The 115343-nt window shown below is 66.4% G+C and carries 99 protein-coding genes and 2 tRNA genes (2 of these 101 only partly in view); 40 read left to right on the top strand and 61 right to left on the bottom strand.

Translation table 11 applies throughout. The features are described 5' to 3' along the window. The 3 genes from ACQKIE_RS11970 to ACQKIE_RS11960 all read right to left on the bottom strand — a co-directional run. Window positions 1–181 carry the 5' end (the start) of a 5'-nucleotidase gene (locus ACQKIE_RS11970; RefSeq protein ID WP_427459364.1) on the bottom strand. Its footprint begins 749 nt before the window's first position, so 181 of the gene's 930 nt are visible here — the first part of the coding sequence; its start codon is at window positions 179–181; the stop codon falls past the left edge of the window. A gap of 83 nt (window positions 182–264) precedes the next feature. Continuing rightward, window positions 265–1023: an NAD kinase gene (locus tag ACQKIE_RS11965; protein ID WP_427459298.1), complete on the bottom strand. Its 759-nt coding sequence runs from the start codon at window positions 1021–1023 to the stop codon at window positions 265–267. A gap of 160 nt (window positions 1024–1183) precedes the next feature. Next, window positions 1184–6103 carry an NAD-glutamate dehydrogenase gene (locus ACQKIE_RS11960; protein ID WP_427459296.1) on the bottom strand — a complete coding sequence of 1640 codons (4920 nt, stop codon included), beginning with the start codon at window positions 6101–6103 and terminating at the stop codon, window positions 1184–1186. Between the two features lie 446 nt (window positions 6104–6549). Between ACQKIE_RS11960 and ACQKIE_RS11955 the strand changes: the two genes are divergently transcribed. Next, a complete protein-coding gene (locus ACQKIE_RS11955; protein ID WP_427459294.1) occupies window positions 6550–7770 on the top strand; it encodes an efflux RND transporter periplasmic adaptor subunit in 1221 nt (406 codons plus the stop codon). 10 nt (window positions 7771–7780) lie between these two features. Further along, entirely contained in the window at window positions 7781–11110 is a 3330-nt protein-coding gene (locus tag ACQKIE_RS11950) for a multidrug efflux RND transporter permease subunit (protein WP_427459292.1), read from the top strand. Window positions 11111–11200: 90 nt separating this feature from the next. On the opposite strand, the gene ACQKIE_RS11945 is transcribed toward ACQKIE_RS11950, so the two are convergent. Together ACQKIE_RS11945 and ACQKIE_RS11940 are read right to left on the bottom strand one after the other, a co-directional pair. Then, window positions 11201–11584 (bottom strand): VOC family protein, encoded by a 384-nt coding sequence (locus ACQKIE_RS11945; protein ID WP_427459290.1) that lies wholly within the window; start codon window positions 11582–11584, stop codon window positions 11201–11203. Between the two features lie 55 nt (window positions 11585–11639). After that, window positions 11640–12800 (bottom strand): acyl-CoA dehydrogenase family protein, encoded by a 1161-nt coding sequence (locus tag ACQKIE_RS11940; protein ID WP_427459288.1) that lies wholly within the window; start codon window positions 12798–12800, stop codon window positions 11640–11642. A 170-nt stretch (window positions 12801–12970) separates the two neighbouring features. On the opposite strand from ACQKIE_RS11940, the gene ACQKIE_RS11935 reads away from it, so the two are divergent. From ACQKIE_RS11935 to metH, 3 genes are read left to right on the top strand one after another with little or no spacing between them, the layout of a single operon-like run. After that, window positions 12971–13915 (top strand): ArsR/SmtB family transcription factor, encoded by a 945-nt coding sequence (locus ACQKIE_RS11935; protein ID WP_427459286.1) that lies wholly within the window; start codon window positions 12971–12973, stop codon window positions 13913–13915. After that, window positions 13912–14994, top strand: coding sequence for a homocysteine S-methyltransferase family protein (locus ACQKIE_RS11930; RefSeq protein ID WP_427459283.1), 1083 nt, complete (start codon window positions 13912–13914; stop codon window positions 14992–14994). The genes ACQKIE_RS11935 and ACQKIE_RS11930 overlap by 4 nt, the downstream gene beginning before the upstream one ends. Beyond that, on the top strand, window positions 14991–17690 hold the full coding sequence (gene metH / locus ACQKIE_RS11925) for a methionine synthase (protein ID WP_427459281.1): 2700 nt from the start codon (window positions 14991–14993) through the stop codon (window positions 17688–17690). Before ACQKIE_RS11930 ends, metH begins: the two co-directional genes overlap by 4 nt. Window positions 17691–17728: 38 nt before the next feature. Here the strand turns inward: metH and ACQKIE_RS11920 are convergent, their stop codons facing one another. From ACQKIE_RS11920 to pilV, 9 genes are all read right to left on the bottom strand, one after another. Then, the gene (locus ACQKIE_RS11920) at window positions 17729–18058 is read right to left on the bottom strand and encodes a lipid-A-disaccharide synthase N-terminal domain-containing protein (protein WP_427459279.1); all 330 of its coding nucleotides are present in this window, start codon (window positions 18056–18058) and stop codon (window positions 17729–17731) included. Window positions 18059–18170: 112 nt separating this feature from the next. Then, window positions 18171–18245, bottom strand: a tRNA-Val gene (locus ACQKIE_RS11915). Between the two features lie 47 nt (window positions 18246–18292). Next, complete coding sequence (locus ACQKIE_RS11910; protein ID WP_427459277.1) at window positions 18293–18886, bottom strand: GspH/FimT family pseudopilin; 594 nt, start codon at window positions 18884–18886, stop codon at window positions 18293–18295. An 8-nt stretch (window positions 18887–18894) separates the two neighbouring features. Beyond that, window positions 18895–19320 (bottom strand): DUF4124 domain-containing protein, encoded by a 426-nt coding sequence (locus ACQKIE_RS11905; RefSeq protein WP_427459275.1) that lies wholly within the window; start codon window positions 19318–19320, stop codon window positions 18895–18897. Further along, entirely contained in the window at window positions 19320–19748 is a 429-nt protein-coding gene (locus tag ACQKIE_RS11900) for a type IV pilin protein (protein ID WP_427459273.1), read from the bottom strand. The genes ACQKIE_RS11905 and ACQKIE_RS11900 overlap by 1 nt, the downstream gene beginning before the upstream one ends. Continuing rightward, window positions 19748–25312 (bottom strand): pilus assembly protein, encoded by a 5565-nt coding sequence (locus tag ACQKIE_RS11895; protein WP_427459271.1) that lies wholly within the window; start codon window positions 25310–25312, stop codon window positions 19748–19750. Before ACQKIE_RS11895 ends, ACQKIE_RS11900 begins: the two co-directional genes overlap by 1 nt. A gap of 19 nt (window positions 25313–25331) precedes the next feature. Then, entirely contained in the window at window positions 25332–26015 is a 684-nt protein-coding gene (locus ACQKIE_RS11890) for a pilus assembly PilX family protein (protein ID WP_427459269.1), read from the bottom strand. Between the two features lie 2 nt (window positions 26016–26017). After that, entirely contained in the window at window positions 26018–27145 is a 1128-nt protein-coding gene (locus ACQKIE_RS11885) for a PilW family protein (RefSeq protein WP_427459267.1), read from the bottom strand. A gap of 11 nt (window positions 27146–27156) precedes the next feature. Beyond that, window positions 27157–27660 (bottom strand): type IV pilus modification protein PilV, encoded by a 504-nt coding sequence (pilV, locus tag ACQKIE_RS11880; RefSeq protein ID WP_427459265.1) that lies wholly within the window; start codon window positions 27658–27660, stop codon window positions 27157–27159. Window positions 27661–27841: 181 nt separating this feature from the next. On the opposite strand from pilV, the gene ACQKIE_RS11875 reads away from it, so the two are divergent. Together ACQKIE_RS11875 and ACQKIE_RS11870 are read left to right on the top strand one after the other, a co-directional pair. Beyond that, complete coding sequence (locus ACQKIE_RS11875) at window positions 27842–28024, top strand: hypothetical protein (RefSeq protein WP_427459263.1); 183 nt, start codon at window positions 27842–27844, stop codon at window positions 28022–28024. Between the two features lie 116 nt (window positions 28025–28140). Then, complete coding sequence (locus ACQKIE_RS11870) at window positions 28141–28401, top strand: hypothetical protein (RefSeq protein WP_427459261.1); 261 nt, start codon at window positions 28141–28143, stop codon at window positions 28399–28401. On the opposite strand, the gene ACQKIE_RS11865 is transcribed toward ACQKIE_RS11870, so the two are convergent. Next, complete coding sequence (locus ACQKIE_RS11865; RefSeq protein WP_427459259.1) at window positions 28402–28962, bottom strand: GNAT family N-acetyltransferase; 561 nt, start codon at window positions 28960–28962, stop codon at window positions 28402–28404. Window positions 28963–29010: 48 nt separating this feature from the next. Here ACQKIE_RS11865 and ACQKIE_RS11860 point away from each other — a divergent pair, with 48 nt between their 5' ends. Then, on the top strand, window positions 29011–29457 hold the full coding sequence (locus ACQKIE_RS11860; RefSeq protein ID WP_427459257.1) for a GFA family protein: 447 nt from the start codon (window positions 29011–29013) through the stop codon (window positions 29455–29457). Between the two features lie 74 nt (window positions 29458–29531). Here the strand turns inward: ACQKIE_RS11860 and ACQKIE_RS11855 are convergent. The 6 genes from ACQKIE_RS11855 to murJ form a co-directional block, all read right to left on the bottom strand. Further along, a tRNA-Thr gene (locus ACQKIE_RS11855) sits at window positions 29532–29607 on the bottom strand. Window positions 29608–29650: 43 nt separating this feature from the next. Beyond that, the gene (gene ispH, locus ACQKIE_RS11850; RefSeq protein WP_427459255.1) at window positions 29651–30592 is read right to left on the bottom strand and encodes a 4-hydroxy-3-methylbut-2-enyl diphosphate reductase; all 942 of its coding nucleotides are present in this window, start codon (window positions 30590–30592) and stop codon (window positions 29651–29653) included. Window positions 30593–30713: 121 nt separating this feature from the next. Continuing rightward, window positions 30714–31220 (bottom strand): signal peptidase II, encoded by a 507-nt coding sequence (gene lspA / locus ACQKIE_RS11845; RefSeq protein WP_427459253.1) that lies wholly within the window; start codon window positions 31218–31220, stop codon window positions 30714–30716. A 70-nt stretch (window positions 31221–31290) separates the two neighbouring features. Then, a complete protein-coding gene (ileS, locus tag ACQKIE_RS11840) occupies window positions 31291–34149 on the bottom strand; it encodes an isoleucine--tRNA ligase (protein ID WP_427459251.1) in 2859 nt (952 codons plus the stop codon). After that, entirely contained in the window at window positions 34146–35126 is a 981-nt protein-coding gene (locus tag ACQKIE_RS11835) for a bifunctional riboflavin kinase/FAD synthetase (RefSeq protein ID WP_427459249.1), read from the bottom strand. The genes ileS and ACQKIE_RS11835 overlap by 4 nt, the downstream gene beginning before the upstream one ends. A 98-nt stretch (window positions 35127–35224) precedes the next feature. Then, the gene (gene murJ / locus ACQKIE_RS11830; protein WP_427459247.1) at window positions 35225–36832 is read right to left on the bottom strand and encodes a murein biosynthesis integral membrane protein MurJ; all 1608 of its coding nucleotides are present in this window, start codon (window positions 36830–36832) and stop codon (window positions 35225–35227) included. A 232-nt stretch (window positions 36833–37064) separates the two neighbouring features. On the opposite strand from murJ, the gene rpsT reads away from it, so the two are divergent. After that, window positions 37065–37328, top strand: a complete 264-nt coding sequence (rpsT, locus tag ACQKIE_RS11825; protein ID WP_045831394.1) for a 30S ribosomal protein S20 — start codon at window positions 37065–37067, stop codon at window positions 37326–37328. Between the two features lie 80 nt (window positions 37329–37408). On the opposite strand, the gene cgtA is transcribed toward rpsT, so the two are convergent. From cgtA to ACQKIE_RS11805, 4 genes are all read right to left on the bottom strand, one after another. Next, window positions 37409–38476, bottom strand: coding sequence for an Obg family GTPase CgtA (cgtA, locus tag ACQKIE_RS11820; protein WP_427459245.1), 1068 nt, complete (start codon window positions 38474–38476; stop codon window positions 37409–37411). Window positions 38477–38562: 86 nt separating this feature from the next. Beyond that, on the bottom strand, window positions 38563–38820 hold the full coding sequence (gene rpmA / locus ACQKIE_RS11815) for a 50S ribosomal protein L27 (RefSeq protein WP_072321611.1): 258 nt from the start codon (window positions 38818–38820) through the stop codon (window positions 38563–38565). Between the two features lie 20 nt (window positions 38821–38840). Further along, window positions 38841–39155 carry a 50S ribosomal protein L21 gene (gene rplU / locus ACQKIE_RS11810; protein WP_331546347.1) on the bottom strand — a complete coding sequence of 105 codons (315 nt, stop codon included), beginning with the start codon at window positions 39153–39155 and terminating at the stop codon, window positions 38841–38843. Between the two features lie 175 nt (window positions 39156–39330). Beyond that, complete coding sequence (locus tag ACQKIE_RS11805) at window positions 39331–39855, bottom strand: DUF2059 domain-containing protein (RefSeq protein ID WP_427459241.1); 525 nt, start codon at window positions 39853–39855, stop codon at window positions 39331–39333. A 202-nt stretch (window positions 39856–40057) separates the two neighbouring features. Between ACQKIE_RS11805 and uvrA the strand changes: the two genes are divergently transcribed. The 4 genes from uvrA (at window position 40058) to ACQKIE_RS11785 (ending at window position 45802) form a co-directional block, all read left to right on the top strand. Further along, window positions 40058–43000: an excinuclease ABC subunit UvrA gene (uvrA, locus tag ACQKIE_RS11800; RefSeq protein WP_427459239.1), complete on the top strand. Its 2943-nt coding sequence runs from the start codon at window positions 40058–40060 to the stop codon at window positions 42998–43000. Next, complete coding sequence (locus ACQKIE_RS11795; protein ID WP_427459237.1) at window positions 42997–43437, top strand: acyl-CoA thioesterase; 441 nt, start codon at window positions 42997–42999, stop codon at window positions 43435–43437. Before uvrA ends, ACQKIE_RS11795 begins: the two co-directional genes overlap by 4 nt. Before the next feature lie 69 nt (window positions 43438–43506). Beyond that, the gene (locus ACQKIE_RS11790) at window positions 43507–44964 is read left to right on the top strand and encodes a DUF4139 domain-containing protein (RefSeq protein ID WP_427459235.1); all 1458 of its coding nucleotides are present in this window, start codon (window positions 43507–43509) and stop codon (window positions 44962–44964) included. Window positions 44965–45046: 82 nt separating this feature from the next. Beyond that, complete coding sequence (locus ACQKIE_RS11785; protein ID WP_427459233.1) at window positions 45047–45802, top strand: enoyl-CoA hydratase/isomerase family protein; 756 nt, start codon at window positions 45047–45049, stop codon at window positions 45800–45802. 2 nt (window positions 45803–45804) lie between these two features. Here the strand turns inward: ACQKIE_RS11785 and ACQKIE_RS11780 are convergent, their stop codons facing one another. From ACQKIE_RS11780 to ACQKIE_RS11770, 3 genes are all read right to left on the bottom strand, one after another. After that, window positions 45805–46203, bottom strand: coding sequence for a (deoxy)nucleoside triphosphate pyrophosphohydrolase (locus ACQKIE_RS11780; protein WP_427459231.1), 399 nt, complete (start codon window positions 46201–46203; stop codon window positions 45805–45807). Further along, a complete protein-coding gene (locus ACQKIE_RS11775) occupies window positions 46203–46715 on the bottom strand; it encodes a dihydrofolate reductase (RefSeq protein ID WP_427459229.1) in 513 nt (170 codons plus the stop codon). The genes ACQKIE_RS11780 and ACQKIE_RS11775 overlap by 1 nt, the downstream gene beginning before the upstream one ends. A gap of 106 nt (window positions 46716–46821) precedes the next feature. After that, entirely contained in the window at window positions 46822–47319 is a 498-nt protein-coding gene (locus tag ACQKIE_RS11770) for a cupin domain-containing protein (protein WP_427459227.1), read from the bottom strand. A gap of 176 nt (window positions 47320–47495) precedes the next feature. Between ACQKIE_RS11770 and ACQKIE_RS11765 the strand changes: the two genes are divergently transcribed. Continuing rightward, window positions 47496–48884, top strand: a complete 1389-nt coding sequence (locus ACQKIE_RS11765) for an epoxide hydrolase family protein (RefSeq protein ID WP_427459225.1) — start codon at window positions 47496–47498, stop codon at window positions 48882–48884. A gap of 7 nt (window positions 48885–48891) precedes the next feature. Here ACQKIE_RS11765 and ACQKIE_RS11760 read toward each other — a convergent pair whose 3' ends face one another. Both ACQKIE_RS11760 and fdhF read right to left on the bottom strand, forming a co-directional pair. Further along, complete coding sequence (locus tag ACQKIE_RS11760; RefSeq protein ID WP_427459223.1) at window positions 48892–49374, bottom strand: DUF1641 domain-containing protein; 483 nt, start codon at window positions 49372–49374, stop codon at window positions 48892–48894. Beyond that, window positions 49374–52346, bottom strand: coding sequence for a formate dehydrogenase subunit alpha (fdhF, locus tag ACQKIE_RS11755; protein ID WP_427459221.1), 2973 nt, complete (start codon window positions 52344–52346; stop codon window positions 49374–49376). Before fdhF ends, ACQKIE_RS11760 begins: the two co-directional genes overlap by 1 nt. 150 nt (window positions 52347–52496) lie before the next feature. Here fdhF and ACQKIE_RS11750 point away from each other — a divergent pair, with 150 nt between their 5' ends. The 13 genes from ACQKIE_RS11750 (at window position 52497) to ACQKIE_RS11690 (ending at window position 64460) form a co-directional block, all read left to right on the top strand. Next, entirely contained in the window at window positions 52497–53147 is a 651-nt protein-coding gene (locus tag ACQKIE_RS11750) for a cytochrome c3 family protein (RefSeq protein WP_427459219.1), read from the top strand. Further along, window positions 53135–56047, top strand: coding sequence for a TAT-variant-translocated molybdopterin oxidoreductase (locus tag ACQKIE_RS11745; RefSeq protein WP_427459217.1), 2913 nt, complete (start codon window positions 53135–53137; stop codon window positions 56045–56047). Before ACQKIE_RS11750 ends, ACQKIE_RS11745 begins: the two co-directional genes overlap by 13 nt. Further along, window positions 56044–57387, top strand: a complete 1344-nt coding sequence (gene nrfD, locus ACQKIE_RS11740; protein ID WP_427459215.1) for an NrfD/PsrC family molybdoenzyme membrane anchor subunit — start codon at window positions 56044–56046, stop codon at window positions 57385–57387. Before ACQKIE_RS11745 ends, nrfD begins: the two co-directional genes overlap by 4 nt. Beyond that, window positions 57384–57911 (top strand): DUF3341 domain-containing protein, encoded by a 528-nt coding sequence (locus tag ACQKIE_RS11735; protein WP_427459213.1) that lies wholly within the window; start codon window positions 57384–57386, stop codon window positions 57909–57911. Before nrfD ends, ACQKIE_RS11735 begins: the two co-directional genes overlap by 4 nt. After that, a complete protein-coding gene (locus ACQKIE_RS11730) occupies window positions 57908–58465 on the top strand; it encodes a c-type cytochrome (RefSeq protein WP_427459211.1) in 558 nt (185 codons plus the stop codon). Before ACQKIE_RS11735 ends, ACQKIE_RS11730 begins: the two co-directional genes overlap by 4 nt. Then, window positions 58462–59274, top strand: coding sequence for a hypothetical protein (locus ACQKIE_RS11725; RefSeq protein ID WP_427459209.1), 813 nt, complete (start codon window positions 58462–58464; stop codon window positions 59272–59274). Before ACQKIE_RS11730 ends, ACQKIE_RS11725 begins: the two co-directional genes overlap by 4 nt. Continuing rightward, entirely contained in the window at window positions 59271–59576 is a 306-nt protein-coding gene (locus tag ACQKIE_RS11720) for a hypothetical protein (RefSeq protein WP_427459207.1), read from the top strand. Before ACQKIE_RS11725 ends, ACQKIE_RS11720 begins: the two co-directional genes overlap by 4 nt. After that, window positions 59573–60352, top strand: a complete 780-nt coding sequence (locus tag ACQKIE_RS11715) for an SCO family protein (protein ID WP_427459205.1) — start codon at window positions 59573–59575, stop codon at window positions 60350–60352. The genes ACQKIE_RS11720 and ACQKIE_RS11715 overlap by 4 nt, the downstream gene beginning before the upstream one ends. Continuing rightward, on the top strand, window positions 60349–61287 hold the full coding sequence (coxB, locus tag ACQKIE_RS11710; protein ID WP_427459203.1) for a cytochrome c oxidase subunit II: 939 nt from the start codon (window positions 60349–60351) through the stop codon (window positions 61285–61287). The genes ACQKIE_RS11715 and coxB overlap by 4 nt, the downstream gene beginning before the upstream one ends. Further along, window positions 61274–62872, top strand: a complete 1599-nt coding sequence (ctaD, locus tag ACQKIE_RS11705; RefSeq protein ID WP_427459201.1) for a cytochrome c oxidase subunit I — start codon at window positions 61274–61276, stop codon at window positions 62870–62872. The genes coxB and ctaD overlap by 14 nt, the downstream gene beginning before the upstream one ends. After that, on the top strand, window positions 62869–63513 hold the full coding sequence (locus tag ACQKIE_RS11700; RefSeq protein ID WP_427459199.1) for a cytochrome c oxidase subunit 3 family protein: 645 nt from the start codon (window positions 62869–62871) through the stop codon (window positions 63511–63513). Before ctaD ends, ACQKIE_RS11700 begins: the two co-directional genes overlap by 4 nt. Then, window positions 63510–63803, top strand: coding sequence for a cytochrome C oxidase subunit IV family protein (locus tag ACQKIE_RS11695; protein WP_427459197.1), 294 nt, complete (start codon window positions 63510–63512; stop codon window positions 63801–63803). Before ACQKIE_RS11700 ends, ACQKIE_RS11695 begins: the two co-directional genes overlap by 4 nt. Window positions 63804–63902: 99 nt before the next feature. Continuing rightward, window positions 63903–64460 (top strand): DUF4142 domain-containing protein, encoded by a 558-nt coding sequence (locus ACQKIE_RS11690; protein WP_427459195.1) that lies wholly within the window; start codon window positions 63903–63905, stop codon window positions 64458–64460. A 78-nt stretch (window positions 64461–64538) separates the two neighbouring features. Here ACQKIE_RS11690 and ACQKIE_RS11685 read toward each other — a convergent pair whose 3' ends face one another. Beyond that, entirely contained in the window at window positions 64539–65333 is a 795-nt protein-coding gene (locus ACQKIE_RS11685) for a thymidylate synthase (protein WP_427459193.1), read from the bottom strand. Window positions 65334–65347: 14 nt separating this feature from the next. After that, window positions 65348–66175 (bottom strand): prolipoprotein diacylglyceryl transferase, encoded by an 828-nt coding sequence (gene lgt, locus ACQKIE_RS11680; protein WP_427459191.1) that lies wholly within the window; start codon window positions 66173–66175, stop codon window positions 65348–65350. 151 nt (window positions 66176–66326) lie between these two features. Between lgt and ACQKIE_RS11675 the strand changes: the two genes are divergently transcribed. Next, window positions 66327–68300 (top strand): alpha/beta hydrolase family protein, encoded by a 1974-nt coding sequence (locus ACQKIE_RS11675; RefSeq protein WP_427459189.1) that lies wholly within the window; start codon window positions 66327–66329, stop codon window positions 68298–68300. Between the two features lie 148 nt (window positions 68301–68448). Then, on the top strand, window positions 68449–71370 hold the full coding sequence (locus ACQKIE_RS11670) for a TonB-dependent receptor plug domain-containing protein (RefSeq protein ID WP_427459187.1): 2922 nt from the start codon (window positions 68449–68451) through the stop codon (window positions 71368–71370). A 4-nt stretch (window positions 71371–71374) separates the two neighbouring features. On the opposite strand, the gene ACQKIE_RS11665 is transcribed toward ACQKIE_RS11670, so the two are convergent. From ACQKIE_RS11665 to ACQKIE_RS11650, 4 genes are all read right to left on the bottom strand, one after another. Then, entirely contained in the window at window positions 71375–71875 is a 501-nt protein-coding gene (locus tag ACQKIE_RS11665; RefSeq protein WP_427459185.1) for a TPM domain-containing protein, read from the bottom strand. Beyond that, window positions 71875–72768 (bottom strand): TPM domain-containing protein, encoded by an 894-nt coding sequence (locus tag ACQKIE_RS11660; protein ID WP_427459183.1) that lies wholly within the window; start codon window positions 72766–72768, stop codon window positions 71875–71877. The genes ACQKIE_RS11665 and ACQKIE_RS11660 overlap by 1 nt, the downstream gene beginning before the upstream one ends. Next, entirely contained in the window at window positions 72768–73391 is a 624-nt protein-coding gene (locus ACQKIE_RS11655) for a LemA family protein (protein ID WP_427459181.1), read from the bottom strand. The genes ACQKIE_RS11660 and ACQKIE_RS11655 overlap by 1 nt, the downstream gene beginning before the upstream one ends. 68 nt (window positions 73392–73459) lie before the next feature. Next, window positions 73460–73831 carry a diacylglycerol kinase gene (locus ACQKIE_RS11650; protein ID WP_427459362.1) on the bottom strand — a complete coding sequence of 124 codons (372 nt, stop codon included), beginning with the start codon at window positions 73829–73831 and terminating at the stop codon, window positions 73460–73462. Window positions 73832–74130: 299 nt separating this feature from the next. On the opposite strand from ACQKIE_RS11650, the gene ACQKIE_RS11645 reads away from it, so the two are divergent. From ACQKIE_RS11645 to ACQKIE_RS11625, 5 genes are read left to right on the top strand one after another with little or no spacing between them, the layout of a single operon-like run. Further along, window positions 74131–75666 (top strand): peptide MFS transporter, encoded by a 1536-nt coding sequence (locus ACQKIE_RS11645; RefSeq protein WP_427459179.1) that lies wholly within the window; start codon window positions 74131–74133, stop codon window positions 75664–75666. A gap of 41 nt (window positions 75667–75707) precedes the next feature. Further along, window positions 75708–77003 (top strand): ATP-binding protein, encoded by a 1296-nt coding sequence (locus ACQKIE_RS11640; RefSeq protein WP_427459177.1) that lies wholly within the window; start codon window positions 75708–75710, stop codon window positions 77001–77003. Further along, window positions 77000–77581: a response regulator transcription factor gene (locus ACQKIE_RS11635; protein WP_427459175.1), complete on the top strand. Its 582-nt coding sequence runs from the start codon at window positions 77000–77002 to the stop codon at window positions 77579–77581. Before ACQKIE_RS11640 ends, ACQKIE_RS11635 begins: the two co-directional genes overlap by 4 nt. Window positions 77582–77583: 2 nt before the next feature. Continuing rightward, window positions 77584–78762: a sialidase family protein gene (locus ACQKIE_RS11630; protein WP_427459173.1), complete on the top strand. Its 1179-nt coding sequence runs from the start codon at window positions 77584–77586 to the stop codon at window positions 78760–78762. Further along, window positions 78762–79229 carry a TlpA family protein disulfide reductase gene (locus ACQKIE_RS11625; RefSeq protein WP_427459171.1) on the top strand — a complete coding sequence of 156 codons (468 nt, stop codon included), beginning with the start codon at window positions 78762–78764 and terminating at the stop codon, window positions 79227–79229. The genes ACQKIE_RS11630 and ACQKIE_RS11625 overlap by 1 nt, the downstream gene beginning before the upstream one ends. 8 nt (window positions 79230–79237) lie before the next feature. Here the strand turns inward: ACQKIE_RS11625 and ACQKIE_RS11620 are convergent, their stop codons facing one another. The 3 genes from ACQKIE_RS11620 to ACQKIE_RS11610 all read right to left on the bottom strand — a co-directional run bounded on the left by ACQKIE_RS11620 (window position 79238) and on the right by ACQKIE_RS11610 (window position 81714). Then, window positions 79238–80230, bottom strand: a complete 993-nt coding sequence (locus ACQKIE_RS11620) for a sensor histidine kinase (RefSeq protein ID WP_427459169.1) — start codon at window positions 80228–80230, stop codon at window positions 79238–79240. Between the two features lie 26 nt (window positions 80231–80256). Next, window positions 80257–80985: a response regulator transcription factor gene (locus ACQKIE_RS11615; RefSeq protein WP_029213612.1), complete on the bottom strand. Its 729-nt coding sequence runs from the start codon at window positions 80983–80985 to the stop codon at window positions 80257–80259. 117 nt (window positions 80986–81102) lie between these two features. Next, the gene (locus ACQKIE_RS11610) at window positions 81103–81714 is read right to left on the bottom strand and encodes an arylesterase (protein ID WP_427459166.1); all 612 of its coding nucleotides are present in this window, start codon (window positions 81712–81714) and stop codon (window positions 81103–81105) included. Here ACQKIE_RS11610 and ACQKIE_RS11605 point away from each other — a divergent pair. Both ACQKIE_RS11605 and ACQKIE_RS11600 read left to right on the top strand, forming a co-directional pair. After that, window positions 81713–82399: an ABC transporter ATP-binding protein gene (locus tag ACQKIE_RS11605; RefSeq protein ID WP_427459164.1), complete on the top strand. Its 687-nt coding sequence runs from the start codon at window positions 81713–81715 to the stop codon at window positions 82397–82399. The genes ACQKIE_RS11610 and ACQKIE_RS11605 overlap by 2 nt on opposite strands. After that, a complete protein-coding gene (locus tag ACQKIE_RS11600) occupies window positions 82396–84879 on the top strand; it encodes an ABC transporter permease (RefSeq protein ID WP_427459162.1) in 2484 nt (827 codons plus the stop codon). Before ACQKIE_RS11605 ends, ACQKIE_RS11600 begins: the two co-directional genes overlap by 4 nt. A gap of 23 nt (window positions 84880–84902) precedes the next feature. On the opposite strand, the gene ACQKIE_RS11595 is transcribed toward ACQKIE_RS11600, so the two are convergent. Then, on the bottom strand, window positions 84903–86078 hold the full coding sequence (locus ACQKIE_RS11595) for an alkene reductase (RefSeq protein ID WP_427459160.1): 1176 nt from the start codon (window positions 86076–86078) through the stop codon (window positions 84903–84905). A 111-nt stretch (window positions 86079–86189) separates the two neighbouring features. Here ACQKIE_RS11595 and ACQKIE_RS11590 point away from each other — a divergent pair, with 111 nt between their 5' ends. Continuing rightward, entirely contained in the window at window positions 86190–87086 is an 897-nt protein-coding gene (locus ACQKIE_RS11590; RefSeq protein WP_427459158.1) for a LysR family transcriptional regulator, read from the top strand. A 37-nt stretch (window positions 87087–87123) separates the two neighbouring features. On the opposite strand, the gene rimI is transcribed toward ACQKIE_RS11590, so the two are convergent. The 3 genes from rimI to pssA are packed head-to-tail and all read right to left on the bottom strand — an operon-like array spanning window position 87124 to window position 88854. Continuing rightward, window positions 87124–87597 (bottom strand): ribosomal protein S18-alanine N-acetyltransferase, encoded by a 474-nt coding sequence (rimI, locus tag ACQKIE_RS11585; RefSeq protein ID WP_427459156.1) that lies wholly within the window; start codon window positions 87595–87597, stop codon window positions 87124–87126. Between the two features lie 4 nt (window positions 87598–87601). After that, window positions 87602–88066: a hypothetical protein gene (locus ACQKIE_RS11580; protein WP_427459154.1), complete on the bottom strand. Its 465-nt coding sequence runs from the start codon at window positions 88064–88066 to the stop codon at window positions 87602–87604. A 5-nt stretch (window positions 88067–88071) separates the two neighbouring features. After that, the gene (gene pssA / locus ACQKIE_RS11575) at window positions 88072–88854 is read right to left on the bottom strand and encodes a CDP-diacylglycerol--serine O-phosphatidyltransferase (protein ID WP_427459152.1); all 783 of its coding nucleotides are present in this window, start codon (window positions 88852–88854) and stop codon (window positions 88072–88074) included. A gap of 151 nt (window positions 88855–89005) precedes the next feature. Here pssA and ACQKIE_RS11570 point away from each other — a divergent pair, with 151 nt between their 5' ends. The 3 genes from ACQKIE_RS11570 to ACQKIE_RS11560 all read left to right on the top strand — a co-directional run bounded on the left by ACQKIE_RS11570 (window position 89006) and on the right by ACQKIE_RS11560 (window position 91719). Further along, complete coding sequence (locus ACQKIE_RS11570; RefSeq protein WP_427459150.1) at window positions 89006–89422, top strand: DUF4124 domain-containing protein; 417 nt, start codon at window positions 89006–89008, stop codon at window positions 89420–89422. A 69-nt stretch (window positions 89423–89491) separates the two neighbouring features. Continuing rightward, window positions 89492–91189, top strand: a complete 1698-nt coding sequence (locus ACQKIE_RS11565; protein WP_427459148.1) for a proline--tRNA ligase — start codon at window positions 89492–89494, stop codon at window positions 91187–91189. A gap of 206 nt (window positions 91190–91395) precedes the next feature. Next, window positions 91396–91719: an H-NS family nucleoid-associated regulatory protein gene (locus ACQKIE_RS11560; RefSeq protein ID WP_427459146.1), complete on the top strand. Its 324-nt coding sequence runs from the start codon at window positions 91396–91398 to the stop codon at window positions 91717–91719. A gap of 282 nt (window positions 91720–92001) precedes the next feature. On the opposite strand, the gene ACQKIE_RS11555 is transcribed toward ACQKIE_RS11560, so the two are convergent. From ACQKIE_RS11555 to ACQKIE_RS11470, 18 genes are all read right to left on the bottom strand, one after another. Beyond that, window positions 92002–93138: a DUF6624 domain-containing protein gene (locus tag ACQKIE_RS11555; protein WP_427459144.1), complete on the bottom strand. Its 1137-nt coding sequence runs from the start codon at window positions 93136–93138 to the stop codon at window positions 92002–92004. A 64-nt stretch (window positions 93139–93202) separates the two neighbouring features. Continuing rightward, window positions 93203–94486 (bottom strand): threonine/serine ThrE exporter family protein, encoded by a 1284-nt coding sequence (locus ACQKIE_RS11550; RefSeq protein ID WP_427459142.1) that lies wholly within the window; start codon window positions 94484–94486, stop codon window positions 93203–93205. Further along, window positions 94479–94931, bottom strand: coding sequence for an NfeD family protein (locus ACQKIE_RS11545; RefSeq protein ID WP_427459140.1), 453 nt, complete (start codon window positions 94929–94931; stop codon window positions 94479–94481). The genes ACQKIE_RS11550 and ACQKIE_RS11545 overlap by 8 nt, the downstream gene beginning before the upstream one ends. Before the next feature lie 4 nt (window positions 94932–94935). Next, window positions 94936–95898, bottom strand: a complete 963-nt coding sequence (locus ACQKIE_RS11540) for an SPFH domain-containing protein (RefSeq protein ID WP_427459138.1) — start codon at window positions 95896–95898, stop codon at window positions 94936–94938. A gap of 50 nt (window positions 95899–95948) precedes the next feature. Next, window positions 95949–97340 carry a sensor histidine kinase gene (locus ACQKIE_RS11535; RefSeq protein WP_427459136.1) on the bottom strand — a complete coding sequence of 464 codons (1392 nt, stop codon included), beginning with the start codon at window positions 97338–97340 and terminating at the stop codon, window positions 95949–95951. A gap of 13 nt (window positions 97341–97353) precedes the next feature. Then, window positions 97354–98688 carry a sigma-54-dependent transcriptional regulator gene (locus tag ACQKIE_RS11530; RefSeq protein WP_427459134.1) on the bottom strand — a complete coding sequence of 445 codons (1335 nt, stop codon included), beginning with the start codon at window positions 98686–98688 and terminating at the stop codon, window positions 97354–97356. Window positions 98689–98763: 75 nt separating this feature from the next. Then, window positions 98764–99975, bottom strand: a complete 1212-nt coding sequence (locus ACQKIE_RS11525; protein ID WP_427459360.1) for an ABC transporter permease — start codon at window positions 99973–99975, stop codon at window positions 98764–98766. A 7-nt stretch (window positions 99976–99982) separates the two neighbouring features. Beyond that, window positions 99983–101287 (bottom strand): ABC transporter permease, encoded by a 1305-nt coding sequence (locus tag ACQKIE_RS11520; protein WP_427459132.1) that lies wholly within the window; start codon window positions 101285–101287, stop codon window positions 99983–99985. Window positions 101288–101321: 34 nt separating this feature from the next. Continuing rightward, window positions 101322–102542 (bottom strand): ABC transporter permease, encoded by a 1221-nt coding sequence (locus ACQKIE_RS11515; RefSeq protein WP_427459130.1) that lies wholly within the window; start codon window positions 102540–102542, stop codon window positions 101322–101324. Between the two features lie 10 nt (window positions 102543–102552). Continuing rightward, window positions 102553–103860, bottom strand: a complete 1308-nt coding sequence (locus tag ACQKIE_RS11510) for an ABC transporter permease (protein ID WP_427459128.1) — start codon at window positions 103858–103860, stop codon at window positions 102553–102555. Between the two features lie 28 nt (window positions 103861–103888). Beyond that, entirely contained in the window at window positions 103889–104599 is a 711-nt protein-coding gene (locus ACQKIE_RS11505; RefSeq protein ID WP_427459126.1) for an ABC transporter ATP-binding protein, read from the bottom strand. Window positions 104600–104613: 14 nt separating this feature from the next. Then, window positions 104614–105891, bottom strand: coding sequence for an efflux RND transporter periplasmic adaptor subunit (locus ACQKIE_RS11500; RefSeq protein WP_427459124.1), 1278 nt, complete (start codon window positions 105889–105891; stop codon window positions 104614–104616). Between the two features lie 69 nt (window positions 105892–105960). Further along, window positions 105961–106590 (bottom strand): hypothetical protein, encoded by a 630-nt coding sequence (locus ACQKIE_RS11495; RefSeq protein ID WP_427459122.1) that lies wholly within the window; start codon window positions 106588–106590, stop codon window positions 105961–105963. 91 nt (window positions 106591–106681) lie between these two features. Further along, window positions 106682–106879, bottom strand: coding sequence for a hemin uptake protein HemP (hemP, locus tag ACQKIE_RS11490; RefSeq protein WP_427459120.1), 198 nt, complete (start codon window positions 106877–106879; stop codon window positions 106682–106684). A gap of 79 nt (window positions 106880–106958) precedes the next feature. After that, complete coding sequence (locus ACQKIE_RS11485; RefSeq protein WP_427459118.1) at window positions 106959–107429, bottom strand: chemotaxis protein CheW; 471 nt, start codon at window positions 107427–107429, stop codon at window positions 106959–106961. Then, entirely contained in the window at window positions 107426–109120 is a 1695-nt protein-coding gene (locus tag ACQKIE_RS11480; RefSeq protein WP_427459116.1) for a chemotaxis protein CheB, read from the bottom strand. The genes ACQKIE_RS11485 and ACQKIE_RS11480 overlap by 4 nt, the downstream gene beginning before the upstream one ends. Further along, window positions 109113–115289: an Hpt domain-containing protein gene (locus ACQKIE_RS11475; RefSeq protein WP_427459114.1), complete on the bottom strand. Its 6177-nt coding sequence runs from the start codon at window positions 115287–115289 to the stop codon at window positions 109113–109115. Before ACQKIE_RS11475 ends, ACQKIE_RS11480 begins: the two co-directional genes overlap by 8 nt. Before the next feature lie 4 nt (window positions 115290–115293). Next, on the bottom strand, window positions 115294–115343 hold the 3' end of the coding sequence (locus tag ACQKIE_RS11470; protein ID WP_427459112.1) for a methyl-accepting chemotaxis protein. Its footprint extends 1984 nt past the window's final position; only the last 50 of its 2034 coding nucleotides appear in the window; its start codon lies beyond the right edge, outside the window; it ends in the stop codon at window positions 115294–115296.

Genomic DNA, 115343 nt, shown 5'->3' with positions numbered 1-115343 from the left:
CGGGCTTCAGCAGTTCGTCTTCGTGTTCGATCTGGTAGGCGCGGTAGGCGTCCAGGCCTTCGCGCTCGAACAGGTCGTGGCTGTCGCCCATGTCGAAGAGGGCGCGAGAGGAGATGGCGACGACGAGCCGGTTGTCGCCGACCGAGGATTCGGCATGGGCGGTTGGTTGGGCATGGGGCATGGTGGGAATGTCCCGCTCTGCCCGTTCGTGCGCGAACGCGCTTCCCACGTCATGTTGTGTGCCGTGGATGTCGTCGGGACCGCTCATGGCGCGAACTGCTCGTCGAGGATGCGTTGCTGCAGGTTGTGCTCGGGATCGAACAGCAGGCGCACGGCGTTACGCCGCGACTGCTTGATCTCGACCGAGCGCACGTCTCGCACTTCATGGAAGTCCGCCGTAGCGCTGATCGGCCGCTTGTTCGGATCCTTCGTGTCGAAACCGACGCGGGTGGCGTGCGGAAGGATGGCGCCGCGCCAGCGACGCGGGCGGAACGGGCTGATCGGCGTGAGGGCCAGCACGTTGGCGTCCAGCGGGAGGATGGGACCATGCGCGGACAGGTTGTATGCGGTGGAACCGGCAGGCGTGCAGACGAGGATGCCGTCGCAGACCAGCTCGTCGAGCTTCACCTCGCCGTTCAGGCTCACCCGCAGGTGCGCCGCCTGGTTGGTCTGCCGCAGCAGCGCCACTTCGTTGAAGGCGAGCGCACGATGCTCCACGCCGTCGCAGCATGTGCTGTGCATCTCCAGCGGGTGCAGCACCGCGGGGTGCGCCTTCTCGATGCGCTCGGGAAGCTGGTCGATGTCGTGCTGGTTCATCAGGAAGCCCAGGCGTCCAAGCTTCATGCCGTAGAAGGGGATACCGAGGGTGCGATGGGCGTGCAGTGTGCGGAGCATGAAGCCGTCGCCGCCGAGGGAGACGACGATGTCCGCGTCGCCCGGTTCCACGCCGCCGTAGCGCTTGACCAGCGCGTTGCGGGCGCGTTGGGCGACTTCGGTTTCACTGGCGACGAAGGCTAGGCGCATGGGGAATGGGCATCCGGGTCCAGCGGGGAGCTTAGTCCTTAATGCGGTGTGTCGGGTAGGTCATCGCGAGCACCCATCGCCGACAGGGTCGGCTCCCACCCAGCTCCGCACGAGGCGTGGCTTTGGTGGGAGCCGACCCTGTCGGCGATCCCAGGTTGCCTCAGACCGGGATCTGGGCGAGCTGGGCCAGGCGGCGGACGGCGACCGAGGCGATCGGGTAGTCCGCGTTCTGCGTGAGGATCTCCGCAAGCATCGCGCGGGTGTACTTCAGCGTGGCGTCGTCGCGGTCCAGCCAGGCCTTGACCGGGCTGACGTCCGTACGATCGCCGGCGATGCCGAGCACCTGCAAGGCCAGGGCGCGATGCTGGGCGTTGAGCTCGTCCAGCAGCGAACCGCGTGCCTGCGCGTGCCACGCGCCTTCCACCGGCAGGGCCTCGATCTGCCCACGCAGCCAATCGAGGTCGAGCGCCTCGGCCAGCTCGTAGAAGACCGTGGCCACGGTGGCGATGCCCTTGCCGCTCTGCTTCGACACTTCGACCATGTCGAGCGCCGCGCGCAGCACGGGGATCCGCGCCAGGCGCACCGCGAGCGCGTTCGGGACGCCGAGTCCCTCCCACTTCTCCTGGCTGGCGGCGAAGTCGCCGCGACCGGTGTTGGTGAGCGCATCGGGCAGCGTCGCCCGGAGGGCGGTGACCTCGCTGGCGTAACGGTCCACGTTGGCCGCGATGTCCAGCGACCCGCCCGGACGATTGAGCAGCCAACGCGTGAGGTGGCGCAGCAGGGACCATATCTGCAGGATCGCGTCGATCTGCGTGTCCTCGGCCACCTTGCCGTCCAGCGCCTCGATCTCGGCCCAGAGGTCGCGGGCATCCAGGATTTCGCGTGCCGCCGTGTACGCCTTGGCGATCGAGGCCGGACCGTGGCCGGTGTCCTCCTGCATGCGCATCATGAAGGTGGCGCCCATGCGGTTGATCGTCGAGTTGGTCACCGCGGTGGCGATGATCTCGCGCTTCAGGCGATGGCGCTGCATGTGCTCGGCGTACTTCTCGTGCAGCGGCACCGGGAAGTAGCGGACCAGTTCGCGCGACAGGTACGGATCTTCCGGCACGTCCGATTCCAGCAGCTGCTGGAACAGGCGGATCTTGTCGTACGACAACAGCACCGACAGCTCCGGACGCGTCATGCCCTGGCCGCGCTGCTTGCGCTCGGACAGTTCGGCGGCGGTCGGCAGCGACTCCACCTGGCGGTCGAGCAGGCCTTCGGCCTCGAGCGTGCCGATGAAGTGCGCCATCGAACCCAGGCGGCGCACCGACTGGTGCTCCATCATCGTGATGGCCTGGTTCTGCCGGTAGTTGTCCCACAACACGAGGCGCGCGACTTCGTCGGTCATTTCCGCCAGCTGGCGGTTGCGGCCTTCGAAGCTCAGCTCGCCGCGCTGCACGGCGTCGTTGAGCAGAATCTTGATGTTCACCTCGTGGTCGGAGGTGTCGACGCCCGCGGAGTTGTCGATGAAGTCCGTGTTCAGCAGCACGCCGGCCTGTGCGGCCTCGATGCGGCCCTTCTGGGTCATGCCCAGGTTGCCGCCCTCGCCCACCACCTTGCAGCGAAGCTCGTTACCGTTCACCCGCAGCGCATTGTTGGCGCGGTCGCCGACGTCCGCATGCGTCTCGCTGGTGGCCTTGACGTAGGTACCGATGCCACCGTTCCACAGCAGGTCCACCGGGGCCTTCAGGATCGCGGCCAGGAGGTCGCTCGGCGCCATGTGGCTGACGTCCGCGCGGATACCCAGCGCCGCACGCACTTCCGGCGATACCGGGATGGACTTGGCGCTACGGGGATACACGCCGCCGCCGGCCGAGATGAGCGACTTGTCGTAGTCGTCCCACGACGAGCGCGGCAGCGCGAACATGCGCTGGCGCTCCGCGAAGGACTTCGCCGCGTCCGGGTTCGGATCGAGGAAGACGTGGCGATGGTCGAACGCGGCCAGCAGACGGATGTGCTCGGACAGCAGCATGCCGTTGCCGAACACATCGCCGGACATGTCGCCGACGCCCACGACGGTGAAGTCCTGGGTCTGGCAATCGCGGCCGAGGGCGCGGAAATGCCGCTTCACCGACTCCCACGCGCCCTTCGCGGTAATGCCCATGCCCTTGTGGTCGTAACCGTAGGAGCCGCCGGAGGCGAAGGCGTCGTCGAGCCAGAAGCCGTGCTCGGTCGAGATGGCATTGGCGATGTCGGAGAACGTGGCCGTGCCCTTGTCCGCCGCGACGACCAGGTACGGATCGTCCTCGTCATGGCGCACCACGTCGTGCGGCGGCACGACCTTGCCCTCGACGAGGTTGTCGGTGATGTCGAGCAAGCCATTGATGAACATGCGGTAGCAGGCGATGCCCTCGGCCAGTTGCGCGTCGCGGTCGCCGCCCGCGGGCGGACGCTTCACGAAGAAGCCGCCCTTCGAGCCGACCGGGACGATGACCGTGTTCTTCACCATCTGTGCCTTCACGAGGCCCAGCACTTCGGTGCGGAAATCCTCGCGGCGGTCGGACCAGCGCAGGCCGCCGCGTGCCACGGAACCGAAGCGCAGGTGGATGCCTTCCACGCGCGGTGCGTAGACGAAGATCTCGCGGAACGGCACCGGCTTGGCCAGGTCGGGCACGCGGTGCGAATCGAACTTGAAGCTGAGGTATGGACGGAACGTGCCGTCCCACGCCTGGAAGAAGTTCGTCCGGAGCGTGGCGTGCACCAGCGCGATGAAGCTGCGCAGGATGCGGTCCTCGTCGAGGCTGGCCACATTGTCCAGCAGCGCGTTGATCGCCTCTTCGACCGCGACGACCTGTTCGGTACGCGGATGGCCGAGCGACGCGACGAGGTTGCCGATGAGGCCCGGCTGCGCGGCGAGCATCTCCGGGTCCATCAGCGCGTGCATCTCGTGCGAGAGCAGGCTCTCGGCACGCTCGCGCTCGGCACCGTCGAGGCTCTCGCGACGCGGGTCGAAGCGCGCGTTGAACAACTCGATGATGAGGCCGGCGATGGCCGGGTAACGGTTGAGCGCGTCCTCCATGTACGCCTGGGAGAACGCCACGCCGGTCTGCAGCAGGTACTTGCAATAGCTGCGCAAGACGGCGACCTGGCGCCAGCCCAGCTTGGCGCCCAGGACGAGGCGGTTGAAGCCGTCGTTCTCGGCGTTGCCGCGCCAGATCTGCTCGAACGCGTCCTCGAAGAGCGTGCCGACCTGCTCCACGTCGAACGCGAGGCGACCGACCGGCTGTACCTCGAAGTCCTGCACGAACAGGTGGCCCTCGCCGAGCTTCACCTCGTACATGTGCTCGGTGAGCACGCGCAGGCCGAGGTTCTCGAGCTGCGGCATGACCTCGGAGAGCGCTATGTCCGAACCGGACCGGTAGACCTTGAAGCGCAGTTCCTCGGGACGATGCGGCGGATGGTAGAACGACATGCTGACCGCATCGGGGCCGTCCAGGCCGGCCAGCGCGTAGACGTCGGCGGCGGCGACCACGGGCGAGACCTCATCCACGTAGCCGGCCGGAAGGGCCTTGCCGTAGCGGTTGGCGAGGATGATGCCCTGCTGCTCGCCGGCACGTTCGATGAGCCGGTCGCGCAGCTCGTCGTGCCAGTTGCGCGAGATCGAGACGATCTGCGCTTCGATCGCCGCGGCGTCGTACACCGGATGGTCGCCGATGCGCGGGCGGACCACCACGTGCAGGCGGACGAGGGCGGCTTCGCCCATGAGCACGGCGGAATCGAGGTGCTCGCCATGGAACGCCTCGCGCAGCACGTTCTCCACGCGCTCACGGACACTGGTGTTGAAGCGATCGCGCGGGATGTAGACCAGGCACGAGAAGAACCGGCCGTAGCTGTCGCGGCGAATGAACAAACGCGTGCGCGTGCGCTGGGCCAGTTCGAGCAGGCCCATGGACAGCGCGTAAAGCTCGTCGGTGCTGCACTGGAACAGTTCGTCGCGGGGCAGCGTGTCGAGGATGTGGCGCAACGCCTTGCCCGAGTGCGAATCGCGCTTCAGACCCGAGCGCTTCATCACGGCTTCGCATTTGTCGCGCACGAGCGGCACGTGCTGCGGATGGGCCATGTACGCATTCGACGAGAACAGGCCGAGGAAGCGCTGCTCGGCAACGGGGCGGCCGGTGTCGTCGAACTTCAGCACGCCGACGTAATCCATGTAGCCCGCGCGATGGATCGGCGAGCGGGCGTTGGTCTTGGTCAGGATGATGGCGTCGGTCGCACCCGAGCGCGGCAGCTCGCTCGCCGCCAGCGTGCGCAGCGAACGCGGCGCCAGCGAGCGCTCGGCGCCACGCAGGATGCCCAGGCCGGAGCCTTCCACGGCCTTGAGCACCTCGTCGCCCGCGTCGGCGGCGACTTCATACTCGCGGTAGCCCATGAAGGTGAAGTGGTCGTCCGCCACCCAGCGCAGGAATTCCGAGCCTTCCTGCACTTCCTCGCCCGTATAGGGCAGCGCGCGCTTGCCCAGTTCGTCGGCCACCTCGACCATCCTGGCGCGCATCGCGCGCCAGTCGTCCACCGCCTCGCGCACGTCGACGAGCGCGGCTTCGACGTTGGCCTTCAGCGTGTCGAGTTCGGTGTCGTCGATCCGGTCGATCTCGAAGCGCATGAACGACTCGGTCTTTTCGCCGGCCCCCATCGATTCGAGGACGCCCGCCGCAGAACGGACCACGGGCACCACCGGATGGATGGTGGCGTGGATGTCGGCGTGTGCGGCGGCCACCATCGACACCGTGTCGACGAGGAACGGCATGTCGTCCGTGACCACCTCGACCACGGCGCGGGTGCCCGACTGGCCGGGGTTGTAGACCCGGACCTTGGCCTTGCCCGGCGTACGCTCACGGGCGAAGGCGAGCAGGTCGGCGATCAGCGACGCCCAGCGCTCCGGCGCGTGCAGCGCGTGGTCGGAGGGGGCGACGCGTTCGAAGAAGGCCTCGATAAAAAAGCGCGCCTCGTTGAGGCGCTCCGCGGGGTAGTCGAGCTTTTTCAGTGCATCGAAGACAACGGCATGGAACGGGCCGTTTTCGGCAGCGCGAATCGCATTCATGGGCGGATTATCGATGTGGGGAGACGGAAATCCGTGAAAGCATAGCTCCCACTGCCGTCATGTAGCCACACCGGCACGCAACGCTCGTTGGCGTTTTTTCACTGCGTTGCCGCATGTCTTTCAAACCATCGGCCGATTAGGTCGGCACTAACGGACAGGGACATCGTGTGCGATGCAACAATTCGCGCGCGAATGTGTAAAAGCCCCGTTGACGCTGGTGCATAAGAGATTCTAAACTGGACGGTATACTTACGTGTTGAATCATGCACGCGTCGGCGCTGGGGTTTCGACAGCGCCGCGGGCGTTCTATAAGCGCACGCAACAGGCCGGACGGCACAAGACGGGCGGACTAGGCACGCGGTAACTGTATCCACGCATGCGAGCGGCATCTACCCCGATGCGGCAGCGCGAACGAACAAGAAACCTGGAAAAGGAACGAAGTTCTCATGAAGCCCCTGCCCCTGCGCTCGTCCCTGCTGGCCTTCGGCCTCGCCGCGGCGCTCGCCGCCTGCCACAAGCAGGAAGCTCCCCAGCAGCCGCCTCCCCCGGAAGTCGGCGTCATCACCGCCCAGCCCCAGGACGCCCCGCTGGTCCAGGACCAGGTCGGCCGGCTCTCCGCCTTCCGCACGGCCGACGTGCGCGCCCGCGTGCCCGGCATCCTCCTGCACCGCCTCTATGAGGAGGGGACGGACGTCAAGGCAGGCCAGAAGCTGTTCCAGATCGATCCGCAGCCGCTCAAGGCCGAACTCGACGCGCAGCTCGCCAACCTCGCGTCCACCCGCGCCTCGGCGGTCAACGCCAAGGCCCAGGCCGACCGCGCACGCGGCCTCATCGGGAAGAATTATGTCTCCCGCCAGGACCTCGACACGGCCGAAGCCAACGAACGCACCGCCAGCGCGGCCGTCAAGCAGGCCCAGGCCAATGCCGAATCGGCCCGGATCAACCTCGGGTTCACCGACGTGGTCTCGCCGATCGATGGCCGCGCCGGCCAGCAGCAGGTGACCGAGGGTGCCCTCGTGGGCCAGGGCGATACCACCCTGCTCACCCGCGTCGACCAGATCGACAAGCTCTACGTGAACTTCAGCGTCTCGGTGTCGGACCTCGACGCGATGCGTCGCGCCGCCGCCGAAGGCGCCGCCACGCTGTCGCCGACGGACAAGGCCACCGTGCGTATCCAGCTGCCCGACGGCACGGCATACGACAAGGAAGGCGTGCTCGACTTCTCGTCGGCCACGGTGAACCCGCAGACGGGTACCGTGAACCTGCGCGCGATGCTCGACAACCCGGACCAGCGCCTGCTGCCGGGCCAGTTCGTGACGGTGAAGGCCACGCTGGGCGACCTGCACAACGTGTACCTGATCCCCCAGGCCGCGGTGCTGCGCGATGCCAACGACGCCTATGTGATGGTCGTCGGCGAAGGTCACGCCAAGGACCCGCAGACCGGCGCCGAGACCAAGGTCCCGTCCGCCGCCGTGCGCCGGCCGATCAAGGCCGACCGCCTGAGTGGCTCCAACTGGGTGGTTACCGGCGGCCTCAAGCCGGGTGACCAGATCATCGTCCAGGGCCTGCCCAAGGCGCGGGAGAACGCGCCCGTGAAGGCGTCGCCCGCCCAGGCCGCCCCCGCTGTAGCGGCCGCCCCCGGCGCCGCTCCGGCCGGCAAGCAGTAAAGGAACCGACATGCCGAGTTTCTTCATCGACCGCCCCATCTTCGCGTGGGTGGTGGCGATCCTGATCAGCCTGTGCGGCACGATCGCCCTGCTCAACATGGGTATCGAGTCGTATCCGAACATCGCCCCGCCGCAGGTCGTCGTCTCGGCGACCTATCCGGGCGCGAGCGCGGATACGACCGAAAAGACCGTGACGCAGGTCATCGAGCAGCAGCTGACCGGTATCGACCACCTGCTCTACTTCTCGTCCTCGTCCAGCTCCAGCGGCAATGCCCAGGTGACGCTGACCTTCGAGTCCGGCACCGATCCCGACATCGCCCAGGTCCAGGTGCAGAACAAGGTCGCCCTGGCGACGCCGCGCCTGCCGTCGGAGGTGACCCAGCAGGGTGTCGTGGTGGCGAAGTCCAACCCCGACTTCCTGATGTTCATCGCGTTGACCTCGTCGAACCCGGCGATCGACGGCGACCGCCTGACCGACATCGTGTCGTCGCAGGTGCTCGACCAGATCGCCCGTATCCCCGGCGTCGGCAACACGCGCCAGCTGGGCGCCGAGTACGCCATGCGCGTCTGGCTCAACCCGGACAAGCTGCGCGGCTACGGCCTCTCGGCCACCGACCTGCGCAACGCACTCAGCACGCAGAACGTGCAGTTCGCCGCGGGTTCGATCGGTACCGATCCGGCCGTCAACGGCCAGGGCTTCAGTGCCACGGTGTCCGCGGAAGGCCGCTTCACCACGCCCGAGCAGTTCTCCGACATCATCCTCCGCGCCAATAACGACGGCACCGTCGTCCGCCTGAAGGACGTGGCGCGCGTCGAACTCGGTCCGCAAAGCTACGGCTTCAACGCCCAGTGGAACGGCACGTCCACCGGTTCGTTCGGCGTGCAGCTGCTGCCCGGCGCTAACGCGCTGGACGTGGCGAACGCCGTGCGCGCGAAGATGGACGAGCTGGCCAGGAGTTTCCCGGACGGCGTGACCTGGTTCGCGCCCTACGACACCACGAAGTTCGTGACCATCTCCATTGAGGAAGTGGTCCACACGCTGGTGGAGGCGGTCATCCTCGTCTTCCTCGTGATGCTGCTGTTCCTGCAGAACTTCCGCGCCACGATCATCCCGACCCTCGTCATCCCGGTGGCCCTGCTCGGCACCTTCCTGGGCCTCTCGCCCCTCGGCTTCACGATCAACCAGCTGACCTTGTTCGGCATGGTGCTCGCGATCGGTATCGTCGTGGACGACGCCATCGTGGTGATCGAGAACGTCGAGCGCATCATGACCGAGGAAGGACTGTCGCCGAAGGAAGCGACGCGGAAGGCGATGGGCCAGATCACCGGCGCGGTGATCGCGATCACCGTGGTGCTCACGGCCGTGTTCGTGCCCTCGGCGCTGCAGCCGGGTGCCTCGGGCATCATCTACAAACAGTTCGCGCTGACGATCGCGGTGTCGATGGGCTTCTCGGCCTTCCTCGCGCTGACCTTCACGCCCGCGCTTTGCGCCACGATCCTGCGCCACGAGCACGGCCACAAGAAGAACGTGGTCTACCGTAAGTTCAACCAGCTGTTCGACTGGGTCACGCACACCTATTCCGGCCACGTCGGCGGCGCGGTGCGACATGCCCCGCGCTGGATGGTGGCCTTCGTGCTGATCGCCGTCCTCTGCGGGTTCCTGTTCGTCCGCCTGCCGACCAGCTTCGTGCCTGACGAGGACCAGGGCTACGCACTGGCGATCGTCCAGTTGCCGCCGGGTTCCAGCCTCGCCCGCACCGAGAAGGTGATGGCCGAGCAGCGTGCGATCCTGCTGAAGGACCCGTCGGTCGACGGCATCTTCCAGATCTCCGGCTTCAGCTTCGTGGGCCAGGGCGAGAACGTGGGCATGACGTTCATCCGCCTGAAGGACTGGGGCGACCGCGACCTCGACGCCACGCAGTTCATCCAGCAAGCCAACGGCAAGATGCAAGCCGTGCGCGACGCCACGATCTTCGTGGTGAACCTGCCGACGATCCGCGGCCTCTCGCAGTTCGGCGGCATCGACATGTACCTGCAGGCGCGTGCCGGCCAGAGTCGCGACCAGCTGACCCAGGCTCGCAACATGCTGCTGGGTGCCGCGGCGCAGAACAAAGCCCTGGTGGGCGTGCGTCCGAATACCCTGGAAGACGCCCCGCTGCTGCAGCTGCACGTGGACCGTACCCAGGCGCAGACGATGGGCCTCTCGGTCAGCGACATCTACACGGCAATCCAGCTCACGCTGGCACCGGTCTATGTCAACGACTTCTCCTACGAGGGCCGCGTGAAGCGCGTGATGCTGCAGGCGGATGCGCCCTACCGCATGGGCACGGATGCGTTCTCGCACATCTTCACGCCGAGCACGCTCGCCACGACTTCGTCGGCCGGTTCCACCGATGGCACGAGCGTCGCCAGCACGACCTCGTCGGTCGACAACTCGATGATCCCGCTGTCCACCGTGGTCGATTCGAAGTGGACGATGGCGGCGCCCACGCTCAACCGCTACAACGGTTACTCGGCGGTGGAAATCGTGGGTAACCAAGCGCCGGGGTACTCGACCGGCCAGGCGATGGGCATCGTGGAAGGCATCGTCAACGACAAGCTGCCCAAGGGCTTCGGCTACGACTGGACCGGCCAGTCGTACCAGGAAATCCTCTCGGGCAACTCGTCGACGATGCTGCTGGCACTGTCCGTCGTGATCGTGTTCCTCTGCCTCTCCGCCTTGTACGAGAGCTGGTCGATCCCGGTGTCCGTGCTGCTCGTGGTGCCGCTGGGCATCCTGGGCACGGTGGTGTTCTCGATGCTGCGTGGCCTGCCGAACGATATCTACTTCAAGATCGGCATGATCACGGTCATCGGTCTCGCGGCGAAGAACGCGATCCTGATCGTCGAATTCGCGGTGGAACAGCAGGAAGCCGGCAAGACGCTGCGCGAGGGCGTGGTCGAAGCGGCCCGCCTGCGACTCCGTCCCATCCTGATGACGTCGCTGGCCTTCATCCTCGGCGTGTTCCCGCTCGCGATCTCCACCGGCGCGGGCGCGAACTCCCGCCACGCGATCGGCACGGGCGTCATCGGCGGCATGTTGTTCGCCACGTTCCTGGGCCTGCTCCTGATCCCGGTGTTCTACGTGTCGGTCCGCCGCATGCTGGGCGACAAGCTGGACGAGGTCTCGCACAGCATCCGCCACACCCACGGCGACGACCCGGACGGCCACGGCCCGAACGACGATGGCAACGGCCCGCACGGCGGCAACCCGTCGACCAACGTCGGCCCCCACGCCCCGAACATCGGTGACGTGCGAGCGTTCGATTCAGATCCGCGGCGAGGCACGGACCGCCCGTAAACGACGAAGCCCGGCGAAAGCCGGGCTTCTTCTTTCAGGCTGCTGATCCACCCTGTAGGAGTCGCCATGGCGGCTCCTACATGCGGATGCCTACGTCGCGTGGTGGACCGCTTCGATGTTGTGCCCGTCGGGGTCGAGCACGAAGGCGGCATAGTAGCCCGCCCCATAATGGGTCCGCGGGCCGGGCGGGCCATTGTCGCGACCGCCGGCGGACAGCGCCGCCTCGTGGAAAGCACGCACCATTTCACGGGTAGCGACGCGGAAGGCGACGTGCACGGGTGGCTGATTGGGCTCGCCCCGGGATATCCAGAAATCCGGCTTGCCGTCTTCGCCAAAGCCGGCGACATCGGTTCGGCCGGTGACGCTCGCGGGGAAGATGGCGAGAAGCTCGTAGCCGATGGCGGCCAGCGTGGCTTGATAAAACTGTTTGCTACGCTCGAAGTCGCTGACGGTGACGCCAGTGTGGTCGATCATGTGGAGCTCCCCAGGCAAGGTCGCTGGGGAGCTTAGCGCATTCGACCTGGGGAACTCAGCGCAGGCCGGTTTCCGCGCGGGCGATGACCAGGCGCTGGATCTCGCTGGTGCCCTCGTAGATTTCCGTGATCTTCGCATCGCGGAAGTAGCGCTCGAGCGGCATTTCCTTCGAGTAACCCATCCCGCCGTGGATCTGCACGGCCTGGTGGGTGATCCACATCGCGGCTTCCGAGGCCACCAGCTTGGCCATCGAGGCCTCGGTACCGAAACGGCCGCCGGTCTTCTCGACCTGCCCCTTCGTCCAGGCGGCGCGCAAAGTCAGCAGCAAGGCCGAATCCAGCTTGCACTTCATGTCGGCGATCTTCGCCTGGGTCATCTGGAACGTGCCGATCGGCTGGCCGAAAGCCTTGCGGTCGCGCGACCACTGCAGCGTGGCTTCGTAGGCGGCGCGAGCGATGCCCACGGCCTGCGACGCGATGCCGATGCGACCGGCGTCGAGCACGCCCATGGCGATGGCGAAGCCCTTGCCTTCCGCGCCCAACATGTCTTCCTTCGGGCACACGTAGTCGTGGAACTCGATCTCGCACGTGGCCGAGGCGCGGATGCCGAGTTTCGGCTCCGTCTTGCCGGCGAGGAAGCCATCACGCTTGGTGTCGATGATGAAAGCCGACACCCCACGCGCACCGATGCCCGGCGTCGTCACAGCGAACAGGACGATGTAACGCGCGACCGGACCGGAGGTGATCCAGCTCTTCTTGCCGTTGATGACCCAGTCGCCGTCGGCGTTCTTCACGGCGCGCGTGTGCATGTTCGACGCATCGGAGCCGGACTGCGGCTCGGTGAGCGCGTAAGCGCCGATGGCCTCGCCCGACGCGATGGCGCGCACGTACTTCTGCTTCTGCTCCTCGGTACCGTTCTTCAGGATGCCGTTGCAGAACAGCGAATTGTTCACCGACATGATCGTGGACGTGGCCGCATCGGCCGCCGCGATCTCGACCATCGCCAGCACGTAGGCCACCGGGTCCATCCCCGCGCCGCCGTATTCCTCCGGCACCTCGATGCCCATCAGGCCGAGCTGGCCCATTTCCTGAATGTTCTCCAGCGGAAACTCGCCCTTGGCATCGAACTCGGCAGCCACCGGCGCAATGCGCTTCTGCGCGAAATCGCGCGCGATGGACTGGATCGACAGCTGGTCGTCGGTAAAGCGGAAATCCATGGGTGTTCCTCACGCCGGCCCGGCGGGCGGCAGTCTTGGGGTGGGGACAAGCCCTCCATTCTAACGGCCGCCGACGACCTTGCCGCCGTGCACTGCAACATGATGGTCTTGACGATCGGCCATGACGGCCGCATCCTACGTATCTCTGTATCGCGATATAAGGATGTTGGATGGACCTGTCGACGGCGTCCACGGCGCTCCGGCTCCTGGCCGATCCCACCCGCGTCCGCCTCCTCGCCTTGCTGGATCGCGAGGAACTGACCGTGGCGGAACTGGCGGCGGTGCTGCACCTGGCCCAGCCGCGCGTGTCCACGCACCTCGCCAAGCTCAAGGAAGCGGAACTGGTGCGCGACCGGCGGGCGGGCGTATCGGCCTATTATCGCGCGAACGCCGAGGCCGATCCCACGCTCGCCGCCCTGGTGGCCTCCCTGCGCGACACGCTCAGCGACGCGCTCCTGCGCGAGGACGCCGAACGCTTGCCCGCCGTGCTGGCCCAGCGCGCACGCGCCGAAGGCTGGGCCGACACCGTCGCCGGCGACATGGAACGTCATTATTCGCCTGGGCGCACCTGGGAGACGCTGGCGCGTTCCCTGCTCCAGTTGCTCGCTACGGGCGACGTGCTGGACATCGCATCCGGCGACGGCGTCACGGCGGAACTGCTGGCCCCGCACGCGCACTCCATCGTCTGCATCGACAGCTCGGAACGCGTCGTGGAAGCGGCGCGCCAGCGCCTCGCCGGCTTTCCCAACGTGGACGTCCGCACCGGCGACATGCATGCCCTCGACCTCCGCGACCGGCAGTTCGACCTCGTGCTCCTCCTGCACGCCCTCACCTATTCGAGCGAGCCGCAGAAAGTGTTCGACGAGGTCGCGCGTGTCCTCAAGCCCGGCGGACGCGTGCTCGCCTCGACCCTCGGCGAACACGACCATCGCGCCGTCGTCGAACCCTTCGACCATCGCAACCTCGGCTTCACCTGCGACGGTCTCACGGCCATGGCGGCGAAGGCCGGCCTGGCGGTCGTCAGTTGCGAGCGCCTTAGCCGCGAGCGCCGCGCCCCGCATTTCGAAGTCATCAGCCTGCTTGCCCGCAAACCTGCCGCGAAGGACGCCCCATGAGCCAACTGCCCTGGCTTCACCCCGATCGCGTCGCCCTCATCCAGAAGGGTCTCGCCGAACGCATCATGATCCTCGACGGCGGCATGGGCACCATGCTGCAGGGACACAAGCTGGACGAGTCCGGATACCGCGGCGAGCGCTTCGCGGCCGGTAACGACAGCACGCACGACCATGGTCACGACCATCCCGGCGAGTGCGACCTCAAGGGGAATAACGACCTGCTCCTGCTCACCCAGCCCGAGATCATCCGCGGCGTGCACATGGCCTACCTCGAGGCCGGTGCCGACTTCGTCGAGACGAACACCTTCAACGCAACGCGTGTGAGCCAAGCCGACTACCACCTGGAACACCTCGTGCCCGAGCTCAATCGCGAAGGCGCGCGAATCGCCCGCGAGGCCTGCGACGCGATGACCGCGCGCACGCCCGACAAGCCGCGGTTCGTAATCGGCGTACTGGGGCCCACCAGCCGCACCGCGTCGATTTCTCCCGACGTGAACGATCCCGGCTTCCGGAACGTTTCCTTCGAGGAGCTGAAGGCGAACTACATCGAATCCGCCCGCGCCCTCATCGAAGGCGGCGCGGACACGATCATGGTCGAAACCATCTTCGACACGCTCAATGCGAAGGCCGCCCTGTTCGCCCTGAGCGAGCTGTTCCGCGAGCTCGGCGCGCGCGTACCGGTCATGATCTCCGGCACCATCACCGACCGCTCCGGCCGGACGCTCTCGGGCCAGACCGCCGAGGCGTTCTTCTACTCGGTGGAGCACATCCAGCCGCTTTCCGTGGGGCTCAACTGTGCGCTCGGCGCCGAGGACCTGCGACCGCACGTGCAGATGCTAGCCCGCATCGCCGGCAGCGCCGTGAGCACGCATCCGAACGCGGGCCTGCCCAACGCCTTCGGCGAGTACGACGAGACACCGGAGAGCATGGCTAACACCATCCGCGGCTTCGCCGCCGACGGCCTCATCAACATCGTGGGCGGGTGTTGTGGCACCACGCCCGCGCATATCGCGGCGATCGCCGCCGCCGTGGCGCCGTACCCGCCGCGTGTACTCAAGGACATCGCGCAAGCCGCATGAGCATTCGATACACGCGCCTCTCGGGCCTCGAGCCGCTGGTCCTCACGCCGGACCTCAACTTCATCAACGTCGGCGAGCGCACCAACGTCACCGGCTCGGCCCAGTTCCGCAAACTGATCAAGGAAGGCCGCTACGAGGAAGCGGTGGAAGTCGCGCGCCAGCAGGTGGAGAACGGTGCGCAGATCATCGACATCAACATGGACGAGGGGCTCATCGATTCCGAAGCGGCGATGACCCGCTTCATCAACCTGATCTCGTCGGAACCCGATATCGCCCGGGTACCGATCATGGTCGACTCCTCGAAGTGGAGCGTGATCGAGGCAGGCCTGCGCTGCATGCAGGGCAAGGGCATCGTCAATTCCATCTCGATGAAGGAAGGTGAGGAGGCCTTTCTCGAGCACGCGCGCCGCGTGCGCCAGTACGGCGCCGCCGTCGTGGTCATGGCCTTCGACGAGGCCGGCCAGGCGGATACGAAAGAGCGCAAGGTCGCCATCTGCTCGCGCGCCCATGAACTGCTGGTGGAGGAACTGGGCTTCCCGCCCGAGGACATCATCTTCGATCCCAACATCTTCGCCATCGCGACGGGCATCGAGGAACACAACAACTACGCGGTCGACTTCATCGAGGCCACCCGCGAGCTGAAGAAGCGCTTCCCCGCCTCGCACGTCTCCGGCGGCGTATCGAACGTGTCGTTCTCCTTCCGCGGCAACAACCCGGTGCGCGAGGCGATCCATTCCGTTTTCCTGTACCACGCGATCGCCGCGGGCATGGACATGGGCATCGTCAACGCTGGCGCGCTCGCGATCTACGACGACCTGCCGGAAGAATTGCGGGAGCGCGTCGAGGACGTGGTGCTGAACCGCCGCTCCGACGCGACCGAACGCCTCCTGGAGATCGCCGACCGTTACAAGGGCGGCAAGGGCGAGGTGGCGGTGGAAACGGCCGCATGGCGCGAGAAGCCGGTCGTCGACCGCCTCAGCCACGCCCTCGTCCACGGTATCGACCAGTTCGTGGTGGAAGACACCGAGGAAGCTCGCCTGGCGTCGCGCCGCCCCCTGGACGTCATCGAGGGTCCGCTCATGGCGGGCATGAACGTGGTCGGCGACCTGTTCGGCGCGGGCAAGATGTTCCTGCCCCAGGTGGTGAAGTCCGCGCGCGTCATGAAGAAGGCCGTGGCCCACCTCATTCCTTATATCGAGGAAGAGAAGCGCAACTCCGGGGACGCCGGGAAGAACAACGGCAAGATCGTCCTCGCCACGGTAAAGGGCGACGTGCACGACATCGGCAAGAACATCGTCGGCGTGGTGCTCCAGTGCAACAACTTCGAGGTGATCGACCTCGGCGTGATGGTGCCCACGCAGAAGATCCTCGACACCGCGCGTGCGGAGAATGCCGACATCATCGGTCTGTCTGGCCTCATAACACCCTCACTCGAAGAGATGAGCCAGGTCGCGCGCGAGATGCAGCGCCAGGACTTCCACGTGCCGCTGATGATCGGTGGCGCGACGACATCGCGAGCGCACACCGCGCTGCGCATCGAACCGCATTACAAGTCACCAACCGTGTGGGTGAAGGACGCCTCGCGCGCGGTCGGCGTGGCGCAGTCGCTCGTGAGCAAGGATCTGGTGGACGGGTTCATGGCGAAGGTTCGCGCCGAGTACGCGGAAGTGCGCGAACGGCACCGCAACCGTGGTGCGGGCAAGCAACTGGTCCCGCTGGCCAAGGCACGCGAGCAGCGCTACCAGGGCGACTGGCTGACCTACCGGCCGCCCGCGCCGCGCACGCCCGGGATCACCGTCTTCGACGGCTACGACCTTGCGGAACTGCGCAACTACATCGACTGGTCGCCCTTCTTCAACGCCTGGGAGTTGGCGGGCAAGTTTCCCGCGATCCTCACCGACGACGTCGTCGGTGCACAGGCCAGCGAGCTGTATGCCGACGCACAGGCGATGCTGGACAAGCTCATCGCCGAGAAGTGGCTCACTGCTCGCGGCGTGATCGGCTTCTGGCCGGCGGCCGGGCATGGCGACGATATCGAGGTGTACGCGACGACGGGTACAGGCAAGCGCAAGCCTGTCGCGATCCTGCACCACCTGCGCCAGCAGGTGGACAAGCCGGTGGAGCGTCCGGATTTCTGCCTGGCCGACTTCGTCGCGCCACGCGAGAGCGGCGTGGAAGACTGGATCGGCGGCTTCGCCGTCACCGCCGGCCTCGGCATCGACGCGCACGTGGCACGCTTCGAGGCCGTGCACGACGACTATTCGGCGATCCTCCTCAAAGCCCTGGCCGACCGCCTGGCCGAGGCGTTCGCGGAACGTCTGCACGAGCGCGTGCGCAAGGAATTCTGGGGCTATGAGCCGGACGAGGTGCTGGATAATGCGGCCCTGATCGCCGAGGCCTACCGCGGCATCCGCCCTGCCCCCGGCTATCCGGCCTGCCCGGAGCACTCCGAAAAACGCACGCTCTTCGACTTGCTCCAGGCGACCCCAAACACCGGCATCGAACTCACGGACAGTTTCGCGATGTTTCCCACGGCGGCGGTGTCGGGCTGGTATTTCTCCCATCCCGACAGCCAGTACTTCGTCGTGGGACGCCTTACCCGCGAGCAGGTCGAGGACTATGCGAAGCGCAAGGGCTGGGACCGCACCGAAGCCGAACGCTGGCTGGCACCCTACCTGGACTACGACCCCGATTGACCTGTAGGAGCCGCTATAGCGGCTCCTACACAAGGGAGTCAGTCCTCGGCCCCGCCCGGCTTCACCGTCTCCTGCCGATCCCTATGGCGCAGGTGCGCGAACACGTTGTAGAACGACACCAGCATCGGGAAGGCCGTCTGGATGATGCCGACGGAGTCGTTCTTGCCCCAGATGAAGTAAGCCAGCGTCAGCACGCTGCCGCTGACGGACAAGTACCAGAAGGACATCGGCACCGTGACCTTCTTGTTCTTCTTCGTCGCGTAGAACTGGACGAACCAGCGCGCGGTGAAGAGCAAGGTGCCGAGGAGGCCGATGACCTTCCAGGGCGTGAGGGTCATCAGGTGGAGGTTGGCGAGGGCTTCATGCATGGCGATGTCCAGGGGGCGCGCGGATCGGCCATTTTACCGACCGTCCATTGACCGTGGCTTAGCGGATGCCCAAAGAAAAAACCCGGCACGGGGGCCGGGTTTTAGGAATCGATGGTGGGCGGTACAAGGATCGAACTTGTGACACCTGCCGTGTGAAGGCAGTGCTCTACCGCTGAGCTAACCGCCCATCGAGCCGGCTATTTTACAGGCCTGTTCGAATCCGGTCAATCGCCCTCAACTGGGCGGCGTGCAGTACGAGGCGGCCGCATCGGGACTGGCGCTGGTGGGGAGTTCCACCAGTCCGGCTCGGCCCGACGCCTGGATATCGAACCGGCGACCGGAGACGCGTAAAGTGCTTTCGCCGGTGGCTTCGCCGCCCCGGCGGGCGCAGAGGAGAAGGCTCAATGTGCCTGCAGTCGAAGCGCCGCGCGCGCTGAAGGTCAGGACCTTGTTCGCGTCAGGTGCCCGGAGCGACACGCCCGGCGTCGCTTGCGACGCCCTGATCAGTTCATCACCCGCGGTGAAGGTTTTGCCGGCCGAGGTCGAGGTGTAAACCAGGTAGCCCGTCGAATAATCCGACGAAACCGCACATGCCGGGTTATCCACGGAAGCGTCGAGCGTCGGGCAGACGGAGACGAAGGTGTTGCGCGTAATGGCGGTGGTCCTGGCCAGCCGAAGCGTGCCCAAGAAGGCATTGCTCTGCGTCGCGACCTGGTTGCGGTGCATGAAATCGATGAATGACGGCGTCGCGATCGCTGCCAGGATCGCAAGCACCGTCACCGTGACCACGAGCTCGATGAGGGTGAAGCCACGCGTCGACGACCGCATACGGGACATCATTTCGCACCCGCCCCGCACGACGTGACGACTTCAGCCTGGGCCGATCGCCGCGCAGCCTCGATCTCGTCCGGTCGCAGGCGGCGTGATGCCGAAGGGTCCGTGCTGTCGACCAACATGGCGCCGCTCGAGAGCGTCGCGAGATTCGCTTTGGCCGCTTCGCAATTTCGACGGGTCGCCGCTGCTTCCGCGGCGTCCAGTTTCGTCATATCGGTGGCAATCGGCGCCGGTGCCGCGGGTGCAACCGCCTGCGCTCCTCCTTTCAACGTCACGCGAGTCGCCGCCCGACCCTGCGGCGGCTGGTCCGTGTAGTGCACCGTGCCGGAGGCATCGGTCCACTTGTACACGCTGGTGGATTGCGCTGTCGCCGCGCCCGGTGCCATGGCTGAAACGAGGATGATGGCGAAGAGGGACGTCATCTTCATCATTTGCTCCAGCAAGCGGGATCGTTCGCCTTGGTACCCGTCGACCCCTGGACCCCCAGGTTGTTCAAGGTCAGCGTCTGGCAATCCGGATCGTTCTTCGCCTGATCGTTCAGCGCCTTCGCTTCGACCCGGAACGCCGTGCTCGTGGCCACGGCGACATCCACCTCGTAGCGATCACCCGCCATGGTCTTCGTGGCATTGAGGTCGTCAAGCGCGTCGGTGTAGGCATTCTTGGAGTAGTAGTAGCGCTCCTGGCGTGCTGCCAGGTCGATCAGCGCCGCCTGCGCGTCGACCCGGTGGGAGCGGACGACGTAACGGCGATAGGACGGAATGGCGACCGCGGCAAGAATCGCGACGATGAGCACCACGATCACCAGCTCGATGAGCGTGAAGCCCCTGGGCAGTCTGCGCAACATGGGTTCGTTCATTACTTGTTCCCCTGGGGCTCACGCCACGACGTCTCGCCGCTGGTGACGGGTTTGAGCGTGGCGACATCCTTGCACACAATCGCGCCGGTAGAGGTCTGCGTGCATGCCGTGACCTTCTTGCTGCCGTTATTGCTTTCGCCGGCGCTGCCCGCGTGCAGGCTCGGCGGTGCCGGGAGGCCCTGGCCCAAGCCAGTCGCGTCGTTGATCCGCCCGCCCGTGCCCGTGCCGAAGACGGCCGCGCCCGGGTCCGCCGTGCCCGTCTTGTAGTTGCTGGCGACAAGGTAGGCGTTGCCCAGGCCGGTACATATGGAAGTGCCCGGCACGTACGTCGTGGTAAGCAACAGACCGCCGAGCAGGGCCTGGGCGCTGACCACTCGCTCAGACGGATTCGTGCCGTTGACCTGCAGGTTTCGGTACCAACCGGCGACGGTCGGGCTGTCGAACACGGAAGAAAGCGCGTCGAATGTGTTGGTGTCCTTGGGTATGAGCGTGCTGTCCGTCGGCACACCAGTGACCGATTTGTCGCTAAAGATGTTGAGGTTGGTCACATCGACCAGGTTGCCGAGCGCGACGGTCGTCTTCGCCTGAGGGTCGTCCGAGGTCAGCAACGACGTATCGATGAGTCCGTAGATACGCTGCTGTCCCGCCGTCGTCTTGTCCGCCGTCGTAAAGAGCCGCCCCGTACCGAAGAAGGCCATCGGTGCCCCGCGCTCGTTGCGGGCTAACGTCGGACGGATCGTCACAGGCATGCCGTCAGGCGCATCCGTCGAACCCATGTTCAACATCCTGCCCGTACCCGCGGCCGTGCCCCACTTCGTCACGTCCGGCTCGCCGTTGATCGCGATCTTCCAGAAGTGCCCGCCGAATTCGTTCGTCCCGCGGTCGTAGACACTTCCGAAATAGATGGCCTCGGCCTTACCGTCGAGGTTGAAGTCGGACGCTATGAGGTCTCCCGCGAAGCTCTTCTTGCCGGCGTCGTCACCGGCACCGAGATCGATCGTCGTCGGCGAAACCGTCGGCGTCGCCGCGGTGAGGTCCTTCATGTTGTAAATCTTGACGCGGAGGTTGGCGCTGGATCCGACGCGTCCGGCATCGGTGGGACCGGAACCGATGGCCAGGTAGAACTGATTCGGGTCACCCGTGGGCACGTCGCGGATCACGGCCATCGCGGGTTGCGACGTCGTCCTCGTGCCCGGGAAGGTCAACTCGGCGAGGACGCGCGGCGCCTTTTCGGGATTGGTGATGTCCATGACGACATAAGCAGACTCGCCGGTAAACGTGTTCGGCGTCTTTGGGTCCGTCGAGGTAGCGACGCTGATCGTGCCGCCGCCAAGGCGGAACGGCACCACCAGTACGGTGCCCCATCCTTCCACATGGTCGTCATCCGCCGTGAAGGTCTTCACGTCGAACGCCACGGGGCTACCGTCAACGTAGTACACGTGCTTGTAATTCGGATCGGTGAGCCAGCGGAGGTGCGGGAGCAGGTTGCCCGGGACATAGGCCCAGACTTCCGCACCAAGCGGATGGGCGGTGCGGGCCGCCGTCACCGTGCCGGTCACCGTGCGATCGTCCGCCGTGCAGATCGCGTCCGTCGGTTGTGTCGTGAAGCGCTGACAGCTGGTGTTGTAGAAGCCGCCGTTGAACGCGTGGATCATGCCGTCATTGGCACCGACGTAGACCATTTGCCTGCGGTTGCGATAGCTGTTGCGGAAGTCCGCATACGAGGTGTCGTTGTACAACAGGTCGTACGCTTCGGCTGGTGCGCTCACCACGAGCGGCGTCGAATTGACGATGTCCCCCAGACGGGCGACCCGCCCTTGCAAGCTCGCGTTGTCGGCACTGAAGTCCACCGTACGGTTGCGCATCCCGGCAACTTCCGTTCCGCGGACCCAAGTCACGATGTTCTGCGCCTCCGCGGCGTTGTCGCTATTCAGGAAGCGATAGTTGTTCGCGTTGAGCGACGTGCTACCCGACGTGCTCCAGGCGAACGGCTGCACCTCGCCATTATCCACGACACCGTTACGATTGGCATCGATCCAGGTGAATATGTACCGGCCCGCGGCATCGCTGAAGGCCGTGGCGTAAGCACGCTGAACATTTGCCTTGAGCCCGGGATTCCACAGCAAGTTGCGGGCGTTCCACAGCGTCTTGATGTCGGCAAGCTCGATGGTCACCGAGTTACCCGGCACGAACTTCTTTGCGTCGGTGCTCACGTAGCGGGTAGCCACCGTCTTCTGCCCACCAGCCTGGTAGCTGTAGACGATGACGGGATCGGTGATGTAGTCGTCGAGCTGGCCGTTTCCGTTTCCATCCTCGCGCAAGTAGCCGAACTCGTCCGTCCACAGCCCGCTCAGCGAACCGGACCACGTGGCACGCCGTCCACTGTTGTCCGTCCGCTCCGCCTCGTAGAGCGCCTGGTAAGTCACGCCCGTACCGTTGGCGCTGGTCGCCACCGTCGCCGCGGCGGTGCCGGAGGCGATCTTCGCGAGGATCTTGCGGAAGAGCGCATCGAGCGACGTCTCAAGCTTGCCCGGATCGGTCACGAGGAAATAGTTGTCCGGAATGCCGTCCTTGTCCGCATCCCATTTGCTGGTGTCCAGCGGACTCAGATCGTTTGCCGGTGTGTCCGTTCCATCTGCCTTCGTGGTGTCCAGTCGGAACCCGCCCCACTTCGAGGCGTAAAGCAAGGGATCGCTCAATGTGCCCGCAGCACTGTTGCCCACGGCGTACACACCGGTGGTTGCCTGATCCGTGACCGTGCAGTTCGTGCAGCCGCCCGACGTATTGATCTTGGATCCGGACACATTGTTCAGTGTGTTGCCGTTGGCGTCGACGACGGTCGGTGAAACGGGATCGGTGTAGTTGAAGCCGTAGATGCCGGAGTGGAAGTGAGGACCATCTTTCGTGGTACCCGACACAATGTAACCAAAGCCCTGACCGTTGTTGGTCGAGGCGGCCACCGGCTTGGTCGTGATCTTCACCGTGTCCTTGGTGATGGCGTACGTGATGATGCCCCACATGTCCTGGTCATAGTCGCCACCTGCGAAGCTGTCTTCCCAGTCGGCGTAGAAGCTACCCGTGGCAGTCTGCACACCGTTGATCGTGGTGACTTGCTGATTGAGTACTTTGAAGTCGACCAGGGCGCCGCCACCGACGCCAGTCGGCAGGGTTAGTCGATAGGCAGGGATGATGGTAACGAACTTGCCAGCGCCACCGGGCACGGCAACGCGAATCTGCGGCGTGTTAGTGGCCAACTGCACACCGAAGGTCGTGACCTTGAGCGATGTGCGGTCCTCCACCGGGACAATCGGATCGCCGGTCTTCGGATCGTTGCCCAGGTCACGGATACGGTTGATGTGCGCTCCATAAGCCGCGCCCGCCATGAGGTAACCGCCCTTCAGGGCCGGGCTCTCGGGACAGATGCCCTGGACGCCGGAAAGGTCACTGATGACCTTTGCCGAGCAAAGGTCCGCACCCGTGGTGGCCCCCGGCGCGTTGCCCACGAACCAGCTCTTGCCCGTGATGCCCTCACCGGTCGCCACCAGGTTGGTCCACGTCCCCACCGATTTCTTGGTGTTCAGATCGTCGAATCCGGAAACGGCGTCGGTGTCGTAGCTAAGCGAACTGGCATTGAAGTTGATGACATTGAGCGCAGCGCAGAAGTTCGCTTCCGTGATCGGGCTCGTCCAAGTGGTCACGGCGGTGAGGCCGAGCGTCGCGTCCTCTGTCGTGCCCGTCGACGATGGGATGAACGAGGCCGTCGGGGACTTCCCACCTGACAGGTAGCGCAAGGTTTCGATATAGCTCTCGGCCATGGGGTTGCCCCAGGATGAGCAGTTGCCCTCGGCGACGAGGCCGTTCTTCCCGGCCTGGGTCGAGTCGGACGTAATACCTACCTGCTGATAGGTGCAACCGTTGCCATTGCCGTAGTTGTTGCCTGAGCCGTACTGATAACCGTAGATGCGGAGGGCATTGATGTTGGAAATGATGCCTTTGGATGACGTACCGGTATTGAAGACGCCCGTCGCCGCGTCGATCTCGTTGGCGATGAAGTCGCCGGAATTATTGTCTGGACCAGGAAGGGCCGCGCGCACCACGCCGCCGGAAGCGTTCTTGTCGAAGCTGGGCGTCACGAGCCCGAACTTGATGTTGCCCGATTCGCCATATTTCTGCAGGAGACCTACCGGCTTGTAGATCGGATTGGTCGCCTGGTCGTTCGGGTACTTCTTGCAGTTTTCCTGTCCGATGAGCCCGGACACGCAGACCTGGACGCGAACGTTGAGTTCGGCCCAGTCCGTGCCACTCGTGCCCGCCCCTTTGCGGGGGTTTTCGGCGGACGCGCCGAGACCGGAGAATGCGGCGCGGTTGCCGTTACTGAGGAAACCGTCGTCGAAACCGCTCTGGGAGTTGGACTTCTCCTCCGACCATTGGCACTGGAGACTTTCGTTCGAACCCCAGAGCGACATGTCGCCCGTCTGCATGCGGAGCAACGGCGCCGCATCGTCACCTTGGGACAGGTTGTTCTTGCTGCCCTTAGGCGTCGTATTGCAGAAGCTGATGCCCGTTCGGGTGAGGTTGGTCATGCTCCACTGGGCGATCCCGGTAAGAGTCGCCATGCACGTTGCCACGCTGGTGCACGCCGACGTACCGACTCTCGTACCGCTGAACATGCCCGCCTGGACGCGAAGTTCAACGCGGTTCGTGCTCGCATTCGTTACGTAGTTCTTGTCGGTGTTATTCGTCCAGGTTCCGTCGGAGTTCTTATGACCATCGTTGAAGAAGCGCACGGGAGCGTCGAGGACCAGCGTGCCGCTGCTCGTGCTGGTCGAAATGCGAATCTGGTCACCCACTTGCATCTTCAGGGTGTTGTCGATCCCCTTGAATCGAAGAAGGGTGTACGAAGTGTTGTTCTCGCTGAGCGCTGTAGTGCTGCTGTAGACGTAATCGGAACTCTTACTCAAGGTCTGGGTGGGACGAGTGACCGACGGGTTGTACGGCGTCAGGCTGGCGATGTCCGTCCCGTTGTAGAACTTCGCGAACGAATGGGCATCCATCGGCAGATGGGCCCGCTCGAGGACCGTCGTGTCGGTCGTGTCGGTCGAACGCAGTCCGCCATAAAGAATCTTGCGGACCTCGTCCATGCGCGTCATGGTCACCCAATTGAGGAAGTTGCCCGACCACTGGCTCGTGCAATAGTGATTGGTCGCATTACCCTTGGGTACGAACATGCTGTTCGAATACGCGTAACACTTACTCGGGTCGAAATACCCTGCGTAGGTGAAAGCGTTGTTGTAGGTCGTGTCGAGCGCTCCGTCGTTGTTGAGGTCGGAGAAGTCGTTGTATGCCTTGTAGAACAACTGGTGGTCGCGAGAGAGGTTCAGCATGACCAGCGGCGCCGCACCCGCCACGCCGAGCGGCGGGTCGACGGCATAGGCATTCGCCTGTTGCTGGGCATTGGAGACGGCCGTCGCATGTGCCACCGGCGCGCTGCCAAAGCCGGCTGCCATGAAGGCAACCACCGCGCCGAGCAACAAGCCATGTCGGTTCAATCGGAAGGCATTCATCTCGATGTCCTGGGCGCGATCAGTTGCGAATCGTCTGTTGGTATTGGGTGTGCGTGATGGCCGCGCCGTTGCCCGGCGCCTCCGCGACGCTCTTCACTTCGAAGTACATCTCGGCACCGCCGGCCGCCGCGCCGACACCCAATCCACGGTAACCGGCCGCCTGGGCACCTCCTGCACCTTCTTTCATCACCGTGCCATCGGGAATCACGGCGACTTTTGCGCCCACATCCGCGCTGCAGGACTCACTGGACGTGTCGCAGATGGCGATCACCATGTCGGGATGCCACGTGCTGGCGTCATACGGCGTTTCTTTCGGAAGATCGCCACAGGCGGGCTGCAGCGTTCCGTAGAACAAGCTGGTCTTGCCCGAGCAATCCGGCTGGAGAGCAGTCTTGACCTTTGCGAGGAGGTCCGCGGGAAGGGTGCTGGAGTAGTCGAATTCGGAGTCGGGCACGTCGCCGTTGAACGAGGATGGCCATCCTCGCGCGAAAACGTGCTCGTCGAACAAGTTGATCGGGACGCTCCGCAAGGCTTCGGATGCCTCGAATGCCGATTCGTGCCGCGCGCTGTTCGTGACCATGCGCATTTCCACGAGCGTTCCCTTCATCGCCATCACGGCGACGATGGAAAGCACCAGTAAGAAGATGAGCCCGATGAAAAGCGCGATGCCCCGTTGGGAATGCAGTGCGGTATAGGTTCGCATGTTCATCCCCTGACCCGATTGCGCAGCAGCACCACTTGCGAGCTGATCGTTCGTGCGTACTGCTGAGGATTGTCGCCGTAGGTGCCGTCCGGCTGGTCCTTGCAAAGATTCGTGTCGTCGGTCGCCGGATAGGTTACCGCCCCGTCGTTCGCGATCGCATACGCGCAGTGCGGGGAAAGTAAGAACGTGCCGCCATGGGGCACTCGCGTATCCCGGGTCGCGGACCTTGCGATGAAGGTCGCCCGTACCTGGGTCACCGTGGGCCAGCTGGTATCCGAGGCCTTGGCGAAGGGAACCTGATGAAGGTTGGCCGGATCCGGTCCGGCCAGCCAGGAGTACTCGAAAGAGAGTTGCTCGATACCGTCCACCACCACTTCCGACACCGGCTTCCCGGTGGCATCGAGGCGCATGCGCACCAGCGAAGGCGACGGCGTGCCGCCATCGTCGCTCGCGTCGCAGACATCGTTGGCCCCTGGATCGGCGCATGGGCGCAAGTAGTACATCTCGAGCTGGTACGGATAGACGTAGCGACCTGTTGCGATCGGCAGCGTCGACTTCGGCACCGGATCGCCGCGACGAAAGAGCGCCGCCTGCTGGCCCAGGCCCGACACAAGCAGGATGCTCGTCTGGTTGGGTACGAGGTTGAGGTCCGTGGAATCGAAAGCAGGGGTATCGGCACCTTTGTCCGGGTCGTAGCCCGTCGTGTCGGCATAGCGGACCACGAGGACATCGGAACCTTTCACGTAATTGGCGTCATCCACGCACTTGGGGATCGGAAACGTGTCGCCTCCGTCATAGCCGAAGACGCCGTTTTGCTTGCCGGTTCCCACGCTGAGAACCCAATCCGCGTCACAACCGTCGCCGCCGATACCAGCCTTGTTCGCGGTGGGCACGATGGACGCCGGCTTGACGCCACCCCAGAAGTCCGCCATCCGCAACGACCAAGCCAGCCGTGAGGCCGCGAACCGGACGTTCTCCTGATTGAAATTGTTGCTTTGCTGCAACGTGAACGCCTGCCGATTGGCCATGAGCACACTGATGAGCCCGGCAACCACGATGAGGCCGATCACCAGGGACACCATGAGTTCGACGAGCGAGAAGCCGCGCTGCCGACGACCGGATGTATGCATTCGATCGTTCCTCATTGCAGGTAACTGAAGCTGTAAGACTGTGTGGAATCGCTGTTCTCGTCGTCGGCGACTCCCGCCCATGAGACCTTGATGATCAAGGTGCCGAGGGTGGCGTCCTGGGTCACGCTGGCGACGCTATGGCCCGCGGTAGGCGCCGGCAGGTTCTTGGCCAGGGCCAGCTGCCAGCAGGCGAGATCGCGCTTAGCCACGGCTGCCGGCGTATCGAGGGTGGCGCTGTCGCAATCGGCCTGGGTATAGGCGGCCTTGCCGTCGTAAAGATAAGCGCTGTCGCCCGACGTCGGGATGGCCCCGGCAGGATTGGCGCGCATCGATTCGGCCAGACTGCGGGCCAGGATAATGGCGGCGGTCCGCGAGCCCGACTCCTTCGTGAACTGCGCCCCGCGCATTTGCAGCATGGCGATGCCGAGCAGCCCGATGCTGAACACCAGGACGGCCACCATCACTTCAATGAGCGACACGCCGTGCACGGCGCGGCGCGATATCGGATGAATCACCCTGTACCCCCTCTCGCCGGACCCTATCCGGCAACGTGAAGGGTATGCCCTACGCGCCCGGAGGCAAGCCGCAGCCGACCGGCGGTCGTAAACGCCCGACAGACGGCATCCACCCCTTCACCACTCGCCCTTCACGTATCGCGTTGCTCCATGGTCGCGTTCCCCACAGGAGGCCCATGCGATGACCCACGACCGCCAGGATGTAAACCACCCCGACCACGCCCAGCCCAAGCACCAGGAGACCGAGGCGGAGAAAAAAGAACGCAAGAACCACGCGGACGAAAACCAGGACCATGCGCTGGAAGAAACCTTCCCCGCGAGCGATCCCGTGTCGCCATTCGTCCCGGCGAAAGCTCCAGACTGAACCCTAATTTACCGACGCGACGCCTCGTGTCCCGCTGACACGATGGCGTCGCCTCCGCATAACGGTTCGGTCACGGATGCGCGGGGAGAATAAGCGGGCTAAGAAGGAGTCGTCCCGTGCTCGCGCAGTATGTCTTTACCTCATCCGACGCCCCGTTCCGCATCGTTCGCCACGGCCACCGTTGGCGCGCGCTCCGGGACGACGTGGAAGTGGGTCGCTACGATCGTCCGGAAGAAGCGGTGCGCGACCTGCGCGACCGTCACCCGGCCGCTCGCCTTCCGCGCCGCCTCGATGACTGGCGGTTCCTTCCGGATGCGCCGCTCCGCCACCTGCCTCCGCCGACCCCTTCGGCCATCGCACGCTTGTCGGTGGCGTAACTAGCTCCTCGGCCGCCACTCCCGGGCCAGCATCGCAAAAACGACATCGTCGACCCATTCGCCACGGATGAGGCAGCTTTCGACGTGATGCGCTTCCTGGCGGAAGCCGAGGGAACGCAACAACGCCATGCTGGCGACGTTGCGCGGGTCGACGGATCCCACGGCGCGTCGATAGCCCCATTCGCCGAACGCCAGGTCGAGCAGTCCGCCCAACGCCTCTCGTGCGTAGCCCTGCCCCTGCCGATTCGGCGCCAGCGTGACACCGAATTCAATCGCGTCGAAGTGGCTGGGCGGGAAATGGATGCCGAGGTCGCCGACCAGTTCGTCCGACACACCGTCGCGGATGGCGAGTTGGAGCCAGCTGTCGGCCATGGCGAACGCCTGCGCCGCCTGCTTGGCGATGAATCCCTCCACTTCGGCCTGGTCAGCGGGTTTCCATCCCTGGAACCGCGCGACGGCATCGTCGCCGCGATAGGCGAACAGAGCCGCCGCGTCGCTGGGTACGAGCCGGTCGAGGCGCAGGCGCGGCGTGGCGATGGCGGTGAATCGGGGTTCGTCCATTCGGTATCCTCGGCGGATTCGGTTTCCCCTGAAATCCAGGAGTGGTCCTTGAACACGATAACCGGCGGCTGCCGCTGTGGACAGGTGAGGTATGTGCTCACGGTGGATAAATTGCCGCGAAGCTATGCCTGCCACTGCCTAGATTGCCAGACCTGGACGGGCGTGGCCTTCAGCCAAAGTTGCGTGTTCCCCGGTGACGTGCTGAGCGTGTCTGGCGACGTCGCGATCTACGAGTTGGCGGGGTCGGCGGGTCGCGTGTCGCGCCAGCGCATCTGCCCCACGTGCCACACCCGGGTCTACAACACGAACACCGGACACCGCTTCACCGTCTTGCGCGCCGGCACGCTGGACCGCAGTGACGAACTCGATTGCGTCGCCCACATGTGGACACGTCGCAAGCAGGCCTGGATCGCCCTGCCCCCGGACATCCCTACCTGGCACGAAGGGCCTGGATCGTTCGACGAACTGGCGCGGGCGCTCGGGCTAACCCGCTGACACAAAAAAACCCGCATAAGCGGGTTTTTTTGCTTCCTCCGGGACCGCGCGACGGCAGTTCGGGAGATGATCGTTGGTGCCGGAAATAGGAATCGAACCTACGACCTCATCATTACGAATGACGCGCTCTACCAACTGAGCTATTCCGGCGAGAAGCGGAATTCTAGGGGAACCCCGGGTCGGCGTGCAAGCCTCAGCCGGCCATCCGGAGTTCTTTCGGCAGGGCGAAGGTGATGTTCTCGGCCTCGCCGTCGAGTTCCCGCACGCTACCCGAGCCCCAGGACTGCAGGCGGGCGATGACTTCCTGGACCAGCTTCTCCGGCGCGGAGGCGCCGGCGGTCACGCCAATGCGGGTCTTGCCTTCGAGCCAGCTCCGCTCGATATGCTCGGCGCCATCGATGAGGTAGGACGTGACGCCCTGCTTCTCGGCCAGTTCCTTCAGGCGGTTCGAATTTGAGCTGTTGATCGAGCCCACGACGAGGACGAGGTCCACGGCGTCGGCGAGGCGGCGCACGGCGTCCTGGCGATTCTGCGTGGCGTAGCAGATGTCGTCCTTGCGCGGACCTTCGATGGTCGCGAACTTCGCGCGCAGCGCGCCGATGATGGCGATGGTGTCGTCCACCGACAGCGTGGTCTGCGTGACGAAGGCCAGCTTGTCCGGCTGCCTGGGCTGCAACGCCTCGACGTCTTCCACGGACTCGACCAGGTAGATGCTGCCGCTGTTGGCGGGGTTCCACTGGCCCATGGTGCCTTCGACCTCGGGATGGCCGGCGTGGCCGATCAGCACGACGTCATGGCCCGCGCGGCCGAGGCGCGCGACTTCCATGTGCACCTTGGTAACCAGCGGACACGTCGCATCGAAGACGTTGAGGCGGCGGCGGTCGGCTTCCTCGCGCACGGACTTCGGCACGCCGTGCGCGCTGAAGATCACCGTGGAGCCGTCCGGCACCTCGTCCAGCTCCTCGACGAACACCGCGCCGTCGGCGCGAAGGCGCTCCACCACGTAACGGTTGTGCACGACCTCGTGGCGCACATAGATGGGCGCACCGTAGGACTCGAGGGCGCGCTCGACGATGGCGATGGCGCGATCGACGCCGGCGCAGAAACCGCGGGGATTGGCGAGGATGATGTCCAAGGGGACCTCGGGGCCGCTAGGGGCCATAGCATGGAGGCGTTAGCTGACGCCGTAACCGCCCCATTATCGCATGAGCGCCTGTGGGAAGCATGAGCGCCCGTGGGAAGATGTGCCCCGGATTTCAGCGCGAAACAGGCTTCGGGTTGCCGCCGAACATGCTGAACACGATCAGCGCCACGGCGCCGACGCTGATGGCCGAATCGGCGACGTTGAAGACCGGAAAGGGATAGCTGCCCAGGAAGACCTGGATGAAGTCGGTGACTTTTGCCGCATGCAGCCGGTCGATCACGTTGCCCAGGGCGCCGCCGAGGATCAGCGCCAGGGGCATGGCGGTGCGCCAGTCACCCCGCGGCGTGCGCGAAAGCCATACGCCCAGGGTCGCGCTGACCACCACGGCCAGCAGGACGAAGAACCAGCGCTGCCATCCGGCACTATCGGCCAGGAAGCTGAACGCGGCGCCGGTATTGAAGGTCAGCGTCCAGTTGAGGATGCCTGGGATGACCGGATGCGGCGTCTCCGCCGGCTGCAGCGCCGTGAGCGCCCACCACTTGGTCAGCTGGTCGAGCACGATCATGGCGGCGGCGAGCCAGAGCCAGGAGAGGGCGTTGGGTTTCGGGCGTGCGGTCATTCGGAAAGCCATTCGTGACGGGAACCCGCGCCGTCACACGGCGCGGGATGCTGCTCCAGGTGCCGGCCCATCAGAACCAGCGGCGGTCCTCGCCCTGCCCCGTCACGTTCTCGACGCAGCGGCCGCAGATCTCGGGATGCGCGGGATCGGCACCCACATCCGCGCGATGCTGCCAGCAACGGATGCATTTCTCCGCGTCGCTCACGGCGGCGGACACGTAGACCTCGGCGCCGTCGATGTCGACGCGTTCCGCCGTGGCCGGGCGCCCGTCCAGCGGAGCGAGGGCAACGTCGGACGTGATGAAGAAGAACCGCAACTCGGACGCGGATTCGGCCAGGGCCGACTGCGTGGGGAGATCAGCGTGAATGGTGAGGGTGGCATCGAGCGACGCGCCGATCTGACCGGCCTTGCGCATGCCTTCCAGCACGCGGGAGGCGGTTTCGCGGACCGCCAGCAAGGTGCCCCACCAGCCGCGCGCATCGCCATCCTGGCGCGCGTCCAGGCCTTCGTAGAAGGTCTCGAACAGCACGGACTCACTACGCGTGCCCGGCATGTGCGCCCAGGCCTCCTCGGCGGTGAAGCTGACGATCGGCGCCAGCCAGCGCAGCATCGCCTCGAGAATGCGGTACATCGCGCTCTGCGCACTACGTCGGCCGAGGCTGTCCGTCGGCATCGTGTAGAGCCGGTCCTTGGTGATGTCGAGGTACAGCGCCCCCAGCTCATTGGTGCAGAAGTTCTGCACGCGCTGGACGATCTCGGGGAAGTCGTAGCGCTCGTAGGCTGCCACGATGGCCGCTTGCGCATCGGCCGCCTGCTGCACGGCCCAACGATCGAGCGGCAGGCAAGCCCCGGTGGCGAGCAGGTGCTTGTCCGGGTCGAAGCCGTCGAGGTTGCCGAGCAGGAACCGCGTCGTGTTGCGGATGCGCCGATAGGTATCCGCCACGCGCTTCAGGATCTCGTCCGAAAGCGACATCTCGTTGCGGTAATCGGTGGAGCAGATCCACAGGCGCAGGATGTCCGCGCCGAGGGTCTTCATGATGTCCTGCGGCTCGATGCCATTGCCCAGCGACTTGGACATCTTGCGACCCTGCGCGTCCACGGTGAAGCCGTGGGTCAGCACATGGTCATACGGCGCGCGGCCGTGGATGGCCGCCGACGTCAGCAACGAGGACTGGAACCAGCCGCGATGCTGGTCGGACCCTTCGAGGTACATCACCTTGTATTCGCTGGCGTCGCCGGTCTGGAGTTCAGGACGCGCGCCCACGACGGCGAAATGGCTCACGCCGGAGTCGAACCACACGTCGAGGACGTCGGTCACCTTCTGGTACTTGTCCGCGTCGTCGCCGAGCAGCTCGCGCGGGTCGAGCGTGAACCAGCAGTCAATGCCTTCCAGCGCGACCTTCTGCGCCACCTTTTCCATCAAGGGAACGCTGTCCGGGTGCGGCTCGTGCGTGTCCTTGTCGATGAATAGCGTGATCGGCACGCCCCAGGTGCGCTGGCGCGAGATGCACCAGTCGGGACGCCCTTCGACCATGCCCGCGATGCGTTCCTCGCCCCAGCCCGGCACCCAGCGCACGGCCTTGATCGACGTGAGCGCGGTGCGGCGCAGGTCGGCCTGTTCCATGCCGATGAACCACTGCGGCGTGGCGCGGAAGATCACCGGCGTCTTGTGTCGCCAGCAATGCGGGTAGCTGTGCGTGAGCTTCGCCGAGGCGAGCAGCATGCCGCGATCGCGCAGCAGGTCCACGATGAGGTCGTTCGCCTTCCAGATGTGCACGCCGGCGAAGGACACGTCGCCCGCCAGCGGCAGGTCGGCGCGATAGACACCGCGGCCGTCGACGTAATTGAGCGTGCCGATGCCGTAATTTTGGCCCACGGCGAAGTCTTCCGCGCCGTGATCGGGCGCGGTGTGCACGGCACCCGTGCCGTCTTCGTCCGACACGTGGTCACCGAGGATGATCGGCACGTGCTTGTCGTAGAACGGATGGCGCAGCGGCTGGTTTTCGAGCACGGCGCCCTGGACGCGGCCGAGCACATTCACCGTCTCCACGCCGTAGCGCGCCAGCGCCTTTTCGGCGAGCGCCGCGGCGATCACCAGGAGCAGCGGCTTGCCGCCGCGCGACGGGCCCTCGACGAGGACATACTCGATCTCGCCACCGAGCGACACCGCCTGACTGGAGGGCAGCGTCCACGGCGTGGTCGTCCAGATCGGCACGGCGATGGTCGCGTCGCCCGAGGCGATACCGAACAGCGCGCCGAAGGACACCGGGTCCACGGCGTCATAGGCGACGTCCACGGCCGGCGAGGTCTTGTCGGCGTATTCGATCTCCGCCTCGGCAAGCGCCGAGCCGCAATCGAAGCACCAGTAGACCGGCTTGGCACCGCGCACCACGTGGCCGTTGGCGACGATGCGCGCCAGCGCCCGGATCATGTCGGCTTCATAGGTGAAGTCGAGCGTGCGGTATGGCCTCTCCCAATCGCCCAGGACACCCAGGCGCTTGAAGTCGGCGCGCTGCAGGTCGATCTGGGCCATGGCGTACTCGCGGCACTTCTGCCGGAACGCCGCGGCGTCGAGCTTGTCGCCGGCCTTGCCGAATTTCTTCTCGATCGCGATCTCGATCGGCAGTCCGTGGCAGTCCCAGCCCGGCACGTAGGGTGCGCGATAGCCGGCCATCAGCTTCGACTTCACCACGACGTCCTTGAGCACCTTGTTGACCGCGTGGCCAAGGTGGATCGCGCCATTCGCATACGGCGGGCCATCGTGCAGCACGAAGACCTTGTCGCGGCCGGCAGTGCGCTCCTGGATCTGGGCATAGCGGCCCACGCGTTCCCACGTCGCCAGCCAGCCCGGCTCGCGCTTCGGCAGGTCGCCGCGCATCGGGAATGCCGTCTGCGGCAGGTTGATGGTGTTCTTGTAATCCTGGGTCATCGCGGGGAACCGTAGCTTTCAGGGATATCGACAAGTATGGGGTTCATCCCAAGGGCCTGCCGCGCGGCGATCTCGTCCTGGCGCATCTGCGCGGTCAGGGCCTCGAGACCGTCGAATTTTTCTTCGTCACGCAGTTTCCGCACGAACTCCACACCGATACGCTGGCCGTAGAGGTCGCCGGAGAAATCGAACAGGTGGGCCTCGAGCAGGGGCTCACGCACTTCGTTCACCGTCGGCCGGAAGCCCAGGCTGGCCACGCCGGGCCAGCTGCACGGACCGTCACCGATGCCGATGCGCACCGCGAAGATGCCGAGGATGGGGCTCACCCGCTCGCCCAGGTGCACGTTGGCGGTGGGATAGCCGAGGGTACGGCCGAGCTGCTTGCCGCGCTCGACGTGGCCGTCGATCACGAAGGGCCGGCCGAGCAGCTTCGTGGCACCGGCGAAGTCGCCCTCCGCCAACAGCGTACGTACGCGGGAGGAGGATACCCGCTCACCGTCGACGACCACGGCCGCGACGGCGTGAGCCGTGAAGCCGAGTTCGGCGCCCATCGCCTGCAGGAGGGCGAAGTCGCCGCCGCGACGGTGGCCGAAGCGGAAATCCTCGCCCACCCAGACCTCGCGGGCCGCCATGCGCCCGACGATGACCTTGCGGACGAAATCTTCGGCGGACATCTCGGTGAGGGCACGGTCGAAGCGCAGCGACAACAGCTCGCGGATACCGGCGGCGGTCATGCCTTCGGCCTTCTCGCGCACGCCGGAAAGGCGCGGCACCGGCTCCTTCGAGAAGAAGGCGCGCGGCAGCGGGTCGAAGCTGATCACGGCAGGCAACAGCCCTGCGTCTTCGGCACGCCGGCGAACTTCGGAAAGAATGGCCTGGTGCCCGAGGTGCAACCCGTCGAAAGCCCCGATGGCGACGATGCTGCCGCCGGGCGCGAGGCAAGGTCCGTCGACGTCGCGATGGAGTCGCAGCGTCATGCCGGGGCGCCCTGGAATCGATGCGGAATGAAAGCCATCGGGCCAGTATAGCGGCCCCCGCAAGGTGTTGTGGAAAGCGCGAGAATGGTTCGGATGCCCTAGTGCGCTCGCAATTCGCGCAAGCGGAAACCGAGGGCGAACAGGGTGACGAGATAGGCACCGCCGCCCGCGCCGACAAGCACGGCCAGGCGCCACACGCGCTCCCACTTCTCGACGCTGCTCCAGTCGGGCCAGATGGCGAGGCCCGCCAGCAGGACCGCGACCATGACGGCACACGCGACCCCGAGCCGGACGAGGTGGCGGCCCCACCCCGGCTGCCGTGTGTACACCCCCGCTTTCCCGAGCCAGCGCCAGAGCAGGAGCAGGTTGAGGTAGCTCGCCAAGGCGCTGGCCATGCCCAGCGCCATGTGCAGGCCAGGGATCGTCGCGATCGCCTCCATCCACGAACCGGCCTTCTGCGCCGGACTGGCCCAGAGGAAGAAAAGCAAGGCGAGGAAGGCCACGTTGAAGACCATGTTCGCCACGAGGGACGCGACGCCCGCGCGGACCGGCGTCTTCGTGTCCTTGCGCGCGTAGAAGGCCGGCAGCACCACCTTCACCAGGGCGAAGGCGGGCAAGCCGAAGCTCAGCGCCGAGATCGAGAGCGATGCCATCTTCGTGTCGAAGGCGGTGAAGCGACCGTGCTGGAAGATCGTCGCCACGAGCGGCATCGACAGGATCATCAAGGCGAACATCGCCGGCACGGCGATCAGGAGGGTCGTGCGCAGGCCCCAGTCGAGGGCGCGCGAGAAGCCTTCCTTGTCCGTCGCCACGTGGTGGCGCGACAGCGAAGGCAGGATGACCGTGCCGAGCGCGACGCCGAACACTCCCAGCGGCAACTCCAGGAAGCGGTCGGCCTGCGAGAGCCAGCTCTGCGAGCCGGCGACCAGCAGCGAGGCTATCACGGTGTCCAGGAGCAAGTTGATCTGGGCCACGGAGGAGCCGAACAGCGTCGGCACCATGAGCGTCATGATCCGGCGCACGTCCGGGGAGCTCCATCCCCAGCGCGGCAACGCCAGCAGGTCGAGCCCGCGCAATGCGGGCAGCTGGAAAACCAGTTGCAGCACGCCCGCGAGCAGGATCGCCCAGCCCATCGCCATGATCGGCGTGTGCAGCCGCGGCGCCAGCCACAAGGCGCCCGCGATCATGCACAGGTTGAGGATCACCGGCGTAAGCGCCGGCAGGCCGAAGCGGTGGAAACTGTTCAGCGCCCCGCCGCTGAGCGCCGTGAGCGAGACGAAGAGCAGGAACGGGAACGTCAGGCGCAGCAGGTCGACGGTGAGCTCGAACTTCTCCGGCGCCTCGATGGCTCCCGGCGAGAACAAGGCGGTGACCTGCGGCGCGAACACGATGCCCAGCGCCACCACCACCAGCAACACGCCGCCGAGGGTGCCCGACGTGAGGGCCATCAGCCGCTTCAGGTCCCCATGGGGCCGGGTCTCCTTCACCTCGGTGAAAACGGGTACGAAGGCGGTGGAGAAGGAGCCTTCGGCGAACAGCCGGCGCATGAAGTTCGGGATGCGGAAGGCGACCCAGAAGGCATCGGTGGCGGCATTGGCGCCGAACGAGGCGTTGATCGCCATGTCGCGCACCAGGCCGAGCACGCGCGAGACCATGGTCATGCCGCTGAAGCTGAGCACGCCGCGTAGGAGGCTGGGGGTTTTCATCCGGTCGAGGGGTATCCTTGGGCCGATCGGAACGGCCCTGGAGGCCGTCACAAACTCCTAGTTTGACAGCGGGGCCCGGGCAGAGGACAGTCCGTCGGCTGGAAATCCGCGGGCGCTGCCACCCGCCCCCGCCACGGAGCCGCGCGAGCGGGTCCTAAGCTATTGACGCGACCCGGCTTTGGGCCCAAAATGGGCGTCTTTTTTAAAACCAACCGAACTCTGGAGCTTTACCTTGGCCAACATCAAGTCCGCGAAGAAGCGTGCGCGTCAGTCGGAGCAGCGCCGTCTGCGCAACGTCAGCGCGCGTTCCATGGTGCGTTCCGCACTGAAGAAGGTCGTCAAGGCGATCGACGCCAAGGATAAGGCCGCCGCTACCAGCGCTTACGCCGTCGCCGTTCCGGTGATGGACCGTTACGCTGCCCGTGGCCTGATCCACAAGAACAAGGCTGCCCGTCACAAGAGCCGCCTGAACGCGAAGATCCGCGACCTGGCGTAAGCCTGCGCGACATCGCTGCTCACGAAAAAGCCGGCGCAAGCCGGCTTTTTCGTTTCCGTGCCGCTACTCGGTGGGAGCCGTTATTCGCCGCGCATGCGGACGTCGTCCGCCGCTTCCGTCTGCTCGCGGCGCGCCGCGCGCTCGGCGTCGAAGAACTGCTGCACCTTCAGGCAGACGTCCCAGGTGCCGACTTCACCGGCGGCGGAGACCAGGAACCACGGCGCCGTCCATTCGAGGCGCGCGACGATGTCGTCCACCACGCGCTTCAGCTCGTCCTGGTCGTCGATCACGTCGGACTTGTTGATCACCAGCCAACGCGGCCGCTCGACCAGCTCCGTGTCGAACTGCTGCAGCTCGCTCTCGATGGCGCGCACCTGCTCCACCGGATCGGAGCCGTCGATCGGACGGATGTCGACCACGTGCAGCAGGAGGCTGGTGCGGGAGACATGGCGGAGGAACTGGATGCCGAGGCCCGCGCCTTCCGCCGCGCCCTCGATGATGCCGGGGATGTCGGCAATCACGAAGCTCTGGTCGGTGCCGATGCGCACGACGCCCAGGTTGGGATGCAGCGTGGTGAACGGGTAATCCGCCACGCGCGGCGTCGCCGCCGACACGGCACGGATGAACGTGCTCTTGCCGGCGTTGGGGAAACCCAGCAGGCCGACATCGGCCAGCAGGCGCAGCTCGAGCTTGAGGTCGCGCACCTCGCCCGGCGTGCCCGGCGTGGACTTGCGCGGCGCCCGATTCACCGAACTCTTGAAGTGGATGTTGCCGAGGCCACCGCGACCGCCCTGCGCCACCTTCAGGCGCTGACCGTGCGCGGTGAGATCACCGATGACCTCGTCGGTATCGACGTTGGTGATCACGGTGCCTACCGGTACGCGAACCTCGATGTCCTCGCCGCCCTTGCCATACATCTGGCTGCCCATGCCGCCCTGCCCGCGCGGTGCCTTGAACGAGCGCATGTGACGGAAATCGACGAGCGTGTTGAGACCCTCGTCCGCGATCAGCCACACGGAGCCGCCGTTGCCGCCGTCGCCGCCGTCGGGGCCGCCGAAGGGGATGAATTTCTCTCGACGGAAGCTGACGCAGCCGTTGCCGCCGTCACCGGCCGAGACTCTGATTTGCGCTTCGTCGACGAATTTCATGGACAGGAACCTGGATGGATGAGACGGGCCTTACAAACGAAAAGCCCCGCCTATGGCGGGGCCTTCGCTATCGCGTCGAGTGAGGCTTACGCCTGGACGACGTCGACGAACTTGCGGCCCTTGTCGCCGCGGGTCTTGAACGACACGGTGCCGTCGACCAGCGCGAACAGGGTGTGGTCGCGGCCGAGGCCGACGCCCACGCCAGCGTGGAACTTGGTGCCACGCTGACGAACGATGATGTTACCGGCTTCGACAGCCTGGCCACCGTAGATCTTCACGCCGAGGTACTTCGGGTTCGAATCGCGGCCGTTACGGCTGGAACCTACGCCTTTTTTATGTGCCATGACTTATATCCTCCGGCGACTCAGGCGTTGATGCCCGTGATCTCGATTTCGGTGTAATGCTGACGGTGTCCCTGCGTGCGCTTGTAGTGCTTGCGACGACGGAACTTGACGATGCGGATCTTATCTGCGCGGCCGTGGGCGCGAACCTTCGCGCTGACGGTGGCACCGGCGACCAGCGGGGCGCCAACGGTGATCGATTCACCTTCGCCGACGAGGAGGACCTGGTCGAACTGGATGGTGGCATCGACTTCGGCGTTGAGCAGCTCGACGCGCAGGACTTCGCCTGCCATCACGCGATACTGCTTGCCACCGGTCTTGATGACTGCGTAGCTCATGGGAATTTCCTGTTGCTGATTATGTAGTTCTTTTTGGGGTGTTGCGGGTGTTGCGAATCGCGAATTATAGCGGGGCGCAAAAGGCAAGGTCAATCAGGTGGTTGCGCCAAAACGCGGGCAAGGGGCCCCGGCGACCGGGGCTCCGCGCATTGTCCGCTAAATCAAATAGTTAAGCTTACTTTCGGGGCGCGGGCGCAGGCTTGGCCGGGGCTGGCGCGGGCTTGGCGGCGCCGCCGGTGGCCGGGCACTGGCCTTGCGGGTTCAGGGTGCCCTGGCTCTGCAGCTGGGCGATCATCTGCTTGCCGCGCTCCTGGCCCCACTGCTTGCCGATCTGCATGCCCTCGGCCATCGTGGCCGGCATCTGCGTGATCACCTTCTGGCCCAGGGGCGAGCGGTAGAACTTGAGCAGGCCGTCGATATCGTCGGCGGTGAAGTGCTTCTGGTAGACCGGCACCATGCGGCCGATCAGCTGGTTGGTGGCGTTGGCGTCCACGAAACCCTGCCAATAGCTCGCTGGGACGCAGGGCAACGCGTTCTGCATCACGCCGGCCATCTGGCTGTTCATCTGGCTGAGCATGCGGCCCATGCCCACGGCGTCCATCAGCTGGCGCACCTGTTGCTCTGAGGGCACTGCCGCCAGCGCCTGGCCCGCACAACCCGCCAGCACGAGGCCGGCGGCGATCCCTGTCCACTTACGCATGCGTGTCTTCCTCTTCGGATGATTGGCTTCGATCCCCTCCCCGGGGCGGGGCCATGGTAGCCCTGCGGGCGCCCGTGGGGTAAGCCTCGCCCGGCGGCGACCAATCCCTCATAACAAATGTGATGAATCGTCAAAAGTCGACGCGGAATGAAGGCTGGAAACCCTTGGTATAGTCAGCGACTTCCCCCATTTACGTCGGCACATGGACAGCATTCGCATCCGCGGCGCCCGCACGCACAATCTCAAGAATATCGACCTCGACCTCCCCCGCGATCGCCTGATCGTGATCACGGGGCTGTCCGGGTCCGGCAAATCCTCGCTGGCTTTCGACACCATCTATGCCGAAGGCCAGCGTCGCTACGTCGAGTCACTGTCGGCCTACGCCCGGCAGTTCCTCTCGATGATGGAGAAGCCGGACGTCGACACGATCGAAGGCCTCTCGCCGGCCATCTCGATCGAGCAGAAGTCGACCTCGCACAATCCCCGCTCCACCGTCGGCACGATCACCGAGGTGTACGACTACCTGCGCCTGCTTTACGCGCGTGTCGGCACGCCGCGTTGCCCGAACCACGGTATCCCGCTGGAGGCCCAGACGGTCAGCCAGATGGTGGACACGGCGCTGGCGCTGGACCCCGACAAGCGCTGGATGCTCCTGGCGCCGGTGATCCGCGAGCGCAAGGGCGAGCACGTGCAGGTCTTCGACCAGCTGCGTGCGCAGGGCTTCGTCCGCGCACGCGTCGATGGCGAGGTCTACGACCTGGACGCCGTGCCGCCGCTCACCTTGCGCCAGAAGCACACGATCGAGGCTGTGATCGATCGCTTCCGCCCGCGCGAGGACATCAAGCAGCGCCTCGCCGAATCGTTCGAGACCGCGCTGCGCCTCGGCGACGGCATCGTCATCCTCGTGGACATGGACGATGCGAAGGCGCAGGAACAGCTGTTCTCCTCGCGCTACTCCTGCCCGATGTGCGATTACTCGCTGCCGGAGCTCGAGCCGCGCCTGTTCTCGTTCAATTCGCCGGTCGGCGCCTGTCCGACTTGCGACGGCCTCGGTGTCACGCAGGTCTTCGACCCGGCCCGCGTGGTCGGCCATCCGGAGCTCAGCCTGGCTGGCGGCGCGATCCGTGGCTGGGATCGCCGCAACGCCTACTACTACCAGATGGTCGTTTCGCTGGCGAAGCACTATGGCTTCGATCCGGAAACGCCCTGGCGCGAGCTGCCGAAGTCGGTGCAGAACGCGGTGCTCAACGGCTCCGGCCGAGAGTTGATCCCGTTCCGTTACATCACCGAACGCGGCGGCAAGGTCACCCGCGAACACAAGTTCGAGGGCATCCTGCCGAACCTCGAGCGCCGTTACCGGGAAACCGAGTCCGCGGCCGTGCGCGAGGAACTGGCGCGTTACATCGCCGACCATCCCTGCCCCGATTGCGGAGGCCAGCGCCTCAATCCCTCGGCGCGCAACGTCTTCGTGGCCGACCGCGCGATTCCGGAGCTGACCTCGCTGGCGATCGACTCCGCCCTGGCGTTCTTCGAAACGTTGAAGCTGCCGGGTTGGCGCGGCGAGATCGCGGTGAAGATCGTGAAGGAGATCCGCGAACGCCTTACCTTCCTCAACGACGTCGGCCTCAACTACCTCACCCTCGACCGGCAGGCGGATTCCCTGTCCGGTGGTGAGGCCCAGCGCATCCGCCTCGCCAGCCAGATCGGCGCCGGCCTCGTGGGCGTCATGTACGTGCTCGACGAGCCGTCGATCGGCCTGCACCAGCGCGACAACGAGCGCTTGCTGGGGACCCTCACCCGCCTGCGCGACCTCGGCAACACGGTCATCGTGGTGGAACACGACGAGGACGCCATTCGCGCGGCGGACCATATCCTGGACATCGGTCCGGGCGCCGGCGTGCACGGCGGCGACATCGTCGCCGAAGGCACGCTCGAGCAGGTGCTGGCGTCGCCACGCTCGGTCACGGCCAAGTACCTCAGCGGCGAACGCGGCATCGAGGTGCCGGCGAAGCGTCGCGAGGCCCGCGACGACCAGTGGATCGAGCTCAAGGGCGCCAGCGGCAACAACCTCAAGGACGTCGACGTCCGTATCCCGGTCGGTACCTTCACCTGCGTCACCGGCGTCTCGGGTTCGGGCAAGTCCACGCTCATCAACGACACGTTCTATCGCCTCGCCGCGATGGAACTCAATGGCGCGGGCGAGCAGCCGGCCCCGTACGAGTCGATCGAGGGACTGGAATTGTTCGACAAGGTCGTCGACATCGACCAGTCGCCCATCGGCCGCACGCCACGTTCGAACCCGGCCACGTACACCGGCCTGTTCACGCCGTTGCGCGAGCTCTACGCGCAGGTGCCCGAGTCGCGCCAGCGCGGCTACACGCCGGGCCGCTTCAGCTTCAACGTGCGCGGTGGCCGCTGCGAGGCTTGCGAAGGCGACGGCATGATCAAGGTGGAGATGCACTTCCTCCCGGACGTCTACGTGCCCTGCGACGTGTGCCATGGCAAGCGCTACAACCGCGAGACGCTCGAGGTCATGTACAAGGGCCACACCATCGCCGACGTGCTCGACATGACGGTGGAGGACGCCTTCAAGCTCTTCGAGAACGTGCCGGTCATCGCGCGCAAGCTGGAAACCCTGCGCGCCGTGGGTCTCGATTACATCAAGCTCGGCCAGAGTGCCACCACGCTCTCCGGCGGCGAGGCACAGCGCGTGAAGCTCTCGAAGGAGCTGTCCAAGCGCGATACCGGAAGCACGCTGTACATCCTCGACGAGCCGACCACCGGCCTGCACTTCCACGACATCGAGCAGCTGCTCGACGTGCTGCACAAGCTGGTGGAGCACGGCAACACCGTGGTCGTCATCGAGCACAACCTCGACGTCATCAAGACGGCGGACTGGTTGATCGACCTCGGCCCCGAAGGCGGCGCGGGCGGTGGCCGGATCCTCGTCAGCGGTACGCCGGAAACGGTGGCGGCGACGAAGTCCTCGCATACCGGCCGCTTCCTCCTGCCGCACCTGAAGCAGGGCAAGCCGGCCGCGAAGGCCGCCGCCCAGGCCCCGGCCAAGGCCGCGGTGAAGAAGGCTGCTACGAAGAAGGCGGCCGCGAAATCCGCTCCCGCCGCGAAAAAGAGAAGGACCGCATGAGCACCGAAGCCTCGCAGACGCCCTCGCCTGTTCCGCTGTTCATCACGCCGATGGACGTGCGCTGGCAGGACCTCGACGCGTACAACCACGTCAACAACGCCAACTACCTGGTCTACCTCCAGGAAGCGCGCTTGAACTGGCTCAAGGACATTCCCGGCGACTGGTACAGCCCCGCGGCGGCGCCGGTCATGGCGCATAGCGAGCTCAACTACCGGCTGCCGATCGAGTGGCCGGCCGATATCCAGATCGAGCTGTTCGTCAACCGCATCGGCAACAGCTCGATGACCATCGGGCATCGCATCCTCGACAGCAACGATCCCACGCGCATCCATTGCGACGGCAGCATCACCATGGTGTGGATCGACACCCGCAGCGGCCGGCCGGTGCCACTGCCGCAGGCGATACGCGACGCGGTGGCGGAAGCCGAGCGGCGATAAGCGTCGTAAAAGATCGCGAACGTTCAGTCCGCCCCGGTATGATCCGCGAGGGCCTACATGGAGAGCACCATGCTGCAACGTTCCCTCGTCCTCGCGATCGCCTGCGCCGTCGCCCTCCCCGCCTTCGCCGCCGATGAGCGGACCGCGCTCACGCTGTACCGCGCGGACGGCGACCAGCTGTTCTCCACGGGCGGCGACGCCGTCTCCGGCGATGGCTATGCCGTCGTCCACGAACGCCGCACCTTCGACCTGAAGGGCGGCACGCAAGACCTCTCCATCGACGGCCTGCCCTCGGCGCTCGACAGCGAGGCGCTAACCCTGCGCTTTCCCGGCAAGGAAACCCGCGTCGTTTCGCAGCGGCTGCTGCTCGGCCAGGGATTCGACGGTGCCGTGGCGGGCCTCGTTGGCCGCAACGTCAGCGTGATCGGCGAGAGCGGCCAACCCATCGTCAACGGCACGCTGGTGCGCGGTGGCGACGCGCTCGTCGTGCGCGAAGCGGGCGGCCAGGCGACGCTCGTCCGCCAGTACGCCGCCCTGCGGGCCGCCGACAGCACCGACTTCGCCCGCGGCTCGACCTTGCAGGTCCGTGTCACCGGTGGCAACGCGGGTCACGCCAACGCCCAGCTCGATTACCCCACCTCCGGCCTCGGTTGGCGTGGCGCGTACGTCGCCACGCTCCAGCCAGGCAGTGCCTGCCGCATGACCTTCGATGCCGCCGCCAGCATCGCGAACCGTAGCGGCCGCGACTGGAAGGACGTCACGCTGAAGCTGATCGCCGGCGAGGCGCGTCGTGCGAAGACGCCGCCGCAGCCACAAGCGCAAGATAGGATGTTCGTGTTCAAGGCCAGCGCCACGGAGGCAACACCCTCCCAAGCCCCCCTTGGCGACCTCCGCACGTACACCTTGCCCGCTGCCGTGGACCTGCCGGACGGCAGCGTCACGCAGACGCCGCTTTACGACCGCCGCACGCTGGATTGCGAGCGCCAGGCGTTGTACGACTCGCAGGCCGGCGGCTGGTTCCCGCCCCGTCCCAACCTGGAGCGGCAGACGGTCCCGCCGGCGAACGGCGTCCCGGTCGTCTCCAACCTGCGCTTCAAGGCTTTCGACAGCCTGCCGGCGGGCTATGTCCGCGTGTTGACCACCGACCGCGACGGTAACGCCGAACTCCTCGGTGAAGGTCGCATCGACGACACGCCGAAGAACCAGGACAGCACGGTGTCGCTGGGCAATGCGTTCGACCTGACGGCCAAGCGCGAGCAGACGACCTTCGCAGCGGACGCGAACGCGCACCGCATCGACGAAGGCTTCCGTATCGTGCTCTCCAATGCGGGCGACACCGCCCGCACGATCACCGTGCACGAGCACCCGAACCGCTGGCGGGCGTGGAAAGTCACCTCGTCGTCGGTGAAGCCGACGAAGGTCTCGCCCGAACTGCTCGAGTTCAAGGTGGACGTGCCGGCCAATGGCAGCGCCACGTTGGACTATGCGGTGCAGTACACGTGGATAGATGCGGATATCGAGCGCTGACCGCGAGCACCCATCGCCGACAGGGTCGGCTCCCACCGGGCAACAATCCACGGCAAGCCACCACGCATCCAGGAACCAGCACATGCTCGATATCCTTCCGCACGACGGCGGCATCCATGAAATCCGCATGGCGCGCGCGCCGGTGAACGCGTTCGACATCGGCCTGCTCCAGGCGATGCGCGAGGCCATCGTCGAGGCGCCGTCCAACGGCGCGCGCGGCATCGTGATTTCGGGTGCGCAAGGCATGTTCTCCGCTGGCGTGGACGTGCCCGCGCTGATCCAGCGCGACCGCGCGGGGGTGAAGGAATTCTGGGACGCGTTCTTCGCGCTCTGCGGCGCCATCGCCGCCTCGAGTGTGCCGACCGTCGCCGCGATCACGGGCCATAGCCCGGCCGGTGGGGCGGTGGTGTCGCTGTTCTGCGATTACCGCATCATGGCCCACGGGGTGTACAAGATCGGCCTCAACGAAGTGCAGGTCGGCCTCTCGGTGCCCGAGCCGATCCAGTTCGCCATGCGGCGCATCGTGGGCGCCTATCGCGCCGAACGCCTGCTCGTGGCGGGGGCCATGGTCGACGCGGAACAGGCCCATGCCATCGGTCTCGTCGACGAGTTGACGGCCGTCGAGCAGGTGGTGACACGCGCCGTCCTATGGCTCGACGACCTGTTGAAGCTGCCGGCCAAGGCGATGCTGCGCACCCGTGCGATCGCACGCGCCGACCTCGTGGCCGTCTGGGGCGACACCACGAACCTGCTCGATCCCGGTTTCATCGACGACTTCTTCGGCGACGAAACGCAGACCGTCCTGAAGGCGCTCGTGGCCCGCCTGAAGTCGAAATAACCTCAGGCGTAACCGCTGCGCCGGCACAGCTCCGCGAGAATGGGACGGTCGGCCGGCGCCAGCAGCATCGGATCGATCGCCGCCGGTTCATGCCAGGCGATGGCCGCGGCGTCGAGTGCGGCGGGCGCTCCCGCCCACCGGCGCACCACGATCGCCTCCAGCAGCATCTCGCGCTCGTCGTAGCGCCAGGGCACGTGGATCAGGGCCTCGCAGGACGAGGGATCGACCGCGATGCCGAGTTCCTCGTCGAGTTCGCGCACGAGAGCGGTCATCACCGTCTCGCCCGGTTCGAGCTTGCCGCCCGGGAACTCCCACATGCCCGCCAGGTGCTTCCCGGCGGGACGCTGCGCGATGAGGATCTGTCCCCGGCCGTCGACGAGGACGCCGGCGACCACGTGCATCAACGGTGCCTGTGGTGTTCGACCGGGGTGTTCCTGACGTACTCGACCATGTCGAAGGGGAACGGGTGCTCGGCGTCGGCCGCGTGTTTCACGCGCGATACTTCCGTCCAGTCCTTGAAGTCGATGCCGGGGAAAAAGACGTCCGCGCCTTCCACGGCCGCATAGACCCAGGTGAGGTAGAGCGTGCTCGCCAAGGGCAGCGCCTCGCGAAATACTTCACCCCCACCGATCACCATCAGCCCGGCGTGGTCGCAGCGGGCCTGGGCTTCCTGGACCGACTTGACCGCGATCTGCCCCTCGTACGGCGCGTTTCCCTTGCGCGAAAGCACGTAATTGACGCGCTCCGGCAGCGCCTTGCCGATGGACTCGGCGGTCTTGCGGCCCATCAGGACCGAGCGGTCCCTGGTCAGCTTCTTGAAGTATTTCAGGTCGTCCGGAAGATGCCAGGGCAGGCCGCCCTTCTTGCCGATGGCAAAGTTTTCGTCGAGCGCGGCAACCAGGTGAACAGCCATGGACCTTCCTTCGAGGTGAGTTTGAGCGATCGGGCCCGTGACCCTGCGTGCGAATAGTAGTCCTCCGCGTGGGAGCGCGAAACCGACCGAAAGGCAGCCGGAGAGGTCATGGGCGCTGCCAGTACCGCGTCAACGGCGGCTGTGAACCGGTCACGGGATCGGTGTCGGGATACGGCAACGTCCTGATCCTCTCGCGCATGGCCTCGTCGGGCGCTTCGCGGCAGATATCCCACTCCTGGCCGTCCGGATACGCGCCCACCACCATGAAATCCTGCGAGGCGGCGAGGCAGCGGTGCCCCGTGCCCGCCGGAAGCAACACGACGTCTCCGCGGCTGACGGTGACCTCCTCGCCACCGGGGCCGCCGAGGACGAGGGTGGCCGAGCCTTCGCCGCATCCGAGGACCTCGTGCGCCGAGGAATGGTAGTGGTGGTAGTCGTACACGCCGTCACGCCAGCGCGGTACCCATCCGTTGCCGGCGAAGAGCCTTTCGAATGCAGCGGCCACGTCGCCTTCCGACAGCACGCCGCGGTAATGCAGCACGGGCAGCCGAGGGTTGTTCGGCACCCAGTCGCGCGGGGGCAGGAGCATGCTGTCCGGCGTCATTCGTTGGTCTCCGCTGCAGTGTCGTCCTGATGATGCGTCGCGCGCCGTGGATACGAGGTCATGGGGCGTGGAATCGTATCCTCCAAGACGACGACGGGTTTCCGAGGTGAGATTGCCCGCCAGGGACGAGCGGCCCACCCCACAGGACTGATGCATTCCCATCGAGGAGTCACGTCATGTCGGACGATTCCACGTCAGCCACTCGCTGGCCGTTGTTCACTGCTACCGCGCTGGCGGCGGCCTTCCAATGGGTCCTTCCCGCGCCGGTGCACGCCGCCCCGCCTCCGGCACCCGTGACTGCTGCGGCGATCGTCGACCAGGCTTCGCGCGTGGCCAGTGCCTCCGCATCGAACAACGATGCGCCGGCAGCCGCTCCTTCCCAAAACGATACGTCGATCCGACCATTCCCGAAGGTGCATGTGTCCGACGATGCGCTGGCCGACCTGCGCCGCCGCATCGCGGCGACGAAGTGGCCCGACCAGGAGACGGTGAAGGACACATCCCAAGGGGTGCAGCTGGCCACCATGCGCAAGCTGGCCGATTACTGGCAGTCCAACTATGACTGGCGCAAGGTCGAAGCGAGGCTCAACGCGCTACCGCAGTTCGTGACAACGATCGATGGCGTCGATATCCACTTCATCCATGTGCGCTCCAAGAACAAGAACGCCCTGCCCGTCATCATCACCCACGGCTGGCCCGGCTCCATCATCGAGCAGATGAAGGTCATCGAGCCGCTGACCAACCCCACCGCGCACGGCGGAACGGCCGCGGAGGCCTTCGATGTCGTGATCCCCTCCCTGCCCGGATATGGGTATTCCGGCAAGCCCACCACGACCGGCTGGGACCCGCAGCACATCGCACGCGCCTGGATCGTCTTGATGAAGCGGCTGGGATACAAGCACTTCGTGGCGCAGGGTGGCGACTGGGGCGATGCGGTCTCGGAGCAGATGGCGGTGATTGCGCCGCCGGAACTGCTGGCGATCCACACGAACATGCCCGCCACGATCCCCGACGACATCGCCAAGTCGCTGGCGGCAGGCGGCCCCGCGCCCGCGGGCCTCTCACCCGAGGAACGCAGCGCTTATGGGCAACTCGACTTCTTCTACAAGCACGGTCTGGGCTATGCCCAGGAGATGACCAACAAGCCACAGACGCTCTACGCGCTCGAGGATTCCCCCGTGGGGCTCGCCGCGTGGATGCTCGACCACGACATCCGCAGCTATGAGCTGATCGCTCGTGTGTTCGACGGGAGGAAGGAAGGCCTGTCGCGCGATGACGTCCTGGACAACGTGACGCTGTACTGGCTGACGAATACGGCGGTCTCGTCCGCGCGGCTTTACTGGGAGAACAAGCTGGCCTTCTTCGAACCCAAGCACCTCACGATTCCTGTCGCCGTCAGCGTGTTTCCAGACGAGATTTATGCCGCACCGCGGAGCTGGACCGAGAAGGCCTTTCCGAAGCTGATCCACTACAACCGGCTTCCGAAGGGTGGGCATTTCGCAGCCTGGGAGCAGCCCGATGCCTTCGTCAGCGAACTGCGGGCGTCATTCAAGTCGGTGCGGTAACAGCCAATCAGGCGTCGCTTTCTTTTCCGCTGTGGGCGGTGATGGGTTTGTCGGGCGTCGGTCGCGCCATCGCGCGGCCGAACGTTCCGACGGCGCGGGCGAGTGGGGTCAGGGTGCGCCAGAGTTCATCGTCGTTGAGCAGGCGGTAGACACCCCTCACACCGGGCGCCTCGTCGTCCGGCTCGCGTCGTGCGGCGTCCAGGGCCTGTGCCGCCTCGCGCGCGGCCTCGGCGAATTTGTACACCGCGCCGGGAGGAATCCTTCCCAACACCATCGCCAGCGCCGAGACGTTCTGCATGACGTTGCGTGCGCCTTCGGTTTCGAGCCCCTTTACGACGATGGCGGCGATATCCTGGTTCGCCGCGACAAGGTCGTTCGCCAGGCGCAGCACGCCATGCGCATGCAGGGTCTCCAGCAGACGTTCCCATTCCTCGCGCGCCGTCGCATGCGTGCGAACCGGCGTGGGTTTGAAGTCGAGGGGTTCGGCCATCACAGTGTCTCCGGATGCTCGATGTGTCGCGGGGGCTGCTCGTATTCCGGGCGCTCCCATTTCGCGCCCGCATCCGGCCCCGAGTTCGGCGTGCGCTTCCCGTAACGGAAATTGCGGTACGGCAAGGCCGGCTCGCCTTTCGGCCGCGGCAGTTTCTCGATACGTACCGCCAGCTCCTTGTATCCCGGTGTGTTCACGTCAGGATCGTGGTGCTCGCCCGTCAAGGCGTTCACGCCCGGCTTGGAGTGGTGGATCGGCATGAACAGGGTATTGCCTTGCACGCGATCGGTGACCACGGCGCGTACTTCCACGCTCGCGCGCCGGGACGTCACCTTCAGCCAGGTGCCGTCTTCGATGCCGCGCTCACGTGCGAGATCGCTGCCGACCTCGACGAACCATTCGGGCGACAGGTGCGTGATGCGACCGCCGCGTCCGGTCTGGTTAGTCGATTGGAAATGCTCGAGCAGGCGACCGTTGTCGAGCATGAGGTCGAACGCGTCGTCGGCCTGCTCGCCCGGCGGCTTCCATGCCAGGGGGTACAGCTTGGCCTTGCCGTCCGGAAACTTGAAGGTCTCCGTGTAGAGGAGCGACGTGTCCGTGCCGTCCGCCGCGACAGGCCATTGCAGCGATTTCCAACCTTCCAGTCGCTCATAGCTCACGCCGGCGAACATGTCCGCAATGCCCGCGCATTCGCGCATGATGGCCGCCGGGCCATCGTAGCCCCAGTCGTAGCCGAGGCGTTTCGCCACCTCGTTGAGGATCCACCAGTCGGGACGGCTGTTCCCCAGTGGCGGCATGACCTGATGGAAGCGCTGGATGCGCCGCTCGGTGTTGGTGAAGGTGCCGTCCTTCTCCACGCTTGGGCATGCGGGTAGCACCACGTCGGCGAACTGTGCCGTCCGGCTGAGGAACATGTCCTGGACCACGAAGAAGTCCATACCGGCAAAGGCCTTCTCGACGTTCGCGGTATCCGCGTCGGACACGGCGGTTTCCTCGCCGATCACCCACATCGCCTTGACCTTGCCCTTCCCTGCTTCCACGACCATGGCGAAATTATCGAGGCCCGCCTCGTTCGACAGGCGTTCCACGGGGACGCCCCACGCCTTCGCCCACTTGGCGCGCGCGGCTTCGTCGGTCACCTTTTCGTAGCCAGGATAGACGTCCTTGAGGCAGCCGAAGTCGCTGGCCCCTTGCACGTTGTTGTGGCCGCGCATGGGATAGCCTCCGGTACCGGGCCGGCCGTAGTTGCCGGTGACCAGGAGAAGATTGGACAAGGCCGTGCTGGTATCGGAACCGTGCGTGTGCTGGGTGATGCCCATCGCCCAGAGCAGGCAAACGCTGCGGGCGCCAGCGATCATCCTCGCGGCGTCGACCAGGCGCTCGCGCGGAACCCCCGTGATCGCTTCGGCGAACTCCATCGTGAACGGCTCCAGCGAGCGCCGGTAATCGTCGAGGCCGTTCACGCGCTGCTCGAGGAAGGCCGTATCGGCCAATCCTTCGTCGAGGATGTAGCGCGCGGTGGCGCTCGCCCAGACGAGGTCGGTGCTCGGCGTCAGCTGGAGGAAGACGTTCGCCCTCTCCGCCATTTCATGGCGACGCGGATCCACGACGAGCAGTTTCTGCCCGTGCAGCTTATGGGCGCGCTTGATCTTGGAGGCGATCACCGGATGGCATTCGGCCGTATTCGAACCGACCAGTACCACCAGGTCCGCCGCCTCGATGTCCTTGATCGAGCCGGCGTCGCCGCCATAGCCGACCGTGCGGAAGAGACCCATCGTCGCCGGGTTCTGGCAGTAGCGGGATGAGTTGTCGACGCTGTTGGTGCCGAAGATGAGCCGCGCGATCTTCTGCGTGAGGTAGGCCTCTTCGTTGCTCGCCTTGCTGGAGCCGATGAAACCCATCGCTTTCGGCCCGTGCTGCGCATGCACTTCGCGGAGCCGTCTCGCCACGAGATCGAGCGCCTCGTCCCAACTCGCCTCGCGAAACGCCCCGTTCTCGCGAATCAGCGGCTGCGTGAGGCGGTCCGGACTGTTGACGAAGTCCCAGCCGAACTTGCCCTTGACGCAGGTAGAGATGCCATTGGCCGGTGCATCCACCACCGGCTGGACTTTCAGGATGTGCCTGTCGCGCGTGACCATCTCGAACGCGCAGCCCACCCCGCAGTACGTGCACACCGTCTTGGTCCGGCGCACTTCGGCCTGCCGCATGGATGCATCGATTTCCGAAAGCGCCGTCACCGGCCGCGCGCCCGTCGTATTCTCCAGCGCCTTCACCAGGTCGATCAGCGGACGCTTCACCCGCTCCTCCATCGCGGTGAAGGGACCGGCGTCCGGCTGCATGGTCTTTTCCAGCAGCGCGTTGCACGGACAGACGGTGACGCAATGGCCGCAGGAGACGCAGCTGGACTGGTCGATGGGTCGACCGCCGTCCCAAAGCACGCGGGGATGCTCGGCCGTGTAATCGATGCTCAAGGTCTCGTTGACCTCGACGTTCTGGCACGCCTCGACACAGCGGCCACAGAGGATGCACTGGTCGGGATCGTATGTGTAGAACGGATTGCTGGTGTCCTTCGCAAAGGGTTTGCGCACGAACGGGTAGCGCTGGATCGGCATGTCCATCGCGGCAACGGTATTGTGCAGGGTGCAGTCGCCGAGGTTGTGCTCGCACACGGTGCAGTACAGCTCGTGCTTCGCCAGCAGGCGATCCATGCCTTCCTCGCGCGCCGCCACCGCCCGTTCGCCCCGCGTCTCCACCCGGCTGCCCGGCTGTGCGATGTGGTCGCAACTGCGCACCAGTTCGCCATCCACCTCCACCCAGCAGGTATCGCAGGTCTTCAACGGACCGAGGGCCTCGTTGTAGCAGACACGCGGCACGTCGATGCCGTGGCGTGTAAAGACGTCGACGAGCCTTTCGTCTTCCCCGACGAGGCGGGGAAGGCCGTCGATCACGACGGTCGGTGCGATGACGGACATGAGCCTCTCGCCTCGGTGGTTGCGTTGCCTTCCGACAGCGTGTGCGCGATACCGGCCACGTTTGGTGTACGTCACGCGTTCCACGGCTTCACGAAGCCCGCACGGGGTCGCGACTAGCGTGAATGTGTTACGCCGGGAATGACGAGGGAGATGGCCCAGATATTCAACCCGCGCTCCGGCCTCTACGCGAAGCTGGCGATGCTGGCGCTCTTGGTGTCGATTGCCGCCGCCGTCTTCGCCTGGCGCGGCGTCACCGCAGAGCCGGAAAGGGAAAACGAGGCCGTGGAACAACCGGTACCGTTCAGTCACCAGCACCACGTGGGCGAGGTAGGTATCGATTGCCGGTACTGCCATACCGGCGTCGAGACCGATGCGTTCGCCGGCATGCCGCCCATATCGACCTGCATGACCTGTCATTCGCAACTTTTTACGGATCAGCCGCCGCTGGCGCCGTTGGTGGAGAGCTGGCGAACCGGTATCCCGCTGCACTGGAACCGGGTCAACGACCTGCCGGATTTCGTGTACTTCGACCATTCGATCCACGTGGCGAAAGGCGTCGGCTGCGTCTCTTGCCACGGCCGGGTGGACCGCATGCCGCTGATGCGACGCGTCGCGCCGCTGTCGATGGAATGGTGCCTCGATTGCCACCGGCACCCGGAACGCTTCGTCCGGCCGCGACAGGACGTGTTCGCCATGGACGATCGCCAGCCCGGCGACGACGAGGCGCTCGGGATGCACCTCGTGGACGCCTATCGCATCGATCGGCGCCGCCTCACGGATTGTTCGGTATGTCACCGATGAGCGCGATCGACGCGCTTCGGCATGCGTTGCCGGCACCCGGCACGCCCCGCTTCTGGCGCGCGCTGGACGAACTGGTCGCCGATGCCGGCGGGCGCGCGCTGGTGACGGCGGCGTGGCCGTCGCTGGCCGAACTCGAGCCGGCCCTCGACCGGCGCGGCTTCCTTCGGTTGCTGGGCGCGTCCCTGGCCTTCGCCGGACTCGCCGCCTGCTCCGGCCCACCGCCCGAACGCATCGTTCCACAAGTGGGACGCGACGGCCGTTCCGTGCCGCGCTCATCGCGTTATGCCACGGCCCTCGCTACCGGTGGCGACGTCGTGGGCGTCGTCGTCGAGTTGCGCGACGGACGTCCGATCAGGGTCGACGGAAACCCGCGGCATCCCTGCTGCCTGGGCGGCAGTGACCCCCGCATGCAGGCGGCGGTGCTCGACCTATGGGATCCGGCCCGCTCCGACGCGCCGAGGAAGGGGGGCGCACCGTCCAGTTGGGCCGCATTCGAGGGCGAAGCGGCGGCGATGCGCCGGGCATTCGATGCCCGTGACGGCGGCCTGCGCATCGTTTCCGGCGACGTCGCGTCGCCCACGCTCGCACGCCAGCGGGACGCACTACTCGCACGCTATCCGGGCGCGCGCTGGCATGTGCACGAAGCGGCGCGAGGCCGGCCACTCGATACATGGCCGGATCTTGCCAAAGCCCGCACGATCGTCGCCTTCGACGCCGATCCGCTGGGCCGGTTTCCTGGCCACGTGCGTCACGCCCGCGACTTCGCCAGCGCGCGCGGCACACCGGACACGATGTCCCGCGTCTATGCGATAGAGCCGACGCCATCGCTCACGGGTCGCAACGCCGACCATACCTGGCCTGTGGCGGCACGTGACATTCCGGGCATCGCAGCCGCCCTGGCGGCCGCGCTGGGCGCGGAGGTGGAGGTGCCGGCGCTGGATCCGCTGGCTCGCGATCGCATCGCCGCCATGGCCGACGACCTGCGGGCGCACGCCGGTGCCTCCCTGGTCCTCGCCGGGCCGTACCAGCCCGCCGTCGTACACGACCTCGTGCGCGCGATGAACCGCGCGCTCGGCAACGGCGCCTTGTTGCGCGACCTCGCGCCCGACGACGCCGGTGACCCGGTCGCCGACCTCATCGCGGACATGGACGCCGGCCGCGTGGAGACACTCGTGCTGCTGGAGACGAACCCCGTCTACACCGCGCCGGGATTCGAGGAAGCCATGCGGCGCGTGCCGCGCACGGTGCACGTCGGCCGCTATCGCGACGAAAGCGCGGAGGCGGCGCAATGGCACCTGCCGGCACTGCATCCGTTCGAAGCCTGGTCCGACCTGCGCGCGCGGGACGGATCGGTAAGCATCGTTCAGCCGGTGCTCGCACCTTTGACCGATGGGCGCTCCGTGCACGACGTCGTGGACCTGCTGCTGGGCGGCGTGGCGAACGACCCGCTGGAGCGGGTGCGCGCCACCTGGCCGCAACTGGATGACGAGGCGTGGACGACGGCACTGCGCGATGGCCTATTCGAACCCGCCGCCGAACCCGCACGCCCTGTAGGAGCCGCTACAGCGGCGAGAAACCCGCCGAGCGGCGATAGGTTCGCGTTGACGCAGGCCGCCCTCGCCGCTGTAGCGGCTCCTACGGAAGGCGCGGCGGGTCCAGGAGGCGCGGAGGGCGACGTGCTGGAACTGCTCTTCCGCCCGGACGAGCACCTCTGGGACGGGCGCCACGCGCACAACGCCTGGCTGCAGGAACTGCCGCGGCCCGTCACGTCACTCACCTGGGGCAACGCCGCCTGGATATCGCCGGCCCTCGCCGCCGAGCGGGGGCTCCACGACGGCGACATCGTGCGGCTCGAAGCGAATGGACGGCACATAGAGGCACCGGTACTCATCGTGCCCGGGCAGGCGGAGCGCAGTGTCACGGTCACGCTCGGTTATGGCCGCCGCAGCGGCATCGCCGAGGGCCTGGGCTACGACGCCTATGCACTGCGCGACGCGGACCAACCGTGGCAGCAGGACGGACTCCTGCTGACGAAGGGCGATCGGCGCGCCACGCTGGCGACCACGCAGGCACAACAGGACATGGGCCGGCGCGATGTGGTCCGGGCGGGCACGCCGGATCACCCGCCGCGCGGCGGCGACGGCAAGCCGCCGGCAAGTTTTTATCCGGAAAGACCGGATGGCGAGTACCGCTGGGGCATGAGCATCGACCTCAACGCGTGCATCGGCTGCAATGCGTGCACGATCGCGTGCCAGGCGGAGAACAACATTCCCGTCGTCGGCAAGGAGGAAGTCGCGCGCGGGCGCCGCATGCACTGGATCCGCGTGGACCGCTACCACGAAGGGACGCCGCAGGCACCGAACACCTACCACCAGCCCGTGCCCTGCATGCACTGCGAACATGCACCATGCGAAGTCGTGTGTCCGGTGGAGGCGACCGTGCACGACAGCGAGGGCCTCAACCTGCAGGTCTACAACCGCTGTATCGGCACGCGTTTCTGCTCGAACAACTGTCCCTACAAGGTGCGCCGTTTCAACTTTCTCCAGTACGCCGACCTGGCGAGTGAAAGCCTGAAGGCGATGCGGAACCCGGAAGTCACCGTCCGCTCCCGGGGCGTCATGGAGAAGTGCACCTACTGCGTGCAGCGCATCGAACGCGCCCACATCGACGCGGACCGCGACGGCCGGCGCATCGCGGAGGGCGAGGTGACGACTGCCTGCCAGGACGCGTGCCCTACCCGCGCGATCGTCTTCGGCGACCTCGGCGACAGTACCAGCGAGGTAGCGAAGGCGGTCCGCTCCCCGCGCCGCTACGTCCTGCTCGAGGAACTGAACACGCGACCGCGCACGACTTATCTCGGCGCCTTGCGCCACCCGAATCCGGCATGGAGGGACGCGTGAACGACCGCGAACCCGTTCACCCCGCCACGCCGGCCGACGTCACCGATATCGTGACCGGCCTCGTGCTCGTGCATCGCGGTGGCCGCGGCTGGAAGCTGGCCTTCGGTACCGCCGGACTGCTGACGGCGGTGCTGGTCGCCGCCATCGTCGTGCTGCTCGCGCGGGGCGTCGGCATCTGGGGCGTCACCATGCCCGTGGCGTGGGGTTTCGCCATCGCCAACTATGTCTGGTGGATCGGTATCGGCATGGCGGGCACTTTCATCTCCGCCGCGCTATACCTCACCCGGCAAGGCTGGCGCTCCGCGTTGAACCGGTTCGCCGAGGCGATGACAGTCTTCGCCCTCGCTGTCTCGGCCTTGTTTCCGGTCCTGCACCTCGGCCGTCCGTGGTTCGCGTACTGGCTGGCGCCCTACCCCGATCGCATGGGTCTGTGGCCGCAGTGGCGCAGCGCGCTCGTATGGGATTTCTTCGCGATCGCCGCGTACGTCGTCGTGTCGGTGATTTATTTCTATGTCGCCCTCGTCCCGGACTTCGCCGCCGTGCGCGACCGCACCAGGTCGCGCGGCCGGCAGGTGCTCTACGGCATCCTCGCGATGGGCTGGCGCGGTGAGGCGCGCGAGTGGGAAAGGCATGCGACGCTCACGAAGATCCTCGCCGGGCTCGCCGTGCCGCTCGTGTTTTCGGTGCACAGCATGGTGGCGCTGGATTTCTCCGAAGGCTTGCTGCCGGGCTGGCACTCGACGATCTTCCCGCCCTTCTTCGTGGCCGGCGCGCTGTTCTCCGGCGCCGCGATGGTCATCGTGCTCGCCGTATCCCTTCGCCGCGCCTACGGGCTGGAGGACTTCATCACGCCGGAACATCTCGACAAGCTGGCCAAGCTGATGCTCGCCGTGGGCTGGGTGGTGACCTACGGGTACGCGGCCGAGATCTTCACCGCGTACTACGGCGGCGACCCTTACGACATCGCCATCCAGCGCCACCGCATGCAGGGCGCGTACGCGTGGCTTTTCTGGGCCACCATCGCCTGCAACACCCTCTCCATCCAGGCCCTGTGGTGGCCCCGCATGCGGACGAATCCCGTGGCGCTCGTCACCATCAGCTTGTTGGTGCTGGCCGGGATGTGGATGGAGCGCTTCATGCTGATCGTCACCAGCCTCTACCGCGACTTCCTCCCGTCGAGTTGGGGCATGTTCCATCCCACCGTCTGGGACTTTGCCTTCCTGCTCGGCTCCATGGGTTTGTTCGCGCTGTTGTTCCTGGTCTTCGTCCGGGTCGCGCCCGTGCTGTCGATCGCCGAGCTCAGGCGGCACGCCGCCCACCGCGTGGATCCCCGGCCATGAACGTCCACGGTCGCCTGCTCCAGGTGCACGACGCGCACGCACTCGCCGATGCGGTCGACGCGCTGCGCAAGCTCGGTTACACCCGGCTCGAGGCGTTCTCGCCGTACGCCGTCGATGGGCTGATGGAAAAGCTCGGCTCGCCGTCGAAACGTATCCCGCCAGCGACGCTTATCGGCGGCATCGTCGGCGGCGTCGGCATGCTTTGGCTGCAATACCATGCGGCCGCGGTGGATTACCCGCTGAACGTCGGTGGGCGGCCCGCGGCGAGCTGGCCGGCCTTCGTGCCGTCGGCCGTGGAGGTGGTCATCTTGCTGGCCGTGGTTGCCGGGTTCGTGGCGTTCCTGGCGGGCAGCGGGATGCCGGCGCTCTACCGTCCCGAGTTCAACGTCGCCTGGTTCGAGGAAGCAAGCCGCGACGGCTTCCTGCTGCTGGTCCGCGCGGACGATCCGCGCTGGGACGCGCACCAGGTAGCGCAGGACGTGGCCGCGCTGGACCCGATGCGCCATGCGGAGGTGCCGTCATGAGCCACGTGCGCCTCGCCATCCTCCTGGTGGCCCTGCTCTCGGCAGCCGGGTGTGAGCGCGGCATGCACCAGATGTACGACCAGCCGCGCTACGAGCGCGGCGGCGAGGCGCCGCTGTTCACCGACGGCGTCGCTTCCCGGCCGCCGCCTCGCGGCACCGTCCCGACGTCGGGACCGGAAGCCGTGCCCGCGCCACCGGCGATCACCGAGGCGTTGCTGGAACGCGGACGCGACCGGTACACGATCTATTGCACGCCGTGTCATGGAGCGGGTGGCGATGGCGACGGGATGGTGGTGCAACGCGGCTTCCCGCGACCGCCGAGTTATGACGAGCAACGGCTGCGCGATACCGACGACAGGCATATCTACGATGTCATCACCCACGGTTGGGGTGTCATGTACCCCTATGCCGACCGCATTCCGCCGGCCGACCGGCAAGCCATCGTCGCGTATGTGCGGGCGTTGCAGTTCAGCCGGCATGCGCCGGTGGACCGTCTCGAGCCCGACGACCTCTCGCGCCTTCGCGACCTGCCGGACGCCGGAGGCGGACGATGATCCTGCACGCATGGCTGGCGGCCTGGCTGATGGTCACCGGCGCGAGCGTCGGCGCCATCGCGTGGCAGGCGATCCATCGCCTGACCGGCGGCGCGTGGGGCGACATCCTCGCCGCTCGCTGGCGAACGCTGCGCCTGCTGCTCCCAGTGGCGGCACTCGCGGCCGTACCGCTGTTGATCGACGCGCCGCATCTTTTCCCGTGGATCAACGAGCCGGTGGAGGCATCGAGGGACTGGTACCTCGACTACGCCTTCCTTGTCTGGCGGACCGCCGGCTGCTTCATCGCCTGGGCCGTCGCGTGGCGGTTCGTCATCCGCGCGCCGGCTGCCAGTCTCATCGTGTGGCTGTTCGCCTGCGGGGTGTTCGCGAACGACTGGATCGTCTCGCTCACGCCAGCGTGGCGCTCCTCGGTCATGGGGCTCGTCGTCGCGCTGGGGCAACTGCTGCTCGCGCTTGCCGTGGCCCTGCTCATGCGTGCCCGTCGCGAATCTCCCGACGTCTCCCCCACTACTCACGGCGACCAGGGCTCGCTGCTTTTCGCCGCCAGCCTCGGCTGGGCGTACCTGGTCGGCATCGACTATCTCACCGCATGGATGGCCGACCTTCCATCCGAAACGATTTGGTACCTGCCCCGCACGCAAACGCCGTGGGCCGCGCTGGCGGTCGCGGCGATCGTGCTGCAACTCGTCGTGCCCACGGTGTTGCTGCTCTCGCGGACGGCCAAAACACGGCTTCCCGTGCTGCGCACGGCCGCGGCGTCCGTGCTGCTGGGCCAAGCCTGCCACGTCGCATGGATGGTGATGCCATGAGCCACGAAGCGCAGGGACTGGGCAGCCGGGGACTCGTGCGCCTGGCCGCGATCCTCGTGGGCTCCGCGGCGTTCGTCCTTGTCGCCTGCTACTTCCTCTGGCGCAGCTGGGTCACGGTGCCCCGGCCGGCGCCTCGCCCCGAGCAACCGGCATTGCAGTCCGAGCCCCGTCGCGACCTCGACATGTTCCGGCGCCGGCAGCGCAACGCGGACCAGTGGGGATGGGTGGACCGCGAGCACGGCATCGCCCGAATCCCGGTCGAACGTGCCATGCAGTTGATGGCAAAGGAACACAAGCCATGACGCGCGTGATCCTCGCCGCTTTCTCGCTGCTTTTCGTCGCCACGGCCTTCGCCGGGGTTCCGCCACCGCGCGACCTCGATGCACGCGCCGGCTTCGACCAGCACATCGGTGCGAAGGTGCCGATGGACGCGCCGCTGGTAGACGCCGACGGCGACGCGGCGTCGTTGGCGACAGTCGCGCAGGGCAAGCCGTTACTCCTCGCTTTCGGCTACTACCGTTGCCCTAACCTTTGCGACCTCACGCTGCACGCCATGGCCGCCGCCGTCACGCGCATGCCGCTCCGCGCCGGGGAGGACTACCGGGTGGCCTTCGTGAGCATTGCCGCCGACGAGACCGCGGCCGATGCCAGCGAGGCGCGGGACATGCTGGAACGCATGGCACCCCGGGCCCAGCCGAAGCACTGGCTGTGGGCGACGGCCCGTCCATTGGCCGTCGACCAGCTCACGCGAAGCGTCGGGTTTCGCTATTTCAGGGATCCGCGCGATGGGCAATACGTCCACCCGGCCGGCATCGTCGTCGTATCGCCCGATGGGCGCGTGGCGCAATATTTTTTTGGCGTCGACTACGATGCACGCGCGCTGCGGCTTGCGCTCGTCGACGCGTCCAAGGGCCAACTGGGCAGCGTCATCGACCGCCTTGTCCTGCTCTGCTGCGGCTACGACCCGTCCACGGGACGATACAGTCTGCTCATCTCGCGGCTCATGATCGCGCTGGGTTGCGCATTCCTGGCCGCGATGGCGGTCGGTGGCCTCTGGTTACGGCGGAGGACGCCATGACGTACCTGCCCGAAGCTTCCAGTGTCGCCGGCCGCATCGACGGGCTGTTCTACGCGATGCTCGGCCTGTCCGCCGTCGTGGTGCTCGCCGTCTTCACGACCATGCTGGTCTTCGCGGTGCGCTTCCGCCGTGGCCGCAACGTGGACCGGAGCGGCGAATCGCATCGCGACCTCGGTATCGAGATGGCCTGGACCCTCGTGCCCTTCGCCATGTTCCTCGCCATTTTCGTCTGGAGCATCCGTCTCTGGATCGACATGCGCACACCGCCGCCGGATGCGTCGACGATCCATGTCGTCGGCAAGCAGTGGATGTGGGAGTTCGAACATCCCGACGGGCAGCGCGAGATCGATACCTTGCACGTCGCCCTCGGCCAGCCGGTGCGCCTCGTCATGATCTCGCAGGATGTGATCCACGACGTCTACGTTCCCGCCTTCCGCGTAAAGCAGGACGTGCTCCCTGGCCGTTACACGCAGCTCTGGTTCACGCCCACCCGCACGGGTACCTACGACCTCTTCTGCGCGGAGTACTGCGGCACCGACCATTCGCGCATGGGTGGCGTGGTCGTCGTGCAGACACCGGCAGGGCATGCGCGCTGGTTGGCCAGTCACGCAAGCGGTTCGCTCGCCAACCAGGGCCGGGTGTTGTTCACGCGTTTCGGCTGCGCTGGCTGCCACGATGCCGGCTCGTCCGTCCATGCACCGCGCCTCGACGGCCTTTACGGGAGCACGGTGCCGCTTGCCGATGGACGCCAGGTCCTCGCCGACGAGCGCTACCTGCACGACTCGATCACCTTGCCGGACAGGGAAGTGGCGGCGGGTTACGCGCCGCTGATGCCCAGCTACAAGGACCGCATCGACGAGTCGGACATCCTCGCCCTCGTCGCCTACCTCAAGGTCCGTGGCACGGACCGGGAGACCCCGCATGCTGCCCACTGACCACGCCGGCCACAGCTACCTCGCGGACGGCACGACGCTCCGTTCCTGGTTGGCGACACACGACCACAAACGGATCGCGATCCTCTACGCCGTCTCGATCACGTTCTTCTTCTTTCTCGGCGGCATCGCCGCGGCACTCATCCGCCTGGAACTCGCCACGCCGGCGGGAGACGTGATGAGCGCGGAAACCTACAACAAGACCTTCACCTTCCACGGCGTCGTGATGGTGTGGTTCTTCCTCATCCCTTCCATTCCGACCACCCTCGGCAATTTCCTCCTGCCTATCATGATCGGCGCGCGCGACGTCGCGTTTCCGCGGCTCAACCTGTTCAGCTGGTATCTCTACGTGGCAGGCGGCATCTTCACGGTCGCCTGCCTGCTGCTCGGCGGCGTCGACACCGGTTGGACGTTCTACACGCCGTTCTCCACGATGTTCTCGAACTCGAACGTGATGTTGACCATCGTCGGTGTCTTCATCGTGGGCTTTTCCTCGATCCTCACCGGCCTCAACTTCATCGTCACGATCCACACCATGCGCACGACCGGCATGAGCTGGTTCCGGATGCCGCTCTTCGTCTGGTCGATGTACGGCGTATCGCTGGTGATGATGCTGGCGACGCCCGTGCTGGCCATGACCTTGTCGCTCATCGCGGCGGAGCGGCTGCTTGGGGTAGGTATATTCGATCCCGCCCTCGGCGGCGACCCACTGCTGTTCCAGCACTTCTTCTGGTTCTACTCGCACCCGGCCGTGTACATCATGGTGCTGCCGGCGATGGGCGTCGTAAGCGAGCTCATCACCGCCAGCGTGCGGCGGAAGATCTTCGGCTACCGTTTCATGGTGTATTCGATCATCGGGATCGCGGTGATCGGATTCCTCGTCTGGGGGCACCACATGTTCGTTGCCGGTCAGTCGATGTACGCGAGCATCGTGTTCTCCATCCTCAGTTTCATCATTGCCGTGCCCTCGGCGATCAAGGTGTTCAACTGGACGGCCACGCTCTACAAGGGCGACATCGCGTTCGGCGCGCCGATGATCTACGCGCTCGGCTTCGTCGGCCTGTTCATGCTCGGCGGCCTCACCGGCTTGTTCCTCGCCGCCACCGCGCTGGACGTCAACCTAACCGACACCTACTTCGTCGTTGCCCACTTCCACTACATCATGGTGGGTGGCGCGGTGATGGCCTACCTCGGCGGCATCCACTTCTGGTGGCCTAAAGTGACCGGACGCATGTACTCGGAGGCGTGGGCACGCTTCGCCGCGATACTCATGTTCCTCGGCTTCAACCTCACCTTCTTTCCCCAGTTCCTCGCCGGCGCGGAAGGCATGCCGCGCCGTTACCACCAGTACCCCGCCGAGTTCGGACTCCTGAACGTCCTTTCCTCGGCCGGTGCGGTACTGCTCGCGGCGTCGTACCTCCTGCCCATCGGCTATTTCCTGTGGTCGCTGCGCTTCGGCGAGCGGGCCACCGACGATCCCTGGGGGGCGGAAGGGCTGGAATGGAAGACGTCGTCGCCGCCGCCCACGCATAACTTCGAGAAGCCGCCGGTCGTGACCGATGGCCCCTACGCCTACCAGCACCCATGACCGCGCCCTCGCCACGCACGGCCGAACAGTTCGACGATCCCACGCAGCAGCGCGAGGCCGCGACCCTGGGCATGTGGGCGTTCCTCGCGACGGAGGTGCTGTTCTTCGGCGTGCTGTTCGCCGCCTACACGGTGTGCCGCGTGTTGTGGCCCGATGCCTTCGCGTCGGGCAGCCGACATACCGACCTCACGTTGGGCGGCATGGAAACCGGCGTGCTGCTCACCAGCAGTTTCACCGTGGCGCTGGCGGTCCGGGACGTGCAACTCGGCGGCAGGCGCATGGCGACGACCCTGCTTTGCATCACCGCTTTCCTTGGTCTCGCCTTCCTCGCCATCCACGGCCTGGAGTACTACGACGATTACAAGGCGGCCGTGATTCCAGGGATCCGCTACGAGGAGGTCGGCGGGCTGGCTGCGCAGGAACGGCTGTTCTTTTTCCTCTACTACGTCACGACCGCCTTCCACGGCCTGCACGTCGCGATCGGCGTGGCGCTGCTCCTCGTCATGGCCGCGCGCACGCATCGCGGCGAGTTCGATCCCGGATACCACACGCCGCTCGAAGTCTCGGCGCTGTACTGGCACCTCGTCGATATCGTGTGGATCTTCGTCTTCCCGCTCTACTACCAGGTGGGCCGCGCATGAGCGAACGGCCACCCTCGCTGCTGGCCCACGTCGGGGCACTCGCCGCCCTCGCGCTGCTCCTGCTCGCGAGCATCGCCGTGTCGCGCATGCATCTCGGCACCTGGAACACCGTCGCCGGGCCGGCCATCGCCGCGGCCAAGGCGTCGATCGTCGTTTTCTTTTTCATGAAGCTGCGCAAAAGTGCCCCGTCGGTGCACTTCGCCGCCTGCTTCGGCATCGCCTGGCTGGCGATCATGATCGTCCTGACGCTGAGCGACTTCCTGACGCGGTGGCCGGTGGTCGTTCGTTAATTCCTTACATTCCTTGATGTTGGCTGCACGTGCCGTTCATCCGGGTGATGAGAAACCATGGACTCCATCCGCGCTGTGCGGACACCACGGAGCCACACCATGAACCGCATGCCCCGCCGCCTCCTCGTTGCCGCCCTTGCCGCGGCCGTCGCCCTGCCCGCCGTCGCCGTGGCGCAGCAGTCCACTGAGTCGTCCAACGTCGCCGCCTCCGCGGATGCCGCGTTCGTGCGGAAGGCCAGCGCCTCCGGCCTTGCCGAAGTGGCACTGGGTCAACTCGGCGCATCGCAGGGTAGCTCCGCGGATACGAAGTCCTTCGGCGAGCGCATGGTGAAGGACCACACCGCCGCCAACGACGAACTGAAGAGCATCGCCAGCGGCAAGAACATGACCGTCTCGCCGGAGCCGATGGCCGCCGACAAGGAGGCCGCATCGGCCATGAGCAAGAAGTCGGGCGCCGAGTTCGACAAGGCTTTCGCGAAGAAGATGGTCGCCGATCACCAGAAGGCCGTCGCGCTGTTCACCAAGGAATCGAAGAGCGGTCAGGACGCGGAACTGAAGGCCTTCGCGACGAAGACGCTCCCGACGCTGAAGGAGCACCTCGACATGGCGAAGAAGCTGCCCGGCGCCTCGGGCTCGAAGTCGATGGCCAGCGACTGATCGATGACGCGTGGCCTGCGCCGCCACAGACGCGGCGCAGGCCTTGGGACGGGAATGCGGAGAGGTCCGCTTCGCGGCTCAGACCGCGACCGGCGCCTTGATCGCGGGATGCGGATCGTAGTCCACGATGGCGACGTCCTCGAAGCGGAAGTCGAAGATCGAGCGGACCTCCGGATTCAGCACCAGCTTCGGCAGCGGACGCGGTTCGCGTGCGAGCTGTTTCCTCGCCTGTTCCACGTGATTCGAATACAGGTGCGCGTCGCCCAGCGTGTGCACGAAGTCGCCCGGCTCCAGTCCCGTGACCTGGGCCATCATGTGCGTGAGCAGCGCGTAGCTGGCGATATTGAAGGGTACACCGAGGAATATGTCGCCCGAACGCTGGTAAAGCTGACAGGAAAGCTTGCCATTCGCCACGTAGAACTGGAACATCGTGTGGCACGGCATCAAGGCCATTCGCGGCAGCTCGCCCACGTTCCACGCCGAGACGATCAGGCGGCGCGAATCCGGATTGCGCTTGATCTCCTCCACCACCCATGCGATCTGGTCCACGACCTTGCCATCCGCCGTCGGCCAGGCGCGCCATTGCCGGCCGTAGACCGGGCCCAGGTCGCCGTTCGCATCGGCCCACTCGTCCCAGATGCTGACGCCGTGTTCCTTGAGGTACGCGATGTTCGTATCGCCCTGCAGGAACCAGATGAGCTCGTGGACGATCGACTTCAGGTGCAGCTTCTTCGTCGTGACGAGGGGGAATCCCTTCGCCAGGTCGTAGCGCATCTGCCAGCCGAAAACGCTGCGCGTGCCGGTGCCGGTGCGGTCGGATTTTTCGGCGCCATGGTCGAGGACGTGACGGAGGAGGTCGAGGTAGGGCTGCATGGGACGGGACGATATCAGGTGGCGGTCGCCGCCACCGGCGCGACCGGTGCGTACGGAGCGCGGCGCGACATGGCCAGGAGGAGGATGCCGACGGCGATCAGCGGCAGGGACAGGACCTGCCCCATCGTGACCCAGCCGAAGGCGAGGTAGCCAAGCTGCGCGTCCGGGACGCGAACGAACTCGATCGCGAAGCGGAACATCCCATAAAGCAGCGCGAACATGCCGGAGACGGCGTAGCGTGGGCGCGGCTTCATCGAGAAGAGCCATAGCACCACGAACATCACCACGCCCTCCAGGGCGAACTCGTAAAGCGGGTTCGGGTGTCGCGGGAGCGCGTCGGGTGCGTGCGGGAAGATCATGCCGATGGGCAGGTCGGTCGGCTTGCCCCACAGCTCGCCGTTGATGAAGTTGCCGAGGCGGCCAAGGCCCAGGCCGAGGGGCACGAGGGGGGCGACGAAATCGACGGCGTCGAAGAATTTCACGCCGTTGCGCCGCGACCACCAGAGGCCCGCGGCCAAGACGCCCAGGAGCCCGCCGTGGAAGGACATGCCGCCGTCCCAGACGCGGAAGATCGCCAGCGGGTCGGTCCAGATCCAGTCGATGGCCGTATAGAACAACATGTACCCGACGCGGCCACCCAGGACGGCGCCCATCATCGAGTAGAACATGAGGTCGCCGAAGCGGTCGGTGCTGACAGGCAACCGGCCCTGGCGCCGGCGATACTCGCCCAGCGCCCACCCGCCGAGGAAGCCACCCAGGTACATGAGCCCGTACCAGTGCACCTGGACGGGGCCGAGGGAAAACGCGACGGGTTCGATATCGACGACGAAAGGACTGGCCATGCAGGTGCCTGGATCGAGAGCAGGCGCCAAGTGTACCGTCCGCCATGACGCAGGTCGCCTTGTGGCGGACGCGCGGATCGGCTATATCGGCGCTCGGGGACCGTCCTTCGGGGCGGCGATAAAGGATCCATCGATCCACAGGGGAGAATCCATGACTTACCGCTTCGTGCGGCCCATGCTGGCCGTGCTGTGCCTTGCCTCGACCGCCGTCGTGGCCGGCGATCTCATACCCGTCGCCGATTTCGCCCGGCGGATGCCCCTGACCGGTCCGCGCCTGTCACCCGACGGGCAGTATGTGTCGATGGCCTATCACGACCCGGACGGGAAGAACCATGGCCTGGCGATCTACCGCGTTGGCGACATGACCAAGCCGGTGACGCTGATCAAGATGCCGCCGTACGAAATGCCGGCGGACATGGTTTGGGCAAGCTCCACGCGTCTCGTGGTCGCCCGCGGCAAGATCGACGGCTCGATCGGACAGGCTCGGTATACCGGCGAGCTGATGGCCATCGACGTGGACGGCAAGAATCCCGATTACCTCTACGGTTTCGAAGGCTATGGCAAACGCGCCGCCACGCGCGCCCTCGATCGCGGCTGGGGCACCATCGAGGGCACGCCGGTGCAGAGCAACGGCCACTTCTACATGCGCGCCATTGACTGGAACGCCCAGGACAAGAGCACGCTCTACGACGTGGACGCGAAGACGAGCGCTCGCAGGCTGATGGCCGACATAGGCCTCGGCGGCATGAGCTTCATGATCGATCCCCAGGGTAACGCCCGCTTCGCCTTCGGTACCGACGACGACTACAAGTGGGTGGTGTTCCATCGCGAAGGGAACGGGTGGAACAAGCTCGCCGAGAACAGGGAACGCCAGTCGTTCCTTCCGATCGCCGCGGTGGCGGGCAGTAACCGCATCTACGCCAGCTTCAGCCCGAACGGGACCGGCGGCGAGTTCGTCGAGCAGGACGAGGACGGCGGCAACCTCAAGGTGATCCGCAAGGACGACTTCAGCGAGGTCCATGCCTCGGGGCTTTGGACGCCCGCGCCGCTGCGGCCCTTCGGCACGGTATCCGCCACGGGCATACCCAAGGCAACCTACATCGACCTGCAGGCGCCCATCTCGAAACTGCACATGGCGCTGTCGCAGAAATTCCCCGGCGATTTCGTCAGCTTCGTGGATTTCAGCGAAGACGGAAGTCAGTTGATGTTCAAGGTGGCCGGCGACCGCGAGCCAGGTCGCTATATGTTGATCGACACCAAGACCTACAAGGTCTCGAAACTGTTCGACGCCGTACCCTGGCTCGACCCTTCGAAATTGTCCGAGCGGCGGCCGCTGCGCTTCAAGGCGAGTGACGGGCAGGAACTCGAAGCCATCCTCACCTTCCCCAAAGGAAAACCGGAGGCCAACCTCCCGATGGTGCTCGTGCCGCATGGCGGCCCGCACGGTATCTCCGACAACTGGTTCTACGACGCCGACGCCCAGTTCCTGGCCAACCGCGGGTACCTCGTGCTGCAAGTGAACTTCCGCGGTTCCGGCGGGCGCGGCAGCGACTTCGAGAGGTCCGGCTACCTCAAGTGGGGCACGCGCATCCAGGAAGACCTCATCGACGGCGTGAAGTGGGCGATCGCGGAGCACTACGCCGATGCCAGCCGGATATGCGTCTTCGGTGCAAGCTTCGGCGGCTACTCCGCCATGATGACCACCATCCGCGCGCCTGGCATGTTCAAGTGCGCGGTCGGTTACGACGGCATTTACGACCTCGACATGATGTACAACAAGGGCGACATCAAGGATCGCAAGAGCGGCCGCAGCTACCTGACCACCGTGATCGGCAAGAACGACGCCGACCTGGCCGCCAATTCGCCCGACCGGCTGGCAGACAAGATCGACGTGCCCGTCTTCCTGATCCACGGCGAGGACGACCAGCGTGCGCCCTTCGCCCAGTTCAAGGCCATGCGCGCCGCGCTCGACGCGGCGCACAAGCCGTACGAGACGCTGACGAAGCCGGATGAGCGGCATGGTTTCGTCAAGCCGGAGAACATCGAGGAATTCCTGAACCGGCTGCAGGCCTTCCTCGACAAGCACATCGGCGAGGGAAAGGCATCGGCTTCCGCCGCCCCGTAGGGCGGGATCGCCGACACCCCGTGTGGGAAGCGCGCTTCCCCGGATACACCCCGGATTCGCGGTGGTTGCGCCTCTCGGGTACAGGCGTTATGGTCGCGTGATCGTCGCGCCCGGGTGGGGTATGGCGGGGCTTGGGAGGCTTCAGGGTATGCACGTCAGTTCGGGGCAGAAGCGCCACGTCGCGCGGCGACGCGTGGCGCTGGCGACCGCGCTCATGGCGGCCCTGCCCGGCGCCGCGGTCCACGCGCAACAGACGGCACCCAGCGCCGAGATGCTCGCGCCGGTGAACGTGACCGTCACCGGTTCGCGCATCCGCGGCACGGACGTGGAAACGGCACAGCCGGTCTTTACGATGGACCGGCAGGCGATCCGTGCCACCGGCCTCACCGACCTGGGCGATATCGTCGCACGCATGCCTTCGGCAGCGACGCCGGAGGTGACGCCGCAAGACACCCTCTCCTCGAGCAACGACGCCGGCGGACGTTACGCCAACCTGCGTAACCTCGGCGCGGTACGCACCCTGGTGCTGGTCGACGGCCGCCGCTGGAGCACCAGCCTGGGCGGACTCACCGACCTGTCCACGATTCCGGTCTCGATCGTCGAGCGGATCGAAGTGCTGAAGGACGGCGCGTCATCCATCTACGGCTCGGATGCGATCGGCGGCGTGGTCAACATCATCACGACCGACCGCTTCGAGGGCGCGTCCGCCGATGTCCTCTACGGCGTGAACGGCCATGGCGACGGCGCGCAGAAGAACGGCACGTTCACCTGGGGCAAGAGCAGCCAGAGGGCGTCGATCATCCTCGGTGCCGGCTACGAGGACGGGAACGCGATACGCGACAGCAAGCGTTCGCTGACCCGCGCCGCGTATGGACCCCGTCACCCCGATGCCGGATTCGGCATGGGCCCGTACGGCGGCGTCGTCGACCCGCGCGCGCCGGGCACACCGGGTGCCGGCGCCTATGCGCCCGGTGGCATCTGGGTTCCCAATCAATACGTGGTCAACCATCCCGGCGGTGTCGTCGGCGATACCGCCAACCTCGCCAGTTTTCATCCGTACGACGTCGACAGCAACGACGACAAGTACTCGACCGCGCGGGACATGACGTTCCGCGCCGGCACGAAGCTGCGCAACCTGTTCGGCACCGGGCGATACAACCTGACCGATGACATCGCCCTGCGCGGCATGGCCAGCTATGCCGTGCGCGATACGCGCAGCCAGGCCGCCGGCTATCCCCTGCAGAGCGGTTCGGGACGCGCCGATGGTCTGTTCATCGATCCCGCCAACGCCTTCAATCCTTTCCCCGGTGACGAAACATCCTTCTTCCGGCGGACCACCGAGATGCCGCGCGTCACCTGGGCCAAGAGCAAGGCACTGCACGTGGACGCGGGTGCCGAGGGAACCTTCCCCTGGGCCGGCCATACGTGGAACTGGGATGTCACCTACGCGTACTCGGAGACGCGCGCCAGCCGGACGGCCAGCGGCAACATAAACCTGGTCAATGCCCGGAAGGCGCTGGGACCGACGACGGTGATCGACGGCCAGACGGCCTGCGCCGATGCCGCCGACCGCGCCGCGGGCTGCGTGCCCTGGAACATCCTTGCCGGTCCCGGCGGCACACCCGACACCGTGTGGCGCTATGTCGGCTCCACCACCACCGCGCGCCAGGTGACGCGTACGAACGACGTCATCGCGAACCTGACAGGCGGCCTCCTGGACCTGCCCGCGGGCACCCTCCGCGCCGCCGGCGGCATCGAACACCGCAACGAACACGGCCGCTACCTCCCCGATCCCGCGGACTCCGCCGGCCTCACCACGCAACTCGCGAGCGATCCCACCGACGGCGGCTACATCGCCAACGAGGCGTACCTGGAGTTCGACGTGCCCCTGCTCGCGGAACTGCCGCTGGCACGGGAGCTCGCCATCAACGCGTCCACCCGCTATTCGCACTACACGGCGTTCGGCGGGCGCACCAACAACAAGTACAGTCTCCGCTGGAAACCTTTCGACGATCTCCTGCTGCGCGCGACGTATGCCGAAGGATTCCGGGCGCCGACCGTGGCCGACCTTTACGCCGGCTCCGCCGAAAGCTTCGAGAGCTTCCTCGATCCCTGCGACAGCGCGTTCGGCGCGGCCGCAAGCGATCCTGCCGTGCGGGCGCGTTGCGCCGCCGCGGGCGTGCCGGCGAATTACCGGCAGGTCGATCAGTCCGGCGCCACCATCGGTTCGGCCACCGGCGGACAGAATCCGGCCGCGTTCCGCACCGGCGCCAATCCCGCACTGAAGCCTGAGTCGTCCATCACGCGGACGGCGGGGCTCGTGTACAGCCCGTACTTCATCGACGGCCTCGACGTCACGCTCGACTATTACAAGGTCGACATCAGCGACATCATCACGCCGATCCTCGCGGGCGACATCCTCAATTTCTGCTACGTCCGCAACGATCCCACCTGGTGCGGCCGCTTCGTCCGCGGATCGGACGGTCGCATCGCCGCGCTGGACGAAAGCCTCGCCAACCTGGGTTCGCTGCGCACCGAGGGCTACGACGTCGGCCTGCACTACCGCTTTCCCGAAACGCGGTATGGCGAATTCACCCTTATCTCCGACAGCACCTACCTGAAGGATTACACACAGGTCAGCGCCCCCGGCGCGGCGCCGCGTCATCTCGCCGGCTACATGAATGGCACGCAGGGCCTCTACCGCGTCCGCTCGAACCTCTCGCTGGACTGGTCGTGGCGCCGTTTCGGCGCGACATGGACCACCCGCTATTTTTCCGGGTTGAAGGATTCCTGCTGGTCCACGGACATCGAATGCAACCGGCCCGACGAAGTGAATGCGCTTTCAGGCGTGACCGGCGTCAGCCGCAAGGGCGGCGTCGCCTTCCACGACTTGCAGGTGCGCTGGCAGTCGCCGTGGAACGGCAGTTTCCGTCTCGGCGTGAACAACGTCTTCGGCCGCCAGGGGCCGCTGTACTACAACGTCTCCAGCGCGGGCAACGGCAGCCCGCCGTATAACCCGGCTTTCGACATCGACCGCTACTACTACGTCGGCTACCAGCAGCGGTTTTGATTGGTCAGAGCACCAGCGGACGATCCGGTAGTTCGTTCTTGCGTGGGTCGCCGTTGCCGGGGAAGTGCCGCGCGAGCAGCGCGCCCGCTTCCGCCACGCCCGTCTCCACCGCCTCTCGGAAACGTCCCTGCGCGAACTGGTCGCGCATGTGCGCCGTGATGGCTTCCCACTCCGCGGGCGCGACGACCTTCGCGATGCCGCGATCGGCCACGATCTCGATGCGGTGTTCCGCGAGCAACACGTAAAGCAGTACGCCGCAGTTTTCGTCGGTATCCCAGACGCGGAGGTGCGAGAACAGCATCGCCGCGCGGTCCCGGGCCGTCACGTTGGCCGCCACCGCCGCGAACGGCAGCCGTGATTCGATGGCCACGCGCAGCTCGCCGCGGTGCCTGCCCTCGCCTTCCGACACCGTCTTCGCGATGGCGTCGAGCGTCGCGGGCGGGAACTGCCTGCCCATCTGGAACCAGCCGGCGAAGAGGTTCGTCGTGATTCGTCCAAAGTCCATTACCAACTCCCCGACGCGCCGCCACCACCGAAACTGCCGCCGCCTCCGCTGAAGCCGCCGCCTCCACCGCCGCCTCCGAAACCGCCGCCACCGAAGCCGCCACCGCCGCCCCAGCCGCCGAAGCCACCCCAGCCACCGCCGCCGATCGAGCGACCCGCGCCGAGGGGAATCGCCATGAACAAGGCGCCGGCGACGAGGCCGAGCACGCCGCCCAGGAGCGAATGCAGGAACAGCCAGCCGAGACCGCCGGCTACCGCGCCGCCCAAGGGCATGCGCAGGCCGAGGGGTGCGCGGCCGAGGATGCCGCGCAGGAAAATCGCGCCGAAGATCAGCGGCACCAGGAGGTGCCCGCCTCCGCCGCGGCGGCCCTCGTGGCTGTCGTCAGGAGCTACCGGTGCGGGCAAGGCCTCGCCCTGCACGATCTGCGTGATCGCATTGAGCGCCTCGGTGATACCGCCGTAGTAGTCGTTGGCGCGCAGCTTGGGCGCCATGTACTCGCGAATGATCCGCGAGGCGATGGCGTCCGGCAGCGCGCCCTCGAGGCCATAGCCGACCTCGATGCGCACGCGCCGGTCGTCCTTTGCGAGCAGGAGCAGCACGCCGTCATCCGGCCCTTCCCTGCCTACCTTGTTCTTTTCCGCCACCTGGAGGGAATAGTCCTCGAGGTCGTCGGGCTGGGTCGTGGGTACCATCAGCACCACGACCTGCGCGCCTTTGGCTTTTTCCAGGTCGACCAGACGCGCATCCAGCTGGGTGACCTGTTGGGCGGAAAGCGTACCCGTCAGATCCGTGACGTGGCGCGCCAGTTTCGGCACGTCCACGTCGGCTCGTGCCGCCAGCGGCGGCACGAGCAAGGCGACGGCGAGCAGCAGGGCTGCCGCGAACCGGTGCATCAGCGGCCGGCCGTGGAAGCCGGGGCCGGGGTGGAACCGAAGTCGACGGTCGGCGCGGTGGAGATCGCCTTCTCGTTCTCGACGCTGAAGTTGGGCTTCACCTTGTAGCCCATGATCTTCGCGGTGAGGTTATTCGGAAACGAGCGGATCAGCGTGTTGTAGCTCTGGACGGATGCGACGTAGCGGTTACGCGCCACGGTGATGCGGTTTTCCGTGCCTTCGAGCTGGGCCTGGAGGTCCCGGAAGGACCCGTCCGCCTTCAGCTGCGGGTAGTTCTCACTGACCACCATGAGTCGCGACAGCGCGCTGGTCAGCTGCCCCTGGGCGGCCTGGAATTTGGCCAGTGCCTCGGGGTCGTTGAGCACTTCCGGCGTGATCTGCGTCTGGCCGACCTTGGCACGGGCGTTGGTCACTTCGGTAAGCACGCGCTCTTCGTGCTGGGCATAGCCCTTCACGGTGTTGACGAGGTTGGGCACCAGGTCGGCGCGGCGCTGGTACTGGTTGAGCACTTCGGACCAGGCGGCCTTGACCCCCTCGTCCTCGCGCTGGATGGCGTTATACCCGCAGCCGGAAAGAAAGGCGGCGAAAAGGACGAGAGCGAAAGCGCGGACGAGTGTCTTCATGGCGGCGGGTTCCTTGGGATATGCCGCAACAACTTACCCTAAAGGCGCCGACCGCGGATGACTGGCTCCTACAGGAACCGTGGCACCAGGATCAGCCCCCAGCTGACCATGACCATCACCAGCAGCAGGAACACGGCGGCGGAGCCCATGTCCTTGGCCCGGCCCGCGAGTTCATGGAACTCGGGACTCACCTTGTCCACCACGGCCTCGATGGCCGAATTCAGCAGTTCCGCCGAGAGGACCAGTACCGGGAAGGTGATCAGGACGATCTTCTCGACGGCGCCCTGCCCCAACCATAGCCCGAGGGGGACGACCACGACGGCGAGGAATACCTCGAGGCGGAACGATGCCTCATGCCGGAAACAGGCCTTCAGGCCTTGCATGGACCACTGGAAGGCCGCGTAGATCTGCCGCGGTCCGCGCCGCTCCGTCGTCGCCATGTCGCTCAGGCCGCCCGGGTCGGAAGCGAACCGGCGGTGCGGCGGTAGGTGTATGGGTTGCACTGCGGCATCGGGGCGGTATCGGGACGTCGGGAAAGGCCCGGTATCATGCCACAGCGGGCCTTGGCTCCGGCTTAGGGACGCGCGCCCGTGGCGTATCGCCGCGCCCCTCTGGCGCCGCAGCACAACCCGGCGGACCATTTGTATTACGCTTGAACGGTTGTGACTCCGTTCAGGGTCACGGCGACGGGAGCAGGGCCACCGGTCCTCTCGCTGTTTCCAACGCGACCGGAAAATACATGGCAATCCAGAACCCGCCGATCTCACAGACCAAGTCCTTCAGCACGGTCTTCCTCATCGAAATGTGGGAGCGCTTCGGCTTCTACGGCATGCAGGTGCTGATGGTCACCTACATGGTGAAGAAGCTCGGCTTCGCCGACGTCGACGCCAACCTCGTCTGGGGCGCGGCCTCGGCGCTCATCTACGCCACTCCCGCCATCGGCGGCTGGATCGGCGACAAATTCCTCGGTTCGCGCCGCACCATGCTCAGCGGCGCCGTGGTCCTGATGATGGGCTACGCGCTGCTCTGGATCCCGACGAACAACGCCTATTTCCTCTATGTCGCGCTCGGCGTGATCATCCTCGGCAACGGTCTGTTCAAGCCCAACGCCGGCAACCTGGTCCGCAAGATCTACGAGGGCGACGAAGTCCGCATCGACAGCGCGTTCACCATCTACTACATGGCGGTGAACATCGGCTCGACGATCTCGATGCTGCTCACGCCCTGGATCCGTGACTACGTCGGCGAGCACTACAGCGACGCACTCGGCTGGCATACCGCCTTCGGCGTTTGCTCGATCGGCCTTATCTTCGGCCTGGTCAATTACTACTTCATGCGCCGCACGCTCGCGCACATCGGCTCCGAACCGGACAACCATCCGCCGCGACTGAAAAACATCCTGGGCGTAGTCGCCAGCGGCATCCTGATCATCGCGGTGTCCGCGTACATCCTGCAGAACCAGAGCGTGGCCCAGCTTTGCGTCTACGCGGCGGGAATCGTCATCCTGGGCATCTTCGTCCACCTGATCCGCTCCAGCGAACCCGGCGAGCGCGCCGGCCTCATCGCCGCGCTGGTGCTCACGATCCAGACGATCTTCTTCTTCATCTTCTACCAGCAGATGTCGACCTCGCTGAACCTGTTCGCCCAGCGCAACGTCGATCTTTCCTTCGGTGTCTTCGGCTTCGAGATCTTTCGCTGGATCCCCGAGCAGTTCCAGTCGCTCAACGCCATCTGGATCGTGATCCTGTCGCCGATCCTCGTCTGGATCTACAACTCGCTCGGCAAGCACGGCAAGGACTTCCCGGTCGCCGCCAAGTTCGCGCTGGGCTTCGCGGCGGTGGCCGCCGGCTTCTTCATGTACGGCCTGGGTGCCACCACCGCGGTGAATGGCGCGATCTCGTCCTGGTACATGGTGTGGGGTTACGGCCTCTACTCCCTGGGCGAAGTGCTGGTCAGCGGCCTCGGCCTCGCGATGATCGCCCGCTACGTGCCTGCGCGCATGGGCGGCTTCATGATGGGTGCCTACTACGTCGCCTCGGGCGTGGCCCAATACATGGGCAGCGTGGTCGCCAATTACGCCGCCATCCCGGACAACATCACCGATCCGCTGCAGTCGCTGCAGATCTACACGAGCCTGTTCAACAAGCTTGGCTTCGTGGGCGTGGGCTGCACGATCATCGCCGTCGCGATGCTTCCTCTGATGAAGAAGCTGTCGGCCAACCACGCACTTTCCATGCTTCCGCCGATCCCGCCCGTGCACAACGAAGACCTGTGACCTGACGTAAGGCCGGCGCCTGGGCGCGCCGGCCTTGCGCCATGAAGAGACCCACCGTGAGCGACAACCTGCATACGCCATCGTCCCGCTCCGGTCCCTTCGCCCTCGCGCGCACGCTCGCCTGGCTGCGTCTCTGCGCGATCGCCGGGCAGAGCGTGGCGATCCTCTCCTGCGTCACGCTGCTGAAGCTCGACATCCCGCTCCTGCCGCTGATGCTTGGCGTGTGCGTGCTGGCCGTGTTCGCCGCCGCCGCATCGTTCCGCCTGGGCATGCCGTGGAAGGTCGGCGAAGGCGAGGCCATCGTGCACATCGCCGCGGACACCCTCGTCCTCGGTTACCTGCTCTACTTCACCGGTGGGGCCGCGAACCCCTTCGTGACCCTGCTCCTGGTGCCCATCGCGCTGTCGGCCGCGGCGCTGTCCATCGCCGGGGTGTCGCTCGTGGCGATCCTCACCGGCGTCGCCTACGTGCTGCTGGTGCCCTACCACCTCCCCCTGCCGACGTTGGGCGACAAGGGACTGGATTTTGACCTCTACGTCGCGGGCATGGGCGTCAACTTCGTCATCATGGCGATCCTCCTCGGCGTCTTCATCAGCAACCTGGCCAAGGCCATCCGCACCCAGCAGGGCGAGGTGCAACGGGTGCGCGAGCGTGCGCTGCGCGACGAGGGCATCCTGGCCATCGCCACCCAGGCGGCCGGTGCCGCGCACGAACTGAACACCCCGCTTTCGACCATGCGCACGCTCCTGCCGGAGATCCGCCGAGAGCACGCCACCGACAACGCGCTGGGCGAGGACCTGGACCTGCTCGATGGCCAGGTGGAACGCTGCCGCACGATCCTGCGCGAGATGGTGGCCTTCGGCCAGGCGCAGCTCTCGCAGGTGCCGGAACGACTCACCCTGGACGAATTCCTGCACGTGTGCCTGGAGCGCTTCCAGTTGCTCCGGCCGGAAGCGGACGTGACGCTCACGCTCGAACCCGGCGCGGGGCGTATCGCGCTGCGCTCGCCGCCGGGTCTGCGCCACGCCCTCATCAACCTGTTGAACAACGCCGCCGAGGCATCCGCCCTCAACGAAAGCGCGGCCGTGGACCTGCGCATCGGCATCGTCGACCGCTGGCTCGAGCTGATCGTCACCGACCAGGGCCCCGGCTTCGACGAATTCGACGAGCTCGGCACGCTGGGCCTGTCACAGAAGGCGACCGGCCTCGGCCTTGGACTGGCGCTGGCGGAAGCCACGGCCGAGCGACTGGACGGCGAACTCGCCGCAAGCAACACCGGGCACGGTGCACAGATGCGCCTGCGCCTGCCCCTTCGGGTCATTGGAGACCACGCATGAACGAACTCGTTCCGCCCTCGGGCCGTCCCCTGCTGATCGTCGACGACGATGCCACGTTCGCCCGCGTGCTCGGCCGGGCCCTGACGTCCCGCGGCTTCGAGGTCATCAGCAGCGGGAACGCCGACGACGCGCGCGCGCTTGCCCGGCGGCACCAACCCCGCTACTGCGTGCTCGACCTCAAGCTCGGCGACGAGAACGGCCTGCGCCTGATTCCCGAGTTGCAGGCGCTGGTCCCTGACATGCGCGTGCTGCTGCTCACGGGCTATGCCTCCATTGCGACGGCGGTGGAGGCGATCAAACGCGGCGCGCACGACTACCTTGCCAAGCCCGTCGATGCGGATGCCGTGGTCCGTGCGCTACTCGACGGCGACAGCGGACCGGCCGATGCGGACGACCTGATCGACGCACCGGATGCGCCCCTGCCGCTGCGCCGCCTGGAGTGGGAACACATCCAGCGCGTGCTCACCGAGTGCGAAGGCAACATCTCCGAAACCGCGCGCCGACTGGGCATGCATCGCCGGACCTTGCAACGCAAGCTGAGCAAGCACCCGGTTCGCGAACGTCCGGAAGACCATTGACCATGCGCCGGCTACTCGTTTTCGTTTCGCTCCTCGTCACCACGCTCGTCGCCCAGGCCCATGACGACATGGCCGGCATGGCGATGGGCCACGAAGCGCCGCTGGGCTTCGACGCAACCATCGATACGGCGGGGCGACTGTGGGTTGTCGACACCGTGGGCCAACACGTTCGCGCCCGGCGCTCCGATGACATGGGCCGCAGCTTCGCCACGTCCACCATCGTCAACCCCGTCGGCGAGCCGCTGTACGCCGAGGGTGAGAACCGCCCGAAGATCGCCCTGGGAACGAAGGGCGAGCTGTATGTGAGCTGGTCGCAACCGCGCAAGCTGCCCTGGACCGGCTTCGTCCGCTTCTCGCGCTCGCTCGACGGCGGCACGCACTTCGATCCGCCGAAAACGGTACATACCGACCGCGCGGAGATCACCCATCGCTTCGATTCCCTCGCCGTGGACGGAAAGGGCAACGTGATCGTCGCGTGGATCGACAAGCGCGACGTCGAAGCCGCGAAGGCGGCGGGTAAGGCGTATCTCGGTGCAGCCACCTACTACAGCTGGTCGACCGACCGCGGGGCGACCTTTGCGCCGGAGCGCAAGATCATCGACGAAAGCTGCGAGTGCTGCCGCATTGCGCTGGCCCGGGCGCCGGACGGGCGCATCGATGCGTTCTTCCGCGCGATCTACGGCGACAACATCCGCGACCATGCCTTCGCCACGCTCCCCGTCGGTGGCGGATCGCCGACGGTCGAGCGGGCCACGTTCACCCAGTGGCACATCGAGGGGTGCCCGCACCATGGCCCCGGTCTGGCCATCGATGGCGAGGGTACCCGACATGCCGTCTGGTTCAGTGCCGCCGACGGCAAGGCGACGATCTGGTACGGCCAACTCCAGCCGGGGCACGAGCCGGCGCATCTCGCGTCGGTTGCGGGCGCCGGAGCGGCGCACGCCGATCTTGCCGTGGACGGCAAGCATGTCTGGATCGCCTACCACCAGGTCTCGGCCAAGGGACTGGACCTCATGCTGCGCGAATCGACGGACGGCGGCAGCACGTTCCTCGAACCGCGAGCCATCGCGCATACCGACGGCGCGTCCGGCTGGCCGAAACTCGTGCTGTGGCGTCACCGCGCTTTCGTCGCCTGGAATCCCGGCGGACAGTTCCGCCTCGTGCCGACGGAGGCGCTGTGATGCGCTGTCTCACCTTCACCCTCGCGACGCTCCTGGCGATGGTGGCCTTGCCGGCCGCCGCCACCGCGCCGGTGGCCCTTACCGCGGGCGATGTCCCGAGCCTGGTCGCGCCGCCCGCGAAGGGCGTCAAGCTGATCGCGATCTGGTCGCTGGATTGCGCGTATTGCGAGGAGAACCTTTCCGCCCTCCTCGCTTACCAGCGCGCGCATGCCGACATCGAACTCGTCTTCGTCGCCACGGATCCCGTCGATCAGGCCGGCGCGCTGGAAGCGCGCCTGAAGGCGGCCAAGCTGGACACCGTTCCTTCCCGCGCCTATGCCGATGCGACGCCGGACCGGCTGAATTTCCTCGTCGATCCCGCATGGGGCGGCGAGACGCCGCGGACGATGGTGATCAAGGCCGACGGCACCCGCCGAGCCTTCAGCGGCGCACTAACCGCCGAGCGCATCGCGAAGCTGCTGAACTGAGGCGAGCCTCAGGCTTCGACGGGTTGCGGGTGCGGGAAGCGCACGCTCGCGATGCGATTCGCGCCCGGGAGGGAGCGCAGTTCCAGGGGCCACTCGAAACGATCCGATAGCCGCCGCGCAATCGCGAGGTCGAAGCCATGGCGGTCGACGGCCGCGTGACGGCGACTGCCCGCCTCGGGTGTATCCAATGCGGGATTGATCACGCTGACGCTGCCCGGCATCACCGTGACGACAATGGTCCCCTGGTCCGTCTGCTGCAGGGCATGGCGGATGAGCTGCCCGCAGAGCACGGCGAATACGCGCGGGGACGCGTGCAAGGCGAAGCTCGCCGGCTCGTCCAGCACCAGTTCCACCGGCCGTCCCGCGATCAGTTCGCGCGCATAGTCCACTTCCTGGCGAAGCACCGTGTTCACCACGAAGTCTTCCTCGGCCAGACCCTGGTCCGACTCGCGCGACAGGATGAGGAAGGCCTCAACCAACGCTTCGAGCTCGCGAGTGGACCGGCGGATGCGTTCCAGCGACCGGTAGCCGACGTCCGACAGATCGGTCTCGTCGGCCAGCATGTCCGAGGACATCTTGATGACCGTCAGCGGACTGCGCAATTCGTGGCTCGCATCGCGGGTGAAATTGCGTTCGCGCTCGCCGTAGCCTTCGATACGGCTGGCCAATCCGTGCAGGCCGCGGATCAAGGCGGACACATCGTTATCCGAACGTTTCCCGCTCTCGCGATCCAGTCCGGCCATGTCGGGACGCTCGGGATCCCAGTCGTCCAGCAGGCGCGCGAGCGCGGCCACCGGGAGCCACTCCCGGGACACGGCGATCCACGCCAGCCCGCCAGAGCACAGCATGATGGCGATGGCCGCACCCAACGGCGCCACGTTGTTCGCCGCCATCAACGAGGCGGTGATCATGACGACCGTCTGTAGTGCGAAGACCACGGCGACACGCACGCGGAAGGATCCGCGACGACGCCGACTGTCCTGCGTTGAACTGCCTTCCATCGATCAGACCCGGTGCGACTCCTGCCTCATGCCGTCTGCGACGCGGCGACTTCGGAATCGAGGTCCGCCAGACGATAACCGGCGGAATGGATGGTATGCAGCAGCGGACGATCGAACGGCTTGTCGATCACGCGACGCAGGTTGTACAGGTGAGAGCGCAAGGTGTCCGAATCGGGCAGCGTATCGCCCCAGATTTCGCGCTCGATATCGCGCCGGCTGACCACCCGCGGCGACTCGCGCATGAGGATCGCCAGCAGCTTCAGTCCGATCGGCGACACCGTGAGTTCCTGGCCGCCGCGCGTGAGGCGCAGCGTGGCCGTGTCGAGGGTCATGTCACCCACGTTGAGAACCTCGGAGGACACCTGGCGGCGGTCGCGGCGGATCAGCGCGCGCAGGCGAGCTTCGAGCTCGCGCACCTCGAACGGCTTGACGAGGTAGTCATCGGCACCGGCTTCCAGGCCGACCAGCTTGTCTTCCAGGGTGTCCCGCGCGGTGAGCATGAGCACCGGCGTGGACTTCTTGCCGTCCTTGCGGAGCTTGCGGCACACGTCCAGTCCGTCCATGCCCGGCAGCATGAGGTCGAGGACGATCACGTCATAGCTGTTCGAAACGGCGAGGTGCAGGCCGCTGACGCCATCGGCGGCATAGTCCACCGAATAGCCCCGGCGTTCCAGGAACTCGCCGACCATCTCGGCGATCTGGCGGTTGTCCTCTACGAGAAGGATCAGTCCCGCCTGTTCGTCGCGTGTGCTCATCGCTCCACTCCTCTGGTGATTCACAAATGTGAAGAGTTAACGGCCGGGCCGGTGAGAGCAACGTGAAGACCGAAAACAAGATTCATTGTGCGGACGAGAACGTCGAGACAGCGTCGTCTAACGCAGCATCGGACTAAGCGCTTTCCACACGTTCTCCGCCACGCGAGGCTCACCCGAAGCTTTCGGATGCAGGCCGTCGTCCTGCATCAGGGACGGGTCCAGGGCCACTCCTTCCAACAGGAAAGGCACGAGCGCCGCCCCGTGCTTCCGTGCCGCGTCGGCGTACACCTTGCGCAAGCCGTCGCGGTACTGCGGGCCGTAGTTCACCGGGAGCTCGATGCCCAGCAACAGCACCTTCGCGCCGGCCTTCGTCGCCGCGCCGATCATCGCGTCGAGGTTCTCGGCCAGTTGGCCCAACGGCAGGCCCTGCAGCCCGTCGTTCGCCCCGAGTTCGATGACGACCACGCCGGGGCGCTGCTTCGCCAGCAGGCCGGGGAGGCGGTTGCGGCCACTCAGGGACGTCTCGCCGCTGATGCTGGCATTGACCATCGCCCATGGCGTCGCCATCTTCGAGGTGCGCGCGTCCAGCAAACGCACCCAGCCGGCCTCCACCGGAATGTTGTGCGCCGCCGACAACGAGTCCCCGAGCACCAGCACCTTGCGCGGCCCATCCGCCGCGGAGGCGATGGCGCACCAGACGAACAGCAACAGGACCAGGCAACGACGCATGAGCGATTCTTCCCGTGTTCTTCTCGAAGTGGCGGATGTTAGCAAGTCGGTTTTCGGTCCGGAGGGCCGGCTGGACATCCTCTCGGGGGTGAACCTCCAGGTCGCGGCCGGGGAAAGCTTCGCCATCGTGGGCGCTTCCGGTTCCGGGAAGACGACCCTCCTCGGACTGCTGGCCGGGCTCGACGTTCCCACCTCGGGAGCCATCCGCCTCGATGGCCAGGGGCTCGAGGGCATGGACGAAGAGGCCCGCGCGGCCATCCGGCGCCGCCTCGTCGGTTTCGTCTTCCAGTCCTTCCACCTCCTGCCGGCGCTGACCGCCGAAGAGAACGTCATGCTTCCGCTGGAACTGGAGGGCGACGACACGGCGCGCGAGCGCGCCCACGCGGCGCTCGATTCGGTCGGCCTCGGTGCCCGCCGCCGGCACTATCCGGCCCAGCTTTCGGGCGGTGAGCAGCAGCGTGTGGCGTTGGCCCGTGCCTTCGTGCACCGCCCCCGCATCCTCTTCGCCGACGAACCCACGGGCAATCTCGACCAGCACACCGGCGAGCACGTCGGCGACCTGCTCTTCGAGATGAACCAGCAACACGCCACCACCCTGATCCTCGTCACCCACGACGCCCGTCTGGCGGCGCGTTGCGCGCGCTCGGCGGAGCTGCACGAAGGCCGGCTCGGGGTGCCGGCGTGAACGTCCTCCGGCTCGCCCTGCGCACGCTCCGGCGCGAGTGGCACCTGGTCGAACTGCGCACCCTGGCGGCGTCGCTGGTGCTGGCGGTCATTGCGCTCGGTGTCGTCGCCACCCTGTCCACCCGCATCGAGCGCGGCATCCTCGCCAGCGCCGCCGAATTGATCGGCGGCGACCTCGGCGTCTCCGCGCCGGCGCCCTTGCCGGAACCAATGCTGCGCTCTGCCCAGACCGACGGACTCGCCGCGACGCGCGGTGCCGCATTCCGCAGCGTGGCCTTCGTGGGCGAACGCAGCCAGTTGCTCGACGTGCTCGCCACCGACGGTGCCTATCCCCTGCGCGGCACGCTGGAGGTCCGCGGAGCGGACGGGCGCGATCGCGTCGCGCACGGCCCCGCGCGCGGCCAGGTCTTCCTCGACCATCGCGCCATGGTCGGTCTCGGGATACGTGCGGGGCAGACCATCCAGGTCGGCGGTCGCGACCTCACCGTCGCCGCCGAACTCCTGCGCCAGCCCGACGGCGGCGAACTCTTCGCACTCGCGCCGCGCGCGCTGATGAACCTGGACGATGCCAGCGATGCGGGCCTGCTCTCGGTGGGCAGCCGCGCGCGGCATCGCCTGCTTGTCTCCGGTCCGCCGGCCGCCGTCGCGGCATGGCGGGCTCGCGTCGAAGGAAGCGCCTTGCCCGCGGGCGCCGATCTCATCACTCCGGAAAAGATGCAGGAGCGCATGCGCACGGCGTTCGACCGCGCCAGCGCGTTCCTGCGCCTGACCGCACTGCTTTCGGCCCTGCTCGCCGGCGTCGCCATCGCGCTCGCCTCGGCGCGCTATGCGCGCCGCAAGGCCGGCGAGGTCGCCCTGCTGCGCGCCCTGGGCACGCCGAGGCGACGCGTGGCCGCGCTGCTCGTGACGACGCTGGCGGCGCTCGCGTTGCCGGCCGCAGCGCTCGGCATGGCGATCGCGCTCGGCCTTGCCCAAGGCGCGTGGTACTTCGCCCGCCAGCTGTTCGACAACATCCCCACCACCCTTCCGCTCGGACCCGCGTTCGCGGCCGCGGCGATGGGCCTGGCGGTGCTCGCCGGTTTCGCACTGCCGCCGTTGGTGCGTCTGGCCGAAGTGCCGCCGGTGGCGGTATTCCGCGAATCGATGCAGCGCCGCGTGCGCCGCTTCGACGTGCTCTACCTCGTGCCACTGGTAACCGCGGTGCTGCTTGTCTGGGTGCAGAGCGACTCGGCGAAACTGGCCGGCATCCTGGCCGCGACGCTCGCCGGTGTGGCGGTCGTGGCGGCGCTCCTCTCGGCGCTGCTGCTGGTGATCGCGCGACGCGTGGCGCCCGGTGCGCACCCTGCCCTGCGCCTCGGTCTCGCGGCACTGGCCCGCCGGCGTGGCCTCTCGCTCGTGCAGGCGACGGCGCTCTCGCTGGGGCTTTGCGCCCTCCTGCTGCTCGCGGTGATCGCACCGTCGCTGCTGGAAGGCTGGCGCCGCGAGCTTCCCGTCGACACGCCCAACTGGTTCGCGCTCAACTTGCAGGACGACCAGCGCGACGCCTTCACGCATGCGTTGGAGGGCATGGGGGCGACACGCACGAACATGATGCCGCTTGCTGTCGGCAAGCTCACCGCGATCAACGGGAAGCCGATCGACAGCATAGCCTTTACCAACGAGGACGCGAAGGACTCGGCGGACCGTCAGCTACGCTTGTCATGGGCCGCTGAATTGCCACCGTCGAACGAAGTCGTGCAAGGCACGTGGGCTGGGCCAGCGCCTGCTCAGGCGGAAGTGTCCGTCGACACCTCATGGCGCGACCGCTACCAGTTGAAGATCGGCGACACGCTCAGCTTCGAAGTCGGCGAAGGCACGCTCGACGCGAAGGTGAGCAGCGTCCGCAAGGTCGACTGGAGTTCGTTCCGCGTGAACTTCTTCCTCATGCTCGACCCCGCGCACGCGGATAGCCTGCCGCATACCTGGCTTACGAGCTTTTACCTGCCGCGCGGCCATGCCGACCAACTGGCGAAGGTGTCCCGCGACTTCGGCAACCTGAGCCTGATCGACGTCGACGCGCTGCTCGACCGCGTGCGCGAGATCGTGGACCGCGTGGGCGGCGCCGTGCGCTGGGTGCTCGGCTTCAGCCTCCTCGCCGGCGCGCTCGTGCTCGCCGCGGCGCTCGCGGCCAGCGCGCAGGAGCGGCGCAAGGAGGCGGCGCTCCTGCGCACGCTCGGCGCGACGCGCGCGCAACTGCGCGCGGCGGCAGCATGCGAATTCGCCTTGCTCGGTCTGGTTGCGGGCCTGACCGCCGCGCTCGGGGCGACAGGCGCGGGACTGTGGCTGGGCAATGCGGTATTTCGCATCGAACATTTCGTGCCACCGATTTGGCCGCTCATTGGCGCCGCGGCGCTTGCCGCGCTCGTCGTGATGGCGATCGGCCTGTTCGGCACGCGGAAGGTGGTGCGAACCTCGCCGATGGCATTGTTGCGGGAAGGATGAGGAAACGTACAAGGGAATCGCACTCAGGCCGCGTTGCACGCGGCCGTTTCCTCGGCATAGGTCGGGAAGTCGATGAAGCCGAGCTCGCCGTTTCGCGTGTAATAGACCGACCGATCGGCAACAGCCAACGGCCAGCCCTTTTCGAGGCGCTCGACCAGGTCGGGGTTTGCAATATACGGCCGGCCGAAGGCGATCAGGTCGACGAGTCCGGTGTCGAGCGATGCTTGCGCGGTCTCGCGGTCGGCGAACCCGCCGCACCAGATGAACGCGCCTGGGAACGATGCCCGTGCCTTGGCGAGCATCGCGTGGTCGAGGTGGCGAGCTTCGAACGTGGCCGATTCCATGTTTCCATCAGGCAGCAGCTCGTACAGCAGGTGCACATAAGCGGCGCCGCGGCGGCCGAGCTGCTCGACGACGTACAGGAACGTTTCTTCGGTCAACGGGTCGTTCGGCATCGAACCGTACTTGCCGAACGGGGACAGCCTGACCCCGACGCGCCCCGGTCCGAACTCGGCGACGACCGCGTCGACGATCTCCATCAGGAAGCGCGTACGGTTCTCAAGGGTCGAGCCGCCGTACTGATCGGTGCGCGTGTTGAGCGCCGAGTTCATGAACTGCTCGATCAGATAGCCGTTGGCGGCGTGGATCTCGACTCCGTCGAAGCCCGCCTTGCGCGCATTGGCAGCCGCCTTGGCGAACGTGGCCACCATGGCGGTCACCTCACCTGTGCCGAGCGCCCGAGGCTTATCCGCCGCCATGAACCTGAGGCGCCCGTCCGGACCATGCGCGAACACCTCCGAGCCGACTGCCTGCTGATCGGTGGAACTCACCGGTGCCTGACCGTTCGGCAGCAGCGACGAGTGAGCGAGGCGGCCGACGTGCCACAGCTGCATGAAGATCGTCCCGCCCTTGGCATGGACGCGTTCGGTCACCGGTCGCCACGCCTTTATCTGCGCTTCCGAATGGATGCCGGGAATCCTCGCGTAGCCGTGGCTGGACTGATCGATGTCATTGGCTTCCGAGATGATCAAGCCGGTACTGGCGCGCTGCTCGTAATAGGTGGCGACCATCGCGTTCGGTAAGTCGCCATCGGTCGGCAGGTCGCCTTCCGTCGTCCGGGTGCGGGTCATCGGCGGCATGACGACGCGGTTCCTGAGCTTGATTGGGCCGAGATCAAACGGGGCAAACAGGGATGCCATGGGATAGCTCCAGCGAGCAATTAGTGTTAGAACCGAGAATAATGCCGGCTAGCTCGTGTGATTAGCCGCCTCAAGATCCACTCACTGTTGCGTCAAGAGCTATAAAAACCCATGGAAGCGCACTTCGACGGTATCGCCGAATTCGTGGCGGTCGCCCAGCGGGGCAGCTTCACGGCGGCCGCGACGGACATCGGGATAACCAAGTCCGCGGTGGGTAGAGCGGTGACCCGGCTCGAGACCCGCCTGGGCACCAAGTTGATGCATCGGACGACGCGCCGCCTCACCCTGACTCCCGCCGGCGAGGCCTGGCTCGAGCATTGCGTGGCCGCGCTCGAAGAGCTCAAGCGTGGCGAGTCCGCCCTCACGCTCGCCCGCAACATGCCCGGCGGCGAGGTGCGCATCGATTTGCCCACCGCTTATGGCCGCCTGCACATCATGCCGGTGCTCCTCGATGTAGCGAAGCGCTACCCGGCACTCGGACTGAATGTCAGCTTCACCGATCGGCGGGTCGACCTGATCGGCGAAAATATCGATATTGCGGTGCGGATCGGAAACCTCGACGACTCAGCCGATCTGCACGCGCGTCAGATCGGCGTCCAACACATGGTGATCGTCGCCGCTCCGAGCTATCTGGTAGCGCGCGGCGTCCCCCAGTCCCCCGACGAACTCGCCGACCATGATTGTGTCGCCGGCCGTCGGCAGGGAAATCGCATCGCCTGGCTCATGAAGCAGCAGGACGGTTCAACCTCCCGCCAGGTTGTCCCGGTCAAGCATGAGCTGCAGGATTTCGAAATGGTGCTGATGGCCGTCCGTGCTGGACTCGGCCTGACGCAACTGCCGTTTTGGATGGTGCAGGACGACGTTCGCCGAGGAGCGCTCCAGATCGTCCTCGACGGGCGGTCCGGCGGCGAATGGCCCATCAACGTGCTATGGCCGCGCACCAAGGCGCTGCCGGCAAAGGTCAGGGTGATTATCGACGGTTTGGTTGGATGGGCCAACGAATCGTGACGTAGCTTTCGCCGCTACCCGCGCGGTGCGGGACCGCTCAGCCCTCCGCCAGCATCTCCAGCGACATCACGATCGCATCCTCGCGCCCGCCGCGCGCCGGGTAGTACGACGGCCTGCGTCCGATTTCCGTGAAGCCCAGGGAGTCGTACAGCGCCTTCGCCACGGGATTGGACGGACGCACTTCGAGGAAGATGCGTTCGGCGCCATACCAGCGCGCGAGGTCGAGCAGGCGGCGCATCATCCGCCGGCCGTAGCCGAGCCCGCGATGCGCGTCGCCGATGCAGACGTTGAGCACGTGCGCCTCCCCGGCGGCGACGGAAAGGATGCCGTAGCCCGCGATCTCGCCTTCGTGGACGATCACCCAGCAGTTGTGGCCGGCCTGCAGGCAATCGCGGAAGATGCCCGCGCTCCAGGGAAACTCGTAGGACGCGTGCTCGATCGCCACGACGGCATCGAGGTCTTCGCGGCGCATGGCGCGTACTTCCGTGGCGGGGCGAGCGACGGCGACCATCGACTCAGACCCCGCGTAGCGTGGGTCCGAGGGCGCGCAATCCGTTCCAAAGGCGCCGCTTTGCCGCTGGATCCGCAAGGATCTCCGCAGGCGTGTCCACGAGCACGATCTGCGCGGCGCTCATCACCGCGGAGGGGAGGTCGCGCCCGAGCGCCCTTGCCTGGGCTTCGCCGAATACGAGGTAGGCCCGGGCGACCGGAACCTGGCCCAGCCCACGGTCGCCCGCTTCCAGTCGTGGCGCACGACCAGTGGCCGGTCCATAAGCGCGGAGCGCACGTCCGACGAGTTCCAGTTCGCGCTCGCTCGCGCCGGCGGGAAGCACCACGACGCATGCCGCCTGACCGGCGGCCACCGCGTCGTTGGCCGGCGCCATATCCGGCGGCGGCGCCTCAGGGCCCGTACGCAGCCGCCAGGGCGTGACGCCCATGACCCTGAGCAGGCGCTGGCGGCGGTCGGTCGCGGCAGCCATCGGCGTTACTCCGCCACCTTGGCCCGGCGCGCACGACGACGGCGCGTGGCGCGGCCCCACAAGGTCATCACCGGGCCGGACACGGTATAGATCACCGCGACAGCGAACAGCACGCGTGCCGTATCGACGAGCAGGAGGACCACGATCAGCACGGCCGCGATCAGCCAGATGAAGGGGACGCGGTCGCCCTTCGGCCAGGCCTTAAAGCTGAAATAGCGCACGTTGCTGACCATGAGCAGGCCGGCGATGATCGCCAGCGGCATGGCGAAGAACGCCACCGTCGGCCCGGGGATGTCGAACTTCTCCATCGTCCAGACGAAGGACATGCACAGGCCCGCGGCCGCCGGACTGGCCAGCCCCTGGAAGTAACGCTTGTCGGCGACGCCGACCTGGGTATTGAAGCGGGCGAGGCGCAGCGCCGCGCACACCGCGTAAATGAACGCCGCCGCCCAACCGATCTTGCCCCAGACCGGACCGTAGGCCGCCAGCGACGAGAGCGCCCACGTATACATGACGAGCGCGGGCGCCAAGCCGAAACTGACCAGGTCCGAGAGCGAGTCGTATTGGACGCCGAACTCGCTCTGCGTATTCGTCAGGCGCGCGACTCGCCCATCCATGCCGTCCAGGATGCCCGCCACGAAGACGGCCAGGGCCGCGACCGCGTAATGCCCGTTGATGGCGGACACGATCGCGTAAAACCCGGCGAACATGGCGCCCGTCGTGAACAGGTTGGGAAGCAGGTAGATGCCGCGATGACGCGGCGCCCGGACTTGGATCGGATCGCTCATGGGCCATTCCGTGACATGGGCGGCCAGTGTAGCTTAGGCGCCGTGAAGCGTCAGTCCGGGGGGCCTTGCCGGAACCGCGACCTGGGTCCCTTGCACGGGCTCGTGGGCGGTGATACTTCTTCTCGACACTCCTTTCCGCAGGTTGGCCCGCATGCGTCGTATCGTCACCCTCGCCGTCCTCCTTGCGGCCTGTCCTCTCGCGCTTGCCCAGGCCTACAAGTGGAAGGACGCCCAGGGCGTCACGCACTACGCGGATTCGCCGCCGCCTGCGGGAACGAAATACGACAAGGTGAAGACCACCGGCACCGTGGTCCCGCCGGCGGGACCGGCTGCCCCGGCCCCCGCCGCGAAAGAACCGCCGAAAGCGACGGCCGCCGCACCGACGTCCGACACCCCTGAAAACCGCAAGAAACTCTGCACGACCCTCCAGTCGAACATGGACGTCCTGACGAAGCAGCAGCAGGTGTCGGTCGACGATGGCAAGGGAGGCCAGGTCCCGCTCGACGACGCTGGCCGTAAACGTCAGGTCGAAACCACGCAAGCCCAGATGACCCTCTACTGCAAATAGGCCAGCCTTGGTCGGGCAGTCCGGGGAATCCGCCTATAATCCCGCTTTTACCGTCCGGACCGCTCGCCGATGCGCCTCAGCAAGTTCCACCTCGCCACCGCCAAGGAAGTACCCGCCGACGCGGAGATCGCCAGCCACCAGCTGATGCTGCGCGCGGGCATGATCCGCAAACTCGCCTCCGGCCTGTACACGTGGACGCCGCTGGGCCTGCGCGTGATGCGCAAGGTCGAGAACGTGGTCCGCGAGGAGATGGTCCGCGCGGGAGCCGTCGAAATGCTCATGCCGTCCGTGCAGCCCCGCGAACTGTGGGAAGAAACCGGTCGCTGGGAGAAATTCGGCGGCCAGCTGTTGAAGATGAAGGATCGCAAGGAGCAGGACTACTGCTACGGCCCCACGCACGAGGAGGTCGTGACCGACTTCGCGCGTAACGAGCTGAAGAGCTACAAGCAGCTCCCGCTCAACGTGTTCCAGATCCAGACCAAGTTCCGCGACGAGATCCGCCCCCGCTTCGGCGTGATGCGCGCGCGCGAGTTCCTCATGAAGGACGCGTACTCCTTCCACCTGACGCCCGAGTCACTGGGGGACACGTACGACGTGATGTACGGCGCGTATTCGCGCATCTTCACCCGCCTCGGACTGGCATTCCGCGCGGTGGACGCGGACACCGGCGCCATCGGCGGCAGCGCCAGCCATGAGTTCCAGGTGCTGGCGGATGCTGGCGAAGATGCCCTCGCCTTCTCCGACGCTTCGTCCTATGCGGCCAATATCGAGAAAGCCGAGGCGCTCCCGCCCGCGGGCGAGCGGCCCGCTCCCACGGCGACGCTCGCCCGCGTCGACACGCCGACCCAGCGCACGATCGAAGAGGTCAGCGCGTTCCTCGGTGTGCCCGCCTCGCAGGTGGTGAAAACGATCCTTGTCCGTGGCCACGAAGGCCTCGTGGCCCTCTGCCTGCGCGGCGATCACGAGATCAACGAGGTGAAGGTCGTGCACCTCCCTGAAATGCCTGACGAGTCCGAACTGGCCAGCGAGACGGACATCGTCGCCGCCACCGGCACGCGCCCCGGTTTCATCGGCCCTGTCGGCCTGCCCGAATCGATCCCGGTGATCGTCGACCGCAGCGCCGCCGTGCTCGCCGACTTCGTCTGCGGCGGCAACCAGGACGGCACGCATTACACCGGCGCGAACTGGCAGCGCGACGCACGCATCTCCCGCATTGCGGACATCCGCAAGGTGGTGGACGGCGATGCGTCGCCCGACGGTAAGGGCACCATCCGTCTGGGTCGCGGCATCGAAGTCGGCCACATCTTCCAGCTCGGCCAGAAGTATGCCGAAGCCATGGGCGCGGGCGTGCTCGACGACCAGGGCAAGATGCGCACGATGTACATGGGCTGCTACGGCATCGGTGTCAGCCGCATCGTCGCGGCCGCCATCGAACAGCGCCACGATGCTTCCGGGATCATCTGGCCCGAAGCCATGGCGCCGTGGCGCGTGGCCGTGTGCGTCATCAATCCGAAGAACGACGCTGTCGTGGCCGAGGCCGCGGAATCGCTTTACCAAGCGCTTTCGCAAGCCGGCATCGACACCGTGCTGGACGACCGCGGCCTTCGTCCCGGACCGATGTTCGCGGACATGGAACTGATCGGCATTCCGCACCGCGTGGTGGTCAGCGGCCGCGGCCTCGAGGCCGGTACGTTCGAGTACCGCGGCCGCACCGACGCCGAAGCCCGCAACGTCACCCGCGATGAACTTTTCGCCCTGCTAGGTTGATTCGATGCATGGTGGGCATTGCGCTGATGCCGTCATTAGCGCAATGCCTTGTCCGATTAACCTGATAACTACGTCGGGATTAACAGGTAATCCTGCGGCGGGCTGACATCCATTCGCGGATTGGGTCACAATCGCCATTCGCACGCGTCTTAATGCGCGCCCTGGATCGACACCACGATCCATATTGAAAGTGACCGGAGATGCCAATGGCCGTCGATATAAAGAACCTCAACCACACCCAGCTGAACGAGCTGATCGCCAAGGCGCAGGTCCGGCAGAACGAACTGCGCAAGGAAAAGGTCGCGAAGCTTCGTGAAAAGGTCAATGCGCTGATCAAGGCCGAAGGATTCACCTTCGACGACGTCTTTGGAACACGCGCACCGAAGAGCCGCCGCACAGCCGCTCCCGTCGCCGCCAAATACCGCAATCCCGCCAATGCCGAGCAGACCTGGTCCGGTCGCGGCAAGCGCCCGAATTGGTTCAACGATGCATTGAAGGCCGGAAAGAAAGAGAAAGACCTGCTCGCCTGAGCAGTAGGCCTACCACCCCGGCGAAAGCCGGGGTTTTCGAAGACTCCGAGTGAGGCCGCGATCGCGCCTTCGACACCAAAGCCGGCGGGAGGTTTTCCTGGACATACCAGGGATACCACTCGCCGAAAATGTGAACCATGCAGGTTGGTGATCCCGGATTGTCCTTCCCTGTCGGCGCCGGAAACGGCACGGTTAGCGGCAGCTCTCGGTGATGGGCGTCACGCCCTTTGATCAGTGCGATGGCGGGAGCCAACGCTTTTCCATCCGTCGCTGCCGGTTGCGCTAGTGGCTGGTCGGCATGTGAAACTCGCCCCGGTATTCCGCTTCTGGTTCCAACGCCATGGATCTGCGGCGGACGTCCAGATTGCCAGGATCCTCTACAGGCAACATTTCGACCTTTCCGTCCATAGCCTTCACCTGAGTCCCATAGAGCTGGGGCTTGCCATCCGCGAGTCTCACCCGGTCGACGAGCATGGCGTATAGCGAACGAGGAAGTTCGCCACGCTCCAATAGGGATTTGGCCAGCTCCAGCGCATGTTTCTGGAATTCGCGATCCGCATCGGCATGCTGCGCGAGCAAGAAAGTCGCTGTGACGCCGCTCCTGCCTACCATCGCAACCGTCGGAAAACCGTACTTCGCGAAGATGGCCTTCAACGCCTCCAGGTTATGGCGGTCGACGTCCTGGATCTTTTTCCAGGATGGCGAATCCGGTTTCATCGCGGCTTTGAAATAGTCGCTCCTTGCCGCCTGGTCGGCAGCGGCCATGTCGGACAGTTGTTTCCGAAGCGGAAGGTTCGACAATTCCCTCGCGGGAGCGGAAAGCCGAGGAATGGCGTTTGCGCTGTCCAGCGACTGGCCGGCATCGACACGCGCCTGAACCGCCTTGAGGTAGTCCTGCAGCAATGGCAAGCCAGTGAAGTCCCTGGCCCTATTGGCTTCCAATTCCGGCGTAGGGGGCCACGGCACCACTCTGCCGCCGTCGAGCTTCAACAGCGTGCCGAATGGCTGGTGTCCGCCGTGAGCGGCCTCGATGTCGTCATCTAAGCGCGCAAACGCCAGACCATCGATATCGACGCTTATCCGATTGCCGATGATCTGCTTTAAAGCCACCTGCAGCGGATAGTCCGCCGTCGCGAAACGAGCCAGGTCGCCGGCTGCATCCACGCCGTCCCTGCCCGCCGCTGTCACCGTGGGCCAACCGCCTTGCAACATGAGGTCGCGGAATGCCGCCAGTTGCTTCGTATCGAGCGAGCCGTCCGCGGCCGCTCGCTGGCGGACCAGCGAGTCGTGCAGCTTTTGATCAAAGTGGCCGGCGCTGTTCACCCTGATGTCGTAGTGCGGTTGCGACTGCGCCAGGACCGTGGCCGTGCCACAAGCGAATACACCCACGACCGTCGCTATCCATAAGCTGCTTCGCATGAGATTCCTGCCGGAAGCGAATGCTGTCGCGACAGTGAATCGGTGACGAAAACTTGTCAAGCGCTCACAACGACCGGCGCGGCGCCACGATCAGGTCCCCGAACAGCAGGCCGGCCACTAGCGACACCAGCAAGGTGATACCTAGCAGCCCGGTGTCCATGCCGAGCGACGCGTCCCGGTCGAGCAGGTACGACACGCTGCGGAAGCTTACCGAGCCGGGCACCAGCAGGATGATCCCCGGCTCCCGCACCACGGCGCCGGGCATGTGCGCGTAGCGCGCGTACACGTTGCTGAGCGAGCCGAGCAGCAGGCCTCCGACGAACACGCCGAAGGGTGCGCCAGGTAAGGAGCCTGAGATGCTGCCGCCCCATGCGGTGGCGAGGTAGCCAATGATCACCGATGCCATCACCACGAGCCACGTACTTCGCGCGGCGCGGAAGAGGATGGCGAAGGAAAAGGCACCGAGGATCAGCGAGGGCCAGTCCGCCCAGGCCGGCAGCGGCGGCAAGGCGTAATTGCGCGGCACGATGCCGAACGCTTCGCACAGCTGGCTGGCGGCGACGGTGCCGAAGGTGAGCTTGAGCAAGGTCGCCACTGCCCCACCCATGCGCGCCACGCCGGCGACGAGGTGCTGGCTGGAGATCTCGCGAACGGCGGTCGTAAGCGCCATGCCCGGCAGCAGCACGATAAGGCTGCCGAGGATCACGGACTTCACCGCCAGCGGCACGACGTACGCGCTGACGATGGTGGCGATAGCGGTCGCCACCATGGCGCTGATGGCGTCGCTCGCCGCGCCGAGCCGCGGGCGGCTGGCGGAGGCGACGGTGATGACGCCGATGATCACGCCGATGACACCGGCCGTGACGAGGTCGGGCCACGCGCTATGCAGCAGCAATGCCACGACGCTGGCCGCGCAGAGTCCGTAGCTGGCGATGACGCCGAGCTGTGCGCGAAAGGTATCCGGTGCTCCCAGCTTGCGCAGGAGGTGGAAACCCTCGCGCAATTCCATCTCGCCATCGATCACGGCATCGGCGATGCGATCGGCTTCGCACAGACGTGCGAGGTTCACGTCGCCCGGTGGCAGGCGCATTACCTGGGTGACCTGGGCGACGCTCTCCTCGCCCTGGCCCAGATCGGCGAAGGAGACGATGATCGCCGTGGGGCTGGACCAGACTTCCGCCGACAAACCGAGTCGCTGTGCCGAACGGCCAATGGCCGTTTCGAGGCGAGGTGCCGTGGTGCCGTACTGATGGAGCCGGCGTGCCAGCTCGGTCAGGAAGGCGATGCGGGTGTTGATCGCCGTGGTGGCGAAGCTCACCGGTACCGCCAACGGCGCGGCTTCAGCCAACGTCCACCGCCTTCACGCGCAGGGTCGTGCCGTCGATGCCCACGACCTCCACGGCCGCGCCCAGGGGAAGGTCCGGTCCGTTGACCAGCCAGGTGCCGTCGCCGACCTTCGCTTTGCCACGGCCATTGACGATGGCCTCGCACAGCACGTAGCGCTGGCCGACGAGCTGCTCGCCGCGACGGTTGAGGCGCTCGTTACCGGCGGGCACGCGGTCCAGCCTCGGACGCACCAGTTTCCAGTACGCGAAGCAGGAAACGAAGGCGAAGGCCGCGAAAACGATGGCCTGTGCCAGAGCGCCCATGTCGGGCACGATCAGCAGGACGACGCCCATGGCGGCCGCGGCGATGCCGATCCAGAGCATGAAGTAACCGGGAAGGATCACCTCGCCGCCGATGAGGAGCAGCGCGACGATCCACCAGAGATAGTGCGTGGCGACCTGTTCCATGGCGTCAGCGCGGCAGAGGCGGGTTACGTACGGCCGTGGTGTCCGGGCCGCGCTGCTGCTGGGATGCCAGCGACTCCTTCGCCAGTTCCGCGATGCCGGCGAGCGAGCCGAGGATGCCCGTGGCCTCCATGGGCAGGAGCAACGTCTTCTGGTTCGGCGACTTCGCCATCTCCTTCAGCGCCTCCACGTAGTTGTTGGCGACGAAGTAGTTCAGCGCGTTGACGTCGCCGCCGGCGATCGCCTGCGAGACCATCGTCGTGGCCTTGGCTTCGGCCTCGGCGAGGCGCTCGCGCGCCTCGGCTTCGCGGAAGGCGGCTTCCTTTTTGCCTTCCGCCTGGAGGATGGCGGACTGTTTCTCGCCGTCGGCCTTGAGGATGGCCGCCTGCCGGAAACCTTCCGCGTCGAGGATGTTCGCGCGCTTCTCGCGCTCGGCCTTCATCTGCCTGGCCATCGCGTCGACGAGATCGCGCGGCGGTGAGATGTCCTTGATCTCGATGCGGGTGACCTTGACGCCCCAGGGGTGCGTGGCCTCGTCGATCACGCCCAGCAGCTTCGCATTGATGGCATCGCGCTGGCTCAGGCTCTCGTCGAGGTCCATGGAGCCCAGCACGGTGCGGATGTTGGTCATGATGAGGGCGAGCGCCGCGCCTTCGAGGTTCGCCACTTCATAGGCCGCCTTCGCGGCATCCAGCACCTGGTAGAACACCACGCCGTCGACACGGACCACGGCGTTGTCCTTGGTGATGACGTCTTGCGAGGGGACGTCGAGCACCTGTTCCATCATGTTCATCTTGCGGCCGATCGCATAGACGAACGGAATGAGGAAATGCAGGCCGGGCGCCAGCGTGCCCGTGTACTTGCCGAACATCTCCACCGTCCACTCGTAGCCCTGCGGCACGATGCGGATGAGCTTGGCCAGCACGATGACGGCCACCACCACGACGACCAGCGCAACGATACTTCCCATGGCCTGACTCCCCTCTCCCGATATGTAAGCAGGAGTATAGGCGAAGCGCCTCAGTGCAGACCGACAGGCAGGACCAGGGTGACGCGCAGGCCGCCGCCGTCGCGGTTGGCCAGGGCGATGCGCCCGCCGTGCGCCTCGGAAATCTCGCGCGCGAGGGCCAGTCCGAGCCCCGTGCCGGAGCGCTTGGTGGAATAGAACGGCAGCAGCGCCTGGGCCAGCACGACCTCGCTCATGCCGGGCCCACGGTCCGCTACCTCGATAAGCATGTCGCGGCCGACGTGGTGCACGGCGAGGCATACTTCCCCCGGATCGCCGCCGGCCTCGTGCGCGTTCTTGATCAGGTTGATCAGCACCTGTTCCACCTGGGTCGGATCGAACCAGCCGTGATGCTTGGGCACCGGCGCGGCGAGGCGGAACTGCGCGTGCAAGGCCAACGCCTCGAGGAAGGTCTCCCAATCCACTTCCCTGGACTGCGGCGTGGGCAGCTTGGCAAAGCTGGCGTATCCGGCAATGAAGCTGTGCAGGTGCTTCGCCCGGTCGCCGATCGAGGCGAACACTCCCGGAAGGCGGGCCAGGTCCCCGCGTCGGGCCAGCTCCGCGCCCGAGTGGGACAGCGACGAGATGGGCGCCAGCGAATTGTTGAGCTCGTGGCTGATGACCCGGATCACCCGCTTCCAGGTATGCACTTCCTGCCGTGAGAGTTCGCGCGTCATACGCCGATAGAGCTGGAGGCGATGTGGCCGGCCTTGCAGGCGGAAACCGCGCTGGGACAGATGGAAGGTTTCCTCGCTGCCCTCCATTTCCACCGAGAAGAGCGCATCTTCACCGCCCTTCGCCGCCTCCCGGAGGTTTTCCGGCATGTCGGCGAGGACCTCAGTGAAGTCCAACCCCGCCAGTGCGCGACCTTCGTTGAACAGGTGGCGCGCGGCGATGTTGGCGTAGGTGATCTTGCCCGACGCATCGGTCAGCACCAGGGCCACCGGCGTGTTCTGTACGACAGTATCGAGAAGGAGCTCGCGCTGGGCGAGGTGCTGGCGCTGGTCGCGCAAGGTCTGGCCCAGCGCGTTGTGCATGCGGATCAGATCGCCCAGTTCATCGCGGCGGGACGTGCCGATGGACATGCTGAAGTCGCCGTCACGGTAGCTGGCCACGGCGCTTTCGAGCGCGCGCATGAGCCGGCGCAGCGGTTCCACCAGCGCGTGGGCGATCCATGCCGACAGCGGCAGGAGCACGAGCAGGCAGATGACGAGGGCCGTGCCGCCGTCGAAGCTTTCGATCGCCGGCGCCGGCGGCAGCTTGCTTGCCTTGTCCGGCACGGTGCGCATCCACGCCAGCAACTGCGGGAACGGCCAGACGGAAACGCCGGCGAACACCAGCGCCCCGACGATGGCGGATCCGGCGACCACCAGCGTCATCCGTCCTTCGAGCGAAAGGGTCTTCATGGTGGCGAACGTATCAGACCGCCAGCCCGTAGCGCTCCATGCGCCGGTACAGCGCCTGTCGTGAAAGGCCCAGGTTGCTCGCCGCGCGACTGACCACGCCGCCGGCCGAGGCCAGCGCGGCCTCCACCGATTCCCGGCTCGGCTCGTCCAGGTTCCGCGCCACGTTCGGCGTGGGCGGCGGCAGGTTGAGGTGGGACGGTTCGATCCGTCCGTCGGCTGCCAGCAGCGCTGCGCGCGCGATGGCGTTCTTCAGCTCGCGCACGTTGCCCGGCCATGAGTGCGCCAGCAAGGCTTCGCGCGCGTCTTCCGTGAGCGACGCCTTCCCGTCCAGGAAGAACTCGGCCAGCGGCAGGATGTCGTCGCAACGCTCCGACAAGGGCGGCAGGTTCACGTCGATCACGTTGAGGCGGTAGTAGAGGTCTTCGCGGAAGGTGCCTGCGGCGATCATCGCCTTGAGATCGGCATTCGTGGCGCTGACGACGCGCACCTTGGCGTGCCGCGTGCGACCGGAACCGAGCCGTTCGAACTGCCCGGTTTCCAGCACGCGCAGCAATTTCATCTGCCCAGGCAGCGGAAGGTTGCCGATCTCGTCGAGGAACAGCGTGCCGCCGTCGGCCATCTCGAATCGGCCCTCACGCGCCTTGTTCGCGCCGGTGTACGCGCCCGCCTCCGCGCCGAACAGCTCCGCTTCGATCAGTTCACCGGGCAACGCGCCGCAATTCACCGCTACGAACGGCCCGCGGCGCACCGCGGAGTTCGCGTGGACGATGGCGGCGATGCGTTCCTTACCCGCGCCGTTCGGGCCGGTGATGAGCACCGGCACGTCGGATCGCGCGACCTGGCAGGCCAGTTCGATCGTCCGGCTCATGGCTTCCGAGGCGAAGACCAGGCCGTCGAGTTCGTAGCGGCTCTCGAGGGCCTCGCGACGGCGACGCCGCTCGACCCGGGCCCGGGTCACTTCACGCGTGGATTCGGACAGCTCGAGGAGGTTTTCCACCGTCGCGAGCAGCTTGGTGTCGTCCCACGGCTTGCCGAGGTAATCGGCGGCGCCGGCTTTCACCAGCTCCACGGCGGCTTCCAGGTGCGTCCAGGCCGTCAGCAGGATCACCGGCAGGTCGGAGTGGCGGGCACGAATCGCCTTGAAGAGGGCGGCGCCCTCCTCGCCCGAGGTGGTGTCGGCCGTGAAGTTCATGTCCTGGATGACGACGTCCACGCGCTCGCGCGCGAGGACAGCCAAGCCGTCCTCGGGCGTGAACGCGACAAGCGGCCGGATGTCACGCAGGCTGAGGGCAAGCGAGAGGGCCTCGCCCACCGCGGGGTTGTCGTCGATGATCAGTACGCAGCGCATCTGGTCTCTTCGCATGCAGCCATGGATGCCTCCCCCGGCGAAAAGGTTGCCTCCCCGCCGGCACATTTTTCCATTCTAGCCGCGGGTCGCCACCACAGGGGGCACCGACGCCGCGCGCAGGGCCGGCGCCAGGACGGCCACCTGCCCCAGGAGCCAGAGGAGGACCGCGCCGACCGGCAGGTACACCAGCGGCAGGCGCGGCAGTTCGTAGTGCCGCATCAGCAGCGCATTGATGCCGTAGGCCAGCGCCATGCCAAGGACGATGCCCATGCTGGCGAGCAGGAAATTCTCGGTCTGGAAATAGCGCAGGATCGCGGTACGGGAGGCGCCTAGCGCCCGGCGCACGCCGATCTGGCGGCGGCGCTGAGCCACCCAGAAGCTCGCGAGCCCCACGATGCCCAACGCCGTCACGATCAGCAGGGCGACGGATACCGCGGACAGGAGCACCGCCATCGCACGATCGGTGGCGAAGTACCGGTCTCGAATCTCCGGATACAGTCGCGCCTCGACGATCACCCGCCGTGGATCCACGGCCTTCAAGGCGGCGACGGCGCCCTTCAGCACGCGACCCGCCTCGCCCTCCCTCGCGCGGACGAAGTACCCGCCGCCATAGGCGGGCAACATCCGCCAGGGCATGACGACCGTGTTGTTCACGTCCTCGCGCGCCTCGACCTGCGCGGCGGGCAAGCGGTCGAGGACGCCCACGACCCGTACCGGCTCGCCGCCGATCACCACCTCCTGCCCCACCGCCGAGCGGTCGGGGAACAGGCGTCGCGCCAGGTCGCTGGTCAGCATCCCCACGTGGCTGCTGGTGGCTTTCCCCGCGACGAGGTCGTCGACCCAGACGTATTCGTCCGGGCGGATGGAACGGCCGGCCACGACCCGGCTCCCCAGCGTTTCAACGAGTGATTGCCCGTAGTACGTCGCCACGTTCAGGCTCGGCGATTGCTGTGACATGTCCCGCTTTATGCCGGCGCTCCAGGCGTTACCACCGAACGGCAAGGAGTTGCCGATCGTCACGGCCTCGACGCCCGCGACGTTGCGGATGGCGGCGAGGTCGGCTTCGGCGCGCGCATGGATGTCGCGGCGCGGGCCGATGTCGGACACCGTGATCCGCATGAGCTGGTCTTCGGCGATGCCGCTGGGCGTGAACATCCAGCCCAGGCGGTCGCTAATAAGAAATGTGGCGTTGCAGACGATCGCGCAGGTCAGGGCGATCTGCAGCACGAGCAGCGTAGCCGTGAGGCGGTGACGGCGTAGCGTCGAGACGATGGGTAGGACGTCGATCAGCATGTCACTGGCTCTTCAATTGCAGCGCCGGCGCGATGCGGCAGGTCCGCCAGGCGGGAATCAGTCCCGCCACCAGCGTGGCGACGATCGAGATGACGAAGGTGGTGGCGAGCATGGTCGTATCCAGGTGCGCCAGCTGCGCCAGCGCCCCCGGCTGCAGGCGGACCATCGCCAGGCCGATCATGGCGATGCCGAGTCCGCCGAGACCTCCTGCCACGCCGATGACGGCCGCCTCCGTGAGGAGTTGCGCGAAGACGCTTCGTCGCGACGCGCCGAGCGCGCGTCGCACACCCACTTCTCCGGCACGCCGCATGAATTTCGCCAGCATGAGGCCGACGGTATTGACGAGGCAGACCACGAAGAACCCGAATGCGAGCCAGACCTGGAGGCGCACGTCGCTGGGCACGACGCGCTTCTCGTCGAGGTATTGCATCACGTCGGGCAGCGCGGTCCGCACCGGCCGCTCGAAACGGCCGAGCGCCACCTGCTCACGCGCATACCCATCGAGGAACCGGCGGTAGGAAGCGACGGCCGCCGCGTCGTCCAGTTGCACCCAGAACTGCAGCCACGCGCAGTTAGCCGTCTCCATGCCATCCTCGTCGGAGGACTTGTTGCCCCAGCACTCGATGCCGCCGTTGCGCTTCAACTTCGCCGTGCGCGCCGTACCCAGCGGCACGAAGATTTCCTCGCCCACGCTGTAGTTGCCGGTGTTCAAGTCGTAGAAGTGCGGCACGGCACGCCACGGGTCGATCACGCCGACGATGCGCAGGTCCACGCCATCGGCATGCAGGGTCCGCCCCACGCTGTTCTGTCCATGGAACAGCCGGTCGTTCAGGCCCGCCCCGATCACCGCGACGCGCGCACGCGCCTCGTCGTCCGCGGCGCTCCACGGCTGGCCGTAGCGGAACGGGACGTTGAACATGGGAAAGAAACCGGTCGTCGTGTAGCGCGCGGGCACGATGAACGGATCGATCGCGAGATCGTCCGACTGCACCGGCGTGGCACCGGCCGTCATCAAGGCCTGCCGCCGCCCCCTCGCGGCGTGGAGGAGGTTGTTGCCGTCGGTCCAGGTCACCTGGGCCGGCAGTTCGTCCGTGGGGTCGTAGCCTTCCTTGTCGCGAGGATCCAGCCTCGGCATGAAGATCGACCCGCTGCGTCCCGGAAGCGGGTCGCCCGACAGCACGTGCAACACCGTCAGCGTGGTGATGCTCGCCCCGATCCCGAGGGCCACGGCGAGGATCATCAGCGCCGTGAGCGCCCTGCTGCGCCGGAGGCTGCGCAGGGCGAGTTCCACGTAATACCCGAACATGCGACGTTCCTTTACTGCTTCTACTGCGACGGCGTCAGACGCTGCGGGTGGCTTCGACGGGCGACACACGGGACGCACGCAGTGCCGGCGCGAACACCGCGGCCTGACCCAACCCGAGGAGGACGACGACGCCGATCAGCAGGTACGTGAATGACAGCCGCTGCATCTCGAACTGGGTGAGCATCCACTGGTTCATGCCCAGCGCCAGCACGATGCCGACCACCACGCCGGCGAGCGCGATCAGGAAGTTCTCGGTCATGAAGTAGCTGAGGATGTCGCTCTTGCGTGCACCCAGCGCGCGGCGCACGCCGATCTGCTTGCGACGCTGCCCCACCCAGAAGCTCGACAGGCCCACAATGCCGGCCGCGGTGATTGCCAGCAGGACGCCGCACACGATGCTCATGAGGATCGCCATGCCACGGTCGGCCTCGTAGGCCCTTGCGCGAACCATCTCGAACGTACGCACGCCCACCTTCTCCGGCAACACGCGCATGCGGCTCGTGCCATAGAGGGTATTCGCGATCGATTTGAACACGGCGTCCTGCTGGCCTTGCTTCGTCCGTACGACGAAGTGCTGGTAGCTGCTGTTGAACAGCAGGGGCATGATCGTCACATGGTCCATGAAGCCGAAGTCCGTCCAGGGCACCGTGAGCTTCTCGACGATGCCGATGATCGTGGACGGCTTTTCCTTCACGTAATAGATCGTCTTGCCCAGCGCATTCCCGTCAGGGAACAGCTTATCGGCGAGGGCCTTGGTGATGATGACCTGCGGCGGAGCGGGCGGTTGTTCGCGTTCGAATGACGTGACCTCGCCGGGCGTGAAATTGCGCCCGGCGATGAGCTTCACGCCGAGCGTGGCCAGCGTCTGCTCGTCGCCGAAGTACAGCGCCGACTGCACGCCATTCCTCGTCCCGCTGGCTTCGGAACTCCTCGATATGCTCGTGGACCAGCCGCCCTGGCGCAGCGGGAACGAGTTGGTCACGTACGCGCTTTGCACGCCCGGCATCGAGCGAATGGCCTGGAGATCGGTCTTCATCAGCGGGACGAAGTTGGGCGGCGAGCCCACGTAGCGGTTCTGCACCGCGATCACGTTGGACTCGTCCATGCCCGTCGTCCGCTTCACGCGCTCGACGCGCTCGTGGATGATGAAGAGCGCGTTGCAGACGATCGCCAGGGTCAGGGCGATCTGCAGTGCGATGAGGATGGTTCCTGCCTTGTGCCGGCGGAGCGCCGCGAGGATGGGTCGGATCTGCATGGCGGGTTCCTCAGTTGGACTTCAGCTGCCACGCCGGCTGCACCTGGGCAGCGCGCCATGTGGGATAGAAGGCGGCGATGACCGAGGCGGCGATCGCCACGGCAAGGGTGAGTAGCATCAGCATCGGGTCCAGCGTGGCCAGCCGCGCGATCTGCTCGGGAAACACGAGGCCGACACCGAGCACGCCGACGCCGGTGAGCAGCAGGCCCAGCACACCGCCCGCGACGCCGATCGTTCCAGCCTCGATGAGGAACTGTGCATAGATCTCCCTGCGCGACGCACCGAGCGCGCGGCGCACGCCGATCTCCGGAGCACGACGCATGAACTTCGCGAGCAACAGACCGACGGTGTTGACCAGGCAGATGACGAGGAAGCCGAGCGACACCAACAGCGAGACTTGCGACTCGCGCGGCACCACCTTTTCGACCGACAGCCAGTCCATGACGTCGCGAACGCGCACGTTCGGGGCCCAACTGAAACGCCCCGCGCGTTGCTGCTCGGCGGAATAGCCGGCGAGGTAGCTGCGATAGGCGTGGGCGTCTGCGGCCGAGGGCAATTCCGCCCACATCGAAATCCAGATGCATTCCGAGCGCAGGTAGTTGTCCCAGCCCTCGCCCGGATCCTTCACGCAGTTGTTGTTGCCGTTGTTCGGCAGCTTGAGGTCCACCGCGCGATTGAATGGCACATACACGGATGCGCCTTCGTCGAAGCCGCCGGTATTCCACACGTCGAAGAACAGCGGCTGCGGCGCCCAGTCCTCGATCACGCCGGTCACGCGGAAGAGGTGCCCGTCGAGGTTGACCTGCTTACCCACGCTGGGCCCGCCGTTGAACAACTTGTCGTTGAGCGACTTGCTGATGACGGCGACGTCGGCGTGCTTGTCGTCGTCTTCGAGGCTCCACCCGCGGCCCTGGAGGAAGGGCACGTCGAACATGGGGAAGAAATCCGCACCGGTGGCGTAGGCACCCTGGCGCATCGGCAGGCGGGACGCGTCGTCCGGAATCACCGAGATGCCGATGGGATAGGTGATCGTCTGCCGCTTCGCCTTATGCGCGCGCATGAGCGCCGTGGCATCGGTATAGCTGAGCGCCGGCGGCGGCTCACCCTTCTCGGTGTTCTCCGGCCCCCAGTTATCCAGCTGCACGTTGTACAGCACGTCGGATTTCTGCGGGATCGGATCGCGCGACGTCGCACGGTACACCGAGTAGGTGGTCATCGACGCCGCCACGCCGAATCCGATCGCCATCACCATGAGCGCGGTGAGCATCGGATTGCGGCGCAAGCTGCGCAGGCCGAGTTGAAGGTAGTAGCTGAACATGGGTGCCCCCGGGGGTGGAACGACGGGTTCAGGAATGAGCGGAGTGTGCGTGCGCGTGGAAGCGCGGCTCTTCCGCGAGGTCGACCACCTGGCCGTCGATCACGTGGACATTGCGTTGCGCGCGGGCCGCCAGTTCCGGATCGTGGGTGACCATGACGATGGTCGCGCCCTCACGGTGGATCTCCTCGAGCAGTTCCATCACGCCGCGGGCCATCTGCGTGTCCAGGTTACCGGTGGGTTCGTCGGCCAGGAGAAGGCGCGGCGAACCGGCCAGCGCGCGGGCAATGGCCACGCGCTGCTGCTGGCCGCCGGAGAGTTCCGCAGGGTAATGCTTGGCGCGCGACGCCAGGCCCACGCGTTCCAGCGCGTCCATGATCCGCTGCTTGCGCTCGGCACCCTTCATGCCGCGGTAGCGCAGCGGCACTTCCACGTTGTCGAACACGTTGAGGTCGGGGATCAGGTTGAAGGCCTGGAAGATGAAGCCGATCTTTTCGTTCCGAATGCGCGAGCGGGCGTTGTCGTCCAGCTGGCTCACTTCCACGCCGTCGAGGTGGTAGTGACCGCCGGTGAAGGTTTCCAGCAGCCCGGCGATGGTCAGGAAGGTGGTCTTGCCCGAGCCCGAGGGACCGGTCACGGCGACGAACTCGCCTTCCTTCACGTCGATGTTGAAGTCGCGCAGGGCGTAGGTCTCGACGACTTCCGTGCGGTAGACCTTGGCGAGATGGGTCATCTTGAGCATGGTGGTTCCCTCTATCAGCGGCTGATGGCGACGTGTTTCGCGTCACCGAAGGTGTCGGCACCGGAGATGACGATCTTGTCGCCCTCCTTCAGGCCATCCAGGATTTCGACCTTGTCGATGCTGCTCGCACCGACACGGATGTCACGGCGATCGGCCATGCCGTCGTTCACGACGTAGGCATAGCGCCCCGCGCTTTCGTCCACGAAGGAGCCGCGCTGCACGGTGAGCACGTTGTCGCGCTTGTCGAGCAGGATGCGTACGGAGAGGCGCTGGCTCTGGCGCAACTGCTTCGGCGTTTCACCGTCGAAGCGCAGGCGGGCGGCGACTTCGCCGTTCACGACCTCGGGCGACACGGCGCTGACCTTGCCGTCCCATGTCTTGCCGTTGCCGCTGATCTCGCCCGGCATGCCGATGGCAAGGTCGCGCGCGAAGCTTTCCGGCACCTTCATTTCGACTTCGAGGGCGGACAGGTCGATGACGCTGAGGAGCTGGGCATCCTTGGCGACGGTGGCGCGTTCGGCGATGAAGAGCTGGCCCACCTGGCCGTCGACGGGCGACTTCACATTGAGGTCTTCCACCTGGCGCTCGAGGTCCTGCACCAGGTAGACCTGGCGATCGTGCGCGAGCTTCTTCGACTGCACGTCGAAGGTCAGGCTGTCGTTGTCCATCGACAGGTCGGTCTTGGCATGCTTCGTCGTGATCTGCGCCTTGTCCAGGGCGGACTTGGCCTTGTCCACATCGGCCTGCGGCACGGCGCCCTTCCCGTAGGCGCTCTGGTAGCGATTGAGGTCGCGCTCGGCCGCCGTCTGATCGATGGTGGCGTTGTCGTAGGCTTTCTGCAGCTCGGAGCGCTTTTTCTTCGCGTCGATCTGCGCGCGCAGGTAATCCACTTCCATGGCATCGGCGGCGGACTTTTCCTGCGACAGCTTGCTGGTGAGTTCCGGGCTGGTGATCACCGCGAGGACCTGCCCCTTCTTCACCACGTCGCCCGCGTGCACCTTGAGCACCACGGCGCCGGACGACGCCGCGTACATCGTGGGACTCACCGCGGCCACCACCTTGCCCTCGGCCGCGATGTCGCGAACGAAGGGGCCGCGGCTGACCGTGCCGAAGCTGAGCCGCGAGGCGCTCACGGAGGTATCCGCCGAGAACATCGTGGCCAGGTGCGGCGCGGCCAGCGCAATCAGCGCCACGGCGGCGACGCCGCCCCCGATGAGGAGGAGCTTCCGGTTGCGGCTACGGGTCGGGCGGACTTCGACGAGACGGTCCTGGGCGGAGGTGTCACGGATCATGGTGGATTCCCTGGTCTACTTGCCGGGATAGTCAGCAAGTGCCGTGCCAAGCCAGGAAAATCTTTGAGATCAGCGATATAGCCGCGCGGCGTGGCTCAGCCGGGGGTGTCCGCGGACAAAGTGTCCGGACACGGAAGAGTCCGGACACAACGGCAGCGACTCGGAAAAAGCGATATCGCGCGCCACGCCGTGCCCCAGCGACGAGATGGGCGTTTCATAGGTGCCCAGCACCGTGAATCCGCCGAGACGACAAAGGGTGAAGCAGACCACCCGCGCCCGCGAAGCAAGAACCCAATCCCGGTCGGCCGCACGGCCCGATGGTGGCAACGCGGGCGTTGCATCGGCAAACAGCCCATCCCACGCGAGGTAGTCCGTATCCGGGAGCAAATAGACGCGCCCGAGGATGTCGCCCCGCCCGTCCACGCAATCGATCCACTCGCGCGGACCTTCCGCCGTCACGGCGCAGGTGAGCCCGACATGCCTCGTGCCCAGGAGCGGCGCCAGCTCCGAGGTTTCGACCAGACAGCCCGGCGAGGCCACGACTTCCGGCGCCTCGGCGTGCCGAGGCGCCAGGTACAGCACACCGCCAAGCTGGCCCAGGCCCTCGAACAGCGTGCGCGGCGAAAGGTCCAGCCACCGCGTGGCGGCGGTGGAACGGGCGCGCGAGGACACGCCGAAGCATGCGAGCCAGCCGAACATGGCGTCTCCCGGTGACGTGAGCGGTCGGAAGGATGCCTGGCTGGCGGCCTGGGGAGACCCGCGTGGCTTGGCGTCGGGGAGAAAGCGACGGTTACTTCGTCAGGATGAGCTTGTCGTTGCGGGTCAGGCGCAGATGGTATTCGCTGCCCTGGTGCTCGATGACAAGCTCCCTCGAGCCGTCGAGCAGATTCTTGCTTTCGATGCGCCGGGTGGCCGCCGGGACGGCACGAAGCGGCACGACCTTGTCGCGGCCGCCGTTATCGGTCAGGGGGAGCGTTCGAAGCAGCATGGTCTGGACTCCGCGGTTGGGTGCGGAGTTGATGATAATGATTCTCAGTTACGAGTCAAGCCTTGCGACGGCCGGTCGGTCAAGCAGCCGCCAGCATCTCCACCAGCGTGCTTTCCAGCTGCTCCAGATCCGGAATCACCGCCGTATCGTCACGCACCAGCACACGGGCGCGTACGCCGAAGGGCAGTTCGTTGCCGTCGTGCGTGGGGAGCAGGAGTTCCGCGTTCAGCGTGGTCAGGCGCGGGAAGCCGTGGGTGAGGACGGCGAGGTACGGCATGGCCGGATGCTGGCCCACGCCCTTCAGCACCGCGACGCGCGACGCTTGCGGCGGCGCGTCTTCCGGCAGGCTCGCGACATGGTCGAAGTTGAGCAAGGGAATGCTCCAGCCGCGCCAGGCGATCTGGCCCAGCAGCCAGGAAGGCGCATTGGCCACCGGCTCGACGCCGGCAAGCGTGATCACTTCAGCGACGGCCGCGTTGGGAAGCAGCAGGCGGACGCCACCGCTGGGGATCAGGACGCAGCGGATCTCGCGCGGTAACGGCTCGCTCATGGGAATTCCTCGATCAGTTTCTGTGCCAGCGCGTGGGCGTCTCCGGCGAAGTCGGCTACCCGCTCCTCGCGGATGCCGGCCACCATGTGGCCTGTTTCGAGTTCCGGCGGCACGGTCTCGACCCAAACGCGGCCACCCGCATCGTAGACAGCCTGCGAGCCGGCAACAGCATCGTTGCCGTGGCCCGCGAAGATGATCGCGAGCGCGTCGGCCCCGAAACCGCCGGCGAGCGTGCTGAGGATGCCGTCGATCGAGGGGCCGTCCGCGGTAGCGGCGCTGCCGTCGTCGCGGAGCGAGACGCTGCCGTCGCGGCGAACCTGTACATGGGAACCGCGCGGCACAACCAGGCAGTCGCCGTGGACGGCGTGGCTGCCATCGGAGGCGACCTTTCCCCGCCCCAGGCGCGTCACCAACGCCTGCGCATCGTCATGGTGCGCGACCACGAGCAGCAAGGCCGGCACGCGGTCCGGGAGCGCGGCGAGGAACGCTGCGATCGAGGCTTCGCTTTCCTGAGTACCCCCCAGGGCGACGACGCGACGCACTGCACGCGGCGCCGCTTCCAGGAACATCTCGTGGGAGAAATCGCCGTCGGTGCGCGGAGCAACCGCTTCCTCGATCGATACGAGTTCGAGCGAGAAGCCGGCCTCGAGTCCGTGGCTGCCGTCATCGACGACATCCTGCGCCAGGTATTCGGCGGCACTGATGGTCTCGATGCCGAACTCCGCCGGCTCGGGCCGGGGAACCGGTTCCACGATCACGGCGTCGTGGTCGACGAGGTCCCATTCCGGTACCGGCGGTGGCACATATTCCGTGGCGCGCGATTCGATCTGGACGGAAGGAACCTCCGGCGACCCGCCAACGTCATCCTCCAGCGACGCGAGACTGAAGTGGCTGGCGTCGAAGCCCTCTTCCGGTTGCACCACCGGGGGCGGCCCATCCTCGACGACTTCGAAGCCGGACAGGTCGAGCGAGGCGAGCTCCGTTAGTTCCACCGGCGCGGACGGCAGCGATTCCAGGTCGTCCTCGGCGAGCGGTCCGGAGTCGGCAAGCAGGGCCTCCAGTTCGGCGGCCAGTTCGGAGGGATCGGCGCCCTCGCCTTCTTCGTCATCGTCGCCGGCCAGCGGCGTGGAGAAGCTCAGTTCATCCGCGACATCGTCGGCCATGGAAGGCGCCTCGTCGAACGAAGCGTCGACCGGTGCAGCCATCGGCGATTCTGGGTAGCCATGGCTTCCGGTGATCGCGAGGTCCTCGACCAGCGGTTCGTCGAGAAACTCGTCGGCCGGCGCGGACAGGCCCGCGAGCGCGGCAACACGTGGCTCGATCGCACGCGCGTCCTCGGGACGCGGCGGATCGAGCGCCATTTCTCCGACCAGCTTTGCGGCGAGATGGCGAGCCCAACGCGCACGATCCCATCCCTCGAGCTTGCGGCTGGCATCCGCGTCGTTGAAGACGAGACGCGGGTGCCCGCCCTCGACCGTGTCGTACAGGCGGTCCAGGTCATCGTCGCCCGGGTTGTCGAGATCGACGACCACCACGTTGGCCGAGGAGCCGACGAGTTCCGCCGGCGCGAACGAACGGAGGTCCGACTCGTACACGATGCGCGCGCCCTGTGCGACGAGCGCTTCCCGCAGGTGGGCGGAAAGACTGGCGTCGTCGAACAGCAGCGCGACCGCCGCCTCGCGATCACCCATGGTGGACTCCGAGCACGTCGTTGATCTGCACGATGAGGTCGTTCTCCTGGTACGGCTTGCCGATGTAACGGTCGACACCGATGTCGAACGCGCGCTGGCGGTGTTTGTCGCCCGTACGCGAGGTGATCATGATGATCGGCACCCCGGCGAGGCGCTCGTCGGCCTTCATCTGCGTCGCCAGTTCATACCCGTCCATGCGCGGCATCTCGATGTCGAGGAGCATCAGGTCGGGCACCCGCTCGTTGAGCTTCTCGAGCGCGTCGATTCCGTCCTTCGCCGTCATCACTTCGAACTCGTGGCGCTCGAGCACGCGACCCGTGACCTTGCGCATGGTGATCGAATCGTCGACCACCATCACCAGCGGTTTCACGCGAATCTCGTCCTGCGCGCGCGGCGCGTGCGGCACCAGCGCTTCGGCCTCGAAGGCGCGGCGCGCCACGCCGTGGCGGACCAGCGGCGCGAGGTCTAGGATCATCAGCACGGAACCGTCGCCCATGATCGTCGCACCGAGGATGCCCGGCACCGAGCTCACCTGCGGACCGACCGGCTTGACCACGATTTCGCGCGAGCCGAGGACGGCATCGACGCGGATCGCGGCGCGCAGGTCGCCCGAGCGGGCGAGCAGCAGCGGGATGTCGCCTTCGTCGGGTGACGAGATCACGTGCACGCCGAGCAGCTGCGGCAGGTCGTGGATACCGTATTCCTCGCCCAGGTAGTCGAATGCCGGCTCGGCATCGGCCATGCGATGGGCCAGTTCGTTCGGCGCCATGCGGGCCACGCCATGGACCGAAGTCATCGGGATCGCGAAGTTGGTCTCGCCGATGCGAACGATCAGGGCCTGGGTCACCGCGAGGGTGAACGGCAGGCGCATCACGAACGTCGTGCCGACACCCTTCTGCGACTCGATGCCCAAGGTGCCGCCGAGCTGCTTGATCTCGTTCGCCACCACGTCCATGCCCACGCCGCGTCCGGCCACCTGGGTGACCTTTTCGGCGGTGGAGAATCCAGGCACCTGCGTGAGCTGGTAGATCTGGTCGTCGGACACACGCGCATCGGGACGCAGCAGACCGCGTTCGATGGCCTTGGCGCGAATCGCGTCGCGATCCATGCCCGCACCGTCGTCGGACAGGCGCACCACGATCTCGGTAGCCTCGCGGGCGACCTGGATGCGCACCGTGCCTTCCGGATTCTTGCCCGTCGCTTCGCGTGCTTCCGGCGGCTCGATGCCATGGGCCACGGCGTTGCGCAGCATGTGCTCGAACGGCGCCTTGATGCGGTCGAGCATGTTGCGATCCATTTCGCCGTTGGCACCTTCCACCACCAGCTGCGCGCGCTTGCCCACATCGGAGGCGGCCTGGCGCAGCGTGCGGCGAAGGTTCGGCACCATGGCGTCGAAGGGCAGCATGCGTGTCTGCATGAGGCCTTCCTGCAGCTCCGCATTCACTCGCTGCTGCTGGAGCAGGAGGTTCTCGGACTGTCGGGTCAGCTCGTCGAGGATGGTCTGCAGCGAGACAAGGTCGGATACCGACTCGGCCAGCGCTCGCGAGTACTGCTGCAACTGCGAGAAGCGGTCGAGTTCCAGCGGATCGAAGCTGGACAGGCCGGTGTCGCGATGCTCCTGGTGATAACGCGCGATGATCTGCGCTTCCGTTTCGATCTCGAGCATGCGCAGCTGGCTGCGCAGGCGGCTGACCGTCTGCTCGTGCTCGGTAAGCGCGGCACGGAAACTGGCGGTCTGCTGCTCCAGGCGCGAACGGTAGATCGACACCTCGCCGGCATGGTTCACCAGCGTGTCGAGCATGTCCGCGCGGACGCGGATCTGTTCCTGCGACGCGCGCTGGAGCTCTTCTTCCTCGAACTCCGGCAGGAGTTCCGGCAGCTCGCGTTCGATGACCGGTTCCGCGTGCGCCTCGGGCTCCGGCAGCGGTTCGAAGACCGGCGCGTGCTCGATGATGGCGGCCTCGCGTTCTTCCCGGTACGCCTCGGCGGTCACGGTATCCGGCGCGATCGGCGAGCCCGCGAGGCGCGCGAACGGCTCGATGTCCGCCTCCGCCAACGCCACCGGCTTGTTCTGCGCGATGCTCTGGATCATGCCGTGCAGGCGGTCGAAGCCCGCCTCGGTCGCTTCGATGGCCGGACGATCGCTCTCGCGCTGGCCACCGGCCACCGCATCGAGCAGCGCTTCCATGGCGTGCGACAGGTCGCCGACCGCCGAGATGCCGGCCATGCGCGCGCTGCCCTTCAGCGTGTGCAGGTCGCGTTGCAGGGCGGCGACATGCTCCGCCTGTTCCGGTTCGGTACGCCATGCGGCGAGCGCGGCGTCGGCGTGGTCCAGGATCTCGCGGCCTTCCTCGACGAATACCTCGAGCAGGTCGGGGTCGATGTCTGCGTAAGGCGACAGCTCGGGAACGAGCGCGGGAGCAGGTGTCTCGACCGGCGTATGCACCGGCGGCGCGACCGGCTCGTGCGACTGGTCCTCGATGACGACCGGCTCGTCCACGACGCCCTGTTCGTCGAGCTCGGGAGCGGTGTCGACAATCTCCGGCTGGGCCGGAACATCCAACACCTCGAACTCCTCCTGCTCGGAGGGAGCGGACCCTGTCAGCGATTCATCCGAAGCGAGATCGACCAGCCCCTCGTCGACGTGCAATACCTCACCGTCATGCGACATCGGCTGGGGCAGTGCCTCGTCCGTCGCGGTCGCGGTCGCGGGCGACGCGGTGCCTTCGAGCTCGCCCAGCAGCGAACGCCACGCGGCATCCTCTTCGGCGTCGTAGGCCAGGATCGGCCGCACGTCGCCTTCCGGCTTCTCTATGTCCGCCTTCTCGATCTCGAAACCTTCGAGCGAGGCCATGAGCTCCGCGGTGAATTCGTCGTTCGCAGCGACCGATTCCAGCGGCGCCTGTTCGATAGGCGGCAGCTCGCCTTCTTCCGCGAACTCGTCCGCAAGCAGCTGCTCGTCGAGCGACGGAACGCTGGCTTCCACCGGCTGTTCCGGCAGGTAGGCTTCGACATCCTCCGACGCCGGTTCGGACACCGGATCGGACGCCATGTCCTCGTCGCCCGCATCGAACACCAGTTCGTCGTCGAGCGGCAGCGGATCGGGTTCGTAAAGGATATGCGCGACCGTCGCTTCCGGCTGCTCGTCGCGCAGCGCGACGATGCGTGCGGCAAGTGCCGCCACGTCCGGCACGCGCGGGTCGGGCGCGTCGAATTGGGCCATCACGTGGTCGACCAGGTCGGCCGTGTCGGTGAGCGCCACGACGCCTTCGCGGCGCAACGGCAAGCCCGTGGCGCGAACGCGCTTGATGAGCCCTTCGAGCGGCGCCAGCACCTGGATCAGGACCGGGATATCCACCATGCCGATGGCACCGTGCAGTGTATGCACGGCCCGCAGCAACGCATCGTCCACCGGCAGTTCGCCATCGCCCGCCATCGCGAGGTTTGCTCGAATGACCGTGAGGTACTGCGAGACTTCCGCGCGCAGGATGTCGAGCAGAACGGCGTCGACCGGCGGCAGCGGCGGTGCGACGTAAACGGGCTCGGCCGCTTCCGGGGCGTCGTGCGTACCGGTGCCTTCGCCCGGCGACACGTCGACCGGCAGGACAGCTTCCGGTGTTTCCACCGGCGCCTGACCGTACGCGGCGAAGCCGGCGGTCGGCACGGCCGCGATGGTGTCGCGCGGCACGCGGCGCTTGACCTTGCTGCGCACGCGGTGGATCGAGCTGCGTGCCACGTCCTCGACGAAGGCCATGTCGCCCATCGCCAGGCGATCGGCCGTCTCCATGATGGCCGCGATCGGCGCGGCCGGCGTGGCATCGCCTTCGAGCGCGGACTTGAGTTGCGGCAGCGCCTCGACGGCATGACGCACCAGCGCCTGCACGCCTTCATGCGGACCGATGGTGCCATCGAGCACGCGGTTGAGCATGTTCTCCACCTTCCAGGAGAACTCGCCCAGCAGGCGAGCGCCCACGAGGCGGCCCGAGCCCTTCAGGGTATGGAACGAGCGACGGATGGGTACCAGCGCATCGCTGCGCTCCGGCTCGGCGAGCCAATGGCCCAGCGCGGCGCGCAGGTTGCCGATCTCTTCCTCGGTTTCCTCGAGGAAGATTTCGCGGATCTCGTCATCGATGCCGTCGACGGTGATCTGGAACCCGGCGAATTCGGCCATGCCGAGACCGCCCACTTCCTGTTCGACTTCTTCCTCGATCTCCACCCAGTCTTCGTCGCTGGCCGGAGCGGCGGGCGCTTCGGAGGCGACGGGAACGGGAGACGCGACGACCTCGTCGGCGTCCGCCGGCGGTTCGTCGATGAGGTCGAAGCTGTCGGCGAAGCTGGCGACGGTCTCGCCCTCGTCCACGCTGGTCGCGGGGACGGCGATGTGTTCGATCGCGGCTGCCTCGATTTCCTCCAGCGCGGCATCGCCGAGGGCTTCGCCCTCCTCGTCCGCATCGGTCGGCACGGGCCAGTAGCCCAGTTCCGCCAGGCTCTGTTGGGTCACGTCGAGGATGTGTTCCAGGCCGCCGCGATGCTCGCGGGCGGCCTCGAGGTAATACTCGAGCGCGGCGAGCGCGTCGGCGAGGCGGTCCATCTGCGTGCCGTTCGGCACGCGGCGATCGCCAAGCAATTCGCGGTGGATGAACAGGCCGATGCCGTCGGCGAGTTCCGCCGGACGGCTGGCGCCGAGCATGCGCATGGCGCCGCCGATCTCGGCCATCTGCTCCGGCGCACCGGCGAGCTGGTCGTGGTCCCACGCGGATTCGACGAAACCGACGATGGCGTCCTTCACCTTGGCGGTGTTGGCCGTCGCCTCGCGCATGAGGGTGGACAGGATGTGGCGCGCCTCGCTACGCGGCAGCGGGGACGGGCCGAGCTCGCTGGGTGCCGGCGCTTCGCCGTCCGCGCCCAACCGTTCGATGTGGTCGTCGAGCGACGCTTCCACGTAAAGCAGCGCGCCTGCGACGTCGAGCAACGATTCCTCGTCGGGCTCACGCGCGCCCGTGGCGATCTCGCCGAGGATACGGCGCTGCTCGCCGACGACACGGCGCGGCACGCCAAGCGCGAGCATGCCCAGCGTATCGCCCACGCGATCGAGCACTTCGGTCTGCTGGCCTAGCTGGGCCGGATCGCCATCGGGACGGCGCAGGAAGAGGTCGAGCGATTCCTTCACCCGCAGCAGGTCGTCCTTGATCGCCGCGGAGACCGTGTCGAGGAGCGCACGGTTGTGGCCGGACATCGACCCCCGCGCATGCTCCAGCTCCGACGCCTGCGGCAGGAGCCCTTCGAGGCGGTAGGTCTGGCGCAGTTCCTCGATGCGGTCGCTGCCCGGCTTGGCCTGGGCCACGTAATAAAGCAGCTTGCGCGACAGCTCGTCGGCGTCGCCGCCGAGCAAGGCTTCTTCGCCGCCATCGACCAGTTCGCGGATGGAGCGGTCGACGCGACCAATGAGCTGGCGCACGTCCTTGTCGTGCGCGCGCAGCACGCCGCGCTCGAGGCCTTCGAGCACACCGGCGGCGATCCACCACAGGCGACGGCCCGCGATCGTGTAGCAACGCGCCGCGATGCCGTCGAGCGTCGCCCGCATGCCCAGCAACTGGCGTTCGTTGCCCTGGCCACGGAACCAGGCCAGCAACTGCTGCTGGAAGCGCACGCGCAGCTCGGCGAGTTCGCCGCGCTGCGCTTCCGCCGCGGCCGGATCGCTCGCGCCGGGTGCCGTTGCCGGCAGCATGGTGTCCAGGTTCGGCGTGAACAGCGCGGATTCGTGCAGCGACTGCTCGCCGCGGCTCGCGCGCAGGTCGTTCAGCAGCGGCAGCAGCACGATGGGCACATCGCGATGACCGCTCTGCAGGCGCTCGAGGTAATCGGGCATCTGCATCATGCCGCGCATCAACGCGGCATACGCGTCGTCGCGCTGGGCGACGCGGTCGTCGATCAGGGCCGCGACCAGCTGCTCCATCTCGCCGACGACCATCGCGGCGCCGTAGAGCTCGACCATACGCAGCGTGCCGTGCACCTGGTGCAGGTCCGCGGCGCAGGTGTGCATGACATAGGCGTCCCGCGAGTCCTCCACGTACGACTCGAGGGCCTGGCGTGCCTTGGACAAGGCGTCATCGAGCTCGGCCTTGACCCAGTGCAGCGTGGTGAAATCGGTATGGTCTTGGAGTCTCACTGCATCAGCCCGGCAGCTTGAAGTTCGCGACGGACAGGCGCAGGTCGTTCGCGA

Origin of the sequence: Luteibacter sp. NPDC031894 (assembly GCF_050273135.1) — a bacterium.
Taxonomy (GTDB): Bacteria; Pseudomonadota; Gammaproteobacteria; order Xanthomonadales; family Rhodanobacteraceae; genus Luteibacter.
The sequence above is the reverse complement of the archived record's forward strand: the minus strand, read 5'-3'. Positions and strand labels throughout refer to the sequence as shown.

Bases quoted from the DNA above. Each gene is read 5' to 3' on its own strand.
- ACQKIE_RS11965 (WP_427459298.1), bottom strand. From the start codon at position 1,023: ATGCGCCTAGCCTTCGTCGCCAGTGAAACCGAAGTCGCCCAACGCGCC.
- ACQKIE_RS11960 (WP_427459296.1), bottom strand. From the start codon at position 6,103: ATGAATGCGATTCGCGCTGCCGAAAACGGCCCGTTCCATGCCGTTGTC.
- ACQKIE_RS11955 (WP_427459294.1), top strand. From the start codon at position 6,550: ATGAAGCCCCTGCCCCTGCGCTCGTCCCTGCTGGCCTTCGGCCTCGCC.
- ACQKIE_RS11950 (WP_427459292.1), top strand. From the start codon at position 7,781: ATGCCGAGTTTCTTCATCGACCGCCCCATCTTCGCGTGGGTGGTGGCG.
- ACQKIE_RS11945 (WP_427459290.1), bottom strand. From the start codon at position 11,584: ATGATCGACCACACTGGCGTCACCGTCAGCGACTTCGAGCGTAGCAAA.
- ACQKIE_RS11940 (WP_427459288.1), bottom strand. From the start codon at position 12,800: ATGGATTTCCGCTTTACCGACGACCAGCTGTCGATCCAGTCCATCGCG.
- ACQKIE_RS11935 (WP_427459286.1), top strand. From the start codon at position 12,971: ATGGACCTGTCGACGGCGTCCACGGCGCTCCGGCTCCTGGCCGATCCC.
- ACQKIE_RS11930 (WP_427459283.1), top strand. From the start codon at position 13,912: ATGAGCCAACTGCCCTGGCTTCACCCCGATCGCGTCGCCCTCATCCAG.
- metH (WP_427459281.1), top strand. From the start codon at position 14,991: ATGAGCATTCGATACACGCGCCTCTCGGGCCTCGAGCCGCTGGTCCTC.
- ACQKIE_RS11920 (WP_427459279.1), bottom strand. From the start codon at position 18,058: ATGCATGAAGCCCTCGCCAACCTCCACCTGATGACCCTCACGCCCTGG.
- ACQKIE_RS11910 (WP_427459277.1), bottom strand. From the start codon at position 18,886: ATGCGGTCGTCGACGCGTGGCTTCACCCTCATCGAGCTCGTGGTCACG.
- ACQKIE_RS11905 (WP_427459275.1), bottom strand. From the start codon at position 19,320: ATGAAGATGACGTCCCTCTTCGCCATCATCCTCGTTTCAGCCATGGCA.
- ACQKIE_RS11900 (WP_427459273.1), bottom strand. From the start codon at position 19,748: ATGAACGAACCCATGTTGCGCAGACTGCCCAGGGGCTTCACGCTCATC.
- ACQKIE_RS11895 (WP_427459271.1), bottom strand. From the start codon at position 25,312: ATGAATGCCTTCCGATTGAACCGACATGGCTTGTTGCTCGGCGCGGTG.
- ACQKIE_RS11890 (WP_427459269.1), bottom strand. From the start codon at position 26,015: ATGCGAACCTATACCGCACTGCATTCCCAACGGGGCATCGCGCTTTTC.
- ACQKIE_RS11885 (WP_427459267.1), bottom strand. From the start codon at position 27,145: ATGCATACATCCGGTCGTCGGCAGCGCGGCTTCTCGCTCGTCGAACTC.
- ACQKIE_RS11875 (WP_427459263.1), top strand. From the start codon at position 27,842: ATGACCCACGACCGCCAGGATGTAAACCACCCCGACCACGCCCAGCCC.
- ACQKIE_RS11865 (WP_427459259.1), bottom strand. From the start codon at position 28,962: ATGGACGAACCCCGATTCACCGCCATCGCCACGCCGCGCCTGCGCCTC.
- lspA (WP_427459253.1), bottom strand. From the start codon at position 31,220: ATGACCGCACGCCCGAAACCCAACGCCCTCTCCTGGCTCTGGCTCGCC.
- ileS (WP_427459251.1), bottom strand. From the start codon at position 34,149: ATGACCCAGGATTACAAGAACACCATCAACCTGCCGCAGACGGCATTC.
- ACQKIE_RS11835 (WP_427459249.1), bottom strand. From the start codon at position 35,126: ATGACGCTGCGACTCCATCGCGACGTCGACGGACCTTGCCTCGCGCCC.
- murJ (WP_427459247.1), bottom strand. From the start codon at position 36,832: ATGAAAACCCCCAGCCTCCTACGCGGCGTGCTCAGCTTCAGCGGCATG.
- cgtA (WP_427459245.1), bottom strand. From the start codon at position 38,476: ATGAAATTCGTCGACGAAGCGCAAATCAGAGTCTCGGCCGGTGACGGC.
- rpmA (WP_072321611.1), bottom strand. From the start codon at position 38,820: ATGGCACATAAAAAAGGCGTAGGTTCCAGCCGTAACGGCCGCGATTCG.
- rplU (WP_331546347.1), bottom strand. From the start codon at position 39,155: ATGAGCTACGCAGTCATCAAGACCGGTGGCAAGCAGTATCGCGTGATG.
- ACQKIE_RS11805 (WP_427459241.1), bottom strand. From the start codon at position 39,855: ATGCGTAAGTGGACAGGGATCGCCGCCGGCCTCGTGCTGGCGGGTTGT.
- uvrA (WP_427459239.1), top strand. From the start codon at position 40,058: ATGGACAGCATTCGCATCCGCGGCGCCCGCACGCACAATCTCAAGAAT.
- ACQKIE_RS11795 (WP_427459237.1), top strand. From the start codon at position 42,997: ATGAGCACCGAAGCCTCGCAGACGCCCTCGCCTGTTCCGCTGTTCATC.
- ACQKIE_RS11790 (WP_427459235.1), top strand. From the start codon at position 43,507: ATGCTGCAACGTTCCCTCGTCCTCGCGATCGCCTGCGCCGTCGCCCTC.
- ACQKIE_RS11785 (WP_427459233.1), top strand. From the start codon at position 45,047: ATGCTCGATATCCTTCCGCACGACGGCGGCATCCATGAAATCCGCATG.
- ACQKIE_RS11780 (WP_427459231.1), bottom strand. From the start codon at position 46,203: ATGCACGTGGTCGCCGGCGTCCTCGTCGACGGCCGGGGACAGATCCTC.
- ACQKIE_RS11775 (WP_427459229.1), bottom strand. From the start codon at position 46,715: ATGGCTGTTCACCTGGTTGCCGCGCTCGACGAAAACTTTGCCATCGGC.
- ACQKIE_RS11770 (WP_427459227.1), bottom strand. From the start codon at position 47,319: ATGACGCCGGACAGCATGCTCCTGCCCCCGCGCGACTGGGTGCCGAAC.
- ACQKIE_RS11765 (WP_427459225.1), top strand. From the start codon at position 47,496: ATGTCGGACGATTCCACGTCAGCCACTCGCTGGCCGTTGTTCACTGCT.
- ACQKIE_RS11760 (WP_427459223.1), bottom strand. From the start codon at position 49,374: ATGGCCGAACCCCTCGACTTCAAACCCACGCCGGTTCGCACGCATGCG.
- fdhF (WP_427459221.1), bottom strand. From the start codon at position 52,346: ATGTCCGTCATCGCACCGACCGTCGTGATCGACGGCCTTCCCCGCCTC.
- ACQKIE_RS11750 (WP_427459219.1), top strand. From the start codon at position 52,497: ATGGCCCAGATATTCAACCCGCGCTCCGGCCTCTACGCGAAGCTGGCG.
- ACQKIE_RS11745 (WP_427459217.1), top strand. From the start codon at position 53,135: ATGTCACCGATGAGCGCGATCGACGCGCTTCGGCATGCGTTGCCGGCA.
- ACQKIE_RS11735 (WP_427459213.1), top strand. From the start codon at position 57,384: ATGAACGTCCACGGTCGCCTGCTCCAGGTGCACGACGCGCACGCACTC.
- ACQKIE_RS11730 (WP_427459211.1), top strand. From the start codon at position 57,908: ATGAGCCACGTGCGCCTCGCCATCCTCCTGGTGGCCCTGCTCTCGGCA.
- ACQKIE_RS11725 (WP_427459209.1), top strand. From the start codon at position 58,462: ATGATCCTGCACGCATGGCTGGCGGCCTGGCTGATGGTCACCGGCGCG.
- ACQKIE_RS11720 (WP_427459207.1), top strand. From the start codon at position 59,271: ATGAGCCACGAAGCGCAGGGACTGGGCAGCCGGGGACTCGTGCGCCTG.
- ACQKIE_RS11715 (WP_427459205.1), top strand. From the start codon at position 59,573: ATGACGCGCGTGATCCTCGCCGCTTTCTCGCTGCTTTTCGTCGCCACG.
- coxB (WP_427459203.1), top strand. From the start codon at position 60,349: ATGACGTACCTGCCCGAAGCTTCCAGTGTCGCCGGCCGCATCGACGGG.
- ctaD (WP_427459201.1), top strand. From the start codon at position 61,274: ATGCTGCCCACTGACCACGCCGGCCACAGCTACCTCGCGGACGGCACG.
- ACQKIE_RS11700 (WP_427459199.1), top strand. From the start codon at position 62,869: ATGACCGCGCCCTCGCCACGCACGGCCGAACAGTTCGACGATCCCACG.
- ACQKIE_RS11695 (WP_427459197.1), top strand. From the start codon at position 63,510: ATGAGCGAACGGCCACCCTCGCTGCTGGCCCACGTCGGGGCACTCGCC.
- ACQKIE_RS11690 (WP_427459195.1), top strand. From the start codon at position 63,903: ATGAACCGCATGCCCCGCCGCCTCCTCGTTGCCGCCCTTGCCGCGGCC.
- ACQKIE_RS11685 (WP_427459193.1), bottom strand. From the start codon at position 65,333: ATGCAGCCCTACCTCGACCTCCTCCGTCACGTCCTCGACCATGGCGCC.
- lgt (WP_427459191.1), bottom strand. From the start codon at position 66,175: ATGGCCAGTCCTTTCGTCGTCGATATCGAACCCGTCGCGTTTTCCCTC.
- ACQKIE_RS11675 (WP_427459189.1), top strand. From the start codon at position 66,327: ATGACTTACCGCTTCGTGCGGCCCATGCTGGCCGTGCTGTGCCTTGCC.
- ACQKIE_RS11670 (WP_427459187.1), top strand. From the start codon at position 68,449: ATGCACGTCAGTTCGGGGCAGAAGCGCCACGTCGCGCGGCGACGCGTG.
- ACQKIE_RS11665 (WP_427459185.1), bottom strand. From the start codon at position 71,875: ATGGACTTTGGACGAATCACGACGAACCTCTTCGCCGGCTGGTTCCAG.
- ACQKIE_RS11660 (WP_427459183.1), bottom strand. From the start codon at position 72,768: ATGCACCGGTTCGCGGCAGCCCTGCTGCTCGCCGTCGCCTTGCTCGTG.
- ACQKIE_RS11655 (WP_427459181.1), bottom strand. From the start codon at position 73,391: ATGAAGACACTCGTCCGCGCTTTCGCTCTCGTCCTTTTCGCCGCCTTT.
- ACQKIE_RS11650 (WP_427459362.1), bottom strand. From the start codon at position 73,831: ATGGCGACGACGGAGCGGCGCGGACCGCGGCAGATCTACGCGGCCTTC.
- ACQKIE_RS11645 (WP_427459179.1), top strand. From the start codon at position 74,131: ATGGCAATCCAGAACCCGCCGATCTCACAGACCAAGTCCTTCAGCACG.
- ACQKIE_RS11640 (WP_427459177.1), top strand. From the start codon at position 75,708: ATGAAGAGACCCACCGTGAGCGACAACCTGCATACGCCATCGTCCCGC.
- ACQKIE_RS11635 (WP_427459175.1), top strand. From the start codon at position 77,000: ATGAACGAACTCGTTCCGCCCTCGGGCCGTCCCCTGCTGATCGTCGAC.
- ACQKIE_RS11630 (WP_427459173.1), top strand. From the start codon at position 77,584: ATGCGCCGGCTACTCGTTTTCGTTTCGCTCCTCGTCACCACGCTCGTC.
- ACQKIE_RS11625 (WP_427459171.1), top strand. From the start codon at position 78,762: ATGCGCTGTCTCACCTTCACCCTCGCGACGCTCCTGGCGATGGTGGCC.
- ACQKIE_RS11620 (WP_427459169.1), bottom strand. From the start codon at position 80,230: ATGGAAGGCAGTTCAACGCAGGACAGTCGGCGTCGTCGCGGATCCTTC.
- ACQKIE_RS11615 (WP_029213612.1), bottom strand. From the start codon at position 80,985: ATGAGCACACGCGACGAACAGGCGGGACTGATCCTTCTCGTAGAGGAC.
- ACQKIE_RS11605 (WP_427459164.1), top strand. From the start codon at position 81,713: ATGAGCGATTCTTCCCGTGTTCTTCTCGAAGTGGCGGATGTTAGCAAG.
- ACQKIE_RS11610 (WP_427459166.1), bottom strand. From the start codon at position 81,714: ATGCGTCGTTGCCTGGTCCTGTTGCTGTTCGTCTGGTGCGCCATCGCC.
- ACQKIE_RS11595 (WP_427459160.1), bottom strand. From the start codon at position 86,078: ATGGCATCCCTGTTTGCCCCGTTTGATCTCGGCCCAATCAAGCTCAGG.
- ACQKIE_RS11590 (WP_427459158.1), top strand. From the start codon at position 86,190: ATGGAAGCGCACTTCGACGGTATCGCCGAATTCGTGGCGGTCGCCCAG.
- rimI (WP_427459156.1), bottom strand. From the start codon at position 87,597: ATGGTCGCCGTCGCTCGCCCCGCCACGGAAGTACGCGCCATGCGCCGC.
- ACQKIE_RS11580 (WP_427459154.1), bottom strand. From the start codon at position 88,066: ATGGCTGCCGCGACCGACCGCCGCCAGCGCCTGCTCAGGGTCATGGGC.
- pssA (WP_427459152.1), bottom strand. From the start codon at position 88,854: ATGAGCGATCCGATCCAAGTCCGGGCGCCGCGTCATCGCGGCATCTAC.
- ACQKIE_RS11570 (WP_427459150.1), top strand. From the start codon at position 89,006: ATGCGTCGTATCGTCACCCTCGCCGTCCTCCTTGCGGCCTGTCCTCTC.
- ACQKIE_RS11565 (WP_427459148.1), top strand. From the start codon at position 89,492: ATGCGCCTCAGCAAGTTCCACCTCGCCACCGCCAAGGAAGTACCCGCC.
- ACQKIE_RS11560 (WP_427459146.1), top strand. From the start codon at position 91,396: ATGGCCGTCGATATAAAGAACCTCAACCACACCCAGCTGAACGAGCTG.
- ACQKIE_RS11555 (WP_427459144.1), bottom strand. From the start codon at position 93,138: ATGCGAAGCAGCTTATGGATAGCGACGGTCGTGGGTGTATTCGCTTGT.
- ACQKIE_RS11545 (WP_427459140.1), bottom strand. From the start codon at position 94,931: ATGGAACAGGTCGCCACGCACTATCTCTGGTGGATCGTCGCGCTGCTC.
- ACQKIE_RS11540 (WP_427459138.1), bottom strand. From the start codon at position 95,898: ATGGGAAGTATCGTTGCGCTGGTCGTCGTGGTGGTGGCCGTCATCGTG.
- ACQKIE_RS11535 (WP_427459136.1), bottom strand. From the start codon at position 97,340: ATGAAGACCCTTTCGCTCGAAGGACGGATGACGCTGGTGGTCGCCGGA.
- ACQKIE_RS11530 (WP_427459134.1), bottom strand. From the start codon at position 98,688: ATGCGCTGCGTACTGATCATCGACGACAACCCCGCGGTGGGCGAGGCC.
- ACQKIE_RS11520 (WP_427459132.1), bottom strand. From the start codon at position 101,287: ATGTTCGGGTATTACGTGGAACTCGCCCTGCGCAGCCTCCGGCGCAGC.
- ACQKIE_RS11515 (WP_427459130.1), bottom strand. From the start codon at position 102,542: ATGCAGATCCGACCCATCCTCGCGGCGCTCCGCCGGCACAAGGCAGGA.
- ACQKIE_RS11510 (WP_427459128.1), bottom strand. From the start codon at position 103,860: ATGTTCAGCTACTACCTTCAACTCGGCCTGCGCAGCTTGCGCCGCAAT.
- ACQKIE_RS11505 (WP_427459126.1), bottom strand. From the start codon at position 104,599: ATGCTCAAGATGACCCATCTCGCCAAGGTCTACCGCACGGAAGTCGTC.
- ACQKIE_RS11500 (WP_427459124.1), bottom strand. From the start codon at position 105,891: ATGATCCGTGACACCTCCGCCCAGGACCGTCTCGTCGAAGTCCGCCCG.
- ACQKIE_RS11495 (WP_427459122.1), bottom strand. From the start codon at position 106,590: ATGTTCGGCTGGCTCGCATGCTTCGGCGTGTCCTCGCGCGCCCGTTCC.
- hemP (WP_427459120.1), bottom strand. From the start codon at position 106,879: ATGCTGCTTCGAACGCTCCCCCTGACCGATAACGGCGGCCGCGACAAG.
- ACQKIE_RS11485 (WP_427459118.1), bottom strand. From the start codon at position 107,429: ATGAGCGAGCCGTTACCGCGCGAGATCCGCTGCGTCCTGATCCCCAGC.
- ACQKIE_RS11480 (WP_427459116.1), bottom strand. From the start codon at position 109,120: ATGGGTGATCGCGAGGCGGCGGTCGCGCTGCTGTTCGACGACGCCAGT.